Here is a 114,101-nt window from a genome sequence, read left to right as displayed (position 1 = left end):
GATCCAGTAGTGGACCTTGGCGAAGTACGCCTCGTCGGTGGCGTGGAAGGTCTCGCAGTGCTTGGGGTCGGTGGTCTCCTCGCACGCCTTGGCGTTCGACGGCGCCTCGCCGAAGTACTCGGCGACCTGGGCGTTCGCGGTGGGCGAGATGATCCAGTCCAGCCAGCGGTAGGCGCAGTTCGGGTGCGCGGCCTTGGCGGCCACCATCCACGTGTCCGACCAGCCGGTCGCGCCCTCCTTGGGCAGCACCGCCGCCACGGGCGCCTTCTCGCTCAGGGCCACGTTCACGATGACCTGCCAGGTGGTGCCCACGACCGAGTCGCCGCTCTTGAACGCCTGGACCTCCTTGGTGTAGTCGGACCAGTATTCGCCGATGATCTGCTTCTGCCGCTTGAGCAGGTCCACGGCGGCCTGGAACTGCTTGTCGTCCAGCGCGTACGGGTTCCTGATGCCCAGGTCCGGCCGGTTGCTCATCAGGTAGACGGCGGCGTCGGCGATGTAGATGGGCGAGTCGTAGGCCGTCACCCTGCCCTTGTACGGCGAGTTCGGGTCGAAGACCACGCTCCACGAGTCGGGGGCGGGCTTGACCGTGTCGGTGCGCCACATCAGCAGGTTGGCGCCGCGGCCGTGCGGGACTCCGTACGGGACGCCGTTCACGGAGTTCCACAACTTGCTCTTCAGGCCGTCGAACACGTCGGTGTAGTTGGGGATCAGGCTGGTGTTGACCGGCGCCACGGAGCCGGCCGCGATCAGGCGCAGCGAGGCGTCGCCCGAGGCGGAGACGGCGTCGTACTGGCCGGTCCGCATGAGCGCGACCATCTCGTCGGAGGTGCCGGCGACCTTGGTGTTGACCTGGCAGCCGGTCTCCTGCTCGAACGGGGTGACCCAGTCCACCTTGGGGTCGTTGCCGCCGTCCTCGACGTATCCGGCCCAGGCGACGAGGTTGACCTGGCCCTCGCCGGTGCCGAGGGACTGCTGAGCCTCCAGCTTGGGCGGGACGAAGCCGGTCTGGCCGGGGGCGAGCGCGCTCGGCCTGGTCGTGGTGCCGCAGGCGGCGAGCAGGACGAGGGCCGCCGCCGCGATGGCCGTTGTTGTCGGTCGCATGCCTTCTCCCGGAATTCCTAGGTGATCGCGAACTCGTGCCGCCGCTGCCACACGAGCCGGACGCGGGCGCCTCTCAGGCCCAGTACCTCCATGGAGGAGACCTGGAGGTTCTGCTGCAGCGCGATCAGCCGGCCGCCCGCGTCGAGGTCCACGACGAACCTGGTGGCGGCGCCCGCGTACACGACCTCCGCGACCGTGCCCGTGGCGCTGTGCTCGCCGGGACCGGGCCCGGCGGGCTCCCCTCCACCCGGCACCCGGAACAGGACGCGGAGCTTCTCCGGACGGACGCTGAACGTGCCGGGGCGGCCGAGGATCTGCTCGGCGGCGGAGCCGGAGATGAGGTTCGAGGTGCCCACGAAGGCGGCCACGAACTCGGTGGCGGGCCGCTCGTAGATCTCGGCGGGCGTACCGACCTGCTCGATCCTGCCCGCGTCGAACACGGCCACCCGGTCGCTCATCGTCAGCGCCTCCTCCTGGTCGTGCGTGACGAACAGGAACGTGATGCCGACCTCGCGCTGCAGTTCCTTCAGCTCGACCTGCATCTCCTCGCGCAGCTTGAGGTCCAGCGCGCCCAGGGGCTCATCCAGCAGCAACACGCGCGGCCGGTTGACCAGCGCCCTGGCCAGCGCGACCCGCTGGCGCTGGCCGCCGGACAGCTGGGTCGGGCGGCGCTGCTCCAGGCCCTCCAGGCGCACCGAGCGCAGCGCGGCCACGGCCCGCTCGCGCCGCTCGGCCCTGGGCACCTTCTTCACGCGCAGGCCGTACTCGACGTTGGCCAGCACGTTCATGTGCGGGAACAGCGCGTAGTCCTGGAAGACGGTGTTGACGTCGCGCTCGAACGGGGCCAGGCGGGTGACGTCCCTGCCGCCCAGCTCCACCGTGCCCGCGGTGGGCGGCTCGAAGCCGGCGATCAGGCGCAGCACCGTGGTCTTGCCCGATCCCGACGGCCCCAGCATGGCGAAGAACTCGCCGTCGCGGACCTCCAGGTCGATCCCGGCCACGGCCGTGACCGGCCCGAACTCCTTGCGCAGCCCGCGTAACCCGACCGCCGTCTCGCTGCCTGGCATAACCGAAAACATATGATTTCAAAGGTTTTACGACAAGGGCGATTCCTGTATCAATGTCGTGAACGTTGGGAGGGGTGGGGCGATGGCGGGGAGCGGACCTCATCTGGCCGTGTTCGCCCCGGTGGGGGGCGCCGGCCGGGTGGACGCCGTCGTGCGCCGCCTCTCCGACGCCATCGCGCTCGGCCTGCTGGCCGACGGTGAGCAGTTGCCGAGCGAGGCGGAGCTGGCCGGGCGGCTCGGCGTCTCCACGGTGACGCTGCGGGAGGCGCTCATGGCGCTGCGGCAGCAGGGGCTGGTGGAGACCAGGCGCGGGCGGGGCGGCGGCAGTTTCGTACGCACGCCGCGCGAACCTCCGGAGCTGGGCGCGCGGCTGGCCGCGTTCACCGTGGACGAGCTGCGGGACCTGGGCGACCACTACGCGGCCATCGCCGGCGCGGCGGCCCGGCTGGCGGCCCGCCGCGCGCTGCCCGGTGACCTGGCGCCGCTGTGGCGCTCGCTGGACGACATGGCGCGGGCGGCGCGGTCGTCGCGCCGTGCCGTGGAGCCCGCGCAGCGCGCCGACTCCACGGCCGCGCTGCGGCGGCTCGACGGCCGCTTCCACGTCGAGATCGCGGCCGCCTCCCAGTCGGCGCGGCTCACCCAGGAGGAGATCCGGTTACAGGCTGACATCGGGCCGTTGCTGTGGCTTCCGTACGACGGGCCGGAGGGGCACGATGAGGTCACGGCCCAGCATCGCGCGATCGCCGAGGCCATCCGCCGAGGTGACCCCGGCCAGGCCCGCGACCTGGCCGAACAGCACGTGCTCGACGCACTGGAACGGCTGATCGAGCTGCGGCTGGCGAACGCCTGACCCGCCGGCCGCCGGCGACCCGGGCGCGGCGGGCGCGACCACAGGCACGGAGGTGCACGATGCCCCAGCCCACCCGGCAGGCCGCCGATCGGGCCGCCGCGCGCATCAGCGAGATCGTCGAGGGCGTGTTCGCCCTGCTCGACGACGTACGCGACCGCACGGCCGCGCTCGCCGGGACGCGCCGGCGGCCGGCGAAGGCCGACCTGGCGGCGCTGCGGCCGGCGCTGTTCGCCCACCTCGGCGGGCTCGTGGCGGGCATCGGGTTCATCGCCGCGCCCGGACTGCTGGTGGACGCGCCGTGGTACCTGGAGTGGTGGCAGGACGATCCCTCCGGCAGGCCGGTGCAACTCCTGCGCGACCTCGACCCGGCCGGCAGCGCGTTCTACGACTACACGCACTGGGAGTGGTACGCGGGGCCGTGCGAGGGGGCGGAACGCACGATCTGCGGGCCGTACGTGGACTACCTGTGCACCGACGAGTACAGCCTCACGCTGTCGGTGCCGGTGACGGCCGGGGGCGTCTTCGCGGGGGTGGCGGCGGCGGACGTGTTCGTGCGGCGGTTCGAGGGCGCGGTCGTGCCGGTGCTGCGCGAGGTGCCGGCGCCCGCGTTCGTGATCAGCGCGGCGGGGCGGGTGGTGGCCTCCAGCACCGCCAAGTGGATCGGCGGCTCGGTCTTCCGCGGCGAGGACGGCTTCGAGGCGCATCCGTGCGGTGAGCTGCCGCTCTCGCTCGTCGTCGCGAGCACCGCGACGCTACGAGGGAACCACCGCACCCCTTCGCACAGCGCGTGAGCCGCTCGCGCATGAGCCGCTCACGTGTGAGCCGCTCGGGGGCCGCTCGGGGGCCCGCAACACCCCTTCGCACACTGTACGAGCCGCGAGGGGGCCGGTACACACCCCCTCGCGCACTACGTGGGGCCGGTCAGCGGGTCAGCCCAGCTGCTCGGGCACACCCCTGACCACGGTCGTCGTCAGCGTGCCGATCTCACCGATGCCGATGGTCACCGTATCGCCGTCCTGGAGCGTGAACGGCAGGTCCGGCACCAGGCACGTTCCGGTGGCCAGCACCGCGCCGTCGGGGAAGACGTCGGCCCTGAACAGGTAGCCGGCCAGGTCGTCCAGGCGGCGGTTGAGCTGGGAGGTGCTCGCCTTGCCGTCCCACACCGTCTCCCCGCCCCTGGCGATGCTGAGCGAGATGTCCAGCGCGTACGGGTCCGCGACCTCCCACGCGGGCCTGATCCCCGGCCCCGCCGCGCATCCGCCCAGGTAGATCTTGGCCTGCGGCAGGTAGAGCGGGTTGACCCCCTCGATGGTGCGGGAGCTGACGTCGTCCACCACGGTGTAGCCGACGATCTCGCCCGCCGCGTTCAGCACCAGCCCGAGCTCCGGCTCCGGCACGTCGATCTCGGAGTCCTCACGCACCGCGATGCGCCCGCCGTCCCCCGCCACCTTCCAGGCCACCGACTTGAAGAACAACTCGGGCCGCTCGGCGTCGTAGACCAGCTCGTACACGTCGGCGGCACGCTCACTCTCCAGCACCCGCGCCTCACGCGAGCGCCGATAGGTCACGCCGGCCGCCCACACCTCCATGCGCCCGTCCACGGGCGGCAACAACGCCACCGACCCGGACGGATGCCGCGCCCCGTCCGCCCCCTCACACCGCGCCCTCAGCTCATCGGAGGACAACCGAAGCAGTTCACCCACACTGCTGACCCCCTTGAGCTCCACCACCTGCTCGCCGTCATCGATTCCGACCGCGTCGGCACTGGTCAGAGGGCTTGTGAACCGTACGATCTGCATGCCTGCTCCTAGCTCCATCAGACGAGGGGGTACATGTCATCCGATGTATGTCCCCTATGGGATCAATTTAGTTGTTTGTCGGGGGATAGTGTCTAGAAGGTCACCAGGAACTCGTACAGGTTCAGCGTCCAGACCAGCAGCCATAAAGCGGCGGCCGGGAGCCCGATGGACCCCCGGCCGCTCCGATCTACAGGCACCCGCTCTACCTACCCATTGACCGGCTTGCCCAGTGCGCTGCCCGCCAGCCAGTCCTCCCAGGACTTGGCCCAGGGGGTCGGTCCGTTGCCGAACTCCAGTTTCCTGGAGGTGCCGGTGACCTCGATGATGTCGCCGCGCTGGGTGAACTCGTAGAACCAGCGGGCGTTGGCGGGGCTGGCGTTCACGCAGCCGTGGCTGACGTTGGAGCTGCCCTGCGCGCCGGTGGACCAGGGGGCGGCGTGGAAGAAGGTGCCGCTGTAGGTCATGCGGACGTTCCACTTCGTCGGGATGCGGTACTCGCCGGGCTCGCCGATCGTGGCCGAGTCCATGACCATGTCGGCGGTCTTCTCCTGGGCGATCATGACGCCCGAGTAGCTGTCGGTTCCCGGTTTGCCCAGGCTGACCGGGATGGTCTTGACGACCTCGCCGTCCTCGCGCACGACCGCCCGATGCTCCTTGGCGTCGACCTTGGTGATGTGCTCGGGTCCGACGGTGAAGGTCAGGCTGCGGTTCTTGGTGCCCCACACGCCCGATCCCGCCCGCAGCCCCGCCAGGTGCGCCACGACCGTGACCTTCTGCCCGACCGGCCAGTACTCGCGCGGCCTGAACTGCACCTCCCGGTCACTCACCCAGCTCCACGCGCCCTCGACCGGCTTGGCCATCCGTACCTCAAGCGACCGCTCGATCGCGGCCCTGACCTGCTGCCCGGCGATCGGCCGCGACAGCAGGAGCTGCACGGGCATCCCGACGCCGACCTTCTCGCCGTCCAGCGGGGACATGCCGCTCTCCAGCGCCCGCTTGGGCTTGAGTGTGGTGAACGTGGCCGCGCCCGTCACCTGCTTGCCGTCCGTGCCGGTGGCCGCCGCGCTGACCGTGTACGCGGTCGAGGGCCTTAACGGCCACCGGGGCCGCCACATCCCGTCGGCCGCCACGGCTCCCTTCACCGCCCGCCCCTTGGCGTCGGCGACGGCGACCTTGGTGACCTGGCCGCCGGTGGCCTTGACGCTGATCCCGGTGTCGGGGGCGACCTTCTTGGTGCCGTCCGCCGGGGTGATCGACAACTTGGCCACGGGGCCCTGCTCCTGGGCGGGGGCGCCCGCCGGGCCCGCACCTCCTGACGAGGTGCATCCGGCGGTCACGAGCAGCGCCGCCGCCGCCATGCTCACGATTGTCTTGCTGGTCTGGCCGTTCCGCATCTCCGATGCCTCCCGCGCCTGACATATAGGCAGTCATTCAGATTAGACCGTTACGGGTGATCCGGCTGACTCCTGCCCGATTTGACTGACCCCATGCGGTCTTTTCAGCACACCGTCGGCTCCCAGGCTGACGAAGGACATGGCCGAGACCTGCGCGGCCGGGCTGCCGGAGACCGAGGTCTGGGCTTCTGCCAGGGCCTGCGCGGCGGTCAGGCCCGAGGAGAGCGCGCGGTGGAAGGCGACCATGACGGGCGCGGTCTCGATGTCGGGGATGGAGATGACCGGGACGATGATCTGGCGGGTGCCCTGGGCGAGCAGGGTCGCGCACAGCCCGAGGATCTCGTCGCCGGCCAGCACGGCGGACCTGCCGACGTCACAGGCCGCCAGCACGACCAGCTCCGGCGCGCCGGGCAGCGTCTCCAGGTCGTAGGCGGTCAGCGGGCCGTCGGACAGCAGGACCGAGGAGAACAGCGGGTTGCTGGAGTGCACGCGCCCGTGCGCCGCCAGGTGCGCCAGCGCCGCGCCGTCCAGCTCCGACATGACCTCGCGCACGCTCGCCCGCGCGCCCAGCAGCGGCGGCACCCCGTACAGCGCGGCCACGTCCCTGGCCTCCTCGTGCGCCCCGAGCAGGTCGGTGCCGCTCCTGTCGGGACCGGCGACCACGACGACCCGGCCGTCCCCCGGGCGTCTGGGAGAGTCGTGGCCGGACTGCCACAGGGCCGCCGACGGGCAGACGGTCACCGGGCGGCCCGCGCAGGTGGGCAGCAGCGACCAGGGCACGGCCTGCAGCAGGCCGGTCGGGACCAGGACGAGCGGCCGGTCGCCGAGTATCGCGGCGAGCGGGGCGAACAGCGTGCGGTCCATCCGGGTGGTGATGTCGGTGAGCAGGCTGCGGGCCGCCGCGCGGCTGGGCTCCAGCGTGCGCGGGCTGACCAGCCGCTGGAGCACGAACGGCAGGAAGGCCATGGAGTCGCGCAGCGCGGCTACCGGGCCGAGCGGGGTCAGCCGCAGCCGTCCGGCCGCCAGCGTGATCGCGTGCAGGCAGTCGTCCAGGCAGACGAACTCCACCAGCGCCGTCTCGCCCAGCCCGGCCTCCAGCCCGGCGACGTCCAGCCCCGGCGAGCGGCCTGGGCCGGTGCGCGCGGGATGCGTACGGCAGTAGTCGCGGATCCGCCGCTCCAGCACGACCTGCCGGTGCAGCAGCCGCGCGGGGGTGGCGCGGCCCTCGGTGTCCCTGACCTCCACCATCACCTGCCGCAGCTCGGCCAGCATGGCGGCCAGCTCCGGGTCGGATGACGGCCGGACCGGCCTGGACATGAGCTGGCCCGCCCGCCCCTGCTCGGCCCATTCGAGCACCTGCCGCGCCCGCCCCTCCTCCAGCGCGATGCGCAGCCCGAACTCGGCGAGCTCGACCCGGTGGGCCGCGGCGTGCGCGCGCAGGTCCGTGGCGCCCAGCGTCGAGCCGTGCTCGGCCAGGATCCTGACCCCGGCCCGCGCCGCCGACGCGGCGCCGCGCCGGTTGCCTGCCGAGAGCCGCAGCAGCGCCTCCGCGTGCCAGCCGAGCGCCCGCAGCTGGGCGGCGCCGCGACGGCGCCTGCCGCTCACTTCGAGCAGCCGCCGCTCGCCGCGTTCGGACCGGCCGTGGGCCAGCGCCAGCTTGCCCGCCACGATGCCGGCCTCGGCGGCGGCCGCCTGCCAGCCCGCCGCCCCCAGCTCCTGCGCCAGCTCCTCGACCTGACCCAGCCGGGTACGCGTGGTCAGCCCGTCCCTGCGCATGCGCGCCTGGAAGGCCGTGAACCTGGCGAGCACCGCCCACCCGGGCCGCTGCTGCCGGGTGAACTCCCTGACCGCGAGCCCGGCCTGCCGCAGCGCCTGGTCGGGGTCGCCGTCTAGGGTCAGCGCCTGGGCCAGCAGCAGGCGTGCCTCCGGCCGGCCGATCCAGCGCCGCTCCTGCTCGAACGCGGTGACGGCCGCCTGCGCGCTCTCCCTGGCCTCGGCCGTGAGCCGCAGGGACAGCAGCAGCTCCGTACGGTCCATCAGCAGCCACGCCACCTGCGCCTTCTGCTCCCGCAGCCGCTGCTCGGCCTCTCCCAGCAGCCGCAGCGCGGGCAGCGCGTCGCCCTGCACGGCCTTGATCCAGCCGTGGTTCTGCAACACGAAGGCCAGCCTGAACCCCAGGTCGTGTTGTACGCAGATGTTGCCCGCCTCGACCAGGTCGGCCTCGGCGCGGGCGAACTGGTGCCGCCGCCCGCGTGCGACGGCACGGTTGAGCAGCGTGCGCTGCACCCAGAGGTGGTCCTCTGCGCCCCGCAGGATCGGCAGGGCCGTCTGATAGCCCTCCTGGGCCTCCTCCAGCCTGCCGAGCTGGAGGAGGATCGAGCCCCGCTGAGAGTGCGCGCGTGCCCACTCCACCCCGTTCAGCGCGGTCAGCGCGCTGTCGATCTCCCGCAGCGCCGCCCCGGGCTTGCCGCGCACGTTCAGCACGAACGCGAGCGACATGCGCGCCTCGGCCTCGACGACCTCGGAGCCGGAACGGTGGCCGAGCTTGACCGCCTCGCGCAGCCGCCGCAGCGAGGCGTCGGGATCCTCCAGGTGGAGCTTGGCCAGGCCCACCGCGCGCAGGGCGATCGCGGCCGAGGCCAGGTCGCCCGCGGCCCGCGCGTCACGCGCGATGCCCTCCGCGATCCGCACCGATCGCGCCGGGTCGGTGTCCGCCAGGCGCAGCGCCTGACGAGCTCGTTGCTGGCCGGGGCTGACAGTCACACCTGAGACAAGCGCGTCAGGCTCTCGGGTGTCAAATTTTTTCTGCCCTGAGTGTATCAGGAGCGGGCGAGCGCTTTCTGCTTCGGGCAAGGCGGCGACCGACCGTCCCCCCGGAAGGAACGGCTTAACCATGGCACTAGCATTCGGCGCCCGAGAGATCTACGAGTCGGGACAGCTCGTAGTGGCTCTGCCGCACGACGAGTTCGTGTGCAAGGAGCTGAACAGGCTTGCCGCGCACGACCACGCGTCGGTCGTGGACAGGAGCGAGGTGCTCGGGCTCTCCCTGGTCGAGATCGACGATCCCGACGCGGTGCCGGAGAAGCTGCTCGCGCACTACCCGGGCCTGAAGGACCAGGGCCACGACGGTTCGGCGAACGCCATCGACCGCATCCTGTCCCTGCTGCGGCACCACTTCGGCGAACTGCTCGAAGGTTACGTCCCCGAGATGGGCAAGAACCGCATCTCCCAGGTCCGCGGCGAGCCCTACATCGACGGCGGCGGCGACGGCGACCCCACCCCCGCCGGCGGCGCGGACTGGGACGTGCGCACGGCCGGCGAGGGCGGCGGCATCTCGGTCGGCGTCTTCGACACGCAGATCGACGACGAGCACCCGTACTTCGCCGACAAGACCGTCACGGTCCGGCCCAAGGACCGCCTGCAGCCGGACGGCGAGGCGCCCAAGCACACCGAGGGGCACGCGACCATGGTCGCGGGACTCATCCTGCGCGAGGCCCCCGGCGCCGGCGTGACCGTGCGCCGGATCCTCGACCCGTCGGCCTCCGTCAACGCGTGGGTGCTGGCCAAGGAGCTGGCCGACTTCGCGTGGACGGCGCCCGACCTGCTCAACCTCTCGCTCGGTGAGATGCACACCGACGACGGCAGGAAGCCGCTCATCTTCGACGCGATCGTCCGGATGTTCCCCGACACGCTGATCATCGCGGCGGGCGGCAACCACGGCAACATCGACCCGGAAAAGATGACGGGCCTGCCCGCGGGCCTCAGCCGGGGCACCCCCACCTGGCCCGCCGCCATGCAGGAGGTCATCTCCGTGGGCAGCCTCACCGACGACGGCGAGCTCGCGCCCTTCACGCCGAAGATCTATCCGGCGGGGCCGAACCAGGCTCCGCAGGCTCCGCCATGGTTGCGGTACGCGCTGCCCGGCGTCAACGTCCGCGGCACCTACCTCAGGGGCGGGGTCAGCATCGAGCGCCGGGACGCGCACGGTAACCTGCTGCGCGACCTCAAGGACGAAAAGGGCAACCCGATCCCGAATCCCGAGCCGCGCACGTTCCCCGACGGGTTCGCCAAGTGGTCCGGGGCATCGTTCGCGACGGCCACGCTGACCGGGATGATCGCCCGTACCATGGCGGCGAGCGGTCTGAAGGGCCGCAGTGGGGCGCTCACGGCACTGGGGAAACTGGTCGCCGAAGGCAGTGTTCGCAAGCTCAACCCGTAGCCGATCGCCAGGGAGTGCCGCATGGGTGACGAATCGGCAGTGACCATTCTCGTCGTGCGTGCCCGTGACGGGGATCAGCGGGCCTGGGACGCCATCGTCGATCGGTACGCGCCGCTGGTCTGGTCGGTCTGCCGCCGCTTCGGGCTCGACCGGCTCGACTCAGACGACGTCGGGCAGACGGTCTGGTTGCGGCTGCTGGAGAACCTGCCCCGGCTGCGCGAGCCGGCGGCGCTGCCCGGCTGGCTCGAAAGGACGACGAAGAACGAATGCCTGCGCGTCGCGAAGTCGAGGCGCAGGCTGGAACGTACGGAGGAGCGGATCAAAAGAGAACCTCCCGAGCATGCCGACGCCTTCGACGAGCTGCTCGAAAGCAACGCCGCCGCTCGGGACAACGCGCTGCTCCGCGAGGCGTTCGCGCAGCTCCCCGACCGCTATCGGCAACTCCTTCTGCTCCTCATGGCGGACCCACCGGTCAGCTACGAGGAGATCAGCCGCCGCCTGGACAGGCCGATCGGCAGCATCGGTCCCCAGCGGGCCCGAAGTCTGGCGGCGCTGCGCAAGAAGCTCGTCGAAATGGATATGGCCGGTGTCGGCTTGAGAACCACGGGAAGGTGAGAACCCATGTCGAGCCCGTGGATGAGTGAGAGCGACGAAACGCTCCTGGCCGCGTTGAAGAGGGCTCTGGCCGAGCCGGATACCGTGCCGCCCGAGTTCGTGGCGACGGGCAAGGCCCTTTTCGCCCTGCACTCGCTGGATGAGGAACTGGCCGCGATGACCTACGACTCCGCCGAGGCCATGCCGGAGGAGGTGTCGGCGAGCAGGGGCGACACCGCTGTGGTGCGGCTGGTGACGTTGTCCTCCGCGACGGCGATCATCGAGCTCGGGTTCGCGGAGGAGGAGGTGGTCGGCCAGCTCATCTCGACGGCTCCGGAGTTCTGCTGCGGCCCCGGCGACGTTGACGTCAAGACCCTGTCCGGCCACATCACCACGGTCTCGCTCGACGAGGCGGGCCGGTTCCGGGTGCGGCCGATGCCGAGGGAGGCCTTCCGACTGGTGTGCCGGCCGCTGAACGCCATGGAGGTGCCCACCGTCTGGATCCCCCGCTGAACGCCATGGAGGCGCCCACCGTCCGGATCCCGCGCCGAACGCCATGGAGGCGCCCACCGTCCGGATCCCGCGCCGAACGCCATGGAGACGCCCGCCGTCCGGATCCCCCGCTGAACGCCATGGAGGTGCCCACCGTCCGGATCCCCGCCAGACGTACCCGGTCATGACATGGGTGACGTCGCGCGATCCGTGGTGAGACGCGGTGAGACGCGACGCGACGGAGTGACATCCCGTCGCGGCGCGTTGCGATGATCTTGATCTGGTGTCGCGCCGAGCACAATCATGGGCCGGTGGACTACTACCTGATCTCCGCGGCGGCGGGCGATCGATCCCCCGAAGGGCTCCTGGTGGAGGAGTTCGTTCTGGCCGACGACTTCACGGCCTCCGGCATCGACGGCGCGGAGTGGCAACCCGAGATCGGCGCCTGGTCCGCCTCCGCCGAGATGAGCAGGGCCATCCGCGCCGACACCGCGCTGCGCTCCCGGGTGACGCCGGTGAGCAGGTACGAGGCGGGCGAGGCCTTCGCGCTGCTCGGCGGCGGCGAACTGCCGGAGGAGGCGGGCCTGCGCACCCTGTTCCAGGAGCGCCGGTCACTGCCCACCACGGCCCCGCTCAACCTGGGCAGGGACGCCAGGGCGCGCCGCTACCGCATCCTGTTCGCCGGGGAACTCGGCGAGGACGGGCTGGCCAACGCGCGCACGGCGCTGCGGCTCAAGCCGACCGGGGACCCGCGCGTGGTCGGCACGGCCTCGGCCCGCTCCGGCGGCCACGGTTTCACCTGGGAGTTGCGCCGGATCGGGCAGGGCATCGCGTGGTGCGTGGACGTGACCGCGCGGCTCGGCTCCGGCCCGGCCACCACGCTCGGCGCGCTGCTGCACCATCACCGGCAGGCGATCCGCGAGCAGGGCCTCATCCCCGTCACCGTGGAGCGCTTCGCCTGAAATTCGCCGGCCGGTGAGTGTCACATTCCCCCGCCGTGTCCCGTCTTGGTTGTGAGGCGAATGCAACCGAGCCGTATGCGGGGTGGCGATGAAGACGAGCTCATTGGCCAGGGCGCTGGACGACCGGGTCGGCGGGGCCGCGTTCCTGAAGAAGGCGATGCGGAAGGTCTTTCCCGACCACTGGACCTTCCTGCTGGGCGAGATCGCCCTGTACGCGTTCGTGGTCATCCTGATCACGGGCGTCTTCCTCACGTTCTTCTTCAAGCCCAGCATGCAGGAGGTCGTCTACAACGGGGCGTACGTGCCGCTGCGCGGCGTCACGATGAGCGAGGCGTACGCCTCCTCCCTGGACATCAGCTTCGAGGTGCGCGGCGGCCTGCTGATGCGGCAGATGCACCACTGGGCCACGCTGATCTTCCTGGCCGCCATCGTGGCGCACGCGCTGCGGAACTTCTTCACCGGGGCCTTCCGCAAGCCGCGCGACCTGAACTGGCTGATCGGCGTGGCGCTGTTCGGGCTGGTGATGCTCAACGGGCTGTTCGGCTACTCGCTGCCCGACGACCTGCTGTCGGGGGCCGGGCTGCGGATCCTGCACGGGGTGACGGTGTCGGTGCCGCTGGTCGGGACGTACGTGGCGGCGTTCCTGTTCGGCGGGGAGTTCCCCGGCGAGGACATCATCGCCCGCCTCTACAGCCTGCACGTGCTGCTGATCCCCGGTCTGCTGCTCCTGCTCATCCCGCTGCACGCGGTGGTGCTGACCTGGCGGCAGACGCACACGCAGTTCCGGGCCAAGGGGCTGAATGACCGGGTGGTGCGCGGCGCGCCGTTCTTCCCGACGTTCCTGGCCAAGACGACGGTGTTCTTCCTGTGGGTGCTCGGGGTGGTCGCGCTGCTGGCCACGGTGTTCCAGATCAACCCGATCTGGTTGTACGGGCCGTACGTGCCCAGCACGGTCAGCGCCGGCTCCCAGCCCGACTGGTACATGGGCTTCCTGGAGGGCGCGCTGCGCATCATGCCGCCGTGGGAGTTCGCGGTGTTCGGCCAGACCGTGACCATGAGCGTGCTGATCCCCGCCCTGGGGGCACCGGGCCTGCTGTTCGTGGCGCTGGCGGTGTACCCGTTCCTGGAACGCTGGGTGACCAGGGACCGGGCCGTGCACCACCTGCTCGACCGGCCGCGCGACGTGCCGGTGCGGGCGGGGCTCGGGGTGGCCGGGATCGTGTACTACGGGGTGTTGTGGGCGGCCGGGGGCAACGACCTGATCGCCACCACGTTCCACATCTCGTTGTACGCCACGACGTGGATCTTCCGGGTGCTGGTCGTGGCCGGGCCGGTGCTGGGGTTCGTTCTCACGCGGCGGATCTGCCTGGGGCTGCTGGCGCGCGACCGGCACACCGTGGCGCACGGGGTGGAGACCGGGGTGATCGTGCGCGGGCACGAGGGCGGCTATGGCGAGGTGGAGCGGCCGGCGAGCGAGGAGGAGACGGCGGTGCTGGTCCCCGCGGCACGGCCCGCGCCGCCCGCACTGCCCCCGAGCGGGAACGGCGACGTGCCGCCACCGGCGCGGGACCGCGTCCGCGACGCGCTGCGCCGCTCCTGGGACGGCTGATCCTCGCTTCTGGAACGCCCTTCTCGGCTCGGCTGACCCTCACGGGACCGGCACGGCGGGGATCGTGACCGGGCCGAGGAGGGGGTTCAGCACGTCCTGCTGCGACTGGCCGGCCGGGACGATCACGTCCATGGTCTTGGGCACGGTGCCCGGGTCCACGGCGCACAGCGGGTCAGTGCCGCCCGCCGCGCACACCCCGAACTGGTACGGCTGCGGCGTAGCGGCGAACGGCCTGGCCTGGTCGGCGCTGAAGCCGTCCTGCCCGGTGAGCACCACGGCGAAGCGCCAGCCCGGCCCCGGCGTGCCGAACGACGCCCTGGGCAGCGCGATCGTGATCGTGCGTGTGGTCCCCGACGCGCGCACGGCCGCCCCAGGGAGCGCCGCGCCCGCCGCCGTCACCCAGACCGGCGCGGCGAAGCCCTGCGCCTCCACCCGCTGTGTCCAGGCGTCCTGCTCGGCGATCCGGTGGTTGCGCTGCGGGAAGGCCGCCTCGGTCGAGGTCGTGGCCACGGCCGGGTTCCGCACGTACACGTCGAGGAGCTGGGCGCCCATCTGGTTGCCGAAGGTGGGGCTGAGGTCGCGTACCTCGGCGCGCAGGTAGACGGTGCTCGCGTCCGTGATGACCTGGAACCTGCGCAGGTCGAAGGCCCCTGGCTGGAAGTCGGCGGCCGTCGGGTAGGCGTAGGTGCCCGGCCCGTGGTCGTCGCCCTCGGGGTCGGCGACGTCGAGGACGGTCGTGGCGCCCGCTATGTCGCCGATGACCGTGCGGCGCGCGTACCCGGTGCGCCCGCCGGAGGCCGTGGCCGTCACGGTGAGCACGACCTCGCCGAACGAGACCGGCGCCGAGGCGGTGAACGCGCCGTCGGAACCGGCGCGTACCGAGACGATCTGGGTGGCCGCGCCGGTGTCGATCGGCGTGGCGGCCACGTCCACGCGCGCGCCCGGGGCGGTGGTGCCCGCGACCGCCACCGACGCGCCGGCGACCGGGGAGCCGTCGGCCGGCGCGGTGAGGGTGAGCGGGGCGGCCCGGGGCGGGTCGGCGTAGCGGCGGCGTACAACGCCGGGCTGCTCGACCGGCTCGGTGCCGCCCATGCTCAGAATGAGCCGGACGGCCTGGGCCTGCGCCCAGGTCAGCGGCGACGCCGAACCGGCGGGCCCGCCGTCGCTGAAGCCAATCGAGGCGGTGGCCGGGTCGCTCCCGTACGGCGAGGCGGCCAGGTCCGGGTTCTCCCACGCCTGCTCGGGGACCAGCCCGGTGCCCGAGGACATGGCGCGCATGGCCGACAACAACGCGGCGGCCGTGCCCCGGTCGCGGGTCTGCAGCGCCTGCTCGGCCCGCTCGCCCGCCAGGACCGGCCACACGTGGCCCGAGCCGGTGTTGCCGGTGGGCCACGGCCTGCCCGACGGCGCGCAGGCGGTGGGGTCGGGCTCGTGGCAGTCGCCGTAGCCGTCCTCGGTGCCGGGCGTTTCCGAGCCGTAGCGGTACCAGCCGGGGCCGCTCGCCGTGTCACGCCTGAGCACGCGGTCCACGACCGGGAGGCTGGCCAGCACGTCGGGGTCGTCGGGCGGCAGGATGCCGAGCCTGGTCAGCTCCAGGAAGCCGGCGTCCACGACCCGGCGCTGGTCCTCGGTGGGGCCGCCGTTGCCGAGGTTGTAGGAGACGGCCGCGTCCGGGTCGCCGCCACGTGACAGGCGCACGAAGTAGCGGGGCGCGTACGGGCCGGTCGTGGTGACCGTCCACGTCTTGATCGAGCGGGCGAAGTGGTCGGCGGTGGACCGGTAGAGCCTGGCGCGCGCCCGGTCTCCCTGCCTGTCGGCGATCTCGCCCGCCGCCACCAGCCCGGCGATCTCGGCGGCGATCGTGGACGGCGAGTGGCCCGACTGCTCCTCCCAGCGTTCCACGCCGAACGCGGGCCCGCGCGAGAGCAGGAAGTCGGCCGCCGCCCGCACGCGCGGCCACAACCTCGTGTCGCCGGCCAGGCCCGCCTGGTAGGCCATGAGCAGTGGGTAGGCGGTCTCGTCGAGCTGGTCGCCGCCCGAGTCGGGGGCGAGTTTCCCGTTCAGCAGGGAGTTGCGCGGTAGCCGCCCGTCGGGCAGTTGCTGGCGTTCCAGCAGGAAACGGACCGTGGCGCGGGCAGTGGCCACGTCGCCGGCGGCCAGGAAGCCGGTGAACGCCTCGTACAGGTCGCGGGAGAAGATCTCGCGGTAGGAGCCGAAGTAGACCGGCTTGCCGCCGGGCAGTTCGCCCGCGCCGACCGCCTGCCCCCACGGGCTGGCCAGCGACGCCACGACCGCGCCGGGGAAGGTCTTGTCCTCGCTGGCCTTGAGCACGTTGGCCGACAGCCGGTAGAAGTCGGCGAGCGCGTTCGGCGGCCTGCGCAGCCCGGCGTCGTAGGCGGCCCAGCCGGCCTCGTACCTGGCCCTGGTGTTCTCGAACGGGCGGGACACGGCCTCGCCTGCGGTGCGCAGCGCGGCGGCCCTGTCGCGGCCGAAGCCGAGCGCGAAGGTGACCTCTCCCCTGCCGTCGATCGGCAGCCGGGCGGTGGCGACCACGTTGCCGGACGGGGCCTCGGCGTGGGGGGTCAGCTCGCGGGCGGCGTCGAGTTGGGTGATGCCGTCGCTGGGGGTGCCCGCGTACCCGACGCTCGCCTGCGGAAGCCGCCGCTCGGCCCGCAGCGCCAGGTGGGTGGGCACGGCGTAGTCGCGGGCGGGGGCGGAGGTCTCAGTGTTGGTGTCCCAGACGACAGGAGCGCCCGTGGAGCCGTCCACCGCGCCGCTGTCCGCGCCGCCGTTGGGCTCGCCACCGCCGCCGTTGCCGTTCACGCTCGCGTCGAGGCGGGCGTACAGGCGCAGGTCCGCGGGCTGGAGGCGGGTGCGCACGACCACGGCGTTCCGCTCGGGGTCGGTGACGTAGGTGGTGGTCAGGCGGTAGCGGTCGTTCCTGCCGGTCGAGGTGATCGTGCAGGTCATGCCGGAGCGGTCGGTGGTGACGCGGTAGGTGGTGTCGCGGGCCTGCAGGTCGGTGAACGTCCTGCCGTCGGTCACGACGAACTGCAGGGTCTCGACGTTGGTGTTGTCGATCGTGGGCTCGTACACGTCGGACAGGACGCCGCCCGCGACCGTGTACCAGACCTTGGAGGCGCGCCCGGCTGAGGTGCCCACGCAGTCCTTGCGCGCCATCCCGAAGTGCGAGGCCGCGCCGGGGCCGCCCGGCGCGGGACCGATCGGGGCGGTGATGAGCGCGCCCGTCGTCATCAGGGCAAGGACGCAGCGGTGGATGGCAGGCATGCCAGGGCTCCCCTCCCGACCCCGATGGGTCGAGAGAAGACCAGCCCGGGACGGCTGTCAAGCCGGAGCGGGAACCGTGCTGAACGAGCTGCTCGTGCACGGAACCGGCGACACCTTCATCCCGTGCGATCGAGCAGGGCACTTCAAGACCCGGCGAGCGGTATTCGGAAGATCTCCTGCCAGGCGTAGGCACGCTGCTGTCGCTCAAGCAGAACAAGCGAACACTCCCGCACTGTAAGGCCCACAGATGGGAGGGCGTTCAGCTTCTCAACCGTCTCTATGACGCCTGCGGCAGGAACATCGCTGGAATTGCAATAGGCTATTGTTACGTGCGGGTGAAATTCAGCGTCCTTGACGGGTGCTTTCGGGTGCACCGAAAGAGTTGCCTTGCGAAGGGTGTCACGGAGATGCCTGATCACCTCGACCGGTGAAGCACTGAAGCCGACCGCGCCGGAGGTTCCGCCCAAGGAACCGACGGCAATCTCGAACGGCACCATCTCCGCACAAGCACGCGTCGCAACGACCTGGATCTCCTGGAGTCCGCTCGAAGTCATGTCATCCTCCAAGGCGATTCTGTCCAGCGTGAGATGAAGGCCACCCTCTGGGATCAAATCATAATACGGAAAGGCGATTGCATCTTGGCACCGCTTGACGAGACGCTGTAATTGCGGCGACATCTCGAACGTCAGATACCAGTAGTAGGAGCGTGGAGCCGCAGGACGACTCCAATGATTTGTGAGACGCCGGAGGGCGCGAAAACGCTTGTCGATACCCGTTCCACTCATCTTTGCACTTCCCGCGAAGTCACGGCATGGCGAATATCGCTGAATCGGCTCGAATCGCCCCATCGTTGAGTGGCTTTGCACATGAGTTCCATCGCGCGCTGCTGGATCGATACGATCGGCCGCCCTGCCGAGATGTTCAGCGCATCAAGGGCGAGGTCACTGATATGCCCAGGATCTGCTTCCTTCGAAGAAACCAGCGAAACGGCATGATCTATCATGACGAGAGAACGACTCCAGGGCGAGTTGGATTCACTGATCGTCGGCAGAGCCAGCCTTACATATTGTTGAACTTTTTGCGGCATGCCGAGCGACACATAAGCTGTCGCCGCATTGCTGGCCACTTGCGTCAAACCATAGCAGTCAAACGAGATACTGGAGGGAAGCCCCATTGGGGCCGCGTTGTGCGACATGAGCTCATAAGCTTCATCGACAGCACGGTGAACACCCTCTACATCCCCGAGTTTCCCCAACGCCCGAGCCACGCAGTTAATAGTGAGCCGCACACTCTGCGGCCCGGCACTTGCATAGCCCAAGCCGTCCACCGCCAGACGCAACGCCTCGCTGTAGTTCCGGGCATAGTATTCGCAGAAGCTCTGCAGACCTCGCGCCCATGCCTGCAAGTTCGCGTCCTGCGCGAAATCGCCAAGCTGAAACGCTTCGGCGCAGTACGCGCGCGCCAGCGGAAATTGGCCGCGCCCCACGGCGAGGTATCCGAGCATCCCCGACGTTCCACTCGCGATGCCGAACAGCCGCTCACGCCCTCTCGGATTGCTGCATTCATCGATCAGAGTGTCCGTCCATAGGCGCTGGCGGAGAAGAGAGGGAACGAGGCATGAATGATCCAGTTGTTCGTACCGGAGCATGACATCATCAAGTTCATCTCTCAGATGGTCAATGATTACTGGGTCAACTGAGCGATTCCGCCTGCGCATGCGGCTGAGTACATCATTGATTTCTTCAGCCCTCCCCGAGTCCGGGCGAAGGAGAGCGGGGGAAGTCGGCATCACAGCCACCAGCTCACCTCCTGCTCGGAGTGCTTTGTCGAGTGCGGCCGCGATGGTCCGGCTTGGCCTGCGTCGCCCGTTCTCCAGATCCGCGATATAGCTTTTCCCGACGTTGGCACGACGGGCTGCTTCACGGAGGGACATATCACCACGTAGGCGTCGAAGTCTCTCGCCAAACGTTTCTCCACCCATCCGACGCTCCCGCCATGTTCGCCAGTCCCCAGCGGGCTGCGGACACTTGCGGACAGTAAATCTCTGGACCGTGACCACCGCCACCAGCAACGTTATCCCGTGGGCTGCGGTTTTGGCTCCGTAGCCATAAAAGGCGGCCCCGGTCCGGTGCGGCAACACCCGGAAATCCGGGGCCTTGATCAGGAATTGAGGTCCTGTCCCATGACGAAACCTGAAGCCATCCGGACGCCCAGCACTCGGCGCTGGTGGGAGGGTGCCTGAGATGGCCGGGTATCGAGCGCTGTCGGACGTCGAACTGTACGTGCTTCTGCAGGGCACGGCCCAGAACCCGCAACGAGCCATGGCCCAGGCATCCTCCTTGCGGGACTGGCCGGCCCGGCAACTGTCGGCGTTGCGCAACACCTACCCGGCATGGGAAATCGACCGCGAACGCGATCCGTCCGGACAGGAGTGCTGGACGGCCCGCCTGCGCCGGAAGCTCACCATCGAGATGGCCACGGCCGGGGTCGAGCGAGCCTTCCGTCAGCCTGACGCGATCGCGCTGATGACCGCACTGGCCTGGCAGTCACACCTGATCCGCCGCACGGACCGGCGCGACCCTGGGAAGGTCGCGGTCACGGAGACCGGACGTGGCCTGGCCCGAACCGCCGTACTCGAACTTTGGAAACTGATCCTCTCAGGAGAGGACGACTGACCGCCCCCGGACGGCTGTCAAGCCCGCGCGGCCGGCTCCGGTGTGTCCGTGACCCGGTCCAGACGCAGGTTACGCGTCTCCTTGAACGAGGTCAGCACCACGATCAGGGAGACGATCGCGATCACGATCATGTAGAAGGCGGGCGCGATCGCGCTGCCCGACGCGGACACCAGGCCGGTCGCGACGAACGGGGCCGTGCCGCCGAACAACACGTACGCGGCCGTGTAGCCGATGGCCGAGCCGCTGGCCCGTACCTTCGCCGGGAACATCTCGACCAGCGCGGGCACGTTCGAGGTGCCGATCACCGAGACCAGCATGGCCAGCATCGACGTGCCGATCATCGCCCCGGCCAGCCCCGAGCCCATCAGCCAGAACGCCGGCAGCGGCAGCAGCACGAACCCCGCGCACGCCACGATCAGCATCGGCCGCCGCCCGAACCGGTCGCTGGCCCGCGCCGCGAACAGGCAGGCGACGCTGTAGGCGAGCATCGAGACGACGTTCGTGATCTGCGACTCGCTCTTGGTGTAGCTCAGCTCCTCCGACATGTACGCGATCATGTAGCTGCTCATCAGGTAGTACCCGATCGCGTTGGTGATGCTGTAGCCGAACAGCGTGGCGATCTGCCTGCCGTTGCGGCGCACGGCCTCGCGCAGCGGCGCGGACTCCACCTCGTCGTGCTTCTCCAGCGACCGGAACACGGGCGTGTCCTCGACCTTGGAGCGCAGGTAGAGGCCGATCAGCCCGAGCGGCGCGGCGAGCAGGAACGGCACCCGCCAGCCCCAGCTCTCCAGCGCCCCGGCGCTCAGCGTCGAGGTGAGCAGGAAGCCGACGCCGGAGCCCGCCACGCTGGCCAGGCCCACGGTCACGGGCACGGCGGCGGCGAAGCGGGCCCTGCGGCCCTCCGGGGCGTACTCGACGATGAACGCCGAGGCCCCCGTGTACTCGCCGCCGGTGGAGAAGCCCTGGGCGCAGCGCAGCAGGAACAGCAGGATCGGCGCGGCCATGCCCCACGAGGCGTAGGTCGGCAGGATGCCGATGAGGAACGTGGCGCCGCTCATCGTCAGGATGGTCAGGGCCAGCATCCTGTTGCGGCCCAGGCGGTCGCCGTACCGGCCGAAGAAGGCCGCGCCGAGCGGTCTGGCGATGAAGCCGCCCGCGAAGATCGCCCAGGTGGCGAGCAGCGCGGCGGACTTGTCGTACTCGGGGAAGAACAGCGCGGCGATGGTCGCGGACATCACCGCGTACGCAGCCGAGTCGAACCATTCGACGAAGTTGCCGATCGCCGAGGCCAAGGAGACCTTGCGCCGGACGTCCGCCGTGATGTGGGGGGTCGTCATGATGTGCTCCCTATGGGGTGTGACGGAGGCGGAGCTGCGCGCGCTGGATCTTCCCGGTCGCCGAGCGGGGCAGTTCGTCGACGAACTCGATCTCGCGCGGGTAGGCGAAGCGCGAATGCGTGCTCTTCGCGAACTCGCGGATCTCCCGTGCCAGCTCCTCGCTCGGCCGGTGGCCGGGCGAGAGCAGGACCCACGCCTTGACGGCCTGGCCGCGTACGGGGTCCGGCACCCCGGCCACGCCCACGTCCGCGACGGCCGGGTGGGCACGCAGCGCCCCCTCGATCTCGTCGGGGCCGACGCGGTAGCCGGAGGTCTTGATCACGTCATCGACGCGGCCGAGGAACCAGTAGTAGCCGTCCTCGTCCACGCGCGCGTGGTCCTTGGTGTGGAACCACTCCCCGCCGAACACCTCCTCGGTGGCCTCGGGGCGGTTCCAGTAGCCGAGCGGGAACTGCGGATTGCTCCGCGCCCGCAGGCAGATCTCGCCGACCTCGCCCGCCGGCACCGGGCGCTCCTCCTCGTCGAGGAGGGCGACGTCCCAGCCGGGCAGCGGGCGCCCCATGGAGCCCTCCTTGACCGGCGTGTCAGGGAAGTTCCCGATCAGCGGGTACGACTCGGTCGAGCCGTAGTAGTCGAGCAGCGTCACGCCGAACTGCTCGCGGAACCACCGGATCAGGTCGGCGGTGAGCGGCTCGTTGGCGCAGCAGACCGTGCGCAGCTTCTGGGGATGCTTCGTGCCCGCGTCCGGCACCAGCTCGCGCATCTTGCGCAGGAACGTGGGGTTGACCAGCGCGGTCGTCACCCCGTTGCGCGCCATGCCGGCCAGCAGCCCCGCCGGGTCGAAGCCGGCCTCGGGGCGGTAGACGTAGTGCACGGCGCCCGCCCGCAGCGGGCCCATGAGCTTGGCCATCGACCAGGCCCACTCCCCCGCGCCGTAGAAGACGTCGCCGGGGCGCAGGTCGTGGCAGACCTCGAACTCGTTGTGGCCGAGCAGTGTGCGGTGCGCGTGCACGATGCCCTTGGCCGGGCCGGTCGTGCCGGAGGTGTAGAAGATCAGCGCCGGGTCGTCGGGGGCGGTGTCGGCGTCCTCGAACTCGGCCGGCAGCCGCGCGATCATCGGATCGTCCACGTCCAGCACGGGCCCGTCGTAGCCGCCCGCCCTGCCCACCGCGTGTGCCTCGGTGACCAGCACGCTCGCGCCGGAGTCGGCCAGGCGGTAGGAGATCTGGTCGTCGGCCCACAGCAGGGACATGGTGACGAGGACGGCTCCGGTGCGCAGGACGCCCAGGTAGGTCGCGGGGGTGTCGGTGCGCTGCGGCAACATCACCGCCACCCGGTCGCCCGGACGTACGCCCAGGCCGCGCAGGCAGGCGGCGATCTGGCGGGAGCGGTCCTGCACCTGGCCCCAGTGGATCTTCTCGTGGGCGCCCGTGTGGTCCTCGAAGATCAGGGCGAGGTTCTCGCGGGGGTGGCGGTCGGCCACGTCCACGGCCATGTTGTAGCGCTCGGGAACGCTCCAATACGTCATTTGGCGCGTCCCTTGAGGAAACGGGACATCTCGCGCTGCGGCTCGCCCGAGGCGTACGCGGCGGCGTGCACCTGCTTGGCCGCCGTCACGGCGTCGGCCAGGGCCTGGCTCTCCAGCTCCCGCAGCCGCCCCTTGGTCGCCGCCACGGCCCCGGGAGGCAGCGCGGACAGCTCCTTGGCCTGCGCGACCGCCGCCGCCAGCACCTCGCGCTCACCGACGAGCCTGGTCAGCAGGCCGAGCCGCTCCGCCTCCGCCCCGTACACCAGCCGCCCGGTCAGCGTGAACTCGGTGGTCCTGGCGCGGCCGAGGATGTTCCACATGGCCCAGATGCCGGTGATGCTGGGGATGCCGGACAGCACCTCGGGCTGCCCCATCCGTACGCCGGCGTGCCCGATGCGCAGGTCGGCCAGCAGCGCGTACTGGAAGCCCGACCCGGCCGCCACCCCGTTCACCGCCGCCACGACCGGCTTGTCCAGGTCGAGCACCGCCCGGTAGAGCCGGTCGAACCCGTCGATCCACGCGTCGGAGGCGGCGTGGTCGTCGGGGTCGATCGTGGCCGTCTCGCCGAGGTCCTGACCCGCGCAGAAGGCCCGCCCGGCCCCCGTGAGCACGACCGCCCCCACCTCGGGATCGGCCCCGGCCGCGCCCAGCAGCTCGATCAGCCGCTCGCGCATGACGGCCGTCCAGGCGTTGAGCTTCTCGGGGCGGTTCAAGGTGATCACCGCGACGGGTCCGTCACGGTCCAGCAGCACAGTCATAAGCATCCCTTCGCAGCTCAACGAGCTTTCCGGGGATACAACCAGGTGCGACCGCGCCGAGGCCAACATCAATAACGACCCTTGGCGATATCACAGCGGTATGGTGAGCCGGATGGAGCTACGCCACCTGCGCTACTTCGTCGCCGTGGCCGAGGAGTTGCACTTCGGCCGGGCGGCGGAACGGCTGCACATGGCGCAGCCGCCGCTGTCGCAGCGCATCCGCGATCTGGAGCGGGAGCTGGGCGTGCGGCTGTTCGACCGCAACCCGCACCGCGTCACGCTGACCGAGGCCGGGGCACTGCTGCTGGAGCACGCCCGTGGGGTGCTTGACCGCGCCGACGCCGCCCGCGAGGCCATGCGCCGCATCCGTCCCGGAGCGACGGGGGTGCTGCGCGCGGGGGTGCCGCCGGACACGACGCCGATGGCGCTGCGCACACTGGTGTCCCGCTTCACCGAGCGCGTGCCCGACGTACTGCTCGAACTGCACGAGCTGACCACGGCCAGCCAGGTCGCCAAGCTGCGCGCGGAGGAGCTGGACGCGGGCCTGGTCAGGCACCCCTGCGACACGGTGGGGCTGGAGTCCAGCCAGGTCGTGCACCGCCGGCTGGGCGTGGTGCTGCCGGCCGGCCACCGGGCCGCCGAGCAGGAGGAGGTACGCCTGCGCACGCTCGACGGCTCACCACTGGTGATCTTCCCGCGCGACATGGCGCCCCACCTCTACGACCACATGCTGGAGGCGTGCCGCGACAACGGCTTCCTGCCCAGCGCGATCCGGCACGCCCGCAACCCGCACTTCGTGCACGGCCTGGTCATGTCGGGGCTGGGGGCGCACCTCAACGAGGAGCCCTACGACGAGTTGCCGGCCGGGCTGGTCTGGCGGCCGATCGACGAACCCCGGCTGACCTGGTCCACCTCCGCCGTGTGGCCGCCGGTGCAGGGCGGGGAGGTCATCACGGCGTTCGCCGACGCCGCCCTGGCCGGGCTGCGGTCGGTCGGCCACGCCTGACGGGTGTGGTTCCATAGACGATCATGATCACTCATGGTCGGCGGGTTTTAGTGGTGGCGCTGGTGGCGGCCCTGCTGCTGCTCGTGGGGCTGGGGGCGTACCGGCTCATGAACGCGCGCACGTTTCAGATCGCCGGGCAGCTCACGGCCCGGGTGGAGATCGCGGAGAAGGTCGTGGCCCTCACCTTCGACGACGGGCCCGACGAGCACACCCGGGAGATCCTCGACGTCCTGGAGGCGGAACGGGTGCGCGCCACCTTCTTCGTCGTCGGCTCCAGCCTGCGTGACCGGCCGCAGGACGGCCGGGCGCTGGTGGCGGCCGGGCACCAGCTCGCCAACCACACCTACACGCACCGCCGCATGGTCTTCGTCACCCCCGACACGGTCGCCGACGAGGTGGAACGCACCGACGCCCTCATCCGCGCGGCCGGGCAGCGCGGCGACATCGCCTTCCGGCCGCCCACCGGCAAGAAGCTGCTCACCCTGCCCCTCTATCTGGCCGGGCACGACCGCCACACCGTCATGTGGGACGTGGAGCCCGACTCCGGCCGCACCCCCGGCCCCGCGCAGATCGTCTCGGAGGTGCGCGAGCAGGTCCGTCCGGGCTCCATCGTCCTGCTGCACCCCTGGTACGGCAGCGGCGCCAACACCCGCGCGGCGCTCAAGGGCCTGATCGAGGCCGTGCACGGTCAGGGCTACCGTTTCGTCACCGTCTCCGAGCTGCTCGCCCTGAGCTGATCTCGGTCCCGCTCATCCGGAAGGCGGTCTCCAGCGAACCAGGGGCTATGGACGGCAGTCCAACCCATTGGAACGGTCCTGGCCGGGGGTGGTCATGGCCGCATTCGTTCGTGACACACGCACCGGGGGCGGTGCGCAGGGGGACTTATGAACATCGGCGCATTGTCGCGCCGGCCCGCCACGGCCGGTGCGAGACGGGGGACGGCGAGGACCATCGTCACGGCCGTCCTGATGACGGCGGCGTGCGGCATCGGCCAGCTCGTCGCGACGACGACAACCGCGCGGGCCGCCACCGCGGGAGCCTTGTCCGCGTACCAGGAGCGGAGCCACAAGCCGGTCGACTGCGACCGCGTCAAGTGCGTGGCGCTCACCTTCGACGACGGCCCGGGAAAGCACACCGACGCGCTGCTGGGCCATCTGGCGGCCTACCGGGCGCGGGCCACGTTCTTCGTCGTGGGGCAGAACGTCGCGGCGAACCCGGACATCGTGCGCAGGGCGTACGAGGCGGGGCACGAGATCGGCGGCCACACCTGGTCGCACCCGAACCTGACGAAGTTGTCGGCCGCCGAGGTGCGCTCCCAGTTCGACCGTGCCGATCAGGCGATCAAGGCGGCCATCGGGGTCGCTCCGAAGCTGGTCCGGCCGCCGTACGGGGCCTTCAACGAGACCGTGCGCATGCAGACAGAACGTCCGCTGGTGATGTGGAGCGTGGACACCCTGGATTGGCGCTTGCGTGACAGCGCCAAGGTGACCGACAAGACGCTCAAGTCGGTACGTCCCGGGAGCGTCATCCTGTTCCACGACACCCATCCCACAACGGTGGCGGCCATGCCGCGCGTGCTGAAGGCCCTGTCCGAGCGCGGCTACAGGTTCGTCACCGTCAGCCAGCTCTACGGGGGCAAACCGCCCAGGCTGGTCTACGGGCGCGACTGAGGCGCGTCGAGGGCTCGTACCGGACTCTTCTCGTCTTCGGTGAACCCCGGTCGGGGGGTCGCCGTATCTGTCGGTGTGAGCGGTGATCGCGCATGAACCTCGACCAGAAAGGATGCGGCACCGGCAGCAGGGACGCCGCGCAGGCCGGGCTCCCCGGCCTGCGCGGGCTGCGGGCCTCGGTGTTCGCGGTCGTGTGCGTGCTCTCCGCGCTCGCCATGCACGTGCTGGCCGGCGGGCCGATCGCCGGGCTGGGGACCGTGGTCGCCGCGACCGTGGTGACGGGGGCAGGGGCGTATGTGCTGGCCCGGCGTCGCCGGTCCCCGGGCACGCTGCTCGCCGTCTCATTCGCCGCTCAGTACGGCATGCACCAGCTCTTCTCCTCCGGCCCTTGGACGGCTTCCTCCGCCGACGGCAGCACCCTCTCCTGGGCCGCTTCCTCCGCCGACGGCAGCACCCTCTCCTGGACGGCTTCCTCCGCCGACGGCAGCACCCTCTCCTGGACGGCTTCCTCCGCTGCCGCCCAGCACCACCAGCTCCTCGACGCGGCCGGCCACCACGGCGGCGGGATCCATGGGTGGGCCGGGATGTTGCTGGCGCACGTGCTGGTGGCCGCCGCCTCGGCGTGGTGGCTGGATCGCGGCGAGACGGCGCTGGCCACGATGCTGCGTCTGCTGGCCTGCTCGCTGCACGATCTGTGGGCGCTGCTGACCGCCCGGGACGCGCCGCCGCCCGCCCCGCCCGCGCGCCGCCTGCCTGTGGTGGTGGCCACGGGGCCCGCGGGCGTGATCACTTCCCAGGTACTGGCTTGGGCTCTGTGCCGCAGGGGGCCACCGCGCTAGGGGTTAGCTCTTCAGGCTGATTTTTCCCGACATTTCGTGATGTGCGACTTGTCCAGGTCCGCATGCCGAAAAGTCTTCCCTGGCGCACGGCTGTTCGCGTACCGCACGCCCCGGTGCCCCTGGCGCCCGCTCGTCCGCGTACCGCCGCGCCCGTTCTACCCGCGTGCCTCCGGAACGGAGCCCCCCATGACCTCTGTCGAGACGCGGCCGGAAACCGCCGCGCCCGCCCCCGTCAAATCCCCCTCCTCCTCACAGCGCTACCGGGCCGTCTGGCGCTGGCACTTCTACGCCGGCCTCTTCGTCGCCCCCGTCCTGCTCGTGCTGGCCGTCACCGGCTCCATCTACCTGTTCAAGGAGCCCTTCGAGGCGTGGCGCTACCAGGACGTACGCACGCTCGCCCAGCCCATCACCACCGCCCGCCCCCTGTCCGAGCAGGTCGCCGCGGCCCGGCTCACCCACCCGGGCACGCCCGTCATGTCCGTCATCCCGCCCATGTCCGCCGACCGAACCACCCGCGTCATCCTGCAGGGCGCCGACACCGGCCCCTTCGCCCAGGGCATCTCCGTGTACGTCGATCCGGGCACGGCGACCGTGGTCGGCGAGATCGACGACGGGGCCACGTTCATGCGCGTCATCCGGACGATCCACGGCGAGCTCATGTCCGGCACGGTCGGCGACCGGATCGTGGAGATCGCGGCCTGCTGGGCGCTGATCCTCGTGGCGACCGGCACGTACCTGTGGTGGAGCGGCCGGCGTACCCGCAGGAAGCCCACCCGCCCGGGTCGTGGACGGCTGCGGCGGCTGCACATCCTGTCGGGGGTCGGCGGCGGCACGGTGGTCGTGTTCCTCGTCGTGTCCGGGCTGCCGTGGTCGGGGGTGTGGGGCGACGGGCTGCAGCGGATCCAGGACCGTACGGGCTCGACGTACCCGAACGCCTCCGACTACCCGCACCTGTCCACCCCGCCCCTGTCCGGCGACCTGTCCGCCAACCCGGACGCCAAGGTGCCCTGGGCCGCGGAACGACTCCCCGTACCCGCCTCGACCCAGGATCCTGGAGGGGACGGGCACGCCGGGCACGGTGCGACCGGTGGTGACGCGGTGCTGCAGCCCGGCGCCCTGCCCATCGAGCAAGCGCTGGCCGCCGCCAGGCCCGCGATCCGGTCCTGCCCGCCCGGCGAGTGCGACCTCAAGGTGCTGCTGCCCGACGGGGCCAAGGGCGTTTACACGGTGGTGGCCGAGCCGCGCCGTGACCCGGCGGACGCGCAGACGTTGCACGTCGATCAGTACAGCGGCCGGGTGCTGGTCTCCTACGGCTGGGCCGAGTATGGCGTCCTGGCCAAGGCCGTCGAGCAGGGCGTCGCGCTGCACGAGGGCCGCCGCTACGGCACCGCCAACCTGATCGTGATGCTGGGCGCCTGCCTGACGCTGATCACGCTGGTCGTCACGGGAGCGTGGATGTGGTGGAAGCGCCGCCCCCGAGGCCGCGCCGGCGCCCCCGCCCGCACCACGGACAGGCGGACGTCGTACGGGGTGATCGCGATCATGGCGGTGCTCGGCCTGCTGTTCCCGCTGGCCGGCGTGACGATGGCCGTGGTGTTGCTGATCGACTGGCTGGTGTTGCGCCGTGTCCCGGCCCTCGCCCGCGTGTTCGGCTGAACCACGGGCCCGTACGGGATCAGCGGACGAGTGACCAGACGTGCGCCGTCTGGTCACGGCTGGCGCTGACGGCGACCGGCCGGCCATCGACCAGGCCGGTCGCCACCGACCACACGGAGTCGTCGTGCCCGGTGAACGGCGTGCCGATCTGCTTCCTCGTACGCAGGTCCCACACGCGAACCGTCTTGTCCTCGCTCCCCGTCACCGCCACCGGCACCTCACCCAGGCTGATGAACGCCACCGACCACACCCAGTTCGTGTGACCCGTGAGCGGCGCGCCGAGGGGTTTCCTGGTGGTCAGATCCCAGACGCGGACGGTCGTGTCCTCGCTGCCGGTGATCGCCACGGGCACGCCGTCCAGGTTGCCCATCGCCACCGACCGCACCCATCCGGTGTGCCCGGTCATGGGCGCGCCGAGTTGCTTGCGGGAGGCCAGGTCCCACACTCGCACGGTCCTGTCGTCGCCGGTGGTGACCGCGATGGCCCTGCCGCCGACCTGCCCCGCCGCCACCGCCCACACCGGACCCTTGTGGCCGGTCAGAGGCCGGCCGTCCTGTTTGCCGGAACGCAGGTCCCACACCCGGACGGTGCCGTCGGCGGAGGCGGTGATCGCGACGTGCCGGTCGCCCATCCTGACGGTGGCCACGCCCTTGACGTCGCCGGTGTGACCGGCCAGGGTGCGGGGCTCGCCGGATCGCCCGGTGCCCAGGTCCCAGACGCGGGCGGTGTCGTCGTCGCTCGCGGTGATGGCGATGGGCGTGCCGTCGAGCTGGTCGAGGGCCACCGACCTGACCCATTCGGTGTGACCGGTGAGCCGGCGGGTCTCGTTCGAGGTGCGCAGGTCCCACACGCGGGCGGTCTCGTCGTCGGAACCGGTCAGGGCGACGGGCACGCCGTCCAGGGTGCCGATGGCCGCCGCCCGCACGTCGTTGGTGTGCCCGGTCAGCTCGGCGCCCGGCTGCGGCGGCGTGGCGGTCGCGATGGCGAACGAAGTCGCGGGTACGACCTGCCCGGTACGCGGCCACATCGCCACCGCCAGAACGGCCGCCGCCACACAAACGGCCACCCCACCGGCAACCAGCGCCCGCCGCGGCACCCGCCGCCCGGGTGACGGGGAAGAGGGGGTCGAGGGGTCCGAGGGGTCCGTCTTCGGCGTTGCGCCGTATCCTTGCCGCGAGTCCGCATCCACAGGCCCCGCCGACCCACGCCCGGCCGCATCCACAGGCTCCGTCGCCCCACGCCCGGCCTGATCCACAGGCTCGCCCGGCACCCGCCCGGCCGGATCCACAGGTTCGCTGGGCACCGGCCCGGCCGGATCCATGGGCTCGGTGGGCACCGGCCCGGCTGGTAAGCGCTCGACGGGCGCGGTCGGCTCCAGCGGCTTGGTGGGCGCCTGCCCGGCAGCCACATCCCCGGCGGGCGTGCCCGGCTCCACGGGCTCGGTGGGCGCCCGCCCGGCGGCGACGGCCGGGATCGTGGCTGCGGGGGTGGCGCCGCCGGTCAGCGTGCTGACGAGTTGTTCGGCCGTGAAGCGACGCGCCGGGTCCTTGTCCAGGCAGGTCACCACCAGCGACCGCAACGAGTCCGGCACCCCCGACAGATCCGGCTCTTCGTACAACAACGCCCGCAAGACCGCGGCCACCGAATCCCCCGCGAACGCCCGCCGCCCCGTAGCCGCGAACACCATGGTGGCGGCCCAGCTGAACACGTCCGCCGACGGCCCGACAGGATCCATGCTGACCTGCTCGGGCGCCATGTACCCCGGCGTGCCCATCGCCCCGGTCTGGGTGACGGCGTGATCGAGCGCGCGCGAGATGCCGAAGTCGATCACGACCGGCCCCTCGGGCCCGAGGATGACGTTGCCCGGCTTGAAGTCGCGGTGCACGACCCCGGCCCGGTGGATCGCGGCCAGCGCGGTCGCGGTGGCCACGGCCAGCCGATCCAGCCCGCCGCCGGTGCGGGGCCCGTCCCGCCGCACGACGCGTTCGAGCGAATCCCCGCGCACGTATTCGCTCACGATGTACGGCCGCTCGTCGTACATCCCCATGTCGAGCACCCGGGCCGTACAGAAGGGAGCGACCCGGCGCGCCAGCTCCACCTGCCGGAAGAACCTGCGGCGGTCCTTCTCGTCCTCCGACATCCGGCCGTGCAGCACCTTGATCGCGACCTCGTCACCGGACGAGCCCAGCCCCAGGTAGACCGCCCCCTGCCCGCCCTCCCCGAGAAATTCGGTGAGCCGGTATCCGGCGATCCGCCCAAGATCTCCACCCAGTCGCGGACCTGACAAATGGCCCACCTCTCCACCCTCGGACAGCAGCCCCAGCACGGATACTACGATCCAAAAGCTCCCGCCGGATTAACCGGAAAGGCGATAACGTCCGAGCCCAGGAAATGGTCATGAGAAAGTCACCTGCCATTTCCCGGCCCTTCATTGAAGTAGCGCGTGTCGGCAGGCGCGGTAGCCGCACCGTGCGCAGTCGGCCAGACCGGAGCGCCGGGCGTCTCATGCGGGCGGTCTTGTGCCGCCGAGGCGGAGCGGGCCTGTCGTCACAGTTGCGGCTTGCGTCAACCCCCTAGCCACCGCTGCCGATCTGCCGTCGTTCCGAGACCAGGACCCTCCAGGTGTTCCTCGGCAGCGCTGTTTTCAATGACTTCAAGGAGTCGCTGGGCGAGAAGATCAGGAACTCCATCCCCACGTACCGGCTCACCGCCTCGAAGATGCTCTTGGTGACGGGTTCCGCGGCCACGGGCAGCGACCCCACGACGCTCGGAGCCACACGGTGCGCCAGGCGGGTACCCCGGACTGCGAAGTCCGCCACCCTGGGCAATCTGTGCCGCAGGAGGATCAACAGTTTGGTCGGCTGGCGTGACGACATGGGAAAGCGCCTGCGAATGAAACTACAGATGGTCTTCCAGTAGTCGTTGAACGCTTCCAGCAACAGGTCTTCACTTGCCTCGGTGACGACACCGTCGACCAGAGTGGCCCGCAGCGTCCTTGCGTCAGCCCCCAAGGCCCGCAGCTCCAGGATGTCGGACATGCGAAGAAGAGCGAAAGCATCAAGGCCAGGCCCGTCGATCAACTGGAAAGCGTGCTCCAGAAGAAGATCGTCAACGGTGATGACCCTTTCCTGGCGACGCGCGGAGCGGAAGAGCCACTCAGCGCTCCGATCGGGAACCCCGTGCCTTCCATCGCTTCCCGACAGGTCGACCCCGAAGTGAGCGGAGTAGGCCGCCTCGTCCAGGTAGCCCTGCATCATCACCAGATTGGCGGCGGCCTCTTCCGTCTTCGCGAGTTGGAACACATCGTTGTGCGAGAACCAGGGCCGGTCGACGATCTCTCTGTACCTTCTGACGAACTCCGCCGGCAGCCGATGGAGTTCGGCCGCCAGAGGCGACGCGGCCGAATCGAGCCCTTCGCGGATCCGGTTCTGGAAATCGGACTTCACGCTGACGTAGTCATAGCGCACAGGACGGGCGTCTCCGCGGGCCAGCGTCCAATCGAGGTCCCTCGCCAGTTCGAGCGCGTCCGCCCGGAAGGCCACGTCCGCCCGGATCGAGCCCACGCCCGGTATCCGCTGCGTTATCCAGGTACGGACGACGTCTTCCAAGACGGCGCACGGCCTGAACTCGTCGGAGGTGACGAACATGCCATCCCGTACGCCGACCCGGACCAAGCCCTCGCTGATACCGTCACGAAGCTGGTTGAAAAGATTCGGGCCGGTGATCCTCCCCGCCCGCCCGCTGAACCCGTCGAGAACATGCGGGTTGTCCAGGAGTTGGGTGTCATGCAACAGAATGGTGTCGCTGAACAGCAACGAGAAGTTGACCAGACCCAGAAGTTGCTTGTGCGACCATTCACTCTGCAGGGTCGGCTGTAATTGCCCCAGCTGCAATCCACTCACCTCCCCTCAGGGGGAGAGCAACTCGTTGAAACGCACGCAGCCCATGGGCAGTTGCGCCCACAACGCATCGTAGTTTGCGGCAAGACCATTAAGACGACTTTCCCGCTCCGGGACCCGCCACGGCTCCGAGTACAGGACGCCCTCCACCCGGGCGGCCACAATCAGCTTGGCACACATGAAGCACGGCTGGTAGCTGGTCACGAGAACACTGCTCAGCATTTCCGTGCCGTTGTGCAGGGCGGCCAGCAGAACCGACTGCTCGGCATGCAGGCAGAGACAGAGATCGTATCCGATTCCGTGCTCGTAGCGGTGGGCCGCGGCAGCGCACCTCACGCAGCCACCCTCGTCACAACGCCGCATTCCGTCAGGTGCGCCGTTGGCGCCGGTTGCCAGCACCACCCCGTCCAGGGAGACCAGGGCGGCACCAACCTTGCGCTTGACGCAGTTGCCTGTGCGACCGACCGCGAATATCGTCTCCTCGACGGAGCTGATGATCTCCGACGGCCATGACCAGGCGTCGCTGAGTCCGCTTGCCACCGCTGTCGACCGCCTCTTGTAGTCGGAACGCGAAATCGGATCGGAAGGCCGAAGGACACGGCCCCCGCAAGTCGCCCACCGGCGCCTATGGCCGCAGGCATCACTCCCGGCGCACCAGGTCTCGATAGGGCACGCGAACCAGCCTGTCGGGATCCAGCCCAAGTGAGTCAGCCGTGCTTCGCAACAGCTTCCGCGCATCCTGAACCTCACGCATCCGGACTTCGAGCTCCAGGAAAACCCCCACGCCGACCACCCGGTCAAGCCCTGCTTCCACACCCTGGTCGTTCACGAAGACCTTACGTGTCTTGTCGACGACGCAGTATTTGACGAAGTCCAGGCGATCCAGAAGGCGGAAGGCGATGTCGGAACTCCCGGTGACGTCCAGGTCGATTTCTTCCTTCCAGAACTCGTCTGCGATCTTCATCTCATCCGTGCTCGGAGGTTTCCAGGTAATCATCTCCCGGGAGCCTTCTTGCCGAATCCTCAGACACTCTTCCGTCTCGATGAAATCCTTGTGACGCGACGTGAAGTATGTGTCGATTTGATGGGTCGCCGTGCGCTCCTGAAACCCCATCCCAGCAAGACGAGATGTGATATCCCGCTCATCTTCGGAAGCGAGTCGATAGCGGACCTCCACCTCTAGCGCCGACATGGTCATGTTTCGAATCGTAGCATCGGCACTCCATCATCCGTACCGAAGGCGAGATGGCACGAGCCCCGCACCTTCGAACAAGGCGAACATGTACACCCCTTTAACTGTACGACGCTCATAAAATGATCTCCTACTCGGCAGATCCGTGAGATCGAAGAACTCGCTCCGCGAGTAGAATTTGACCCCCGCGTCCTTCAGGAACCGCAAATAATACTGGTGTCGGAGTCTGCCCCACTTGCTCTCATATTGGGGGTTCATCACCTCTACCACCATCGCACGGCGCGCGACTCGAACCGTCTCACGAATCAGCCTGCCCGCCTCCGACGGCTCGACGTGGTGCAGCGCGTTCTTGCACAGAGAGACATCGAAGATCGCGTCCTCGAACGGCAACGCCGTCGCGTCGTGATTGGTGAACATCACCACGCAGCGTGCCGGGAGGTCCGTGCACCGTGTTTGCAGGAGTTCGACCTGGGGCCAGGCGACGTCGTTGCCGACGACCAGCGCGAGACTCCCTTCTATGGCGAGTTCGAGGCACAGGTCGTTCTCGCCGCATGCGACGTCGAGAAAGGTCCTGGCCCCTTTCCTGGACGCGTGCGCGACTATCTCGTCCCGTACCTCCGAAACGGGCGTCTCTCCGAAGAACCTGGATGCGATTCGTAACATCGGTTTGAGGAGGCGGTGATGCAGGACAAAGCGCCGGCGGTATCGCACCGCGATGTCCAACTCACGGTCATAGGACGGCGCTGGACGACTCGAGTTGACAGCCAGCCGGACGCCCGCCGCACGCAGGATCTCGGTGTCGAGATCAGGCGCCGTGATTCCCTTCAATTCAGCCAGGGGAAAACCGTTCAACGTAGAACCCGAAACCCCGTTCAGCGTCCCCGGTCCAGGACGGATTCGTGTGAGGAACGCCACGCCCAGCCGCCGCAACATCAGGTCGGCGAATTCGACGATCTCCTCGACGAACGCGAACGGTTCGACATCTCGCGGATGGTCCACCGGATCCACATGCCTCCGTGCGAGGCTCATGGCGGTGACCAGGAAGCCGCCCCTCGTTCCCGTGCCGATCGATTCGGTGACAAGCCTCCAGCAGGTCTGGTCATCTCGCCGCGACGAAGCTAGATAAACAGTTCCTGAAAGGGTGTACGGCAGGAGGAGCGCGAAATGGTCCTCGACGAGAGAGGACGCGGAGTTGCATTGACGCAAAGAGGACCTGCGGCTCTTGAATACGGGCAGCTTCCCATACATCATTCGGAGCGCCGCATATTGGTCGTTCAGCACCGACACGTCCGGCTCCCGTCTTCTCGCCCGTCGCGAGCAATACGCCGGCTGCCGGTCGGACCGGCGGGCGCCGGTGTGCCGGCCGTCTTCCCTCCCGCCGTCAGGCTACGCTGCCTTTATAGCCTCGGGAAGAGGAGGGCTGCCGATCCCGCCGTTGAAACGTCTTGCCGCGTTTCCGATAATGGGGGCTCCGGCAGCACATATTTGAAAGACCCTCTTTACGGACCTCTGCGCTCGGCGAGTTCACCGCGGACACGATGTGAGCTCGCCGAGCGCACGCCGCCGTAACGTTAGGCCAGCAGTCCCGCGACCGCCAGGGCCGGTTCCGGGTGCTCGCTCAGCAGCGCGCTCACCTCCTCATGCCCACCGGTGCCGCCGCTGCTCCCAGGTGCCTGCCACTCACCCTCACACCCCAGCACCCCGGCCACCGCGTCGCACGCCGCCGGATGCCCGCGCAGCAGCTCCGCGACAGGCCCGGAGGCCACGGGAGCAAGAGCGGCGGCGGCGGCGGGCTTGGGGTGGGCCGTCCACGGCGGTACCCAGGCGTCCACCGCCGTCAGCGAGCCGGGGAACGTGCGCCCGGCCTCGCGTACGAGCACCGGCACCAGCTCCCCCGCCCCGTCCCGCAGCGTAGTGATCAGCTTGGGCAGCCAGGGCAGCAGCACGTTGTCCGGCAGCCGTCCGAAAGCCTTCGAAATCACCTCCACCACGAACCCGGACAGCCCGGGAGCCGGCTCCATGGCCTGTACGAACCCGGTGATATAGAGCGGGAACGACGGGATGACCAGCGGGTTGGCCAGCAGCTCGGCAACCCGCGCACGCAGCTCGGCCAGGGGCAGCAGCCCGAGCTGGTGACGGGCGGCCCACAGCAGCGCCACCTTGTCGGGTGACTCCGGATGCGACTGCTGCACCGACAGTTCGAGCTGCGCCCGGTCGCAGCCGAGCGCCAGCGCCAGGCTCTCCATCGAGAACAGGAAGCCCAGCATGGCCGCCACCTGCCGCACGCCGGTGTCGTCGGCCACGAAGGCCGTCGGCAGCAGCGTGCAGTAGTGCGCGTAGCCGGTCTTCACGAACGACTCGCACCAGGCGGGCAGCTCCGGCTCGTTGGCCCGGTAGTACGCGAGCAGCCGGCGGATCCTGCGCAGCACGTCGGGCGCGTCGTCCACGGTGCGTTCGGCGGCGAGCAGTTCCACCGCCCGCGCCCCCAGCTCGTCGGTGAAGCGCCCGCTGCCGAGGAACATGATCGAGTCCTCGACCGCCCCCAGCGCCACGGCCGCCGTCGCCTTGGCATCCCACACCGAGCGCCGCAGCCGCTGCTCCAGCACCTGCTCGATGGTGACGCCCTCGTAGCCGAGCTCGATGATCAAACGCTGGTGCTTGCCGAACGACAGGTCCCAGCTCTCCTGGAGCGAGCGCTCACCCAGCTTGCGCTCGCCCATGATGGGCCGTACCGCGTCGGACGGCAGCAGGTACCGCAACATCCACAGCAGGTCGGAGCAGGGCACCAGCTCGGGCTCGGCGTGCAGGTTGAGCAGCGCCCGCTGGATCGTGCGTTTCTCCAGGTCCAGCCCGAGCGGTTTCAGCCGGTCATAGACGTTCCTGGCCAGCGGCGGCATCGCGTCGTAGCCGACCTCGCCGACGCGGTCGCCGCCGAGCAGGATCTCGCACAACCGCCGCACGTCGCGCTTACCCGGCACGACGTCCTTCTCGATGCAGGTGACGGCGGCATCCTGGAAGTCGTACGGCGTGGGCCTGGCCCGGTTGCGCATGCCCGCCAGCAGGATCGAGGTCTCGTAGACCGCGATCGCGTCGGCGGTGCTGGACAGGTAGCCGTTGCGGCGGGCCAGCCGGACGATGTCCACCGACCAGCCGAGCAGCTCCGCGTCGTCCAGCGGGTCGAGCACGGGCGGCGCGGACAGGAACCCGGTCAGCTTGTCGGCCACCTCGCCCCGGGGCACGGGCGCGGGCAGCTTGGCCGCGCGCTTGCGGGCGCCCTTCTGCCCGGCCAGCTGGAACGGGGTCAGCTTGCCGCGCGTCAGCGCCTTGGCCCAGGTCGCCGCCGCGATCGACACCGAGCCCGAGGCCAGCCCGAACTGCGCCTCGATGGCCGAGTGGCTGGAGGGGATAAGGCCGTACAGCCACTTCGTGTTCGTGCGCGGGCTGATCTCGAAGGGGGCCGTGGACTTCAGGCCGAACTGCTCGACGTGGCTGGCGGCGTGGAAGGCGCCGCACACGTACAGGCAGTCGGCCGGGTCGGCGCCGGAGTCGGCCAGGTGCTCGCGCATCCTGGTCCACATGTAGCGCTCGCGGTCCTCATCCAGCCTCAGCCGCTCGCCGTCGGGGCCGAGACGGCGGAACAGGCTGCCGATCAGCACCATGACCTGGCGGTAGGTGTCGTAGTCCGCGCCGGACAGGGGCTGCTCGACGTACTGGTCCCACCACTCCGACCAGTGGCGCACCTTGCCGTGGTGCAGCAGGTGCTCCTCCAGCTCGGCGAAGCGGGGGCGCAGGTCGCCGATCTCGACGCCGACCGCGTCGCCGTGCAGGCCCGCCTCCTCCTCCTTCGGCGTGTTGTGCGGCTCCTCCTTGGGCGCCCACTGGAAGACGTGGTCGGTCGAGCGGTCCACCAGCACCAGCTCCACGCCCGGGGTGTCGAGCGCGTAGGAGATGGCCTGGTACTCGGCCGACGCCTCCGTGATGGGCGCCACCACGCTGAGCGGCGCCCACGACGGCGGGAAGCCGTCGATGTCGGTGGCGAACGCCTGCACCGCCACCGGCAGGCGGCAGTTGCGCAGCTCGGTCAGCAGCGGGCGCAGGTCCTCGCAGAGCTCCAGGTAGATGACCTTCGGCTGCTTCTCGCGCAGCCTGCGCACCATCGCCAGCGCGGAGGCCGGCGAGTGGTGGCAGACCGGGAAGATCTCCAGCTCCTCGCGCAGCGCCCGGTCCACGTCGTCCACCAGGCCCGACAGGATGCCGGACACGGCGACGGGACTGTCGGCGAACGTCTCGGCGGCGCCGAGGAGCTGATCCCGCAACGAACCGAAGGGACCCGCCGCAACGCCATTGCCAGAGCCGTCCCGAACGCCGACCTGCTTGCCCGCCTGGCCGGTCATGCTCGGCTGGGCGCTCATGACAGGGTCGAGATGGCCTCGCGGCCGCCCTCGAGGAACTCCGGCCACTCCCCGCCGGCCTTCTTGCTGCGCGGTTCGACGACCCCGTGCCAGTACTTGTTGAGGATGGCCAGGTCCTCGGGGCTGCGCCGGGCCAGCGAGCCGACCAGCGACCCGGCCAGCGTCTGCGCCCGCAACACGCGGTCGCCGAAGAAGTTGCTGTGCAGGATGGCGTCCTCCAGTACGCCGATCTGCTCGGCCGTGGACAACGCCGACTCCAGCTTCTCGTCGTCGCTGGTGGCCGAGGCCGCCGCCGAGCGCAGGTCGGCGAAGCTCTGCAGCAGGATGTCCAGCAGTGTGGGCGGCAGGTCCAGCTCGATCTGGTGCCTGCGCAGCAGCTCCTCGGTACGGAAGCGGACAATCTCCGCCTCGCTCTTCTTGTTCGTCACGACCGGGATGCGCACGAAGTTGAAGCGGCGCTTGAGCGCGGACGACAGGTCGTTGACGCCCCGGTCACGGCTGTTGGCGGTGGCGATGATGGAGAAGCCGGGCTGGGCGAAGACGATGTTGTCGTCGTCGAGTTCGGGGATGGAGACGTACTTCTCCGACAGGATCGAGATCAGCGCGTCCTGCACGTCGCTGGTCGAGCGGGTCAGCTCCTCGAAGCGGCCGATCACGCCGCCCTCCATCGCCGTCATGATCGGCGAGGGGATCATCGACTCGCGGGACTGGCCCTTGGCGATGACCATGGAGACGTTCCACGAGTACTTGATGTGGTCCTCGGTGGTGCCCGCCGTGCCCTGGACCACGAGGGTCGAGTTGCGGCAGATCGCGGCGGCCAGCAGCTCGGCCAGCCAGCTCTTGCCGGTGCCCGGGTCGCCGAGCAGCAGCAGGCCCCGGTCGGAGGCCAGCGTCACGATGCTGCGCTCGACGAAGCTGCGGTCGCCGAACCACTTCTGCGCGATCTCGCGGTCGATGCCGTCGGAACGCTCGGAGCCCAGGATGAACAGCCGGATCATGCGGGGGCTGAGGCGCCACGAGAAGGGCTTGGGGCCCTTGTCGATGGACTCCAGGTAGTCGAGCTCCTCGGCGTACTTGACCTCTGCGGGGGCGCGCAGCATATCGTCACTCATTCTCGGGTTCTCCTAGGTGAGGAAGTTCTTGAGCTCGAAGACGAGCTTGCGGATATGGCCTGAGATCACGGGCGTGCCCAGGTCCTTGAGCTTCTGGCGGTACCACGGGTCGACGCTCGCGTTCCCGGAGCTGTTGACCGAGCCGACGGGGATGAACTTGACCCCCGATCGGTGGATCGCCTCGAAGTCGGTGATCAGTGAGCGGTTGTCGTAGAAGTCGGAGATCCACACCATCACGGTGTTGCGCGGATCGGAGATCTTCGGCCTGGCCAGCGCCATCGCGACGGTGCCGTTGGTGCCGCCGCCGAGCGTGGTGCGCAGCAGCACCTCGAACGGGTCGCTCACCCACGGGGTCAGGTCGAGGGCCCTGGTGTCGTACGCGATCAGGTGCACGTCCACCTTCGGCAGCCCCGCGAAGATCGAGGCCAGGATCGTGCAGTTGACCATGGCGTCCACCATCGAGCCCGACTGGTCCACCACCACGATCAGGCGCGCGGGGGTGGTGCGGCGGGCCGTCTGCTTGTAGAAGAGCCGGTCCACGTAGAGCCGCTGGTCCTCGGGGCTCCAGTTGGTGAGGTTCTTCCAGATCGTCCGCTCGATGTCGAGGTTGCGGAAGACCCGCTTCGGCGGCACCGACCGGTCGATGACGCCCACGCTGGTCTTCTCCACCTGCGTACGCAGCACCTCGGCGACCTCGTCCACGAACTTGCGGATCAGCGCCTTGGCGTTGGCCAGCGCGACACCCGACAGGTTGGACTTGTCGTGCAGGAGCTGCTCGATGAGCGACATGCTGGGCGTGAGCTGCCTGGCCAGCGCCGGGTCGTTGAGCACCTCGCGCAGGCGCATGCGCTTGATCAGGTCGCCCTCCAGGTTCGCCAGAACCTTGGCCAGCTCCTCGTCGCCCACGCGGTGGCGCAGGCCGCCCGGTTCGCAGCCCATGCCGCGCTCGAACCAGCCCGCGTCGGACTTCCAGCTCTCCAGCTGGCTGGCGGTCACGTTGCCCGAGCCGGTCGCGAACACGTTGAGCAGCAGCTTGGAGACCAGGGCCGCGCGGCGTACCTCGTCGCCCGCCTCGTGCTCCTTGTCGGCCATCAGGCCCTCGAACTCGGCGGCCAGCTCGGGGAAGCGCTGCACCAGGTTGTCGACCGACACCCCGGGGTCGAGCAGCGCGGGCGGCAGGCCGAGCTCGCCGACGATGCCGACGCTGGCGTTCTCCAGCGCGGGCTGCTCGTCGGGGCTGAACAGCCGGGACAGCAGACGCCAGTAGAGGACCTGGCGCTTGGACTCCTCCGCGCTCTGAACCCCGTCCGCTCCCAGAACCCCGTCCGCGCTCTGAACCCCGTCCGCGCTCTGAATGTCGTCCTGCTTGGCTTTGGTCATTTCCGCAGCAGCCGTCCCGCTCGCTCGCGCAACACGGCGACCACGTCACCGTGCTTGGTCTCGGCCTTGGCCACCTTGGGGTCGGTCGGGCCGAGCGCCCAGTCTCCGGTGTGCACGGCGACCGGCTGCTTCTTGACCGCCGTCTGCACGGCGAGCGGCTGCAGCCGCCACTCCCCGTCGTCCCAGCGCGCCAGCCCGATGCAGGCCGTGGACGCCTTGACGAGCGCCGGGGTGAGCGGGCCGCAGGAGGGCAGCCGGTCCAGGTCGAGCGCGATCTTGTTGCCGCCCAAGGTGAACGACTGGCCGTCGCTCTTGTAGCCCTCGACGAAGACGGGCTCGGCGATGCGTACGGGATGGCGGTCGAGCGGTGTCACGGCCGGCGCCGTCACGCCGGTGAGCTGGACCCTGGCGATGGCGAACGGGTCGGCCTCCGCCCCCGCGCGGGCCCGGTCGTCGTGCCACACCAGGTCGCCGCCGGGCAATAGCGGCATGCCGGTGATCTCCACGGCGCGGTGCTCGGCCAGCGCGGCCAGCAGCACGGGGTGGCCGCCGAGCAGCCGCCACACGGTCGGGCCGACGATGGTGTCCACCTTGGCGGCGGCCACGCTCGTGCGTACGAGCCTGGCGGGCGCGCCGTCCTGCTCCAGGAGCGCGTGCACCTGGACGCGTACGACCGTCGCATGCTCGTGCACGTCGGCGCCCAGGATCAGCAGCCGGCCGGACACCTGCGCGGCGCCGCCGTGCCACGGGCCGTGCTGCGACAGCAACATGGCGCGCGTCCACAGGTCGGCCCACCGGCGGGCGGGCAGCCGTTCCATCGTGCCCACCGGGGACGAGGCGCGCAGCTCCGTCGCCAGCCCGTCGAGCAGCACCGCCAGCCCGCGCAGCTCGGGCACGGCCAGCAGCGCCTCGATCGTCTGGTCGGCCGAGGTGACCAGGTCGTGGTCAACCCCGCGCCAGCCCACGATGGCCAGCTCGCGCAGCCAGACCCGGCATCCGGCCAGCAGGTTGGCGGCCACCTCGGTCTTGTCCCCGGCGGGCTCCCACTCGTCGCGCGTGCGGCCCATGGCCGCGTCGAGGCTGCCGAGCAGGGCGTCGTGCACCGCGCCGAACAGCGCGGCCCTGCCGCCGGCCAGTGCCGCCAGGTGCTCGTCGCTCACCGAGCCCGCGCTCACCTTCTCCACGGCCTCGCCGACCCGCTCCCCGATGGGGCTGCCCGCCAGCGCGCCCGCCATGGCGGCCAGCGCGGCGCCCGGCGCCTCGCCGATCCTGGCGAACCCGTGGGTGAGCGCGTCGTCGAACCCCGCCACCAGGTCGAGCGCCTCCCCGACCCCCTCGGGGGCGTCACCGAGCAGCTCACTGAGCTGTACGTCGAGCATCAGCGCACCGCCTTCCCTGTCGTGACCGGCATCGGCGAATTCGCCGCACCTCTCGTGGCCGGCACCGGCGCGCTCGCCGCGCCTCTCTCACCGGCCCTGCCTGTCGTGGCCGGCATCAGCGCACCGCCCCCGTCGCCGGGAACCAGTGCAGCTCGGCCAGCGGCTCGGTGCTGTCGGGCACCTCCAGGTAGGCCAGGTGGCGCAGGAAGCGGCTGAACACGACGGCCGCCGGGGTGCGCTCGACCCCGCCGTTGATCTCGGACATCAGCGAGCCGCCCTCGGGCACCTCGACCCGCAGGTAGCGGGCCACCCGGTCCAGCCCGTACTGCACGACGGCCTCGTCGGCGAGCGAGCGGATGTGTTTGCACGCGTAGCCGTGCAGCGCGCCGCACGGCCGGTTGTTGTTGGTGCTGCAGCTCAGCGTGTGGGTGCCCGCGGTGATCGAGGAGACGTAGACCCGCTCGATGTCGGATCCGCTCGACACGACCCCCTGCAGCCGGCCGTCGGCCAGCTCCACGAAGGGCACCTTCGCCAGCTTGCGTGGCTCGACGGGTGGCACCACCCGTACCACGCTGCGCCGCTCCCACGCGGTTTTGTCCGCGTCCACGACCTCAGAACCTCCTGCCCCGCCGGCTCGCGGGCGCAGGCGGAAGTGCCCGCGCCCACGCGGTCGGCTAGATCAATTGATCAGGGAACTTACCGGAGCCGACCGACAGTTCTCGGGCAAATGATCAAAGCGCCAGGCCGGGGCGCCTATCGCCGTTGACGGCCTCGAGGACGGCGTGCGCGGTGAGGTCCGTTCCGCCCAGAACGGCGGCGACCCGGCCCTTCCTGATCACCACCACGCGGTCGCAGATCGCGGCCAGCTCCTTGGGGTCGCTGGAGGCCAGCAGCTGTACGACGCCGGCCTGCGCCAGCTCCCGCATGATCGCGTAGATCTCGGCCTTGGCGCCGACGTCGATGCCTCTGGTGGGGTCGTCCATCAGCAGCACGGACGGTCGCGCGGCCAGCCACTTGGCGAACACCACCTTCTGCTGGTTGCCGCCGGAGAGCTGGTCCACCGCCTGGTCAAGGGAGTGCGTCCGTACGCCTACGCGCTCGGCGAACAGCCGCGCCGCCGCCCGCATCGCCCCGGCCGTCAGCCAGCCGCCGTGCCTGGTGAGGCTGACCGCGTCCACCTGCACGATGTTCTCCCAGACGGGCTTGTCGGCGGTGATGCCGACGGCGCGGCGGTCCCCGGAGATGAGCCCGACGCCCGCTCTCACGGCGGCCCTGATCCCGGGGGCCGGGCCGGTGCCGTCCGGGAGCTCGACGCGGCCGGACGCGGGGGTCAGGGCGCCCGCCACGACGTGCAGGACGTCCGTGTGCCCCGACCCGACGAGCCCCGCGACGCCCAGGATCTCACCGTGGCCCGCCTCCAGGCTCACCTCCGCCAGCCGCCCCGGCACCCGAACCCCGACCAGCCGCAATCCGCCCAATGCGGCCGGGAACGACGATACGGAGGTGGCGGCGGGTTCGGCGGAGGGCGTGAAGCCGGCGGTTCGCGTGCGGGCCGGAGCGCGGGTGCCGAGCATCGTGGAGACCAGGGTGGACAGGTCGAGTCCTGCGGCGGGCGCGCCGCCGAGCACCACGGCGCCGTCCCGGAGCACGGTCACCTCGTCGCAGATGGCCAGCACGTCCTCCAGCACGTGCGACACGTACACGACAGCGGTTCCCCGCTCCCGCAGCCGCCCGATGATCTCGTGCAGCCGCGCCGCCTCCCCCGGCTGCAGCGCCGAGGTGGGCTCGTCCAGGATGAGCACCCGGGGCCGCTGCACCAGCGCCCGCGCGATCTCCACGAGTTGCCGGTCCCACAGCGGCAGGCAGCCCACGAGGGTCTCGGGCGGCACCCGCAGCCCCAGCTCGTCCAGCACCGGGGCGGCCAGCTCGCGCATCGCCGCCCGGTCGACCACCGGCCCGCGGCGCGGCAGCCGGTGCGCGAAGAGGTTGGCCAGCACGTCCAGGTCGGGGAACAGGTTCAGCTCCTGGGAGACGATGGCGACCCGGTGCAGGGCCGCCTCCGCCGTGCTGCCGAAGCGTACGGGACGCCCGCCGAGCAGCAGGTCGCCGCTGTCCGGCGGGACCGCGCCGGCGAGGATCCTGACCAGCGTGGACTTGCCCGCGCCGTTCTCGCCGAGCACGGCGTGCACCGCGCCCTCGCGGAAGGCGACGTCCACCCCGGCCAGCGCCCGCACGCCGCCGTACGACTTCGCCAGGCCCCGCCCGGCCAGCACCTCCGTCACCGCCGCACACTCCTTCACCGGTCAGGACAGGGGCTTCATGCGGCCGGCCACGTCGGCGAACTGCTCGTCGATCAGCTTCCGGTACCAGGCCGCCTTGGCCTCGGGACTCTTCTGGCGGGCGATGATCTCGGCCACGTTGTCCTTGGTGACCATGGCGGCCCCGCTGTCCCAGAAGCCCTTGGGGATCTCCCGCTTGCCGAGCGCGCGCTCGATGAGCAGGCGGGTGGTGACGTACCCCTTGAGCCAGTGCTGCGGGTCGGCGACTCCGACCGACTGGCCGCCCTGGATGGCGGCCAGGCCGGCGTCGTTGAGGTCGAAGGCGGCGCAGAGCCAGCCGGCGCCCGTCTCCTGCTTGATCTTGGGCAGGTTGAACGCCGCCGGGTCCCCGGTGTCCAGGAAGGCCAGGGCGCCCGAGTGCGCGCGTACGAGGCCGCTCCACGCCTTGTAGTTGTCGTCCGGCGACTGCTTGGAGTCGAACGGCCCCAGCACCTCCAGGCCGGGGTTCTGGGCCAGCAGCCGCTCCTTCATGCCCTTGGCCCGCGCTTCGAGCACCGGCAGGCCGGGGGTGGGCACGCCGAGCACGACCGTGCCCTTCTCGCCCGAGGGCAGCTTCGCCAGCACGGCGTCCGCGAGCATGGCGCCGGTGGCCGGGTTGTCGTTGCTGACCAGGGTGGTGACGCCGGACTCCGCGGCGAGCGGCACGTCGGCCGCGACCACGGGCACGCCCTTGGCGATCGCGTCGGCGGCCGGGCGGGTGAACAGTTCCGGGTTGAGCGTCATGACGCCGACGCCGTCCTTGGCGGTGGCGATCACCTGCTGGAACAGTCCCACCTCGGCCTGCCCGTCGGGCCCCGGCGGGGCGATGACCTGGACGTCGGCGCCCAGCTCCTGGCCCGCGTACTTGGCGCCGGCCATCATTTCCTGGGAGAAGTTGAGGTTGGCCGCCGCGCCGACGAAGGCCACGTGGATGTCCTTGGCCGCGCGCCCGCTGGGGGCGGGCCCGGCGGCGGGGGCGTTCTCCCCGGTGCTGCAGGCGGTGGCGAGGGTGAGGAGGGCGAGCGCGGCGGCGGCCATGCGCCGGGAACGACTGGTCATGACGGCTCCGATCGGTGTTGGAGAGGGTTCGGTCAGCTATGAGGCCGGGCGTCGGCCCGTCTGCGCAGGAGGCTCGCGAGCCCGACGGCCAGCAGAATGACCGCCCCCGTGGTGAAGTCGTTCCAGTTGATGTCGATGCGGAAGTAGGCCAGGGCGGTCCTGACGACCTCCAGGAGCACGGCTCCGAGCGCCGCCCCCGTGACGCTGGCCCGGCCGCCGTACAGCGGGGTGCCGCCGATGACCGCGGCGGCGATGGCCTGCAGCTCGTACCCGGAGCCGGCGTTGGGGTCGGCGACGCCGAAGTAGCCGAGCGTGAGCGCCCCGGCGATCCCGCCCATGACGCCTGCCAGCACGAACACCTGCAGCCGTACGCGCCGGATGGGGATGCCGCTGAACCGGGCCGCCTCCGGGTTGCTGCCGATCGAGCGGACGCGGTAGCCGAACGGGGTGTGGCTCAGGGTCAGCACCAGGATGGCGGCGGCGATGGCCAGCGCCCAGAAGTTCACGCCGAGGCCGATCAGCTTGGCGCCGAAGAACCTGGAGAACGGGTCGGTCAGCGGCGCGCCCAGCACCTGCTTGCCCTCGCTCAGCCGGTGCGTCAGGCCACGGTAGGTGGACAGGGTGGCGAGCGTGGCCACGATCGAGGGCAGCCGCAGCAGGTCCACCAGCACGCCGTTCACCAGCCCGAGCAGCGCGCCCGCCGCCACGCAGAGCACGGCGGCCAGCCAGGGGTTCAGGCCGGCGCGGATGAGCAGCGCGCCGCACAGGGCGGAGAGCCCGAGCACGGATCCGACCGACAGATCCAGCTCGCGCATGGCCAGCAGGTACGCCATCGCGCACGCCAGCACCCCGACCACGGCCGCCTGGTTGAGCACTTGGGAGAGCTGCCCGAACTCCAGGAACGTGACGTCGCGCACCCCGACGACCAGCACGAGCACGACGGTGGCGACGAGCACTCCGGTGAAGTCCTGCCGCAGCAGGCCGCCCGGGGACGGCAGCAGTTCCCTGACCGCCCGCGCCCTCACGCGCCCACCTCGCGGGCGATTGTCCATAATATTGTCAACCACGACACGTAGGAGGATGGCGTGAGCTCAGGTCCCCCGCCCGGCGAGACGCTGACCGACCGGCTGAGGGCGGCCATACTCGGCGGGGACTTCGTGCCCAACCAGCGCCTGGTCGAGGCCGACGTGTGCGAGCAGTTCGGCGCCGCGCGGGCCGCCGTGCGCGAGGCGTTCAAGGAGCTCGCCGGTGAGGGGCTCGTGGAGATCCTGCGTAACAAGGGGGCGCGCGTCCGGGCGATCTCGAAGGCGGAGGCCGTCGAGATCACGGAGGTGCGGATGGTGCTGGAGGGCCTGTCGGCGGCCAAGGCGGCCGAGCGGGTCACGCCCGAGCAGGCCGGGCGGTTGCGGGAGATCGTCGCCGACATGCGGACGGCCGTGGAGGCGGGCGATCTGGACCGGTACTCGGAGCTGAACGCCGCGCTGCACGCCAAGGTACGCGAGATCGCCGGGCATCGTACGTCGGCGGCGATCATCGAACGGCTGGGGGCCCAGGTCGTGCGGCACAAGTTCCGGCTGGCCAGGCAGCCGGGGCGGGCGGCGGTGTCGTTGCCGCAGCACGAGTTGATCGTGGCGGCCATCGTGGCCCGCGACCCCGAGGCGGCGCAGACGGCCATGCGGCAGCACCTGCGCAGCGTCGCCAAAGCCCTGCAGTCCACCCCGGACTGATGCCCTCCTCCCATCACGCCCCACCCCCGTCAGCCTCGGGAGCAGCCGGAACGGCCGCCGAGCCCGGAACGGTCGGGATGGCCGCCGCGCCCGAGGTGCTCGAAATAGCCGCGCCCGAAGTGCTCGGGATGGTTGCCGTGTCTGAGGTGCTCGGGATGGTTGCCGTGTCTGGGGTGATCGGGATGCCGGTGTGGGTGATCTGGTTGAGGGTGCGGGTCGTGGCCTCGGTCATGGTCGCGGGGACGCCGAGCGCCTCCAGCATGCGCGTGGCGGCCTCCATCTCATGCACGCGCCGCACACTGTGCTGCCCGGCGCCGCGCAGCAGCCGTACCACGAACTCCTCGTCCGCCGCCGTCACCGTCTCCACCAGATGCTCCCAGAACCACTCCCCCAGCCCGGCCGCCTCCGCCGCGCGCCGCGACTCGATGGCCAGCGCGCTCAGCCCCTTGACCAGCACGCTGCGCAGCAGCTTCCTGGCGGCGGCGTCGCCGGGCGAGCCGCCGATGGACGTCACCGACATGCCGTGCTCCCCCGCGAAGGCGGCGAAGCGGTCCGCGTGGGCACCGCTGGCCAGCACGGGGGTCGCCAGGCCGCGCAGCGGGATCGGCGCCATGATCGCGCCGTCCACGACCGCCGCCCCCGCCGGTTCCAGCAGCTCGGCGATCTGCCGCTTGTCGCCGGGCGCGCTGGTGGACAGGTCGGCGTAGAGGGCTCCAGGCTTGACGTACGGGCGGGTCTGCGCGCAGGCGGCGAGGCTGTCGGCGCCGGTGGTCACGGCGATCACGACGTCCGCCCCGCGCACGGCCTCGGCATTGCACCCGGCCAGCACGCAGCCCGCCGACCCGCCCGGCAACCGCACAGCCGACCCACCCGGCGATCGTGCGACCGATTCGTCCGGCGAGCCGGCGGGCGTGCCGTTCGGCGGGTAGGCCGGGTCGTACACGCGCAGCCGCGTGTGCGGTGCGAGGCCGGCGGCGAGGACGCGGCCGACCTCGCCGTAACCGAGTAGCGCCACCTGGGGTCCGTCCATGGGCATCCTCTCCGATCGAGAGCCATATAGTTGACAATATTGTCGATGTTCACTTGCGACTAGGGCGAAAGTTCCGCAGGAATGAGGCGCGAGAGGTGAAACTGTTGACAATCCAGCGGCCAGGCTCTTAGCGTCGGCGGGTGACCTCGGCAAAGACCTCATCCCGGACCCTCTTGGTGGTCAGCGCGCACGCCGGCGACTTCGTCTGGCGGGCGGGCGGCGCGATAGCACTGGCCGCCGCCCGTGGCGAACGCGCGAAGGTGGTGTGCCTCAGCTTCGGCGAACGCGGCGAGTCGGCGAAGGCATGGCGGGCCGGCCGTACGCTGGAGGAGATCAAGGCGATCCGGCGCGAGGAGGCGGAGAACGCCGCCGCGACGCTGGGCGCGGAGATCGAGTTCTTCGACGCGGGCGACTACCCCCTGCTGGAGAGCCCGGAGCTGGTGGACCGGCTGGTGGGCGTCTACCGGGAGCTGGCGCCCGACGTGGTGCTCACCCATCCGCAGGCCGACCCGTACAACGGCGACCACCCCGCCGCGGCCCGCATGGCGTTGCAGGCCCGGGTGCTGGCGCAGGCCATCGGCTACGACGCGCCCGGCGAGCCGCTCGGCGCGCCGCCGGTGTTCTTCTTCGAGCCGCACCAGCCCGAGCAGTGCGACTTCAAGCCCGACCTGCTGCTGGACATCACCCCGGTCTTCGACAGGAAGCGCAAGGCGATGGAGTGCCTGCCCGCGCAGCAGCACATGTGGGACTACTACACCGACCTCGCCAAGCGCCGTGGCGTGCAGCTCAAGCGCAACGCGGGCCCGAACCTGGGGCTGGCGCACGACACCATGGGCGAGGCGTACATGCGGCTGTACCCGCAGGTCACGGACGTGTTGTCGTGAGGAACGTGATCGTCACCGACATCGAGCGCGCCGATCTCGACCGGATCGACGCCCTGGCCGGGTACGGCGTCGCGACCGTGCACGAGGCGCTCGGCCGCACCGGCTACCTGGGCCCCGGGCTGCGTCCCGCCTGGCCGGGGGCACGCACGGGCGGCAACGCGGTCACCGTGCTGAGCTGGCCGGGCGACAACCTGATGATCCACGTCGCGGTCGAGCAGTGCCGCGAGGGGGACATCCTGGTCGTCACCACGACCTCACCGTCCACGGACGGCATGTTCGGCGAGTTGTTCGCGACCGCGCTGCGGCACCGGGGAGTGCGCGGGGTGGTGATCAACGCGGGCGTGCGCGACGTGGCCGAACTGCGCGCCATGGGCTTCCCCGCCTGGAGCGCGGCCGTCAGCGCGCAGGGCACCGTCAAGGCGACCCCGGGCGCGGTCAACGTGCCGATCACGATCGGCGGGCAGCTCGTCAGGCCGGGCGACACGATCGTCGCCGACGACGACGGCGTGCTGGTCTGCCCGAGGCAGGACCTGGAGCGGGGCATCGAGGCGTCCGCCGCCAGGGCCGCCAAGGAGGCCGCCACGCGGGAGGCGTTCGAGAAGGGCGAGCTGGGCCTGGACCGGTACGGCCTGCGCGAGCGGCTGCCCGAACTCGGCCTCACCTACGTGACGGCACGGGAGTACGACGGTGGCCGATGACGGTGAACGATGACGGTGGATGATGACGGTGTGCGCTGCATGCTGATGCGCGGCGGCACCTCCAAGGGCGCCTACTTCCTGGCCGGCGACCTCCCCGAGGACCCCGCCGACCGCGACGACCTGCTGCTGCGCCTCCTGGGCAGCCCCGACCCGCGCCAGATCGACGGGATCGGCGGCGCGCACCTGCTGACCAGCAAGGTCGCCGTGGTGTCCAGGAGCGCCGACCCCTCGGCCGACCTGGACTACGTCTTCCTCCAGGTGGCCGTGGACGAGCCGGTGGTCTCCGCCCGCCAGAACTGCGGCAACCTGCTGGCCGGGGTCGGCCCTTTCGCCGTGGAACGCGGTCTCGTGGAGCCCGGTGACGGCCACACCGACGTACGCATCCGCCTGGTCAACACCGGCGGCACCGCCACCGCCAGTTTCCCGACCCCGAACGGCCGCGTGGACTACCGGGGCGGCACGGCGATCTCCGGGGTGCCGGGCACTGCCGCCGCGGTCCTGCTCGGGTTCGCCGACACCGCGGGCTCGGCCACCGGGCGGCTGCTGCCGACGGGCAACCAGCGGGACATGATCGACGGCGTCGAGGTGACCTGCGTCGACAACGGCATGCCGGTCGTCGTGGCGGCGGCCCGGGACTTCGGGATCACCGGCTACGAGTCCCACGAGGAGCTCGCGGCCGACGCCGGGCTGCGCGAGCGCGTGCAGTCGCTGCGGATCCGGGCGGGCAAGCTCATGGGGCTCGGCGACGTCGCGGGCGAGTCCGTGCCGAAGACCACGCTGGTCGCGCCGCCCAGGGACGGCGGGGCGCTGTGCACCCGTACGTTCATCCCGGTCAGGCCGCACACCGCGATCGGGGTGCTGGGCGCCGTCAGCGTCGTCACGGCGGCGCTGCTGCCGGACGGCGTGGCCGGGCGGCACGCCCGCCTGCCGGACGGCGACCGCTTCGACATCGAGCATCCCACCGGCCACCTGGAGGTCGAGGTGGAGCTCGACCTGTCCGCCGACCCGCCCGTCGCGCTGCGGGCGGCGAACGTACGCACCGCGCGCAAACTCTTCGACGGAACGGTCTACCCACGGGAGAGGAATCCGTGAACGCCCTGCTGCACGACGTCGCCCACCTCGGCCACGTCGAACTGCTCACCCCCGAGCCGGAGCGGAGCCTGTGGTTCTTCACCGAGATCCTCGGCATGACGGCCGCCGGCCGCCACGGCGACTCGGTCTACCTGCGCACCTATGACGACTACGAGCACCACAGCCTGACGCTGACCGCGTACCGCACCTCGGGTCTGCGTGCCACGGGCCTGCGCGCGAGCAGCCAGGAGGCCCTCGACCGCCGGGTGCTGGCGATCAAGGACGCGGGCCTGGGCATCGGCTGGCGCGACGGCGAGCCGGGCCGCGGCCCGACCTACGCCTTCCACGACCCGGACGGCCACGAGCTGCGCCTGTATTGGGAGTCGGAGTGGTACGAGGCCCCGGAGGAGTTGCGCCCGGCGCTGAAGAACCAGCCGCAGTCCTTCCCCGGCCACGGGGTCGGCGTGCGGCGCCTCGACCATGTCAACTTCCTGGCGGCCGAGGCGGCCGCCAGCGGGGCGTTCGTGCGCGACGTGCTCGGCGCCCGCGTGACCGAGCAGATCATGCTGGACAGCGGCCGGATCTCGGCCCAGTGGCTGCACTTCGCGAACAAGTCCTACGACCTCGTCTACACCGACGACCGGTCGGGCTCCTCCGGCCGCCTGCACCACCTCGCGTTCGCCACGAACTCCCGCGAGGACATCCTGCGGGCCGCCGACATCTGCCTGGAGAACGGCGTCTTCATCGAGACGGGCCCGCACAAACACGCCATCCAGCAGACCTTCTTCCTGTACGTCTACGAGCCCGGCGGCAACCGCATCGAGCTGTGCAACCCGCTGACCAGGCTCATCCTGGCCCCCGACTGGCGGACCATCACGTGGACGGAGGCCGAGCGCGCCAAGGGCCAGGCGTGGGGCCTGAAGACGATCTCCTCCTTCCACACCCACGGAACCCCGCCGGTCAGCCCAGCTTGACCGCCCACGTCGGCTGCTCACCGGGAGGGAGCTCCACGAAGCCGGGCAGTTCGCGCAGCGCGTCCTCGGCGCCGCCCGGCGTGTACGTCGCGATGATCCGCAAGGGCCGCCACCCGGTGTTGAACGTCGAGTGCAACGTCCCCATGGGGATGTAGACGGCGTCCCCTGCCTTCACCGCGAACTCGGGATCGTCGCCGACGGTCTGGCGTCCCTCGCCCTCGATGATGTAGAGCACCTCGTCGGAGCCGGGGTGCAGGTGGCGGTCGTGCCCCTTGTTCGGGTTGATCACGACCTCGCCGAACGTGGACGACGCGCCGGGCACGGTGCCCGGGGTGACGTGCCATTTGATGCTGCCCCAGTCGAACAGCATGGTGGGCACGGCGTCCGGTTGGCGGTGCATGACGTGCTCCTTTTCAGAGGGCCTTGAAGGCACGCAGTTGGTCGGCGATGGCGCGTTCGGCGGGCAGGCGCTCCATCGAGGAGGCGCCGAAGAAGCCCGCGATCCCGGTGGTGCGCTCCTGGATGAAGCGCACGTCGTCGGGCTCGGCGATGGGGCCGCCGTGGCACAACACGATGACCTCGGGGTTGACGGCCTTGGCGGCGTCGTGCATCGCCTGGACGCGCACGGCCGACTCCTCCAGCGTGAGCGCGGTCTTGGCGCCGATGCTCCCCTTGGTGGTCAGGCCCATGTGCGGCACGAGGATGTCGGCGCCCGCCTCGGCCATGGCGGTGGCCTCGTCGGGAGTGAAGACGTAGGGGGCGGTGAGCAGGCCGCGCTCGGCCGCGAGCCTGATCATCTCGACCTCCAGGCCGAACCCCATGCCGGTCTCCTCCAGGTTCGCCCGGAAGACGCCGTCGATGAGGCCGACCGTCGGGAAGTTCTGCACGCCGGCGAAGCCCATGGCCTTGAGCTGGTCGAGGAACTGCGGCATGAGCCGGAACGGGTCGGTCCCGCACACGCCGGCCAGCACGGGGGTGTCCCTGACGACCGGCAGCACCTCGCCGGCCATCTCGACGACGATGGCGTTGGCGTCCCCGTACGGCAGCAGCCCCGCCAGCGAGCCGCGCCCGGCCATCCTGAACCGGCCCGAGTTGTAGATGATGAGCAGGTCCACGCCGCCGGTCTCGGCCGCCTTGGCGGACAGCCCGGTGCCCGCGCCGCCGCCGATGATGAGCCGGCCCGCCTTCTGCTCCGCGCGCAGCCTGGCGAGTGCCTCCTCGCGGTTCATGCCGCCCCTTTCTGGATCAGCTCGTGCAACCGGTCGGCGGCGGCCACCGCGAACCGGGGCTGGTTGATGTCGTCCTCGCTCTCCACCACCTGCACGTCGCTGCCCGCCACGGCCCGCAGCACGGCCTCGAAGCAGGCGGTGTCGGCGCCGGGGTCGTGGAACGGGCCGCCTTCGACGTCCACGGCGGAGACGCCGCCGCGCGGCACGAACAACGCGACGGGCCCGGTGGCTGCGGCCAGCTTCGCGCCGATCTCCCCGCCGATCGCGGCGCACTCCTCCACGGTCGTACGCATCAGCGTCACGGTCGGGTTGTGCACCAGGAGAAGTCGTTCCCGGAACCGCTCGGGCACGGTGTCCATCGGCCCGAAGTTCACCATGTCCACCGCGCCCAGGCTGACGACCTGCGGCACGCCCGCGGCCCCGGCGGCGGTCAGGCGCTCGGGCCCGGCCGACAGGACGCCGCCGACCAGTTCGTCGGCCAGTTCGGTGGTGGTCAGGTCGAGGACCCCGGCGAAGTAGCCGCTCGCGACGAGCGATTCCATCGAACGGCCGCCCGACCCGGTGGCGTGAAAGACGATCACCTCGTAGCCCAACTCCTCCAGCCTGGCCCGCGCGGCGTCCACGGCGGGCGTGGTGACGCCGAACATCGTGGCCGCGACCAGCGGCCGGTCCGCGCCCTGCCCGCTGAGGTGATCCGCGGGGGCGCGGCGGCGCTCGTCGTGGTCACGGCGGCGCGCGTGTTCATCGTCCGCTCGGTGGCGCGCGTCGTAGGCGGCGGCCATCGCGCTGATCGCCGCCGCCGCGTTGCCGAGGATCGGGCGCGAGATGGCGTTGATCCCGGCGACATCGACCACGCTGTACATGAGCGTCACGTCGCTCTGCCCGACATAAGGGGAGACGTCCCCGCTCGCCATGGTGGAGACCAGCAGCTTGGGCAGCCCCACGGGCAGAGCCGCCATGGCGACCGCCGCGATCGAGGAGCCGCCGCTGCCGCCGAGCGCCAGCACGCCGCTCAGCCCGCCGCGCTCGTACAGCTCACGGACGATCTTCGCCGCTCCGGCCGCCATAGTCTCCAGGGCCGCGCCCCGGTCACCGGCGTCCCTGAGCCGCGCGAGACTCGACCCACCCGCCTCGGCGACAGCCTCGGCGCTCACATCCGCGGGCAGGGCCGGATCGCCCATGACGCCCACGTCGAGCAGCAGGACCTCCTGTCCCGCCGCTGCGACGAGATCGCGGACATAGGCGTATTCGCTGCCTTTGGTGTCGAAAGTTCCCAGCAGTAACACGGCCATGCTCGACCCTCCTCCTGACCCACGGTGGTTCGCCGCCTCCCAGCAGCCTCCCCCGTGGTGCGGAGAATCACGCCTCGATCGGCACGTGCTCCTTGATGGCCACGCTGGTCAGCGCGAACAGCAACTCCAGGTCCGGCTCGGCGTCCACCACCACGGCCACCCAGGCCCGGTCCTCGCACGCCTGCACCTGCTCGCACGTGCTCAGGTAGGGCGCCAGCCGGTCGATCGCGGGCGCGGTCAGGCGGACCCGCACCTCGTCGGCGCCGGTCAACCGGAGGATCTCGGTTCCGCGTACGGCGAAGCTGGTGCCCCGCCGCCCGTCGCTCACCACCAGGGCGGGCCAGGACCGCAGTTCCGCCACTGCACGGGCCACGTAGGGCCCCCGACGTTCAGCCGCCCGCCGCCCGGCGGTCATACCTGCCACACCTCAATGCTGAGGTATGGGCCTCCTCGGCGTCATCGTCCGTTCTGCAACCGTTATCAGCCGTGCACGATGAGCCAGGTGGCAACGGCCGTGACTGTGGCGGAGCGGTTGCCGATGATGTGCGGGCGGCTGCACGGGAAAGTGATCGAGTCGCCGGCCGCCAGGGTGACGGCCTCGGACTCGAACTCGATGGTCAGCTCCCCCGCCGTCACCGTCCCGACCTCGTATCCCTCGTGCTTGAGGAACTGGCCGTGCGCGGTGGAGACGGCGTGCGGCGGGTAGGTGGACTCGAAGAACTCGACGTCCGGCGTGGGCCCCGGGGACAACCGCCGGAACGTCACTCCCCCGCCGAGCCGGATCGGCGCCACCTCGCCCGCCCGCCTGACGGCCAGCTCCGGTGGCGGCTCCTTCTGCCCGGTCAGGTCGAAGACGGCGGCCAGCGGCGCTCCGATGGCGGACACGTACGCGATCAGCCGGCTCACCGAGGGCCGCATCGTGCCCCGCTCGATCTGCGACACGGCGCTGGCCGAGATGCCCAGCTCGCGAGCCACCGCCCGCAGCGACATGCCGGACTCCGTACGGAGTTCCCGCAACCGCCGGCCGAGCCGTTCGCTGCTGACCGCCTCCAGGTCGTCCATGACCTCCGTCACATGGCTTTAACACGGGCGCAATCGGGGTCACTCTGGAAGGAGTGTTAAGTGATGGCTTAACACCATCCGGCGACCCACCCCCCAAGGATGCCGCACATGACGCAGCCCACTGTCGCCCAAGCCCCGCCCCACGACCCCCGGCTCACCAACGAGGACCTGGCCCCGCTGCGCAAGCAGACGTGGTCGTCGTACAACATCTTCGCCTTCTGGATGTCCGACGTGCACAGCGTCGGCGGCTACGTGACGGCGGGCAGCCTGTTCGCGCTGGGCCTGGCGAGCTGGCAGGTGTTGTTCGCGCTGCTGGCCGGCATCGTCATCGTCAACGTCTTCTGCAACCTGGTGGCCAAGCCCAGCCAGATCACCGGCGTGCCGTACCCGGTGATCAACCGGGCCGTCTTCGGCGTGCTCGGCGCGAACATCCCGGCCATCGTGCGCGGCGCGATCGCCATCGCCTGGTACGGCGTGCAGACGTACCTGGCCTCGCAGTCGCTCATCATCATCTTCCTGAAGTTCTGGCCCGCCTCGGCCGCGCTCAACGAGCCGAGCTTCCTCGGCCTGTCCGCGCTCGGCTACATCTGCTACGCCATCCTGTGGCTGGCGCAGGCGGCGGTGTTCTGGCGGGGCATGGACGCGATCAGGCGGTTCGTGGACTGGGCGGGACCCGCCGTGTACGTCGTCATGGTCGTGCTGGCCGTCTACCTGGTGAGCCAGGCCGGCTGGGAGAACATCAGCCTGGACCTGACCCAGGGCGACAGCCTCGGGTTCGCCGAGTCGATCCCGGTGATGCTGAGCGCCATCGCCCTGGTGGTGTCCTACTTCTCCGGCCCGATGCTGAACTTCGGCGACTTCTCCAGGTACGGCCGCTCGTTCGAGGCCGTCAAACGCGGCAACTTCCTCGGCCTGCCGATCAACTTCCTGTTCTTCTCCCTGCTGACGGTGATCACCGCGTCGGCCACGGTGCCGGTGTTCGGCGAGCTGATCACCGACCCGATCCACACGGTGCAGCGCATCGACACGCCGTTCGCGATCCTGCTGGGCGGCCTCACCTTCGTGATCGCGACGGTGGGCATCAACATCGTGGCGAACTTCATCTCCCCGGCGTTCGACTTCTCCAACGTCAGCCCGCAGCGGATCAGCTGGCGCACCGGCGGGATGATCGCGGCGGTCGGCTCGGTGCTGCTCACGCCCTGGAACTGGTACGGCAACCCCGACGCCATCCACTACACGCTGGGCCTGCTGGGCGCGCTGATCGGGCCGCTGTTCGGCATCCTGATCGCGGGCTACTACGTGTGCGCGCGGCAGCGGGTCTCGGTGGACGAGTTGTTCACCATGCGGACCTCCGGGCGGTACTGGTTCAGCCGGGGCTACAACCCGAACGCGATCTGGGCCACGGTCACGAGCGGCGGGCCCGCCATCGCCTCGGTCCTGGTGCCGAAGTGGGTCACGGCGGCCGATCTGACCTGGCTGGCCGACTACAGCTGGTTCATCGGCTGCGGGCTGGGCTTCGCCGCGATGGTCCTGCTGGAGCGCCGTACGCCCAGAATCGTCCCCGCATGACCCACATCCGGGTGATCAACCCCAACACCGCCCTGGCCATGACCGCCTCCATCGGTCGTTGCGCCAGGGCGGTGGCGTCCCCATCGACCAAGGTCACGGCCGTGAGCCCCGCCATGGGCCCGGAGTCGATCGAGAGCCACTATGACGAGGCGCTGGCCGTGCCGGGCGTGCTGGCGGAGATCGCGGCGGGCGAGCGGGAGGGGGCGGACGCGTACGTCATCGCCTGCTTCGGCGACCCCGGCCTGGACGCCGCCCGCGAGCTGGCCACCGGCCCCGTGATCGGCATCGCGGAGGCCGCCATGCACGCCGCCACGCTGGTCGGCCGGAGCTTCAGCGTGGTGACGACGTTGTCCAGGACGGCCGGCCGGGCCTGGGAGCTGGCGCACAGGTACGGCTTCGCCACCGCCTGCCGGGGCGTGCACGCCTGCGACATCCCGGTCCTGGACCTGGAACGGCCGCCGGCCCGCAAGGCGGTGACCGAGTTGTGCGCGGCGGCGGTCGAGCGGGACGGCAGCGATTCGATCGTGCTGGGCTGCGCGGGCATGGCGGAGTTCTGCGCGGAGGTGTCACGCGCGACGGGCGTGCCGGTGATCGACGGGGTGGGCGCGGCGACCAGGTTCGCCGAGTCGCTGGTGGCCCTCGGCCTGCGGACGAGCACGCGCGGCGAGTACGCCAGGCCGCTTCCCAAGCGTTACTCCGGTTTACTGCGCGATTTCACGATCTGAGCGAGATGTATTGACTGCCTGCGCAGGTTGGGGATAACGTCGGCCCATAACTAAAAGGAAACTTTCCTAATAGTTTCCAAAGGCATCCCGACCCCCCGTACACCCCCCAACCGGATGTCGGAGCATCATGAGACACACCATCCTGAGCAAGATCCTCGCCGGGCTGGCGGCCTTAGTGCTGCCCCTGACCGCCATCGTCGCGGCCCCGACCGGGGCCGCCGCCTCGGTCGTGCGGGTCGCCGCGGCCGACTGGGCGCCCTGGACGGCCTATGCCACGGGCGCGCAGGTCACCTACAACGGAGTCACCTACCAGTGCCTGCAGGGGCACACCTCCCAGCCCGGCTGGGAGCCCCCGAACGTGCCCGCCCTGTGGAAGGTCACGACCGGCGGCGGCACCGACACCACCGCGCCCAGCGTCCCCGGCAACCTGCGCTCGACCGGGGTCACCAACACCAGCGTCACCCTGGCCTGGAACGCCTCGACCGACAACGTGGCCGTCACCGGCTACGAGATCTACCGCGGCGGCACCCTCGTCACCACCGTCACCGGCACCACCCACACCGACACCGGCCTGACCGCCAGCACCGCCTACAACTACACCGTCCGCGCCCGCGACGCCGCCGGCAACCGCTCCGCCAACAGCAACAGCGTCACGGCGACCACCACGGGCGGCGGCGGCACGGACACCAGCCCGCCGACCGTGCCGGGCAACCTGCGCTCGACCGGCGTGACGAACAACAGCGTCTCCCTGGCCTGGAACGCCTCCACCGACAACGTGGCCGTCACCGGCTACGAGATCTACCGCGGCGGCACCCTCGTCACCACCGTCACCGGCACCACCCACACCGACACCGGCCTGACCGCCAGCACCGCCTACAGCTACACCGTCCGCGCCCGCGACGCCGCCGGCAACCGCTCCGCCAACAGCAACAGCGTCACCGCCACGACCACGGGCGGCAACGGCGGCGGCGGTAACAAGGTGCTCGGATACTTCGTGCAGTGGGGCGTCTACCAGCGCGGCTACCACGTCAAGAACATCGACACCAGCGGCTCCGCGGCCAAGATGACGCACATCAACTACGCCTTCGGCAACGTGCAGAACGGCCAGTGCACGATCGGCGACAGCTACGCCGACTACGACCGCTTCTACCAGGCGGGCGAGAGCGTGGACGGCGTCGCCGACACCTGGGACGCCGGCGCGCTGCGCGGCAACTTCAACCAGCTGCGCAAGCTCAAGCAGAAGCACCCGCACCTGAAGGTGCTCTTCTCCTTCGGCGGCTGGACCTGGTCCGGCGGCTTCGGCCAGGCCGCGCAGAACCCGGCCGCCTTCGCCGAGTCCTGCTACCGGCTGGTGGAGGACCCGCGCTGGGCGGACGTGTTCGACGGCATCGACCTCGACTGGGAGTACCCGAACGCCTGCGGCCTGACCTGCGACACCAGTGGCCCGGCCGCGTTCAGGAACGTCATGTCGGCGATGCGCGCCCGCTTCGGCTCCGGCAACCTGGTCACCGCCGCGATCACCGCCGACGGCACCAACGGCGGCAAGATCGACGCGGCCGACTACGGCGGCGCGGCGCAGTACGTGGACTGGTACAACGTCATGACCTACGACTTCTTCGGCGCGTGGGCGCCGCAGGGTCCGACGGCTCCGCACTCGCCGCTCAACAGCTACACCGGCATCCCGATCGCCGGCTTCCACTCCGACTCCGCGATCCAGAAGCTCAAGAGCAAGGGCATCCCGGCGAGCAAGCTGCTGCTCGGCATCGGCTTCTACGGCCGCGGCTGGACCGGGGTGAGCCAGGCGGCGCCGGGCGGCACGGCCAGCGGGGCCGCGCCGGGCACGTACGAGGCGGGCATCGAGGACTACAAGGTGCTCAAGACGCGCTGCCCGGCCACCGGGACGGTCGCGGGCACGGCGTACGCGCACTGCGGCAACCAGTGGTGGAGCTACGACACGCCGTCCACGATCGGCGGCAAGATGAGCTACTCGAAGAACCAGGGCCTCGGCGGCGCGTTCTTCTGGGAGCTCAGCGGCGACACGACCAACGGTGAGCTGGTCACCGCCATGAAGAGCGGCCTGGGCTGACCCGGGCTTGGGCCGGCCTTCCGCGCCTGGGGGCCGGCCCTTTTCACTTCACCCCAGCTCGGCCACCTGCCCGGCGGTCAGCGTCACGCTCGAGGCCCCCAGGTTCTCCTCCAGGTGGGCGATCGAGGAGGTGCCGGGGATCGGCAACATCATCGGGGAGCGCGCCAGCAACCAGGCCAGGCTGACCTGCGCGGGCGTGGCCCCGGTGGCCTTGGCCACATGCTCCACCGGACTGCCGGGACCGGCCAGGGCGCCCTTGGAGATGGGGCTGAAGGGGATGAAGACGATCCCCTGCTCCTCGCAGTGCTCCAGCACCTGCTCCGAGACGCGGTTGCTGAAGCTGTAGCGGTTCTGCACGGAGACGATCGGGGCGGTGCGCCGCGCCCGCTCCAGCTCCTCGACGCTCACCTCCGACAGGCCGATGTTCGCGATCTTGCCTTCGTCGCTGAGCGCCTTCAGCTCGCCGATCTGGTCCTCCAGCGGCACCAGCGGGTCGATGCGGTGCAACTGCAGCAGGTCCAGCCGCTCGACGCCGAGCCTGCGCAGGCTCATCTCGACCTCCTGCCGCAGGTACTCGGGGCGTCCCACGGCGTGCCACTGGCTCGGCCCCGTGCGTACGAACCCGGCCTTGGTCGCGATCAGCAGCCCCTCCGGATAGGGCTGCAGGGCCTCACGGATCAGCTCCTCGTTGATGTACGGCCCGTACGAGTCGGCCGTGTCGATGAAGTTCACCCCCAGCTCCACCACCCGGCGCAGCACCCTGATCGCCTCGTCGCGGTCCCGGGGCGGCCCCCAGACGCCCGGCCCCGTCAGGCTCATGGCCCCGTAGCCCAGCCGGTGCACGGTCTTGCCGCCGATGGTCAGCGTGCCGGTGGACGGGAGCGAGATGGACATGCGGTTCCTCACCTTGCGACGTTCGGAGTCCGTGATGCAACGGATATGCGGTCAATCTTCCCTATCACGTGGCTGATGAATACGTTTCGTGTCACGCGCGCATTTTCACCTGGTTCACCTTCCACGTTTCGAGGTGCAGCAGTATGCGTTCCCACTTACGCAAGAGCGTGATCGGCGCCATCACGGCCGCCGCCGTAGTCCTCGCCCCGATCGCCTTCGCCTCCCCCGCGGACGCGCACGGCTCCAAGGATTCGGTACGCCAGCTCGTCAAGGCCGTCTCCGGCAAGAACGTCAAGAAACATCTGTGGGCGTTGCAGGCGATCGCCAAACTGAACGACGACACCCGCGTCTCCGGCACCCGCGGCTTCGACCTCTCCCGCGACTACGTGGCGTACCTGCTGCGCCGCGCCGGATACGACGTGACCATCCAGCCGTTCGAGTTCACCTTCGACGGCTACATCACCCCGCCGGTGTTCAAGCGGACCAGCGGGACGCAGAAGACCTACACCTACGGGTTCTTCAGCGACTACGTCGCCATGCAGGACTCCCCGGCCGGCGCCGTCAGCGGCACGCTTCAGGCGGTGGACCTCGTGCTGCCGCCCGGTCCCGTGGCCAACAGCTCCAGCTCGGGATGTGAGGCGGCCGACTTCGCCGGGTTCACTGCCGGGAACATCGCGCTGATGCAGCGCGGCACCTGCAGCTTCCGGATCAAGGTGGACAACGCCATCGCCGCCGGGGCCTCGGCGGCCGTGGTGTTCAACGAGGGGCAGGAGGGCCGTACCGAGATCGACCTGAACCCGACCCTCGGCGGGCCCGGCGTGACGATCCCCTCCTTCTTCACCAGCTTCGCGGTGGGCAACGAACTGGCCGCGACGGCGGGCACCACGGTGCAGATGAACTGGGACCCGATCGTGGAGACCAGGACCACCTACAACGTGATCGCGCAGAGCAGGAAGGGCAACCCGGACAACGTCGTCATGCTCGGGGCGCACCTGGACAGCGTCCAGGAGGGGCCCGGCATCAACGACAACGGCTCGGGCACGGCCGGCATCCTCGAAGTGGCGCTGCAGATGGCCAGGAGCAAGCCGAAGAACCAGATGCGCTTCGCCTTCTGGGGCGCGGAGGAGTTCGGGCTGCTCGGCTCCCAGCACTACGTGAACGCGCTGACGCCGGAGGAGCGGGCCAAGATCACCCTCTACCTGAACTTCGACATGATCGCCTCGCCGAACTACACGTTCGGGATCTACGACGGTGACGGGGACGCGTTCGGCACCGCCGGGCCTCCCGGGTCGGACGTGATCGAGGAGGACTTCGAGAAGTTCTTCGCCAACCGTGGTCAGCCCTTCACCGCCACGGCCTTCACCGGGCGCTCGGACTACGGGCCGTTCATCGCCGTCGGCATCCCGTCCGGCGGGCTGTTCACCGGGGCCGAGGTGCTCAAGACCGAGGAGGAGGCGGCGATCTTCGGCGGCACGGCCGGGATCCCGCTCGACCCGTGCTACCACAGCGTCTGCGACACCATCAGGAACGTCAACGACAAGGCGCTGGACGTGAACTCCGACGCGATCGCGACGCTGGCGGGCACGTACGCCTTCAACACCGGCACAATCGGCACCACCCCACCCGCCCCGGCATCCCGCACCACCGACACCCACACCCACAAGCCCGCCGACTCGGCAAGCTGACCCGCTCACGTGGCGCCCGCACCAGGACGGGCGCCACACCCGCCGCACTCCGGCTGAGGTCCTTCGGGGGAAGTGCGGCGGGGCCATCCGGGGGGAGGTCAGGTGGTGGGGGGCTGGTGGCCGAAGCGGGTTGGTTTCGGGCCGCGCAGGCGGACCTCCGGGTCGGGCATCGCCTGCTCGCGGCCCTCCTGCGGCACCGCGGCCTCGATGACCGCCGAGTCCCCCTCGGCCTCGGCGATCCGGGCCACGAGCCGCTCCCGCAGCCCCGCCGCCACCTCCGCGTGCGAGGCGTACCCCGCCAGGTTGACCAGCTCGTGCGGGTCGTTCTCCAGGTCGTACAGGGCCTGCTCCCGGTAGACGGGCGCGCTCGCGTCATCCCAGGGGTGGGCGTCCTCGGCGACGGCGTAGTACTTCCACCGGGACGTACGGATCCCGCGCCCCACCTCGGACTCGCTCACCTGGAAGAACACCTCCGAGGGCCACTCGGAGGCGGGATCGCGTACCAGCGGCAGGAACGAGCGGCCCTGCATCGGCGCGGGCACCGGCAGCCCGGCCGCCTCCAGCAGCGTGGGCGGCAGGTCGAGGGTGCTGACCGGGCGGGAGATCGCGCCGCCGCCGTCGAAGCCGGGACCGCGCAGCGCCAGCGGCACGCGCAGGGACGCGTCATGGCAGGAGCGCTTGTACTCGCCGTTGCGGGTCTTGAAGTGGTTTCCGTGGTCGGAGGTGTAGGCCACGATCGTGTCGTCCAGCAGGTCCATGCTGCGCAGCGCGTCCAGCAGCCGGCCCAAACCCTCGTCCAGGCGCTTGACCTGGCCCAGGTAGCCGCCCATGTGCCGGTGGGCGGTGCCGCCGAGCGCGGCCAGGTCCGGCGGCATCCAGCGGCCCTGGTAGCGCTCCTCGTAGCCGTCGGGGGCCGGGTAGTTGTCCACCTCGTTCTGGTGGTGCGGCTCCAGCAGCGACAGGAACAGGTAGAACGGCTCGTCGGCGTGGTCGGCGACGTACCGGATGGCCGCGTCCACGAGCGCGTCGGAGCGGTAGCCGGGCAGCAGGACGGGGTCGTTCGCCTCGTCGAAGACGACCGTACGGTAAGCGTCCGAGGTGTGTTCGAGGGCGTTGGCCGCCAGCCACGACTGGTAGCCGCCGCGCCGGTCCTCGGGCACGGGCTCGGTGCCGCCCAGGTGCCACTTGCCGATGTAGCCGGTGGCGTAGCCGGCCGCGCCGAAGTGGTGGGCCAGCGTACGCTCCTCGGGCGGCAGCACGCGGCCGTTGCGGTAGACGCCGGTCGTGGTCGGGTAGCGGCCCGTCTGCAGCGCCGCACGGGCGGGGGCGCACACCGGCTGCGGGGTGAGCGCGACCGTGGCCTGCGTGCCGTGCCTGGCCATTCTGTCGAGGTTCGGGGTGAAGGGGCCGACGGTGTCCCACCGCTGCTGGTCGGTGAAGACGACGATCACGTTCGGGCGCAAAACAGCAGGCTCCTTATTTGAGTCCGGTCAGGGCGATGCCCCTGACGAAGTATCTCTGGGTGAAGATGAACAGGACGGCGGTGGGGATGAACAGGATCACCGAGCCGGCCGCCGTGAGGTGCCACAGCGTGAAGTACTCCTGGTTGAACAGGGTGAGCCCGACCGGGATGGTACGCATTTCGGGCGTGGTGGTGGCGACCAGCGGCCAGAGGAACTCGTTCCACTGGAAGACGAACGTGAACAGCCCGAGCACGGCCATCGCCGGCCGCGTCTGCGGCAGGATGACGCTCCAGTAGACGCGCAGCTCGGAGGCCCCGTCGATGCGGGCCGCGCTGATCAGGTCGTCGGGGATGGGCTGGATGAACTGTCTCATCAGGAAGATGCCGAACGCGTCCATCAGGAACGGCGTGATGAGCCCCTGGTAGGTGTTCAGCCAGCCCATGTTGGCCATGAGCACGTACAGCGGGATCATCCGCACGAAGAACGGCACCATGAGCGTGGCCAGCAGCGCCACGAACAACGTGTTGCGCAGCGGGAAGCGGTACTTGGCGAACACGTACCCGACGAGCGGGTCGAACACCAGGTGCGCCACCGTGATCGCGCCCGCCACGACGAGGCTGTTGACGATGAAGTTGCCGAACGGCGCGCGCGTGAACAGCTCGGCGTAGTTGCCCCACTGCGGCGAGTCCGGCACGAGCACGGCGTTCGCCGACAGCGTCTCGGCCTCGGTCTGGAGCGACAACGAGAGCATGTAGAGCAGCGGCACGACCGTGACGAGCGAGGCCAGCGTCAGGAGGGTGTAGAGCAGGGGCTTGCGCATCAGTACGTGACCTCCCGGTTCCGTCCGGCCCTCAGCTGGATCAGGGTGAAGGCCACGATCACGATCAGCAGCAGCACCGACTGCGCGGAGGAGTAGCCGAAGTCCCTGGCGCGGAAGGCGACGTTGAAGATGTGGAAGACCGACAGGTCGGTGGCGTCGCCGGGGCCGCCGCCGGTGATGATGTACGCCTGCCCGAACGCCTGCAATCCGGAGATCACCGCCATCACCGACACGAACAGCGTGGTCGGGGCGAGCAGCGGCAGCGTGATCCGCCAGAACCGGCGCCAGGAGTCCGCCCCGTCGATCTTGGCGGCCTCGTGGTAGGTCTCCGGGATGCCCTGCAGCCCGGCCAGGAACAACACCATCGTGTAGCCGACGCTCTGCCACAACGTGACGGCGGCGATGGTGAGCAGCGGCGCGGTGTTGAGCCACTGCTGCGCGGGCAGTCCGGCCGCGAGCAGCACCCGGTTCAGCACACCCAGCTCGGGGTCGAGGATGTTGCGCCACAGCAGCCCGACGATCGCCACCGAGGTCAGGTACGGCACCAGCAGCACCACCCGGAAGGCCACCCGGCCCTTGAGCGGCTGGTCGATGGCCAGCGCGAGGGCCAGCCCGAGCACGATCGACCCGGCCACCACGATCACCGAGAAGCCCGCCGTGATCAGGAAGGAGTGCTGGACGGCCGGGTCCGACACGGCCTGGGTGTAGTTGCCCAGGCCCGTCCACTGGTCGGCCATCGGCCCGGTCTTGAAGCTGGTGGCCACCACGTTGCCGATCGGCAGGTAGAACATGGCCGCGAAGAACAGGATCGCCGGGAGCAGGAACAGGTAGGCGGTGCGGGCGTACCGGCCGTAGAGAGTGCGCGGCCTCACTTCAGGAAGCCCTCCGCGGCCTTGACGAAGGCTTCGAGTGCCTCGGCGGCCGGCTTGTTCTGGATGAGCACCTGCTGGTACATCACTTCGAGCTGTTCCTCCCACTTGCCGAGCTGCCCGGTCAGGCGCACCTGCTGGGAGGAGTCCTTGGCGGTGGGCAGGGCGTCGGCGAAGGTCTTGGTGACCGGGTCGGACTGAACCTCGGGCAGGTCCGCCCACGACTTGCGCGGCATGAGCATGCCGGTCTCCTTGGTGGCGGCCTGCTCGACCTCCAAGGTGGTGATGCGCTTGATGAAGTCCCACGACAGGTCGGGCCTGGTGGCCTTGGCGGGCACGAACATGCTGACCCCGGCCGCCTGGGTGGCGCTCGACTTGTTCTTCAGCGGCGGCGCGACGCCCAGCTCGATGTCGGCGCTGGTCTTCTTGATGGGGTCGAGGTCCCACGGGCCCGTGAAGATCATCGCGGCGCGTTTGGCGGAGAACAACTTCTGCGGGCCCGAGTAGTCGGTGCCCGCCGTCGGCACGGGGGCCACCTTGTGCTTGTGGATGAGGTCGGCCTGGAACTGCAGGGCGGCCACCGCGTCGGCGCGCGGCTGCATGATCGCCTTGGTGTCCAGGTCGTAGGGGGTGATGCCGGCCTGCACCAGCCAGGGCCACATGTAGGTGAAGTCCTGGTTGAGCGCTACGCCGTACACGCCGTCCTTGGTCAGCTTCTTGGCCGCGTCGAGGAACTCCTCCCAGGTGGTGGGCACCTTCACGCCGGCCGCGTCGAGCATGCCCTTGTTGTAGAAGAGCGTGTTGCAGGTCAGGTGCAGCTGTACGCCGTACACCTTGCCCTGGTAGGAGTTGCGTTCGACCGTCACCGGCTGCCAGTCCGACGGGAAGCCCATCGCCTGCCCGTCGCGGTCCACGTAGTCCTGCAGCGAGCGCGCGTTGCCGGAGACGGCGAACTCCTGCACCCAGCCGCCCGGCTCCTCCACCAGGTCCGGCACGGTCCCGGAGGCGAAGTCGGCCAGCAGCCTGGTCCGCAGGTCGGGCCACTGGTACTTCTGGAAGTTGACCTTGACCTTGTTGGCCTGCTCGAACTCGGCGATCACCTTGCGGTAGACCTGATAGTCGTGGCCCGCGTTCCAGTAGACCGTGAAGGTGCCCGGCGCGGCGCTCTGCGTGGTCGGCGCACCCGCGCAGGACGACAGGACCGGCACCGCGGCGGCGGCGCCGACGAGACGGAGCAAGTCGCGTCGTGAGGGGTGGGAGTGCATCTGGAGGGTTTCCCTTCTAGGACGAGCCCCGCCGCACGAAGGTCCACGACCGGACGATCTCGCGGACGGGCGGCGGCTCCTCGGCCTGGAGGCGGTCGAAGAGCAGGCGTACGACGTCGGTGTAGTCGTGGCGAAGCGGGCCGACGGTGCTGAGCTGCGGATTGCTGATGAGACCCTCGTCGATGTTGCCCGCACCGACGATCGCGACGTCGCCGGGCACGCTCAGCCCCAGGTCCCTGGCCGCCCAGATCGCGCTGAGCGCCGCCCGGTCGGACGCGGCGAAGATGGCGTCGGGCCGGTCGGGCGAGCTGAGCAGCTCGGTCGCCGTCTGGTAGGCGGACACGCGGTCGTCCGCGCCGCCGGTGATGATGCGCTCGCTCACCCCGTGCCGCTCCAGCGCCGTGGTGTAGCCGAGCATGCGCCCGCTGGGCTGGTCGCGGTAGACCTCGTAGCGGTGCGCCATGAACGCGATGCGCCGCCGGCCCGTGTCGAGCAGGTGGTCGACGGCCATGGCCGACGCCTCCACCTCCGGTGTGCGGACGACGTCGCAACCTTCCAGCCCGCTCTCGTTGCTCAGCACCACCATCGGCAGCCCGGTGGCGGCGAGACCGGAGAGCAGGTCGTGGGCGAGGTGGTCGCCCACGACGTGGATCAGCGCGCCGTCGGCGATGCCGCCGCGCAACATGTCGACGGCGGCCTGCGCGCGGGCCTCGGAATAGACGGCGAGCGTGACCACCGAGTAGCCGTGCGCGTCGGCCATCTCGTGCAGGTCCGTCGCCAGCCTGGCGTCGGACGGCACGCCGCCGAACGAGCTCAGCACCAGGCAGACGCGCTGGGTACGGCGTTTGCGCAGGCTTCTGGCGGCCTGGTTGGGGGTGTAGCCGAGTTGCCTGGCGGCGTCGAGCACCCGCTGCCTGGTCTCGGCGGCCACCGGCCGGTTCTTGCCGCTGAGCACGTAGGAGACGGTCGCCACCGACACGTTCGCCAGCTCTGCCACTTGTCGCGCTGTTGGTCTCATGTTAGTCGAATAACCTAGCATTCCCTACAGGATTATGGGGAATTTTCTGTACTCGGATCTTGGCATATGGGCATGCTGCGGAGAGTTCTTCGCCTGCTGTTCAGCGGCTGCTGTTAATCGATTAACACCGTATTCCGCACAAGCCGTGCGTTCAAGAGGTGAGCTCAGATCATCATCTCGGCCAGCTTGGCCGCCACTTCCTCTTCTTGCGCGATGGCCGCCCGCTCCAGCACCTTGCTGATGCTCGGCGACGCCTCCCCGCCGGTCACCCGTTGCACCGGCCGCTTCAGGAGGCCGAAGAAGCGCCGCTGGATCTCGTCGGCCAGCCAGCCGCCGTACGACGTCCCCATCGGCCCCTGCTCGGCGATGAGCACGCGGCCCGTCTTGCCGACGCTCGCCCCGATCGTCTCCCAGTCCACGCTCGCCCGATCCAGCCAGCGCAGGTCGATCACCTCGGCGTCCACGCCGGACGACTCGGCGGCACGCAGTGCGTACATGGTCATCGCCAGGTACGTCAGCACGGTGACCGCCGACCCGGCCCGCCGCACCCTTGCCCGGCCCACCGGGATGCAGTAGTCCAGGTCGTCCACCGGGCACTCGCCGGTCGAGCGGTACAGATCGACGTGCTCCAGCACCACCACGGGGTCGCGGCAGAGCAGCGCGCTGTTCATCAGCCCCACGTAGTCGAACGGCGTCGAGGGGGCGGCGATCCGCCAGCCGGGCGCGGTGGCGAAGATGCCCGCGGGGTCCATGGAGTGCTGGGAGCCGTAGCCGGTGCCCATGGCTACCTTGCTGCGCAGGACCAGCGGCATGGCGTCGCCGCCGCCGTACATGTGCCTGGCTTTTGCGATCTGGTTGAAGAGCTGGTCGGCGGCGACCCACATGAAGTCGGCGTACATGAGCTCCACCACCGGCGTGCAGCGCCCGTCGGAGGCGATGCCGCCGGCCAGTCCGGTGAAGGCGTTCTCGCTGATGGGGGTGCCGAGCACGCGGTCGGGGAACTCCTCCTTGAGCCCTCTGGTGGCGCCGTTGGTGCCGCCGTTGAGGCGGTGCACGTCCTCGCCGAGCACGATGATCGACGGGTCGGTCCGCATGCGCCGCGCCATCACCCCGGACACGGCGTCGATGAACTTGCGCTCGGCCAGCTCTCCCGTGAAGGTGTCGCGGTCGGCCGGCCGCGCGTCCGCGAACTCCGACAGGTCGCCGCGCACGCCCACGTGCGCGAAGCCCGGGTCGGGCCACTCCCGGGGCCTGATCCGGCGGCGGCCCTGGGTGTCGCCCGGCAATGGTTCGAGCAGTTCCGCGCCGATGCCGGCCATCAGGTCCTTCGCCCTCTTTGTCGCGGCGGCGACGTCGGCGGGGTCGAAGAGGCCGCGTCGGGCGAGGTGTCCCGCGAGCCGTTCGATCGGGTCGCGGGCCCGCCACTCCTGCTCCTCCTGCTTGCTGCGGTAGCCGAACGCGCTGCCGGGGAAGGGGCCGTTCTGGTGGAAATATCGGTAGACGTCCGCCTCGACGAGGGCCGGCCCGCCACCCGACCTCATGTACGCCACCGCCTCGCTCATGGCCAGGTGCACCGCGAGCGGATCCATGCCGTCCACCTTCCAGCTCGCCACGCCGAAGCCGGGGCCGCGCGCCGACAGCCGGGGCTCGGCGGTCGCCTCGGCCACGCCGGTGGAGACGGCGTAGCGGTTGTTCTCCACGAAGAAGCAGAGCGGCAACCGCCAGGCGGCGGCCAGGTTCAGCGTCTCCAGGGTGGAGCCGATGTTGATCGCGCCGTCCCCGAAGTACGTCACCGCGACCGCCCCGGTGCCCGCCCGCCGGTGCGCCCACGCCGACCCGGCCGCGAACGGCACGCCGCCCCCGACGATCGCGTTCGTGCCGATCGCGCCCGCCTCCTTCCAGCGCAGGTGCATGGAGCCGCCGCGACCGTGGCTGAAGCCCCGGTCCAGGCCGCAGATCTCGGCGAGCGTACGCAGCAGCACGCCGCGCACGTCGGGCCCGGACTCCCCGGCCGGGTCGATGCCCTTCGGCTCCACGTACGCCAGCGCCTTGGCCAGGAACTGGTGGTGCCCCCGATGCGAGCCGTTGATCGTGTCGCCGGGAGCCAGCGCCAGGACCGAGCCGACCGCGCCGCCCTCCTGGCCGATGCTGGAGTGGGCCGGGCCGTGCACCAGGCCCGCCTTGGCCAGGTCGAGCACGTACTGCTCGAAGGCCCTGATCAGCAGGAGCTGGCCGAGCATGCCGGTCAGCAGGGCGGGGTCGGCGGCGTCCCAGTCCTCTTCCGTGGCGACGATCTCGACCCAGGGCGCCGGCGGTTCGAGCCTGTGATGCTGGGGCATTCCTCAGCCTTACACGCCTTGGATCCAAAAGACAGACCTGGGCTCTTCTCGGAGGCCGGAGTAGGCTGTTCTGGATCCAAAGGGAGAGAGATGAGCGGACTTCCCGGGCTCAGCCGGCTGGACCACATCGGCTTCACGGTGCCCGATCTGGAGGAGGCCAGGGCGTTCCTGGTGGACGTGCTCGGCTGCGAGTACCTGTACTCGCTCGGTCCCTACCGGCATGACGGCACCCCGTGGATGAAGGAGCACCTCAACGTGCATCCGCGGGCGGTGATGGAGCGGCTGCACTTCTTCCGGTGCGGCGGGCAGGCGGTCTTCGAGGTGTTCCAGTACTCGGCGCCCGGGCAACATCCCGAGGTGCCGAGGAACAGCGACATCGGCGGACATCACGTGGCCCTGTACGTGGAGGACCTCGACGCGGCCGTGGCCTATCTGCGCGGTCAGGGGGTCCAGGTCCTCGGTGAGCCGACGGCCAGCACGGGGCCGAGCGAGGGGCAGCGGTGGGTGTACTTCCTGGCGCCTTGGGGGATGCAGTTCGAGCTGGTCTCCTACCCGGAGGGCAAGGCGTTCGATCGTGCGGATGCCTGAGAACGTGCCTTCAGCCGCGGGGGTGCCTTCGGACGAGCGGGCGCTTTCGGACGAGCGGATACCTTCAGGCGTGCGGATGCCTGAGAGCCAGCGTGTGGCCGACCATCTGCGCGAGGCCATACTCAGCGGGGCCATCGCGCCCGGTGAGCGGATCCGGCAGGAGGAACTGGCCGAGCGGCTCGGCGCGAGCCGGCTGCCGGTGCGCGAGGCGCTGCGCATGCTGGAGGCCGAAGGGCTCACCGAGCACCACCCGCGCAGGGGCGCGCGCGTGCCGCGACTCGGCGGGCACGAGGTGGACGTGATCTACCGGATGCGCGAACGGCTGGAGCCCCTCGCCCTGGCCGAGAGCATCCCCCACCTGACCGCCGACGATCACCACGCGCTCGCCCTGATCCAGGACAAGATCGAGCAGAACACCGACATCGGCGAGTTTCTGGTGCTCGACCGCGAGTTCCACCTGCTGACCTACTCGGGGTGCGCGATCGAGCAGCTCTCGGCCATGGTGGTGCGGATGTGGAACGCGACGCAGCACTACCGGCGGGCGTTCATGCGGCTGACCGGGCCGTCGCGGCGCTGGGTGGTCAACGCCGAGCACCGGCTGCTGCTGGACGCGATCGAGCGGCGTGACGCCGTGGACGCCGAGCGGTGCCTGAGCGGGCACATCAGGCGCACCAGGGTGGAGCTCTCGCAGCACCCGGAGGTCTTCGGATGACGCTTCTGACGGTTAACGGTGCGGTCGTGGAGGTCCGGGCCGAGCCCGGCACGCCGCTCCTCGACGTGCTGCGCGGGGAGCTCGGGCTGGTGGGGACCCGGTTCGGGTGCGGGGCCGGGTCGTGCGGGGCCTGTTTCGTGCTGCTCAACGGGCGGGTGACGGCCGCCTGCGACACGCCGCTGTCCGTGGCCGAGGGACGGGAAGTCGTGACCGTCGAAGGGCTCGCGCCCGGCGATGAGCTGCATCCGGTGCAGCAGGCGATCCTGGAGGAGCAGGCCGGACAGTGCGGCTACTGCCTGTCGGGCATCATGATCAGCGCCGCCGCACTGCTGGCCGACGATCCCCGGCCGGACGAGGAGGCGGTGGTGGCGGCTCTGGAACGCAACCTGTGCCGGTGCGGCGTACACCGCCGCGTCGTCCGCGCCATCCTGAAGACCACCCAATGAGCACCGCCGACGACCGGGAAGCCCGACCAGTGGGTGCCGAGCCAGGGGCTGCGGTGCCGGTGGGAGCCGAGCCAGGGGCTGCGGTGCCGGTGAGTGCCGAGCCAGGGGCCGAGGTGCCGATGGAGGCCGAGCCGAGGGCCGCAGTGTCCGTGGGAGCCGGGCCGGGGGCGGCGGTGTCGGTGGGGGCCGATGGGGTGATTTCGGTGCGGGTCGGGAAGGTGGAGCTCGGGCAGGGGGTGCTCACGGCGCTGGCTCAGATCGCCGCCGACGCCCTGGGGGCCGACCTGGGGCAGGTGCGGATGTTGCCGGCGCGTACCGGTGCGGGGCCTGACGAGGGGTTCACGTCGGGGAGCATGTCGATCGCCCGCTCGGGTCCGGCGCTGCGTGCGGAGTGCGCCCGCGTGCGCGCCGCCTGCACCGCCGAGGCCGCCCGCCACTGGGGCGTCTCCCCAGGCCAGGTGACGGTACGGCGCGGCGAGTTCCGCCACGGCGACCGGACCACCACCTACGCCGACCTGGCCCAGGCCGCCGAAGCGCCCGCTGAGGGCCTGCCCACCGAGGGAGCACCCGCCAACGGAGGGCGTGCCAGAGCTCCTGACGCAGGAGCGCGGGCGTCCGAGGTGCCGGTGTTCGTGGGGGTCAGCGTGCCTCGACTGGATCTGCCCGGCAAAGTGGCCGGACGTCCCCGGTTCATCCATGACCTCCGCCTCCCGGGCCAGCTCTACGGACGGGTTCTGCGCCCGCCCTCCCCCGGTGCCCGCCTGACCGGTCTCACCCCGCTGCCGGACCTCCGTGTCGTACGTGACGGCTCGTTCCTCGGGGTGCTGGCCGAGACCGAGCCGGAGGCCGACCGGGCGCTTGCCCGCCTGCGCGAGGCGGCCGAGTGGGATGAGCGCGACACCCTCCCCGACGAACACGACCTGCACACCTTCCTCCGCACGGGCCCGCACGAAACAATCCCCGTCCGCACCCCGACCAACGCCCAACCCACATCCGACCGGCCCAAAGACGGGCGGCCCGAAAGCGGGCGCGAGGGTGAGGTGCATGCGGCCACTTACGGCAGGCCCTTTATTGCCCATGCCTCCATTGCCCCGAGTTGCGCCGCCGCCCGCTGGAACACCGACGGCTCTCTGGAGGTCTGGAGCCACACTCAGGGGGTGCACCCGCTCCGCCGAGCCCTCGCCCAGATTCTGGGCACCGAGCGGATCGAGGTCCGGCACGTGGAAGGTGCGGGCTGCTACGGGCACAACGCGGCCGACGACGTGGCGCTGGACGCGGCGCTGCTGGCCCGTGAGGCCGGCGGTCGGCCGGTGCATGTGCGGTGGAGCAGGCGGGATGAGCTGACCTGGGCGCCGTTCGGGTCGGCGATGTCGGTGGACGTCGCGGCGTCGGTGGACGCGAAGGGGATGGTGCGTTCCTGGCGGTATGACGTGTGGAGCCAGGGTCATACCAGCCGCCCCGGTTACGCGGGAGGCGTACCGGGTCTGCTCGCCGCCGCACATCTGGAACAGCCGTGGACATACCCGGCGGCCGTGGACCCGTCGCTGGGATCGGGCTCGGGGATGGCGCGTAACGCGGTTCCGATCTACGACTTTCCGGCGATGGAGATCACCGGTCACCGCGTGCTGGAGACGCCGATCCGGTCGTCGGCGCTGCGGTCGCTGGGGGCGTTCATGAACGTCTTCGCCATCGAGTCGTTCATGGACGAGCTGGCCCTGGCCGCCGGGCGGGACCCGCTGGCGTACCGGCTGGCGCATCTGAGCGACCCCCGCGCCAGGGAGGTCCTGACGAGGGCGGCCAGGGCGGCGGGCTGGGGCGGCGGCGAACCGGGTCTGGGGCTGGGGGTGGCCAGGTACAAGGGCAGCGGGGCGTACTGCGCGGTCGTGGCGCAGGTGGCGGCCGAGCACGATGTACGGGTACGCCGCCTGACCATCGCCGTGGACGTCGGCCAGGTCGTCAACCCCGACGGGGTGCGCAACCAGATCGAGGGCGGCGCCACCCAGGCGGCGAGCTGGACGCTGAAGGAACGGGTGCGCTTCGACCGCCGCCGGATCACCAGCGGGGACTGGGAGTCGTACCCGATCCTGCGCTTTCCGGAGGCTCCCGAGGTGACGGTGGAGCTGGTGGAGCATCCGGGCACGCCGTCCGTGGGCGCGGGCGAGGCGGCCCAGGGCCCGGTCGCGGCGGCCATCGCGAACGCGCTCACCACCACACTCGGCCTCCGCCTCCGCGACCTGCCCCTCACCCGCGACGCGGTCGTCGCCGCAATCCAGCGTGAGTGATCATAGGCCGAAATGCTATAGATTGCATTTGAAATGCAAGTCACATGCTATGTTGGGGATGTGGAGGTGGTAGGTCGTGGCTACCAAGACACTTGGGTTCGCGGTCGGAGACGAGGACCGGGCCGACCTTGAAGAGTTGGTCGAGTACTTCGGGCAGGGCAATCGCTCCGCCTACCTTCGGGCGACAATAAGGGTCATGAAGTCTGTGAAGCTGGCCGAAGAGCTTCGGGACCTGCAGGCGTATGGACAAGGAAAACTTGGCGAGCAGGGCGTGACCCTGGAAGACATTCCGGAGATCACCCGGCGGATATTGAAGGGATAACCGTGGCCGACCCCGTGCCTGTGGTCTTCGATGTGAATGCCCTGGTCGGGGCGGCGGCGGGCGGCAACAGCCCGTTTCGGTCCTGGCCTTCGCCGCCGCCCACATCCGGAAACCCATATGCGGATTGTCTCGGCATCATCGTCGACGCGGCAGAGTTCGCCCTGTGGTTGTCGCCGCACATCCTGGAGAACACCGGTCGGGTCCTGTCAAAGGGTCTGCTCTGGGAGGAGGAGAAGATCGAGCGATACCTGTCCGTCCTGATCGGGGTGGCGCAGCACAGCGGTGGCCAGGCCGTGGATCCGCCGCAGGTCGTGTCCGACTGCTCCGACTGGGAGGACAACCGTATTCTCGATCTGGCGGCGCATGTCGGCGCGCTGCTGGTCGTCTCCGAGGACACAGACCTGACGTCGTTGTCCCCTTGGCGCGGGACCCCGATCTTGCGACCCCGCGAATTCGCCGCGAAAGTCGACGGCATGCGTCGCACCAGACGCAGATCACGCTGAAGACCCATCAGTAGGGGTTGGCGATCATCAGGTCCTGGGCGGGGAACAGGGTCAGGACGCGGCAGCCGTCCGGGGTGACCACGACCTCCTCCTCGATCCTGGCCGCCGAGAAGCCGTCGCCGGCCGGGCAGTACGTCTCCAGCGCGAACACCATCCCGGCGCGCAGTTCGATCGGCTCCCGCATGCTGTTGAGCCGCGAGATGATCGGCCGCTCGTGCAGCCCGAGTCCCAGGCCGTGCCCGAACTGCAGCCCGAAGGCCGCCATCTCGTCCTCGAAGCCGAACTCCGGAGCCTTCGGCCAGACCGCGGCCACCTGGTCGGTGCCCACGCCCGGTTTGATCATCGCGATGGAGGCGTCCATCCATTCGCGGGCCATGGTGTACGCGTCCCGCTGCGCGGCCGTCGCGCTGCCCACGCCGAACGTGCGGTAGTAGCAGGTGCGGTAGCCGTTGTAGGAGTGGATGATGTCGAAGAACGCCTGGTCGCCCGGCCTGATCAGCCGGTCGGAGAAGTTGTGCGGGTGCGGGTTGCACCGTTCGCCGCTGACCGCGTTGACGGCTTCCACCTGGTCGGAGCCCATCGCGTAGAGGCGCTGGTTGACCAGGGCGACGATCTCGTTCTCCCGGATCCCGGGCTTGAGCGCTTCCACGACGTCCTGGTAGACGCCGTCCACCATGGCCGCGGCCTGGGTGAGCAGCATGATCTCGTCGGCGGACTTGATGACGCGGGCGTCCAGCATGTGCTGCTGGCAGTCCACCACCCGCAGGCCCTGGCGCTGCATCTCGAACAGGAACGGCGGCTCCACGATGTCCACGCCCACGGGCGCGTCCGAGAGCCCTTCGTCGGTCAGGATGCCCTTGATGCGGCGGATCGCGTCGGTCATCAGCCCGGCGGTCGGGGCGATGGCGCCGCGCAGGCCCAGCATGCCCGCGTGGCAGTCGGCCGGGTCCAGCCAGGGGCTGTGCAGGCGGTGGTGGCGGGCGGCGGAGCCGAAGTCCCAGAGTTTCGGTGAGCCGTCGCGGGTGAGCAGGGCGTACCTGGTCATCTTGTCGCCGAGGGCGCCGCCGATCCAGGTCTGGGTGACGTACCTGATGTTGTAGAAGTCGAACAGCAGGAACGCGCCGCAGTCGCTGGCCGCGAGCGCGGCGCGGGCGCGGCTCAGGCGGTGTTCGCGCAGCCGGGCGAAGTCGACGCGCTGCTCGAAGTCGACGCCCATGTGGCCAGGCGCGGGAAGAGGCGCGGGCGCGGGCAGGGGCGCGATCATGAGCCTAGCCCGTCGTCCACGGTCACGTCCTCGGGTTTGAGTTCCAGGCCGGCGGCGGCGGCCTGGAGGTCGAGCAGGATGGCGAAGTCCTCGCCGGTCCTGCCGGTGCCGACGCTCGCCTGGACGAGTTGCGCGGTGAGCGCGGTGACCGGCATCGGCACGTCGAGGGCGCGGGCGGCGGCCAGGCCCAGGTCGAAGTCCTTGCGCAGGAGCAGCGGGGTGAAGGTGGGGGTGTAGTCGAGGTGCACGAACGCGGGCGACTTGTAGCGGGTGAAGGCCGAGCCGACGACGCTGTCGTTGAGGAACTCCAGGAACGCGTGCCGGGGCACGCCGCCCTTCTCGGCCAGCACGGTGATCTCGGCGAGGGTCTGGGTGACGACGCCGAGCAGCAGGTTGTGCGCGATCTTGACCAGGCGGGCGGTCTCGCCCTCGCCCGCGTACGTGACCGACCTGCCCAGGTGCGCCAGCAGTCCGGCCACCCGGTCGTAGGTCTCGCGCGGCCCCGAGCAGACGACGCTGAGCAGCCCGGCGCGCACGACCTTGCCGTTGCCGCTGACCGGCGCGGCCAGGAACCCGGTGCCGTGGCGCGCGCAGGCTTCGCGGGCGGCGGCGGACGCCTCGGGCGAGACGGTGGAGCAGTCCACCACCACGCCGGGTCCGTCCTCGCCGAGCAGTTCGCCGAGGACCTGGGTGAGGTCGGCGGAGGCGGCGACCATGGTGAAGACGACGTCGCGGTCGCGCAGCCCGGCGATGGTGTCCGTCACGTGCGCGCCGTGCTCGCCCAGCGGTTCGGCCTTGGCGCGGGTACGGTTCCACACGGCCAGGTCCACCCCCGCCCCGGCCAGCCGCGCGGCCATCGGGAACCCCATGCGGCCGGTGCCGATCCAGCCGACCCTCAGTCCAGTCATCGCACGCCACCTCTCATCGCACGCCACCTCTCATCGCACGCCACCTCTCATCGCACGCCGCTACTCATCGCACGCCGCTACTCATCGCACGCCGCTACTCATCGCACGCCGCCACTCATCGCACGCCGCCACTCATCACGCACTGCCTTTCGCGAGCCGCTGGGCCAGCCAGTCGGCGGTGTAGGGGCGGTGCCAGGGCGTCAGGTTGGCACAGCCGTGGTTGCCCTCTTCGAGCACGAGCAGTTCGCTGTCGCCGCCCGCCGCGGCGGCCAGCAGCTCGGCGTGCCGCCAGGGCACGATCCGATCCTCGCGCCCGGCCACGACCAGCAGCGGCGCGGTGATGGCCGAGGCCGTGCCCTTCATGGTCAGGGTGCGGGCGATGCGGCGGGCCTCCTCCTCGGTAGCCGCGCCGGACCTGACGCGGAAGGTCTCCTTCGTCAGCGGCGGCAGGATGTCCCAGCAGTCGCCGAAGTCGTACGGCCCGGCCAGCGCCACACAAGCCTTGACCCGGTCCCCGGCGGCCGCCGCCACCCGCGGCGCGTAGTAGCCCCCCAGACTGACCCCCCACACCCCGAGCCTGGCCGCGTCCACCCGCGGCTCGGCGGCCAGCGCGTCGAGCAGCACCTCGCCGGGCCGCGACCAGTCGGCCCTGATCGGCAGCTCGTACTCGGCCTCCCCCTGGCCGGGCCCGTCCACGGCGAACGTGGCCAGCCCGCGTTCGAGGAAGAGCTGCTCGACCACCCGCTGCTCCTCCTTGGCCGAGTCGAGCCCGGACAACATCAGCACCGCGGGATGCGGCCCGGGACCGGATGGCAGCCGGAGTATCCCGACGAGCGTGCCTCCCTCGAAGTCGATCTCGACGCGGCGTCCGGGCGGCGACAGGTGGGGCAGGGCGTCGTCGAGGCAGGCCACGGCCCGCAGGTGGGCCCGGCGCGCCTGGTCGGGGTCGGTCACGAACACGAACTTGGCGAAGTGGAAGTAGAGCGCGGCCTGCGCCAGGTGCCCGCCCGCCGACAGGGTACGGCCGGTGGCCAGCGCCTGGCGGCCGAGCCGCTCGTGCCCGGCCGCCACCGCCGACCAGGCGGCGCACCAGCCGTCCCAGGTGTGCAGGCCGCGCGTGATGCGTTCGAAGTCGGAGACCGTCACGCCGTTGGCGGTGAACCGGGGTCCCCAGTGCGCGATGGCGGAAGCGACTCGCTCGTCCACCGTGTGCCACCTCCCAGGTAGAGCGACGCGATCTCGGGGTTGTCCCGGACGGCGGCGGCCGTACCGGTCAGGCGTACCCGGCCGCCCTCCATGACCACGCCGTGCGTGGCCAGGCCCAGGCCGAGCCGGACGTTCTGCTCGACCAGCAGCACGGTCGCGCCCGCCCGGCCGAGTTGCCCGATCACCTCGGCCACCCCGGCCAGCCCGCGCGGGTCGAGGCCGAGCGACGGCTCGTCGAGCAGGATGAGCCGCGGGGCGAGCATGAGGCAGCGGGCGATCTCGACCATGCGCCGCTGGCCGCCGCTGAGGTTGCCGGCGTGCTCGCGGGCGCGTTCGGCGACGATGGGCAGGCGCTGCCTGACCTCGTCGAGGCGTTCGGCGAGCAGCCGTTTGTCCTTGCGGATGAGGTAGCCGCCCATCAGCACGTTCTCCTGCACGGTCATGGCGGGGAACAACGCGTGCGACTGCGGCACCTGGGCGATGCCGCGGCGCAGGATCTCCTCGGGCGAGCGCCCGCCGATGGGCTCGCCGTCCAGGCGGACCTCGCCCTCGGTGGGCACGAGCAGGCCGCTGATGACGCGCAGCACCGTCGATTTGCCCGCGCCGTTCGGCCCGACCACGCAGGTGATCGTGCGTTCGGCGCATTCCAGATCGACACCGCGCAGTACGCTGCCGCCGCCGTAACCCGCGACCACCGCCTTGAGCTGCAACATTCATCTCACCGCCGGCGTCCAGTCGGTCCCAAGGTAGGCCTCAAGCACCGCCGGGTCCTGCCTGACGCGCCCGGGCGGCCCTTCGGCGATCATCCGGCCGCCCGCCAACACCGCGACCGGGTCGCACAGGTCCAGCACGAGCGGGATGTTGTGCTCGACGATCAGGAACGTGATCCCGGCCGCGTTGAGGTCGCGGATCACCTCGGCGATGCGGGCCAGCAGGCTCGGGTTCACGCCGCCGGCGGGCTCGTCCAGCAGGATCAGCTTGGGTTCGAGCATCAGCACCTGGGCCAGTTCGACGAGTTTCTGCTGCCCGTACGACAGCGCGCCCGCCTGCTGGGCGGCGAACCGGCCGAGCCCGACCAGTTCGAGCAGGTCGCGGGCGCGTTCTGCCTCGTGGCCGCGTACGGCGTCGGACAACATGGTCCGCCAGCGCGCGTCGGCCAGCGGAGCGACCACGTTCTCCCGCACGGTCAGGTCCCGGAACAGCCTGGTCACCTGGTACGACCGCGCCAGCCCCAGATGGCAGCGCCGCCACGGCCGCAGCCGGTCGATGCGCCGCCCGTCGAACCAGATCTCGCCGGAGTCGGCCGGCAGCCCGCCCGTGACCAGGTTGAACAGCGTGGTCTTGCCTGAGCCGTTCGGCCCGATCAGCGCCGTGATCGTGCCCTGCCGCACGTCGAGGGAGACGTCGTCCACGGCGGTGAGCCCACCGAACCGCTTGGACACGCCCCGCACCGACAGCAGCACCTCACCACGTCCGGACCGCTCGGGCACCCGCTCGCGCACGGACAGGACCGGCGGCTCGATGTACTCCACCGGCGCGGGACGCCTGCGCCGCCACCACGCCCCCACGGTCGGCAGCAGGCCCTCGGGCAGGAACAACACGACCAGCACCAGGGCGCCGCCGAACAGCAGCACCCGCGACTGCACGCCGCCCGCGTACACCGTGGCCGCCTCGCTGACCAGGTTGACCGCGAACGCGCCGACCACGGGCCCGTACAGCGTGCCGCGCCCGCCGGCCAGCGCCGCCAGCACGATCGTCACGCTGCCGAGGATGGCGAAGGAGCCGACGGGGTTGATGAAGGTCAGGTAGTAGGCGTAGACCCCGCCGGCGACGCCGATGAAGAAGGCGCTGGCCGCGTACGCGATGATCTTGAAGCGGGTGGTGTGCACGCCGATCGAGGCGGCCTTGCCCTCGTCCTGCCTGATCGCCACCAGCCCCGTGCCGAGCTTGGTGCGCCTGATCCACGCGCTGAACAACACGGTCACGACCAGCAGCAGCAGGAACGCGTAGTAGAACGGGATGTTCTGGAAGTCGCGGTGCCAGAACGGCAGCTCCAGCGTGATCCCGTCGGAGCCGCGCGTCAGGTCCCTGGAGTTGACCGCGACGATCTGCGCCGCCAGCAACATCGCGATCGTGATGATCACGAACGCGTGGCCGCGGGTCCGCAACACGATAGAGCCGATCAGCACCGCCACGACGGTCGCGACCACCCCGCCGAGCGGCGCGACCCACAGCGGGTTGACGCCCCACCGCAGGGCCAGGATGCCCACCGTGTACGACCCGAGCCCGAGGAACATGCCGTGCCCGAGCGAGACGTACCCGGCGTACCCGGAGATGATGTTCCAGCTCGTCGCCTGGATCGCCAGCAGGAACCCGAGCAGCAGCACCGCCTGCGGGTAGGGCTGCCACGGGTTGACCACGGGATAGACCAGCAGCCCGGCCAGGCACGCGCCCGCCACGAGGTGGGCCTTCACGCCGCGTCCTCCCGCAGCCGCGCCCCGAACAACCCCTGCGGCCTGACCAGCAGCACCGCCATGATCACCAGGTAGAAGACGAGCGTGGACCAGCCCAGCGACCCGTACGTCGCGGTCAGCGTCTCGGCCAGCCCGAGCACCACCGCCCCCGCCACCGCGCCGGCCAGGCTGCCGAGCCCGCCCAGCACCACGATCCCGAGCAGCCGCGAGATCCACTCGTAGTGCGAGGCGGGGAAGAACGGATAGAGCACCGACAGGATGGACCCGCCCACCCCGGCCGTGGCGCTGCCGATCGCGAACGCCAGCGCCGCCGTGCCCGCCGCGCTCACCCCGACCAGCGCGGCCCCCGGCGGGTTCTGCGTGGCCGCCCTGATCGCGCGTCCCGTCCAGGTCCTGTTGAGCACCCAGTACAACACCGCCAGCACCCCCGCCGCCGCCAGGAACCCGAACGCCTGCGCCTTCGGCAACGAGACCGACCCGACCCTGAAGGACTCCTCGAAGTACGGCGGCGCGGCCGACTTGAACTTGTTGCCCGCGGTGAGGTTCAGCACCCCCTCGATGACCAGCGCCAGCCCGAACGTCAGCAGCACCGACATGGACGCGGGCGCGCCCCGGATCCTGGAGATCAGCAGCCGGTAGGTCACCCACCCGAACCCGAACATCATCGGCGTCGTCACCACGGCCGCCACGATCGGGTCGATCCCGGTCCTGTTCCAGAGCCACCACGTCACCATGGCCACCAGCACGAGGAACGCGCCCTGCGCCACGTTGATGATCCGCATCACGCCGAAGATCAGCGTCAGCCCCGACGCCATCAGCGCGTAGACCCCGCCGATCAGCAGCCCCAGCACGACCGCCTGCGCGAAGTGCGCCATGGCTCACTTCCAGCCCGGCTTGGGGTTCACCACGGTCTTCGTGGTCGCCAGCTCCGGCGGCCCGACCACCTCGACCTTGCCGCCCTGCCACTGGGCCAGCAGGAAACTGCCCTCGGGCTCGCCGTTGTCCTTCCAGCTCAGCGGCCCGAGCAGGGTCTGCACGGTGTTCGCGTGCAACCAGTCCTTGATCTTGTCCTGGTCGACCGAGCCGACCGCCTCGACCGCGGCCTGCAACACCTGCGCCGCGGCGAACGCGTCCGCGGCGTCCTCGGCGGGCGGGGCGTCATGGGCCTTCCGGTACGCGGCCACGAACTCGGCGTTCAGCGGCGTGCCCGCCTTCTCGTTCCAGCTCACCGTGTAGAAGACGCCCTCGGTGCTGTCCACGCCCACGCCGTCGCTGTACTGGCTGGAGTTGCTCGGCGCGGACGTCTGGAACAACATCTTCGGCGAGAACCCGAGTTGCTTGAGCGAACGCACCATGCCCACGCCGTCCTCGAACACCGCCCCCTGCGCGACCAGGTCGGGCTTCCTGCTGGCCAGCGTGCCGGCGACGCTCTGGAAGTTCGTGGTGTCGGCCGGATAGACCTCGCTGTAGACGGTCCTGACGCCCAGCGCCTCCAACTGCTCCCGCATCGACTTGATGACGGGCAGCGCGAACGGGTCGTCCTGGCTCGGATAGGCGGCGGTCCCGGGCCGCTCACCCTCGGGCAGCGACTTGATCCAGTTCACGAACACGTCGGCCTGGCGGGGCGCGGTGGCGGGCTGGGCGAAGAAGAGGTACTTGAAGCCGCGCGTGAACATGTCGGGCGCGCCCCCGGCCGGCTCGACGAACACCATGCGGTTCTTCTCGGCCACCGCCGAGGCCGGGTAGTTCAGCAACGAGGAGAACGTGCCCAGCAGCAGGTCCACCCGGTCCTGGGTGATCAGCTTGGTGTAGTCGGCGACCACGGTGTCCTGGTTGCTCGCGTCATCGACGATCTTCAGCTCGACCGGCCTGCGCAGGACGCCGCCCTTGGCGTTCACCATGTCGCGCCAGATCTCGTAACCGCGCCTGGCCTCGCTGCCCGGCTGGGCGAAGTCGCCGGTCAGCGGGAGCGAGACGCCGATGACGAGCGGCTTGCCCGTCTCCTCCGCCCGGATCTCCGACGGCCGCTGCCCGCAGGCCGCCAGCATCAGCGCGGCCACCGACGCGATCACCGCGAGCGTGCGGGCGGGTTGTCCGGGGGAATGGGCGGTCATGAGCCCTCCTTCGATGAGCCTTCGCCGCGCGCCTACGCATCCCCCCGCAAACGATTGCGCTGCCTCGGAGCATCCGTTTGAATGCAGTTACTGTCAAGAGTGAGATGCCTTCGTACGCAAACGAGTGCACTCCTGGAGTGGTCATGCGGCCGGTGGTCGGCACCTTCAGCCCGTCCGTGCTGCTGCGCACCGGCAGGCGCCTCGGCCTGGTCGATGCCCGCGAGGTGCCCGTCACCTCCTCGCCCGCCCAGTTCGCCGCCCTGCTCGACGGTTCCCTCGACGCGGCGCTGACCAGCCCCGACAACGTCATCGCCTACCGCCACGTGCCCGGCAACCCGCTCGGCCGAACCGCCGACGTACGCATCGTCTCGGCCGTGGACCGTGGCCTCGGCCTGGCCCTCTACGCCCGCCCCGGGCTCGGCTCGGCGGCGGAGCTGAAGGGCGCGGCGATCGGCGTTGACGTGCCGGACTCGGGCTTCGCCTTCGCGCTGTACGCGGCGCTGGAGTCGGTGGGGCTGCGGCCCGGCGACTACCGTACGGTCGCGCTCGGGTCCACACCGCGCCGCCTGGAGGCGCTGCTGGGCGGCGGTTGCGCGGCGACCATGCTCAACGCGGGCTCCGACCTGCGGGCCGAGGACGCGGGGGCGGTGCGGCTGGCGGGGGTGCCGCGCCCGTACCTGGGGACCGTGCTGTGCTGTCTGGGCGAAGAGGACCCGGCCTTACGGGCTCTGGCGAACGCCTTGCGCGAAACCACCCGCACGATCCTCGCCGGCGACGCGGACGACCTGGTCACCGAGGAGGCCGCGACGGCACTGCGCCTGCCGCCCGCCACCGCGACGCGCTACCTTCAACGGCTGAAGGACCCCGACGAGGGCCTCGTCGCCGACGGCAAGGTGGACGCCGAGTCGCTGACCACGGTCCTCACCCTCAGACGCCGCTACGGCGACGCGCCCGAGGCGCCTGACCTGGGAGGCCGATGAGCAACCCCCGGCCGAGTCATCCATCCCCGGCCCCGACACTCCGCGACGTCGCCGAGGCCGCCGGGGTGCACACCGCCACGGCCTCCCGCGCCCTGAACCCGAAGACCCGCCAGCAGATCAGCGCCGAGACCGCCCGCCGCGTCATGCGCGCCGCACGGGCGCTCGGCTACCAGCCCAACTCGGTGGCGCGCAGCCTCAAGACCTCCCGCACCGGCACGGTCGGCCTGGTCATCCCCGACCTCACCAACCCGCTGTTCCCGCCGATCGTGCGGGGCGTGGAGAGCGTGCTGGAGCCCGGCGGCTACAACGTCTGGATCGTCAACACCGACAACGACGAGGAACGCGAACGTGCCCAGATCGACTCGCTCCGCTCCCGCCAGGTGGAGGGCCTCATCATCGCCACCGCCCGCCTGGACCACCCCCTGCTCCGGCACCTGCACGAGCAGGGCGTCCGGATGGTGCTGATCAACCGCCAGGTCGAGAACCTGCGCGTGCCCGCCGTCACGGGCGACGACGTCACGGGGGTGGCCGCCGCCGTGCACCACCTCGCCGCCCTCGGCCACACCAGGATCGCCCACCTGTCCGGCCCCCTGTCCACCTCCACGGGCCGGGCACGCGCCCGCGCCTTCCGCCACGCGGTCCGCGACCACGGCCTGCCCGACGACCTGATGCCGGAGTGCGCCCACTGGAGCGAGTCCGACGGCGCCACCGCCATGCGGAACCTGCTGGACCGCTCCCCCGGCGTCACGGCGGTCGTAGCCGGCAACGACCTCATCGCGCTGGGCTGCTACGACGTCTTCGCCGAACGCGGCCTGTCCTGCCCGGACGACGTGAGCGTGATCGGCTTCAACGACATGCCGTTCCTGGACAAACTCCGCCCACCGCTGACGACGGTGGCGGTGCCGCATCACGAGCTGGGGGCGGAGGCGGCCCGCATGCTCCTCGACACCCTCGACACCCCGGACCGGCCGGCCCGCTCGATCCTGCTGCCGGTGTCCCTGGTGGTACGGGGCTCGACGGCCGCACCGCGTACAGACTAGGGATTTCCCTTAATCCTCCCCCGAGGCAGCCCGCGCGGCCGTAAACCTACGTTGGCCCGGTGAGCTGGAGCCTTTTCGGAAGAACGATCCTCGCCGGCATCGCCATCGTGATGGCCGTGGTGCCACTGACGTTCCTGCTGTCCTTCCTGGGCTGGGACGTCGGCCAGGAACAGGAAGTGCAGGTGCGCTATCTCGCGTGGGCCGCGACACTGCCCAAGGACCAGGCTTTCGTGCTGGTCTCGATCGTCGGAGGCGCGCTGGGCGGGGCCCTGCACGTGCTCGCGTCGCTCACGTGGCACCTGGCGCACAACACCTTCGACCGCCGCTGGACCTTCTGGTTCCTGACCAACCCGCTCATGGGCGCCGGGCTGGCCACCGCGTTCCTGTTCGTGCTGCAGGCCGGGCTGGGCCAGGTCTCGTCGTCCGCGAGCAGCCTGTACGGCGTCGCCTCCATCGCGACGCTCAGCGGCCTGTTCACCCAGCACGCCCTGGGCAAGCTGAAGGACATCTTCGACGCGGCGTTCGCCGGCAAATCCGGCCAGATGGCCGCCGCCGCGTCCGTGCCCATCATCACCAGCGTGCAGTGGCGGTCCTGGGACGGCTCCATCGAGCTGACGGGGACCGGTTTCACCGACGACAGCGAGGTCTGGCACGGCGACACGAAGGTGCCGCCGACCAGGCGCACCGGCACGTCGATCACCATCCCCCTGCCGCAGGGCGTCCAGCCCGGCACCTCTGCGCGGCTGCGGGTTCGTAGTTCCGGCGGCATCTGGTCCAACGAGGCCGAAGTGGACGTGAGGTGAGCGGCATGGCGGGCCAGAGAAGGTTGCGTCTGGAGGCGCGGCCGGTGCCGCTGAACCAGTTGGACGAGCGGCAACGCAACGGCTTCCACCAGGTCCTCGCCTTCCTGGAGGCCGCGGTGTCCGAGGTGCCGCAGCAGGTCAGCACGAACGTTGCGGTGAACGGCCTGCCGACCGGGCCCTTCCTCACCCAGGCGCGGTCGAGCAGGACGGTGCTGGTCAGCGGCGGACGGGGCACGGGCAAGACCACTCTGCTGACGACACTGATCCGGGCTCTGGTGCAACCGGAGGAGCTGCGCAAGGAGGTGGTGTACGGGCAGGTCTCCGAACTCAGCAAACGGCTGGTGTGGCTGGAGACGCTGGACATGGAGGCGCTCGACCCCTCGGCGAACCTGCTCGGCGCGGTGCTGGCCAGACTCGAGAACACGATGGGGGCGATGTCCGTCGAGCCCCTGGCCGACGAGACCCTCTCCCTGGTGCACCCCAAGTCGGCCCTGCCCGACATCCGGCTCGAACTGGCCCGCCTGCAGACGTCGGTCGCCCTGTCCTTCGCGGGCAACCTCAAGGACCGGGGTGCCAGCCTCGACCAGGACACCTATGCGATCGAGGCCAGGCGCACGGAACGCGAACGGCTGAGCATCAACCGGCGCTTCTGCCAGGTGCTGCAGAATTTGAGCGCGCAGTTGGACAGAAAGCCTGAGTACCAGTCTCCCCTGTTCGTGCTGCCCGTCGATGACATGGACCTCAATCCGGCGATCTCCGTGCAGTTGCTGGAGTTGCTGCGGGCCGTGCAGTCCCCGCATCTGATCGTCGTCATGGCGGCCGACCTGGCGCTGCTCACGACGATCATGCGGCTGAAGTACCGGGGCGACATGTTGAGGTTGTCATGCAACGTGCCGCTGGACACCCCCGTGCGCGATCAGGTGGACGAGCTGGCGGACAACGCGCTGACCAAGCACCTGCCGGTGGCGCAGCGGGTGGTCCTCGACCTGGTCGAACCCGCGTGGGCGCTCCGGTACCGGCCGGAACCCGACCTGCCCAGCCTCGCCGCCAAGCTCGGGCACCTCCGTTTCGATGCCAGCACCCTTTCGCTGATGGGCAGGACCTCGGAGGCAATCACCTTGCCCGGACTCGAGGTGAGGTTCGCCGACGATGAGGAGACCATTGCCCGGGTGAGCGGCTACTCCTGGTCCTACGTGCTCCGTGCTCCCATTCGGCAGATCTCGGACCTCTATCTGAGCCTGGAAGAGGAGAACGTCGATCCTTTGGCTCTGCTGAGGCGGCGAGCCAAGGACCGAATCAGGGATCTCAGCCAGGGCTTCGAGGGGATGCGCCAGGAGATCTTCATCGATCACTGGCCTGGCGGCTGGCGGGTGATCATGGGTTCGAGGCACTTGGGCCCACGCCGGTCGAGGGCCTACATCGGGTGTGTGGACATCATGGGCAATGAAGGGCTGCGAGACGGTCATCCTCCCGCGAACCCACCAGTATTGCGAGACGCCTCGTGGCCTGGGCTGACGTTCTCCACCTACTGGGGATATGAGCGAACCGTCATGTGGCTCGCGGAGTCGGAGCGGCTATGGGTGGGCAAGCCGGATGCGCAGTTCGGTTCGTGGATCGCCGTCATGACCACGATTCTGCAAGAGGCCCTGGACTCGAAACCGTCCTTGCTCGTGCCTCACCAGAAGTTCCGGAGCACCTGGCCGACACTCCGCAAGCAACTGATCGATCTGCAGAACAAGCATTCGGTTCCTATCGTCCGGATCTGGAGAGAGCGGGTCATGGGCCTTCGCGAGTCGGACAAGGGCATGGCCGGCTCGGCCGCCAAAACGGCGCTCAATCTTCCCCCCATAGAGCCATGACCTCCTACGCCCGCACCGCCAGCCTCCCCTTCGATCATCTTCTCGCCGAGCTGACCGCGTTCCCGATCGTCTCCGAAGCCGCGCTGACCAATCCCATCACCCACCTCGACCCGAACATGGACCCGGCGACCGCGGGCCTGTGGCGGGCGGCCGAGGCCGAGTTGCTCTCCGCCGCCCCGGCCATGTCCCTGGACGAGCTCGTCGCCATGCGGGACGGCGCCTGGTTCGGCGGGTTCAACAACGGGCCGCGCTCGTTGCAGAAGCACCTCCGCTGCGTCACCGAGCTGTACGTGGAGGAGCGCGGCGGCGTCGTCGTGCCGCGCCTGCCGTACCCGTCCAGCGGCCCGATGGCCGCGACCCCCATGCACGCGCACGCCCGGCGCTCCTGGATGTGGCTGACCTTCGCCCTGCCCGCCGACCTGCTGCTGGCCACCAAGGCCGTGCGCGGCTGGATCCCCGAGCCTGACCTGTTCACCCCGGCCGTCCGCGACCTGCTCACGCAGGGCTTCGCCGAGACGCACCTGCACGTGGGCGCGGCCCTGGACTTCGGCACGCTGTGGGCCCTGCTGGTCGCCCGGCTGTCCGACCCGGGGCTCAAACTGGGAGAACTGGCCGCGCCCGGCGCCGTGCTGGCGGAAGGCAATGAGTTCACCCTGTGGCTCATCCGCGCCGCCATCGCCAGGGCGCTGCTCGGTGGTTTCCTGGCCTCGAACCATCCCGGCCCGTTCCTGAGCTACTTGCGCGACCTCCGTACACACGTGGTCAGGCACGCGGGAGCGGTGAACTTCGCCCTGGCCCAGTCGGCCCTGTCCGACCTGGCCTACGGGACGATCTCCAAGGTGCCGGTCGCCCAGCTCCAGGGCGCGTACGCGGCACTGGTCGGCACCTCGGGCGAGCGGATGGCGCGCAAACTGAGCAGCGCCCTGACCCTTGATCCGCTGGCGCGGGTGCTCGGCGACGGGCGGAGATCGACGGAGCAGATCTACGTTCACGAGGCGTGCGAGTACCTCGACGCCCGCGAGAACGCGGGCCGGCCCGATCAGGTCGCCGCGCAGCTCTTCTGGCAGACGGTACGGGTCAGGACGATGGTGTACCGGCACCTCACGCAACGCCCGCTGACACCGGGTTTGCCATGGTTCATGCGCTTCTACGACAGGATGGTCAAGACCCGGGGCAACGTCACCGAGGAACTCCTGGTGGAGGCCGCCGCCAGGACCTGCGGAGGCGACACGGGGCTGACGTCGCTGGAGATGCGCGCCAGCCCGAGCGCCGACATCAAGGACCTCGTCTGCTGGGTACGCACGCTGAGCAAGGCCGGCCCTCGCCCGGCCCTCACCGTTGCCCAGGACAACACCCGTCCGGCCGCCCCCGATGCCCAGGACGACACCCCTCCGGCCGTCGCCCGGACCGACCGCCCCGGCGCCGAGCTGGCCATGGTGTTCCACTTCCTGAAGCAGCGCGGCGGGGAGGCCAAACCGGGCGTGCCGCGCGTGGCCGGTGAGGGGGCCAACGCCGACCCCGACCCCAACCACAACGTCAACGCCAGCGGTTTCCGCTTCGGCTGGTACTACAGCGAGCAGCGCAGGGCCGCCTCCGCCCTGGCCCGGCTGCTGCACCAGTTGCCGCTGGCCCAGTTCCTGGTGCGCGGCCTCGACGTCTGCGCGGACGAACTGGGCGTGCCGATGTGGGTGCTGCGCCCGCTCGTCATGCACGTGCGCCGCGCCGCCACGGAGGGAGCCCAGTACCTGCGCGCCTTCCGCGGCCCGCAGCCGGATCCGCTGCGCACCACCGTGCACGCCGGGGAGGACTTCGCCCACCTGCTCACCGGCCTGCGCAGCATCCACGAGGCCGTCGAACTGCTGGAACTGCGCGAGGGCGACCGCCTCGGGCACGCGGTCGCGCTCGGCGTCGAGCCCCACAGGTGGGCCCAGCGGGCGGGCCGGGTGGCGATGCCGCTGCAGGACCGGATCATGGACCTGACCTGGGAGTGGACCTGGTGGACCCAGCGCGGGCAGGGGGCGGACGCGGCGCGGCTGGCGTACGTGGACCGGGAGATCTCCATGCTGGGCTGGGAGTGGTTCGGCAGGTCGATCAACCCGCTGCACATCGAGCGGCTCCGCCACGACCTCTGCGACCACGCCATGCTACGGGCCACCGGCTTTCCCGACGGCGTGACCACGCGCCCGCGCGACACGGACGGACGCGACGACACCGACGACCGCGACCGTGACCGAGCCAACGGGAACGGGAACGGCCGAGACCGTCCGCCGGGGCAGGACAGCCTGAGCAGGCGCCGGCGGCGGCTCGTGGACTACCTGACCGACCGGCACGTCTTCCGCAGAGGGCGCCGGATCCTGTGGGTGGACCCGACCGCCGAGGCGGGCGCGCTGGCCGAGATCCAAACTTCGCTCCGCGCCGAGATAGGCCGCCGCGGCCTGGCCATCGAGCTCAACCCCACCTCCAACCTCCTCATCGCCGACCTCGGCGACCTGCGCAACCACCCCCTCTGGCGGCTGTCGCCCCCGCTCCCCGTGGAAGGTCTCCCGCCCCTGGCCGTGACGGTCGGCTCCGACGACCCGCTGGTGTTCAACAGCAACCTGGCGGGTGAGTACCAGCTTCTGTTCGACTCCCTGGTCCTGGCCGGACTGACCGACTCCCAGGCCCTGGACTGGCTGGACAAGGTCCGCCGCACCGGCCTTGAGCGGCGGTTCAGCATGCCGCCGCAGCCCGCCCGCAACGTGTTCGACGTGGTCAACCCGAACAACCTCACCCCGCTCGACTAGCGTGGCGCGCGGCTTTGGTGATCACTCTCAGTTACCTTGCGAGGTGGATGGGGGGATCTGCAATGAATGGTTCGTATGGGGTCGTGTCCCGCAGGATGTTCGTGGGCGGTACGTTCGCCGCCGCTTTGGGAGGGGTGATCCCGGCGGGGGCCGCGGCGGCCGATCGGCCGCGACGGAGCGGACTGGTGTTGCGGGCCAAGCCCGTGACCGTCTCGCTGGGCAGGCGCAAGGTCTCCACCTGGGCCTACAACGACCTGCTGCCCGGTCCGGCGATCCGGGTCACGGCCGGCGACGTCGTACGGGCCAGGCTCGTCAACGACCTGCCCGCGCCGACCACCGTGCACTGGCACGGCATCAGGCTCGACGCGAAGATGGACGGGGCCCCGGGCTACTCGCAGCAGGCGACCCCGCCGGGCGGGACGTTCGACTACGCCTTCACCGTCCCCGACCCCGGCACGTACTTCTACCACTCGCACGTCGGCATGCAGAACGACCGCGGCCTGTACGGGCCGCTGATCGTGGCCCACCCGCGCGAGCCGCTCGGGTACGACGAGGAGTTCACGGTCGTGCTCGACGACTGGCTGGACGGCGTGGCCGGCACGCCCGACGAGGCGTTGAAGCGGCTGACCGCCAGCGCCGAGCACGACGACTCGTTGCGCAGTTCGCTGCTCGGCGGCGTCACGGGTGAGCTGCGGCACCCGTACCACCTGGTCAACGGCCGTACGGCGGACGCGCCCGAGGTGTTCGCCAGCCGGCCGGGGCGGCTCGTGAGGTTCCGGGTGATCAACGCGGCGGCCGACAGCGCGTTCCGGGTGGCGCTGGGCGGTCACCGGATGACCGTCACGCACACCGACGGGTTCCCTTGCGAGCCGGTCGAGGTGGACACGTTCCTGATCGGCATGGGTGAGCGCTACGACTTCCTCGTGCGGCTCGGCGAGGGGGCCTTTCCGCTGGTCGCGGTGGCGGAGGGGAAGCGGGCGCGGGCGTTCGCGGTCGTGCGCACGTCGCGCGGGGCGAGCGCGCCGGACAAGAACGTCCGGCTGGAGGAGTTGTACCGGCGGATGCTGAAGTACACCGACCTCAAGGCACACCCTTCCGACGCGCTGCCCCGCCCCGGCAGGAGCGTCACGGTGACGCTCGACATGCGCCCGTCCGGCAGCGAGTGGACGATGAACGGCAAGCTCGCCAAGGACCCGATGCGGCTGCGCGTGGAGCGGGGCGAGACGGTCAGGATCGTGATGGACAACCGCTCGCCCATGTGGCACCCGATGCACCTGCACGGCCACACCTTCCAGGTGCGGGCCGGCGGCCCGCACGGGCCGCGCAAGGACACCGTGAACATCCTGCCGCGCACACGCCTGAGCATCGACGTGCTCGCCGACAATCCGGGCGAGTGGATGTTCCACTGCCACAACCTCTACCACCAGGAGCAGGGCATGATGGGCGTGCTCGGCTACGGCCGGCCGTCGTCGCGCGAGCCGCAGATGCGTCACTGAGTCAGGAGCTCACCGCGCACTCCCCCCGGTCGGCGCGGCGCGGGCCGCCGGCGTCGGGGCGGATGTCGAAGTCGAAGATGGCCGTGGGCAGGTAGAGCGTGCAGCAGGCGTTCGGGATGTCCACCACGCCGCTGACCCGCCCCTCGACAGGGGCGGCGCTGATCAGCAGGTACGCCTGCTCGCCGCTGTAGCCGAACTTCTTGAGGTACTCGATCGCGTTCAGGCACGCGTTGCGATAGGCGATCGTGGCGTCGTTGTACAGGTTCGTGTCGGTGTCGTGGTCCACCGAGATACCGATGAAGGACAGGAACTCGGTGTAGCGCGGCTCGACGTTGCCCGGCATGAAGATCGGGTTGGTGGTGACGCCGTACTTCTCCATGCCGCCCTTGATGAGGTCCACGTGGAAGTCCACGAAGCCGCCCATCTCGATCGCGCCGCAGAAGCTGATCTCGCCGTCGCCCTGGCTGAAGTGCAGGTCGCCGCCCGACAGCAGGGCGCCCGGGACGTGCACGGGGTAGAAGACGCGGGCGCCGCGGGTGAAGTTCTTGATGTCGTGGTTGCCGCCGTTCTCCCTGGCGGGGACCGTACGCGCGCCCTCCCTGCCGACCCGCTCCAGCTCAGGGCCCTTCAGCGTGCCGGCCAGCACGCCGTGTTGCAGCGGCGGCAGCGCCAGCGGGGGCACCCGGTCGGGGTCTGTGTCGATGAGGGCCTGCTCCCTGGCGTTCCAGCGGGCCAGCAGGTACGGCGACGGCGCGGTGCCGAACAGGCCCGGATGCGTGATGCCGGTGAAGCGCACGCCCGGAATGTGCCGTGAGGTGGCCTGCTGGCCGTGAAAGTCCCAGACCGCCTTGTACGCCTGCGGGAACCGGTCGGTGAGGAACCCGCCGCCGTTCTCCCTGGCGAAAATGCCCGTGTACCCCCATCCCTCGCCCGGCGCGGCCCCGGCGGACTGCGGCACGGGCCCGAGGTCGAGGATGTCGAGGACGAGCAGGTCGCCCGGCTCGGCGCCCTGCACGGCGATGGGCCCGCTGAGCATGTGGCAGACCGACAGGTCCACGTCGCGCACGTCGTTCGCGGAGTCGTTGTTCCCGATCTGCCCGTCGGTCCACTCCCTGCACTCGACGCGGAACTCCGACCCCGGCCGCACGTTCGCGGCCGGCGGGATGTCGGGGTGCCAGCGGTTGTGCCCCGGGACCATCTGCGCGGCCATGGACAGGGACTGGTCGACGCTGAAGACGACTTCCGGCATGGGGTCCTCCTTGTGATGGCCCCCGGGTGGCGTCAGGGGCGGGGCAGACCGGCCCGGCGGGGGTCGGGCGGAGGCGCGGGCCCACGGCGGGCCGGAGGGACGCCGTTCACGACCCGGGGTTCGTGAGCGCTCGCCTCCGACGCCCGGCGTGCGCGGGCCTCGGCGGGCGGGGTACGGCCGAGCAGCGGCGGGGTGTATCGGCGGGGGGCCGGCTCTCCGCAGGTCGCGCAGGGCTCGGCGGGCTCCGCTGTGCCGATCGGCCGGCGTACCTCGAAGGGACCGCAGTCCGCGCAGTGGTAGGCGTACGTGGCCACGAGCCTGATCACCTCTCACCAAGGAATCTAGTTCGCACGACATATCCGTCAATAGCGCTATTCGGGCGGGTCTGGTGTTCGCATGATGCGCACGACGTGCGCTAGGGTGGGCCCATGCCTGCTGACGAACAGCCGATCCCCTCCGTGTGGGCCCGCCCGAGCCGCAAGCGCGAGCAGCCGCTGCTCACCCGGGAGAACATCGTGGCCGAGGCCGTGCGCCTGCTCGACGAGGAGGGCGCGGAGAACCTCAGCATGCGCCGCCTGGGCAGCCGGCTCGGCGCCGGCGCCACCTCGCTCTACCGCCACGTCGCCAGCAAGGACGAGCTGTTCGAGCTGGCCCTCGACGCGGTCTACGGCGACCTGCCGCTGCCCGACACCGGCGAGTGGCGCACGACCGTGACCGAGGTGGCGCGCGCCATGCGCGGCATCATCCTGCGGCACCCCTGGCTGGCGGCCAGGCTCGCCGAGGCCGGGCTGGCCTATCTCGGGCCCAACATGTTGCGGCAGAACGAGCACATGCTCGGCGTCTTCGAGCAGGCCGGTTTCCCGCCCGAGGAGGCCGACCACGCGATGACCACGGTCACCGCGTACGTGATCGGGATCGCGACCCCCGAGGCCGCGTGGTTGTCCATGGTCGCCCGCAGCGGGCAGAGCGAGCAGGAGTGGACCGAGCGGCTGTGGCCGGCGGCCGAGCGGGCGGTCCAGGACTACCCGCGCCTGCGGGCGCGGTACGAGGCGCAGAAGGGCGGCAACACCTCCGGCACCAACGTGGACACCTTCGAGTACGGCCTCCAGCGCGTCCTCGACGGCCTCCAGACCCGCCTGGCCTGAGACAGGCTACTCGGCCGATCCGCCCTTCATCGCGACCTTGGCCACGCTGCCGGCGGCTGCCTGCTTGAACGCCTTGGCCACCATGCTCCCCAGGGCGTCCTGTCCGGCCAGTTCCGCAGTCCGTTTGCGGTCCGCCTTGGGCAGCGCCTTGGCGATGAGCCCGGCGGCGTGCGCCAGCGAGACGAGCGCCAGCGTACGCCGGTCCGGCTCGGCCTCTGCCGCCAGCGCGGCCAGCACCCGCTCCCGTACCGACTCCCGGAAGGCGGGGTCGGCCTCGGGGAAGAGCTCCTCCTTGAACACCTTGAGGTAGGTGCGCCGCTGGATGGTGATCGCCCCGCGCACCGCGAGCCGCTCCAGCAGGCGCTCGCGCCGCGCGGGCGTGTACATCGCGGTCCAGCAGTCCTCGAATTCCGCCGGATCCTCCCGGAGCGCGAGCCTGCCGAGGATCTTGTCCAGCTCGGGGTCGCCGACGGGCGCGGGGTCGGTCACGCCGAACCGCCCGCCGGTGAATTCCAGCCGCTCGCGCAGGATCAGTTCGGCGAGCACGGCCGCGCTGATCGTGTAGTCCAGCATTTCCAGATTGATCAGCGCGGAGCCTTTGGGGCGGTAGGCGAGCAGGAGGAGTTCCTCGGCCAGTAATAAGTCCATGAAGCACAGACTGGCGCATCAACGCGCTTCCCGCGCGTCCCACCAGCACCCTTGCGAGGCGGCGCCGTGCTGCGAAAGGATCACCGAATCGAACCCCCCGTTTCTGCATGACGACTGGAGAGGCCTGTCGTGCGCACACAACAGAACATTGAGCAGTTCGGTTACCGGCAGGAGTTACGTCGCGGGGTCGGGCTGACCGACCTCGTGTTCTATGGCCTGGCGTTCATGGTGCCCATCGCACCATTTGCGATCTTCGGCACCGTTTATTCGGAATCCGGTGGAATGCCAGCCCTGGCGTATCTCGTCGGGATGATCGCGCTGCTGTTCACCGCCGCCTCCTATGCCCAGATGGTCAAGGCATTCCCCCTGTCGGGCTCGGTCTACAACTACGCGGGCCGCGGCATCTCCCCGCCGGTCGGGTTCATGACCGGGTGGATGATCATGCTCGACTACATCCTGGTGCCCTGCCTGCTCTACCTGGTGGCCTCGATCGCCATGAACGCGAGCGTGCCGGGCGTGCCCGTCTGGGTCTGGCTGATCATCTTCGTCGCCGTCAACACGGTGATCAACCTGCGCGGGATCCGGATGACGGTCAGGCTCACCAGAATCATGATCGTCTTCGAGCTGGTGGTCCTGGCGCTGTTCCTCCTGGTCGGCATCTGGGCGCTGTTCCAGGGCAAGGGCAGCGGCTTCAGCCTCGCGCCGCTGTTCGACTCCGAGGCGTTCACGTGGCAGGTGATGTTCGCCGCGGTGTCGGTGGCGGTCCTGTCCTTCCTCGGCTTCGACGGGATCAGCATGCTGGTGGAGGAGTCCACCGGCGGCTCCGCGCAGGTGGGCAGGGCCATGCGGCTCGCGCTCGTGCTGGCCGGCGTGCTGTTCATCGTCCAGGTCTGGGTCGCCGCGCTGCTCGTACCCGATCCCGCCGGACTGGCGGCCCAGCCCAGCGACACCGCCTTCTACGACGCCGCCGCGGTGGCGGGCGGCGAGTGGCTGCGGCACGTCACCACGTTCGCCACCGCGCTGTCCTGGGGCCTGGCCAACACCATGGTCGCCCAGGTGGCGGTCTCGCGGCTGCTGTACGCGATGGCCAGGGACAGGCAACTGCCCTCCTTCCTGGCCAAGGTGTCGCTCAAGCACTCGGTGCCGTCCAACGCCATCCTGCTCATCTGCGTGTTGTCGGTGGGCCTGGGCGTCTGGATGTCCACCCGCGAGGACGGCGTCTCCCTGTTGTCGAGCCTGATCAACATGGGCGCCATGGTCGCGTTCATCGTGCTGCACGTGTCGGTGATCGTGCACTACTCCCTCCGCACGGGCTCGGACAGCGTGTGGTCGCATCTGGTCGCGCCGCTGATCGGAGCAGGGATCCTGGTCTTCGTGGTGATCAACGCCAACGTCCTGGCGCAGGTGCTCGGCCTGGTCTGGCTGGGCGTCGGCATCGCGGTGCTGATCGCCCTGTACGCGCTCGGCCGCCGCCCGAGCCTGACCGGCGCCGACCGCCCGTAGGGAGCCGAGCCCTTCTCATGAGCAGTCTTCCGCTCCACCAGGACCTGTATCTCATCGCCCACGACCAGGCCGGCAAACCTCTGGTCCACGCGTCGTCGCTGGCGGTCGGCCTGGCCGGCGCGGCACTGCTGGACCTGCTGCTCGCCGGCCACGTCAAGGTGGGATCCGCGGGACTGACGGCCGAAGGGCAGGCGATCGGTGACGCCGTGGCCGACGGCCTGCTCGCCATGGCCGCCGCCGGCCCCGACCCCAGGTCCCTGCTCAAGCAGGCGTCCATGGGGGACGTGTACGGGCGGGTCCGCGAGGGCCTGCTCGGCTCGGGAGTGCTCGTCCGGGTGAGCAGGCGGCGAATGGGCATGTTGCCGTACACGCGGTACGAACTGGCCGACATCGCCTCGATCGTGCGGGCCTCCTCGGGGGTGCGCTCTGCGGTAGAGGGCTGGAAGACGCCGGACGCGCGTTGCGCGGGGTTGTGCGGGCTGGTGGCGGTGCTGCGGCTGGAGTCGCAGCTCTACCTCGACCAGCCGGCCGCCCGGCTGGTCACCCGCCTGCGCGAGATCGCCGCGGCCGCCGCGCCGCCGGTCGGCCGGCTCGTGGAGACCGTGGACACGCTGGTCGGGGAGGCGGCCGTGGCCGTGTACCGCTGACCGGCACGTGGACGATGCCCCTTATGCGAGTTACGCTCCGCTGGCTACCAACAGTCGGGGGACGGTCACCAGCTCGCATGGGGGGCAACCATGAGCTACACGCTGTTACGCGGCAGTTTCGTCATCAGGTACCCCGACCTGCCACGTCAGGGCCCGGAGCCCGACGGCGACACGGTCAAGTTCCTGCCCGACTCACCGGCCCTGGTCGAGGCGCTGCCGCGGCGCTCCGGCCGGCCGCCGAACATCAACGCCCGCGGCATCTCGGTACGCCTGGAGGCCGTGGACGCCCTCGAAACCCACTTCGCGGAGACCCACCAGGAGCTCGAAGGGGCCAACGCGGCCCGCGACGAGCTGCTGCGCCTGCTGGGCTTCACGAACGTGCGCTTCTGGGAGGACCTGCCGAACAAGGTGGAGTCCGCCGACCAGGACTCCATCCGCGGCCACGTGCTCACCAACGGCATCGACGCCAACGGCCGCCTGATCGCCTTCGTCTACGCCGGGGACAATCCGGGCGCCGACGGGACCTCCGTGTTCGTGGACCCGCCGCTGGTCGATCGTTCGGTTAACGCGCAGTTGACGGCCGCCGGGCTGGTCTATCCGGCCTTCTACGCCACGTTGCCGGCGGAGTTGCGCACCCATCTGGCCGAGGTGTCGCAGGCGGCCAGGCGCAAGGCCGTCGGCATCTGGCCCCGCTCGACCGGCGACCCGAACGGCGCGGCCACCGTGGCCGACCTGGACGGGCTGGAACGGCTGGTGATGTGGCCGAAGTTGTTCCGGCGCGTCGTGCCGTACCTGGCCGCCGGGTTCGTGAACTTCGACGGTTTCGACGGCTGGCTGCGCGCCGACCCCGTCAACCGGGACGACGAGCTGTTCCTGATCCCGAAGCTCGAACGGGGCAACCTGCACGACGTCGTCAAGGCGGCGGGGCAGCAGATCCAGCTCACGATGTGGCCGGAGGACTTCATCATCGCCCCCGACCCGGCGCCGCCGGGCACGGGGCCGAAGCCGCCGGCCGTCGCCTCGGGGGATCTGCTGATCGTGGCCGCCCTGCCGGACCCGGCCGGGGCGGACCGCGGCAACGAGACCGTCACGCTGCTCAACCTCACGCCCAAGGCGATCGACCTGGCGGGCTGGGTGCTGACCGACGCCGCCGGCGGGCGCCAGACCCTGGCCGGCTCCATCGATGGCGGGGCCGCGCTGCGGGTGACGCTGACCGGGGCGGTGCAGCTCGGGAACACGGGTGACACGGTCGTGCTGGTCGATCCCGGCGGAATCTCGATCGATCGGGTGCTTTACAAGCAGGATCAGGTCAAAGCGGGCCGGACGATCTGTTTCGGACGCTGAGTGATGGCGCCGGGGCATGTCCCCGGCGCCGTTTTCTTTGACGATTTCAAAAGTGACGTTCGCTTCGGGATCGGGTTGTCATCAAATAGTCTCGACCGGACAGGGAAAGCGAGGGGCCTCCCTCAAAACGGGCAAACAGCATTTTGCCCCCTTTTCTTGTGATATTCCGGGAGGGGTGCTTTGGCGTACGAGTCGGGCCCGAACCGTTTCTGTCAGCGTTGCGGATCGCACGTCGGCACCCTTCCGCAGTGCCCCCGCTGCCGCGCCGAGCAGCCGCCGCAGACCGTGATCCTCCCGCCGGTCGGCCAGGAGCCCGCCAGGTTACGGCGGGGGCCACCGCCGTGGCGGCGGCTGCCCGTGCTCATCAGCCTGACCGTGGCGCTCCTGGCACTCGCCCTGACCTGGTGGCTCGTGCTCGCCAACCCCTCCCGACCGGCCGCGACCACCACCACCGGCGCCGGCCGGGGCAGCATCCCCGCCGCCCCGGACTCCGCACCGGAAACCGCCGGCTCCACGACCGGCGACGCACCGGAAGCCACCGGCTCCACGACCGGCGGCGGAACCGCCTCGCCGACCCCCGGGGACCCCGACTCCGGCGCCGCGGCGGGCCCTTCCACGCGGGCCGCCAGGCAGCAGGCCGAGAAGATCGAGGAGTTGTTGTCGAGCAGCAGCTCGGCCCGCTCCAGCCTCTCCGACGCCATCGGCCGCGCCACCAGGTGCGAGCCGGACGGCGTACGGGCCATCGGCGACATCACCACCAGCCGCCGCGACCAGCTCGCCACCGCCAGGACGCTCGCCGTGTCCGCGCTGAGGGGCGGCGTCCGGCTCAAGGACGCCCTGGTGGACGCGCTGGACGCCTCCCACGAGGCCGACGCCGCGTTCCTGACCTGGGCCAGGCGGCACGCCCGCGCCGACTGCTCCGGCCCGGTCACGAACGATCGCGACTACCAGCGTGGCCTGGAGCGCTCCGAGGCGGCCCAGGAGGCGAAGAACCGATTCGCCCGGGCATGGCTGCCCATCGCGCAAACGTACGAGCTCACTATCTGGAAACCAGAGCAAATCTAATGAAACCCGAATTTCGGGTTGATCGGTCATGCCACACATCGCAGACTTAGCGTCCCGACCAGTGAAACGAAGGAGTAAGCATGTTGATGCCGCGCTCTCTGTTCAGACTGGCGATCGGCGCGGCGGCGGGCTATCTGTTCGCCGTACGCCCATGGCACCTCCGCTGGGGCGCCGACGACCGCGAGGTGCACGCCGAGATGCCCGGCGACGACCTCATCCGGCACCCGCAGTACCAGGCCACCCGCGCGGTCAACGTGGACGCGCCGCCGGCGAGCGTCTGGGCCTGGCTGGTACGGCTCGGCGGCTACCGCCCCGGCGGCGGCCAGGACCGGCCCGCGCCGGAGACCGCCGCGCCCGAGGCCGCCGCGACCGCGCAGGAAGGCCCGAAGGTCGGTGAGGTGCTGGACGGCGGCGACTTCGTCGTGGAAACGATCGACCCGCCGCACACGCTGGTGCTGGCCCTGCGCGGCGCCGACGCCACCACCACCTGCTCGATCTCCCTGCGCGACCTGGAGGACGGCAAGACCAGGATGATCTACCGCCTGCGCATCCGCGCCGAGCCGAACGTGCGCGGCACCACGTACCTGGCCTCGATGGACGTCAGCGACTTCCTGACCATGCGCCGGCAGATGCTGACCATCAAGGAGCGCGCCGAGTCCGCCCACTGAAGCGGTTGACGAAAGCGCCTCCCCCTGCGTACGGTTCCGGCGATCGATGAAATATATCGTCACGTATCCGAAACTTTCGGAGGCGCCATGTTACGAGGTCTCGTCGCCATCACCCTGCTCGGCCTCCCGACGGTGAACACCGCGCACGATCCGCCCGCCATCACCGTCAACGAGCGCGTCAGGCACCAGGAGATCGACGGCTTCGGCATCTCCCAGGCCTTCCGGCGCAACGAGCTGCTCAAGGCCCTGTCGGAGCAGCAGCAACGCGAGGTCCTCGACCTGTGGTTCGACCGGAACAAGGGGGCCGGGCTGAGCATCCTGCGGCTCGGCATCGGCTCCTCCCCCGCCGGCAGCCCGTACGACCACATGGTGTCGATGCAGCCCGAGAATCCGGGCGGCCCCGACGCCCCGCCGAAGTACACCTGGGACGGCGACGACAACAGCCAGGTCTGGGTGGCCAAGGAGGCGCAGCGCTACGGGGTCAGGCGCTTCTTCGCCGACGCCTGGAGCGCGCCCGGCTACATGAAGGACAACGGCGACGACAAGAACGGCGGCACGCTGCTGCCCGAGTGGCGCCGCGCGTACGCGAACTACCTGGTGGCCTACACGAAGTTCTACGCCAAGGAGGGCATCAGGATCACCGATCTCGGGTTCACCAACGAGCCCGACTGGACGGCCACGTACGCCTCCATGCGCTTCACCCCCGAGCAGGCCGCCGAGTTCGTCAAGGTGCTCGGCCCCATCGCCAGGGGCACGAAGCTGACCTGCTGCGACTCCTTCGGCTGGAACGAGGCCAAGGCGTACACGGCGGCGATCGAGGCCGATCCCGAGGCGCGGCGCTGGGTGAAGACGCACACCGGCCACACCTACGCCAGCCCCGTGGACGGCCCGCTGCCGACGAACAGGAAGACCTGGATGTCGGAGTGGAACCCCAACGGCACCACCTGGAACGAGAACTGGGACGACGGCAGCGGCTACGACGGCTTCACGATCGCGCAGGCCGTGCACGACTCGCTCACGCTGGGCAACGTCAGCGCCTACGTCTACTGGCTGGGCGGCTCGCGCGGGGCGACCAGGGCGCTGCTGCAACTCGACGACGTGGCCAGGCAGTACCACGTGTCGAAGCGGCTGTGGGCGCTGGCCGGATACAGCAGGTTCATCCGGCCCGGCGCGGTCCGGGTGGAGGCGGGCGCGGCGGATCCGGCGCTGAAAGTTTCAGCCTTCCGTAATCCCGACGGCTCGCGGGTGGTCGTGACGCTCAACACCGGCACCGCGCCCGTCACGTGGAAGGGCGTGCACGGCCGGGCGACCGCGTACGTCACCGACAACACCAACGACCTCACCCCATCCCAGGTGAAGGGCCGCACGGTGACGCTCCAGCCGCGCGCGCTCACCACGGTCGTGGTCAAGTGATTCGGGGCCCCCGGCTGGCGCCGGGGGCCTCAGCCCTTCGTCCCGGTGTGCGCGATGCCCTGGATGAACTGCCGCTGGAGGAACACGAACACGGCGATCACCGGCAGCGAGGCGATCAGCGAGCCGGCCATCAGCACCGGATAGTCGGTCTGGTATTGGCCCTGCAACGCCGCCAGCCCCGCCGACAGCGTCATCTTCTCGGGGTCAGTATTGACCACCAGCGGCCAGAACAGGTCGTTCCACGCCCACAACAGGGTCAGGATGCCCAGCGCGATCAGTCCCGGCCTGGCCAGCGGCAACATGACCGACCAGTAGATGCGCACGGGACCCGCGCCGTCGAGCCGGGCCGCCTCCTCGATCTCGCGCGGCAGCGCGAGGAAGAACTGCCGCAGCAGGAACACCCCGAACGCGCTGAACAGCCCCGGCACGATGATCGCCTGGAGGCTGTTGAGCCAGCCGAGCGAGGACATGATCTGGTACTGCGGGATCACGAAGAGCTGCGGCGGCACCATGAGCACCGACAGGAACACCCCGAACAGCACGTTCCTGCCCGGGAAGCGGAGCCGGGCGAAGGCGTAGGCGGCCATCGAGCAGAACAGCACCTGCCCGGTCACCCGGCCGGCGGCCATCAGCACCGTGTTGAGGAACTGCTCGCCGAACGGCAGCAGGTCGAAGACCTTGGCGTAGTTGTCCCAGCGGCCCTCGGGCAGGAACGTCGGCGGCACCGCCGTGGCGCTGCTGAGCGTCTTCAGCGAGGTGATGATCTGCCAGGCGAACGGGGCCACCATCAGCAATGAGGAGACGACGAGCACGGCGTGCACACCGTACGGCCGGCGTTCAGACATAGTGCACCCACCTGCGCTGGAGCCGGAACTGCGCGGCCGTCAGCGCCGCGATGAGCAGGAGCAGGCCGATCACGATGGCGGCGGCGTAGCCGCGGTCGTTGGTGACGAAGGCCCGGTCGTAGAAGAGTTGCACGACGGTCTGCAGCCGCGAGTACGCCGGGTTGGCCCGCGCCGCCTGCCCGGAGCCCGTCATGACGAAGACCAGGTCGAACAGTTGCAGCGAGCCGATCACCGAGACGATCGAGATGAAGAACGCGGTCGGCGACAACATCGGCAGCGTGATGCTGAAGAACTGGCGGACCCGGCCGGCGCCGTCCATCGAGGCGGCCTCGTACAGTTCCTTCGGGATGGCCTGCATCCCGGCCAGGAAGATGATCAGGTTGTAGCCGACGCTGCTCCAGATGCCCACCACGACCAGCGCGTACAGGGCGGTGGCCGGGTCGGCGATCCAGTTGGGGCCGTCGATGCCGACGACCGCGAGCACCTGGTTGACCAGCCCGTAGTCGCCGTTGTAGAGCCAGCGCCAGAGCATCGCGACCGCGACCGGCATGGTCACCACGGGCAGGAAGAACGCCGTCCGGTAGAGGCTCACGCCGCCCAGCCCCTGCCGGTTGAGCAACGCGGCGAACACGATGGCCAGCGGGATCCCGACCAGGCCCAGCACGGTGTAGGTGATCGTGTTGAGCACCGCTTGCCCCACCTCGGGATCGCCGAACAGCCGCGCGTAGTTCTCCAGGCCGACCCACGTGTGGCCGCCGAACGCGCCCCACTCGGTGAAGGAGAAGTACGCGGTCTGCGCGACCGGCCACAGGTAGAAGATCGCCAGGCCGAGCCCGGTGGGGGCGATGAAGGCGTACCCCCACCACATCTCGGCCCGCGACCTGCGGCGCCGGCTCGCGTGGGCGGCGTTTTTGCGCGTCACTCCTTGGCCAGCAGGTCGTTCATGCCGGCCGCGAGCCCGGCGGCGGCCTGCTCGACCGGCACCTCGCCGGTCCACGCCTTGGTCAGGTGGGTCAGCTCGGCCTCCTGCCAGGCGGCGGTGTTCTTGGAGACGGGGTACGGCACCGCGTAGGCGACCGCGTCCAGGAACGTCTGCAGCTTCCACTCGGGATGGGCCTTGACCCAGTCCTGCTGGGTGCCGTCGTAGGCCGGGATCGGGCCCTTCTTGCCCAGGATGTCGGCGGCCTGCCTGGAGCCCAGGAACTTGACGAACTCCTGCGCCTCGGCCGGATGCTCGGTCTTGGCCGACATGACGTTGGCGACGCCGTGGATGATCGTGGCCTGCTTCTCGCCCTTGGGCAGCGGGGCCACGTCCACCTTGTCCTTGGTGTAGTCGTTCTTGCCGAACTCGGCCACGTTCCACGACCCGCCCCAGTACATCGCCAGCTTGCCGGCCTCGAAGAGCTGCAGCGGGGCGGTGTCGGTCATGGTCTTGAGGTCGGGCGACTGCTTGGCGGCGATGAGGTCGGTCCAGAACTTCAGGCCCTCGATCGTCTTGGGGTCGGCGTAGCCGGACTGCTTGCCGTCCGGGGAGATCACGTGGCCGCCGGCCTGGTAGATCGTGTTGTACTGGTATTCCTGGAAGCTCGTGAGCTGCGCCCCGACGGCGTACACGCCCTTCTTGGCGTCGGTGAGCCTGGCCGCGGTCTCCTTGAAGTCTGCCCAGGTCCAGTCGTCGGCCGGGTACTTCACCTTCGCGGCGTCGAAGAGCGTCTTGTTGTACCAGACGCCGACCGTGTCCATGTCCTTGGGCAGGCCGTACAGCTTGCCCTCGAAGGTGTAGAGGTCCACCAGGGCCTTGGGGTAGACGGAGGTCTCCACCTGGCCCTCGATCGGCTTGATCACGCCGTTGGAGGCGTAGAGCTGGAAGTTGGGGCCGTTCATCCAGAAGACGTCGGGCGCCGCGCCGCCGGTGACCGCGGCCTTCATCTTGGTCCAGTAGTCGACCCACGGGGTGAGCTGGACGTTGACGGTGACGTTCGGGTGGCTCTTGCCGAACTCCGCGGCCAGTTCCTGCATGACGGCCTGCTGGGTGGCGTCCCAGACGCCGTAGGACAGCGTCACCTTCCCCTGCGGGTCCGCGCCGGTCTGCTCACCGCCGCCGCACGCGGAGGCGAGCAGTGCCGCGCAGAGGAGGGCCGCACCGCTCCGTGCCGACTTCCACATCTCCCGGTCCTCTCCTAGAACGTGGGAGTAATAATGGAGTCCAGTGAAATTGGTTGCAAGAGTGGCTGTGTTACAGATGGCTCACGAGGTTCACGGATGGCTCACGAGGCTCCGGGCGGCTGCACGAGGCTATGGGCGGACGGCGAGCGGGGTGCGGCCGTCGAGGAGGCGGTCCTCGACGTCGTCGAGCGCGAGGCGTACGGCGCCGAGTACCACGGCCTCGTCGCCCAGCGCCGACATGCGCACCTCGGGGGTGCGGATGCACCAGCGGTCCAGCTCGCGTCTGAGCGGCTCGATGAGCACGTCGGCCGAGCGCGAGAAGCCGCCGCCGACCACGACCATCTGCGGGTCCAGCGTCAGGACCAGCGCGGACGCGCCCAGCGCGAGGTCCTTGACGTAACGGCGGACCGCCGCGACGGCCGCCTTGTCGCCCTCCCGCGCGGCGGCGAACACGTCCCCCGCCTCGCCCCCGGAGACCGCCTCGCCGTCCGTATCCTCGCCCGCGGCCGCGAGGTGTTCCTGCGCGCGGATCCAGCCGAGCACCGGCAGCGCGCCGATCTCGCCCGAGGCGTTGGCGAAGCCTCTGTGCAGCTTGCCGTCGATCACCAGGCCCGCGCCGGTACGCAGCCCGGCCAGCAGGAACACCATGTCCTTGGCGTACCGGGCCACCCCGCGCCAGCACTCGGCCAGCGCGGCGAGCTTGCTGTCGTTCTCCACCAGCACCGGGGCCGGGGCCAGGCGGCGCACGTGCGCGGCCAGGTCCACGCCGGTCCACTCGGGCAGCGCGTCCGACAACATCACCTTGCCGCCGCCGTCCACCAGGCCGGTCGTGCCGACACCGGTGGCCCACACGTCGCCGCCGGTCAGCCCGGCGCCCGCCAGGCACTCGGCGGCGGCCCTGTCCACCGCCTCCAGGCGTTCGAGCCGGCCCATCTCGGGCGTGACGGGCACGTGCACGCCGTGCTGCACCTCGCCGTCCAGGTCGGCGACCACCGCGCGGATCTTGTGCCCGCCGATGTCGATGCCGAGCACCCGGCCCGCGTCGGCCCTGAACCGGTAGCGCCTGGCCGGGCGGCCCACCCCGCCCGCCGTGGCGCCCGCCTCGGCCACCCAGCCCTTCTGCAGCAGTTCCCGCACCACGTCCTCGGTCGAGGCCCGCGACAGGCCGGTACGCTTGGCGACCTCGGTGAGCGTGAGCGACGGCCGGCCCTGCAGCGCCCTGATCACGGCCAGCGCGTTGAGCTGCCGCAACCTGGACAGGTCCCCGCCGCTCAGCTCCGCCGCCATCGGCCCCCCTTGTCGTCGGCTTTCTCAGACCGAATAATGATGCTCTCCATGATATTTAGTCGGGGGAAGGTTCCATGACTGAGGTGACTCTAGCCGTCGTCGGAGGCGGCCTGCGAGGGCTGACCTACGCGCGCCACGCGCACGCCACGGGCGCGGGACGGGTGGTGGCGGTGGCCGAACCCGACCCGCAGCGCCGGGCGGCGTTCGTCGCGGAGTTCGGGATCGCGCCCGAGCGGGTCTACGAGGACTGGAAGGATCTGGCGGCGGCCGGGCGGCTGGCGGACGCGGTGATCATCGCCACCCACGACCGGCTGCACACCGACCCCGCGGTGACGCTGGCGGACCTCGGTTACCACATTCTCCTGGAGAAGCCGATGGCCACCACCGAACGCGAGTCCGCCATGATCGCCGAGGCGGCCGGGCGCAACGGCATCATGCTGGCGGTCTGCCACGTGCTGCGCTACACGCCCTACACGCGGGTGGTCAGGGAACTGCTGGACTCGGGGCGCATCGGGCGGCTGGTCAGCGTGCAGCACCTGGAACCTGTGGGGTGGTGGCACCAGGCGCACTCGTTCGTACGCGGGCACTGGCGGCGCCAGGACACCTCGGCGCCGATGTTGCTGGCCAAGGCGTGCCACGACATCGACTGGCTGGTCCACCTGTTCGGCCGGCCGCCCGCCCGGGTGTCGTCGTTCGGCTCGCTCTCGCACTTCCGCGCCGAGGAGCGGCCCGCGGCGGCGGCCGACCGGTGCCTGGACTGCCCGCTGGAGCCGTCCTGCCCGTACTCGGCGCCGCGGCTCTACCTGGGCTGTCTCGGCGATCCCGACAGCGAGTTCTGGCCGCTGTCGGCCGTGACGCCGGGGCGGACGGAGGAGGAGGTGCTGGACGCGCTGCGCACGGGACCGTACGGGCGCTGCGTGTACGCCTGCGACAATGACGTCGTCGATCACCAGGAGGTGGTGATGGAGTTCGACGACGGGGCGACGTGCACGTTCACGATGAGCGCCTTCACCCCGATGGAGCACCGGCGCACCCGGCTGTTCGGCACCCACGGCTACATCGACGGCGACGGGATCACGCTTCGGGTGGTCGACTTCCGTACCGGACTTGAGGAGACCGTCGAGACCCAGGACCCGTCCGGGCCGTCGGCGGCGGACGGGCACGGCGGTGGCGACGAGGGGCTGGTGGACGCCTTCCTCGCCGCCGTCGCCTCGGGCGACGCGTCGCTGCTGCGCTCGGACGCGGCGCAGAGCCTGATGACGCACCGGGTGGTGTGGGCGGCAGAACAAGCCCGCCACACCGCCACCGTGGTCACCCTCTGACGCCCGTGGTCACCCTCCAGCCTCGGCGGTCACCCTCTGACGCCCGTGGTCACGCTCCAGCCTCCGCGGTCACCCTCTGACTACCCCCATACCTCCTGGGCGGTTTCGACGATCAGGCGCAGCTTGGCGAACTGCTGTTCCTCGGTGAGCTCGTTGCCCTCGACCGTGGAGGAGAAGCCGCACTGCCCCGACAGGCAGAGCTGGTCGAGGTCGACGAACTTGGCCGCCTCGTCGATGCGCCGCTTGAGCGCGTCCTTCGACTCCAGCTCGCCGCTCTTGGTCGTGACCAGCCCGAGCACCACCATCTTGCCGGGCGGCACGAACCGCAGCGGCTCGAAGCCGCCGGAGCGCTCGTCGTCGAACTCCAGGAAGAACCCGTCCACCTGCAGTTCGTTGAACAGCGCCTCGGCCACGAAGTCGTAGCCGCCCGAGGCGACCCAGGAGGAGCGGAAGTTGCCGCGGCACATGTGCGTGGTGATCGTCATGCCCGCCGGCTTGGCGGCCAGCGCGGCGTTGATCTGCCTGATGTAGCGCAGGTGCAGGTGCTCGGCGTCATCGCCGCGCTCGGCCAGCTCCGCGCGTTGCGCCGGGTCGTTCAGGTAGGCCAGGCTCGTGTCGTCGAACTGCAGGTAGGTGCAGCCGAGCGCGCCGATCCTGCGTACCTGCTCGGCGTAGGCCGCGCTCAGGTCCCGCCAGAACTCCTCGACGTCCGGGTAGACCTTCGGGTCGATGGCGGCCGGCCCGCCCCGGTAGTGGACCATGCTCGGTGAGGGGATGGTCAGCTTCGGCGTCACGCCCGGCTCGACCGTGTCGCGCAGGAACGTGAAGTCGTCGGCGAAGATCGGCTCGCTGAGCCGGATGCGGTCGTGCACGCGCAGCGCCGCCGGGGTGAACTCGATGTCACCCTTCGCGTTGTGGAAGCGGACCGTGATGTTCTCGTCCGACGCCTGGCCGATGCCGTCGAGGCGGTAGATGAAGTCCATGTGCCAGGAGGCCCGGCGGAACTCCCCGTCCGTGGCACTCCGCAGGCCGGCCTCGCGCTGCTTGCGTACCACGTCCCTGATCGCCTCGTCCTCGGCCTCGCGCAGCGCGTCGCCGGTGAGGCTCTCGCGAGCGGTCAGCAGCGCGGGCGGGCGCAGCAGGCTGCCGACGTGGTCGGCTCGGAACGGCGGTGAGGTACGCATGGTGGATCATCCTCCTCCGTAGAGCTTTCTCAGCGGGGCCTTGATGAGCTTGCCCGCCGCGTTCTTAGGCAGTTCAGCAACGAATTCCAGATATTTCGGGATTTTGTAGCGGGCCAGGCGGCCGTCCAGGTGCCGTAATAATTCCTCCGCCTCGGCCGTCACATCGGGACGCAGCACGACCAGTGCCTTACCCACCTCGCCCCATTTCTCGTCCGGCACGCCGATCACCGCGCACTCGGCGACCGTGGCGTGCTCGTACAAAGCACTCTCCACCTCGGCGGGATAGATGTTCTCGCCACCGGAGATGATCATGTCCTTGACCCGGTCGGAGATGCGCACGTAACCGTCCTCGTCGGCGACGCCGATGTCCCCCGAGCGGAACCAGCCGTCCTCGGACAACACCTTGGCGCTCTCCTCAGGACGCCGCCAGTAGCCGGGCATCACGTTGGGGCCCTGGACGTACAACTCGCCGGGCTCGCCGATCGCGGCGGGCGAGCCATCGGGGGCGACCAGCCGCACGTCGGAGAAGAAGCACGGGACGCCGGCCGTGCCGGCCTTGTCGAGCGAGCGCCCGGCCCCGAGGAACAGCGCGCCGGGCGAGACCTCGGTCATGCCGTACCCCTGCAAGAGCGCCAGCCCTCGCTCTTGGTAAGCCCTGATCAGCGGCTCGGGCAGCGGCGCGCCCCCGCACAGCAGGTGCCGCAGGCTCGACAGGTCGGCCTCCCGCCAGCGCGGCGAACGCGCGAGAAAGCTGAACATGGTCGGCACCCCGGCGATGAACGTCACCCGCTCGGACTCGATCAGGTCGAAGGCGCGCTCCACGTCGAACGTCGGCTCCAGGATGGCCCGCGCGCCCTTGAGCATGCCAGGGACCAGCGCCTGCCCCAGCGCCGCGATGTGAAACAGGGGCGCGCCGACCAGCGCCACCTCGTCGTGCGCCAGCGGCACGTCCACCAGCAGGTTGACCGTGTTCCAGGTGAGGTTGGCGTGGGTGAGCATGGCGCCCTTGGGGCGGCCCGTGGTGCCCGAGGTGTACATGATCAGGCACACGTCGTCCTGGCTCACCGGCTCGTCGATCGGCTCGGGCGAACCCGACGCCAGCAGATCCTCGTAGTCCGCGGCCGTCAGGAGGCGGCCGGGCAGCCCGTCGCCGTCCCGCTCCTCCCCCAGCACGAGCAGCGCGGGGTCGGCGTCCTGGAGGATGAAGCGCAGCTCCGGCCCGGTCAGCCGGGTGTTGAGCGGTACGAACACGGCCCCGAGCAGCCCCGCCGCGAAGAACGTCTCCACGAAGGCGGGCTGGTTGGCCCCGAGGAAGGCGACCCGCTCGCCGCGCCGCACGTCCAGCGCCGAGGCCAGCCGGTTCACGCGTTCAAGCAGGTCACGGTAGGTGTAGTCACGTCCCTTGTACGACAGCGCGACCTTGTCGGGCGTCATGCGTGCCCTGCGCGCCGGCCACGAGCCAATCCCCTGATTCCGCATCGGCGACTCCTCGACCCAAGTTAGGCCAATTTGCGATTGCTGTCACCGTTCTGCCCAACTTTCGTCGGGAACGGTGTCGAGCAGATCCGCCACGATACGCGCCGCCTGCGGCCTGAACCGCTCGTGCAGCGTGTGGCAGACCCGTTGCGCCTTCTCGGCCGGCCAGTCGTCCGGCAGGAGACGCAGCGGCAGGCGCGGGTCGGTCCTGATGATCTGCAACCAGCCGGTGAGCAACATCAGCGATCGCGCCAGGTCGTCGGGAGCGTCGGGCGCGGGGTCGGCCCGGTCCCAGCGGCTCAGGAACTCCCGGTAGCGGCCGCCCAGCCCGGCCAGGTCGTATGCGTCGCCGACCAGGGCCTGCATGTCGGTCGGGTGCCGGGGCTCGGCGGCGAAGACCTTCACGTTCGCGCCCAGGTCCTCCACCACCCCGGCGACGTCCACCTCGCCGGGAGCGATCCACAGGCCGTTCTGCAGCGGCCCGAACCCGGCCCACACCAGCCTGGAGCGCAACTCGTGCCTCTGCCGCTGCCAGGACTCGGGCAGCGAGAAGCCGATCAGCGTCCACCTGTCCTCGTCTGCGTCGTTGACCACGCCGCTGTGCCAGAGCCGCCGCTCCCCGTCCCTGAGCACGTCCGCGCTGGTCGGGGTGAGGCCGAAGTACATGCGCCGGCCCGCGCGCTGCCGGCGCAGCAACCCGCGCCGCACCATCCGGGTCAGCGTCGAACGGGTGGCCTCTTCGGAGATCCCGACCTTGCCGAACGCCTCGATGAAGCTGCCCGAGGAAACGCAGATCCGCCGGCCATATACGTGGTCTCCGAGGAAGGTGAGAATCACCGATTGAGGCCGCATAACAGCTTGTCTCCGGAAATTAGGCACTCTATTGACAGCCGTAATGTACCTGCCTACTTTTGGGGCCACCCGGCCCAGGAGGTCCTGATGCGCAGGTTTCTTCCGTCTCTGGTCTGCCTGTTGCTAGCCGTGACGGCATGTGGCGGCGGGGGCGGGTCCGGCGGTGGCCAGTCGGATCCCATCAAAGTGGGTCTGATCGTCTCGCTGACCGGTAACTACACCCCGCTCGGCAGCGAGGACAAGAAGGCGGTCGAGCTGGCGATCGAGCAGGTCAACGCGCAGGGCGGGCTGCTCGGCCGCAAGGTGGAGCTGGTCTCGCGCGACGACAAGACCGCGCCCGACCAGGGCATCGTGGCCTACAACCAGATCAAGGGCGAGATCGACGCGCTGATCGGGCCGGTGTTCTCCAACTCGGCGCTGGCGGTCGAGCCGCTCGCGCAGCGCGACAAGATGCCGTACCTGTCGCTGGCCCCGGCGCAGGAGCAGGTGGAGCCGATCAAGTCCTACATCTTCGTCACTCCGGCCCTGTCCAGCATGTACGCCGAACGCTACCTGCAGTACATCCAGGCGGAGGGCATCAAGACGATCGCCGTGGCCTGGGACTCCAAGAGCGCCTACTCGGTCTCCGGCCACGAGTCCATGGTGGCGATGGCGCCCAAGTACGGTGTGACGATCGCCGTGGACGAGCCGTACGAGACCACCACCTCCGACTTCAGCCCGGTCTTCCAGCACGTGCGCGACTCCAAGGCCGAGGCGCTGGTGTTCTGGGGCTCGGGCGCGCCCGGCGTGACGGCCGCCAAGCAGTACGTGGCCTCCGGGCTGAAGACCCCGCTGTTCCTGACCGCCTCGCAGGCCAGCAAGTTGTGGCTGGAGCCGATGGGCACTGCGGCCGAGGGCATGACCGTGCAGAGTGCCATCGGGGTCGTCGGCGACCACCTGCCCGCGGGCAAGCAGAAGGAGGTCATCGACCAGATGGCGGGGCCGTACGAGCAGAAGCACGGTTATCCGCCGCCGCAGTTCGCGCAGGACGGCTACAGCGCCTCGTTGTTGTTGTTCGAGGCGATCAGGAAGTCGAACAGCACCGACAAGGTCAAGGTGCAGCAGGCGCTGGAGAGCATGGACCTGATCACGCCGAACGGGCGTTTCCGCTACTCCGCCACCGACCACTCCGGGCTGTCGCCGGAGTACATCTCGGTCAACACGGTGAAGGACGGCCAGTTCGTACCCACTGAGTGGGCCAAGGAGCAACTCACCAAGACCGTCAACGCGCAGGGGTAGAGGCGTGCTGACGGTCACCGGGGTCTCCCGCTCCTTCGGGGGCGTCTACGCCGTCCGCGACGTCTCGATGGACGTCGCGGACGGCGAAGTCTGCGGCGTCATCGGCCCGAACGGCGCCGGCAAGTCCACCCTGTTCAACCTGATCACCGGGCATCTGGCGGCCGACCACGGCCGGATCTCCTTCCTCGGGCAGCGCGTGGACCGCCTCGCGCCGCACCGTCGGGCCCGGCTCGGCATGTCGATCGTCTTCCAGGCGGCCCGGGTCTTCCGCGGCATGACCGTCAGGGAGAACGTCATGGTGGGGGCGCACGGGCACACTCGCGCCGGCTTCCTCTCGGCGGCGCTGCGACTGCCCGGACACCGCGCCGACGAACGGCAGATCGCCGCCGAAGCTGATGCCGCCCTGCAACGGGTCGGGCTGTCCGAGTGGGCCGACCGGCCCGCCGACCTGCTGCCGATCGGCCAGCAGCGCGCGCTGCAACTCGCCCGCGCCCTGTGCGCGCGACCCCGGCTGCTGCTGCTCGACGAGCCCGCCTCCGGGCTGCGCGGCCAGGAACGCGAACGGCTGGCCGCGCTGGTGGAGGAACTGCGGGCGGACGGGCTGACGATCCTGCTCATCGAGCACGACGTGGCCTTCGTGACCCGGCTCGCAGACCGCGTCGTGGTGCTCGACCTGGGACGCGTCATCGCCGACGGCCCACCGGCGCAGGTGCGGGCCGACCCGCTGGTGCTGGCCGCCTACCTCGGGCAGAGCGCATGATCGAGGTCCAGGACCTGGTGGTCTCGTACGGCACCGCGACCGCGCTGGAACACGTGAGCCTGACCGTCGCCAAGGGCGAGATGGTCGCCCTGCTCGGCCCGAACGGCGCGGGCAAGTCGACCCTGGCGGGCACCCTGGCCGGCCTGCTTCGGCCCACGTCCGGCACGGTCGAGGTCGGCGGCCGGCTCGCGCTCATCCCCGAGGGCCGCCAGCTCTTCCCCGACCTGTCCGTGGCCGACAACCTGGCGCTCGGCGGCTGGCGCTCCGGCCTGCGCGACCCCTCCCTCGTGTACGACCTGCTCCCCCGGCTGGCCGAGTTGTCCTCGCGGCGGGCCGGGGTGTTGTCCGGGGGTGAGCAGCAGATGGTCGCCTTCGGGCGGGCCATGATGTCGCGGCCCGACGCGCTGGTCGTGGACGAGTTGTCGCTCGGGCTCGCCCCCAACGTCACCGCCGACCTGGCCGCCCACCTGACCGAGCTGAACCGGTCCCAAGGGTTGACCGTGTTGCTCATCGAGCAGAACGCGCGGCTGGCGTTCGAGTTGTGCGGGCGGGCGTACGTATTGGAGTCCGGGCAGGTGGTGACTTCGGGCGAGTGCGCCGAACTGGCCGACGATCCACGGGTGGCCAGCGCGTACCTGGGCGGGGCGATCACATGAGTGCCTTCCTGACATATCTCCTCAACGGGCTGGCGGTCGGTTGCGCGATCGCCCTCATAGCCAGCGGCCTGGTCACCATCCACCGCGTCACCGGCGTGGTGAACTTCGCCCAGGGCACCTTCGCCGTCATCGCCGGCCTGTGCACCTCCTCCCTCCTCGGCCTCGGCTTCCCGCACGGCGTCAGCGAGGTGGCCGCCGTCCTGGCCGCGGCACTGGCGGGCCTGCTGACCGGCCTGGTCGCGATCGGCAGACCCGGCACCACCCCGCTGTCCTCCCTGATCGTCACCCTCGGGGTGGGCGTGCTCGCGTACGCCGTGGAGATCGTCCTGTGGGGCGACCAGCCGCGCTCCGCACCCGGCCTGACCGGCTCGGTGACCCTGGCCGGGGCGCACATCCAGACGCACTACCTGCTGGTCATCGGCGTGACGGCGGCCACGTTCGCGCTGCTCGCGCTCTTCTTCGGCCGCACCTACCTGGGCAAGGCGCTGACCGCGTGCGCCTCCAACCCGTACGCC

Annotated in this window: 100 protein-coding genes (2 of these 100 only partly in view); 46 read left to right on the top strand and 54 right to left on the bottom strand. The window is 70.3% G+C overall.

The features are described 5' to 3' along the window. Positions 1–1,104, bottom strand: the 5' portion of a protein-coding gene (locus tag AB0I81_RS12610; protein WP_360654522.1) for an ABC transporter substrate-binding protein. 93 nt of this gene lie to the left of the window's left edge; 1,104 of the gene's 1,197 nt are visible here — the first part of the coding sequence; the start codon lies at positions 1,102–1,104; the stop codon falls past the left edge of the window. A 17-nt stretch (positions 1,105–1,121) separates the two neighbouring features. After that, positions 1,122–2,171, bottom strand: coding sequence for an ABC transporter ATP-binding protein (locus AB0I81_RS12605; protein ID WP_360654519.1), 1,050 nt, complete (start codon positions 2,169–2,171; stop codon positions 1,122–1,124). 82 nt (positions 2,172–2,253) lie between these two features. On the opposite strand from AB0I81_RS12605, the gene AB0I81_RS12600 reads away from it, so the two are divergent. After that, positions 2,254–3,021, top strand: coding sequence for an FCD domain-containing protein (locus AB0I81_RS12600; protein ID WP_360654517.1), 768 nt, complete (start codon positions 2,254–2,256; stop codon positions 3,019–3,021). A gap of 59 nt (positions 3,022–3,080) precedes the next feature. Then, positions 3,081–3,812: a cache domain-containing protein gene (locus AB0I81_RS12595; RefSeq protein WP_360654514.1), complete on the top strand. Its 732-nt coding sequence runs from the start codon at positions 3,081–3,083 to the stop codon at positions 3,810–3,812. A gap of 138 nt (positions 3,813–3,950) precedes the next feature. Here the strand turns inward: AB0I81_RS12595 and AB0I81_RS12590 are convergent, their stop codons facing one another. From AB0I81_RS12590 to AB0I81_RS12580, 3 genes are all read right to left on the bottom strand, one after another. Next, a complete protein-coding gene (locus AB0I81_RS12590; RefSeq protein WP_360654511.1) occupies positions 3,951–4,820 on the bottom strand; it encodes a fumarylacetoacetate hydrolase family protein in 870 nt (289 codons plus the stop codon). A gap of 206 nt (positions 4,821–5,026) precedes the next feature. After that, a complete protein-coding gene (locus tag AB0I81_RS12585; protein ID WP_360654508.1) occupies positions 5,027–6,214 on the bottom strand; it encodes an Ig-like domain-containing protein in 1,188 nt (395 codons plus the stop codon). Between the two features lie 42 nt (positions 6,215–6,256). Further along, the gene (locus AB0I81_RS12580; protein WP_360654505.1) at positions 6,257–8,977 is read right to left on the bottom strand and encodes a CHAT domain-containing protein; all 2,721 of its coding nucleotides are present in this window, start codon (positions 8,975–8,977) and stop codon (positions 6,257–6,259) included. Positions 8,978–9,107: 130 nt separating this feature from the next. Here AB0I81_RS12580 and AB0I81_RS12575 point away from each other — a divergent pair, with 130 nt between their 5' ends. The 5 genes from AB0I81_RS12575 to AB0I81_RS12555 all read left to right on the top strand — a co-directional run bounded on the left by AB0I81_RS12575 (position 9,108) and on the right by AB0I81_RS12555 (position 14,090). Continuing rightward, positions 9,108–10,433 (top strand): S8 family serine peptidase, encoded by a 1,326-nt coding sequence (locus tag AB0I81_RS12575; protein WP_360654502.1) that lies wholly within the window; start codon positions 9,108–9,110, stop codon positions 10,431–10,433. 21 nt (positions 10,434–10,454) lie between these two features. Then, entirely contained in the window at positions 10,455–11,048 is a 594-nt protein-coding gene (locus AB0I81_RS12570; RefSeq protein ID WP_360654499.1) for a sigma-70 family RNA polymerase sigma factor, read from the top strand. Positions 11,049–11,054: 6 nt separating this feature from the next. After that, the gene (locus AB0I81_RS12565) at positions 11,055–11,540 is read left to right on the top strand and encodes a hypothetical protein (protein WP_360654497.1); all 486 of its coding nucleotides are present in this window, start codon (positions 11,055–11,057) and stop codon (positions 11,538–11,540) included. Between the two features lie 290 nt (positions 11,541–11,830). Beyond that, complete coding sequence (locus AB0I81_RS12560) at positions 11,831–12,481, top strand: hypothetical protein (RefSeq protein ID WP_360654494.1); 651 nt, start codon at positions 11,831–11,833, stop codon at positions 12,479–12,481. Between the two features lie 88 nt (positions 12,482–12,569). Continuing rightward, positions 12,570–14,090 carry a cytochrome bc complex cytochrome b subunit gene (locus AB0I81_RS12555; RefSeq protein WP_360654491.1) on the top strand — a complete coding sequence of 507 codons (1,521 nt, stop codon included), beginning with the start codon at positions 12,570–12,572 and terminating at the stop codon, positions 14,088–14,090. Positions 14,091–14,129: 39 nt separating this feature from the next. Here the strand turns inward: AB0I81_RS12555 and AB0I81_RS12550 are convergent, their stop codons facing one another. The 3 genes from AB0I81_RS12550 to AB0I81_RS12540 all read right to left on the bottom strand — a co-directional run bounded on the left by AB0I81_RS12550 (position 14,130) and on the right by AB0I81_RS12540 (position 19,359). Further along, positions 14,130–17,378 carry a glucodextranase DOMON-like domain-containing protein gene (locus tag AB0I81_RS12550; RefSeq protein ID WP_360654488.1) on the bottom strand — a complete coding sequence of 1,083 codons (3,249 nt, stop codon included), beginning with the start codon at positions 17,376–17,378 and terminating at the stop codon, positions 14,130–14,132. 143 nt (positions 17,379–17,521) lie between these two features. Further along, positions 17,522–18,163: a 2'-5' RNA ligase family protein gene (locus tag AB0I81_RS12545; protein WP_360654485.1), complete on the bottom strand. Its 642-nt coding sequence runs from the start codon at positions 18,161–18,163 to the stop codon at positions 17,522–17,524. Continuing rightward, complete coding sequence (locus AB0I81_RS12540) at positions 18,160–19,359, bottom strand: helix-turn-helix domain-containing protein (RefSeq protein WP_360654482.1); 1,200 nt, start codon at positions 19,357–19,359, stop codon at positions 18,160–18,162. Before AB0I81_RS12540 ends, AB0I81_RS12545 begins: the two co-directional genes overlap by 4 nt. 262 nt (positions 19,360–19,621) lie before the next feature. On the opposite strand from AB0I81_RS12540, the gene AB0I81_RS12535 reads away from it, so the two are divergent. Next, positions 19,622–20,053: a hypothetical protein gene (locus AB0I81_RS12535; protein ID WP_360654479.1), complete on the top strand. Its 432-nt coding sequence runs from the start codon at positions 19,622–19,624 to the stop codon at positions 20,051–20,053. A 17-nt stretch (positions 20,054–20,070) separates the two neighbouring features. Here AB0I81_RS12535 and AB0I81_RS12530 read toward each other — a convergent pair whose 3' ends face one another. Genes AB0I81_RS12530 through AB0I81_RS12520 form a run of 3 tightly spaced genes read right to left on the bottom strand, consistent with a single transcriptional unit; the run spans position 20,071 to position 23,676 of the window. Further along, positions 20,071–21,390: an MFS transporter gene (locus AB0I81_RS12530; RefSeq protein WP_360654476.1), complete on the bottom strand. Its 1,320-nt coding sequence runs from the start codon at positions 21,388–21,390 to the stop codon at positions 20,071–20,073. A 10-nt stretch (positions 21,391–21,400) separates the two neighbouring features. Continuing rightward, positions 21,401–22,918: an AMP-binding protein gene (locus AB0I81_RS12525; RefSeq protein WP_360654473.1), complete on the bottom strand. Its 1,518-nt coding sequence runs from the start codon at positions 22,916–22,918 to the stop codon at positions 21,401–21,403. Further along, a complete protein-coding gene (locus AB0I81_RS12520; protein ID WP_360654470.1) occupies positions 22,915–23,676 on the bottom strand; it encodes an enoyl-CoA hydratase/isomerase family protein in 762 nt (253 codons plus the stop codon). Before AB0I81_RS12520 ends, AB0I81_RS12525 begins: the two co-directional genes overlap by 4 nt. A gap of 112 nt (positions 23,677–23,788) precedes the next feature. Between AB0I81_RS12520 and AB0I81_RS12515 the strand changes: the two genes are divergently transcribed. The 5 genes from AB0I81_RS12515 to AB0I81_RS12495 all read left to right on the top strand — a co-directional run bounded on the left by AB0I81_RS12515 (position 23,789) and on the right by AB0I81_RS12495 (position 28,847). Beyond that, on the top strand, positions 23,789–24,682 hold the full coding sequence (locus AB0I81_RS12515; RefSeq protein WP_360654467.1) for a LysR substrate-binding domain-containing protein: 894 nt from the start codon (positions 23,789–23,791) through the stop codon (positions 24,680–24,682). Between the two features lie 23 nt (positions 24,683–24,705). After that, positions 24,706–25,419 carry a polysaccharide deacetylase family protein gene (locus AB0I81_RS12510; protein ID WP_360654464.1) on the top strand — a complete coding sequence of 238 codons (714 nt, stop codon included), beginning with the start codon at positions 24,706–24,708 and terminating at the stop codon, positions 25,417–25,419. A 147-nt stretch (positions 25,420–25,566) separates the two neighbouring features. Then, positions 25,567–26,352, top strand: coding sequence for a polysaccharide deacetylase family protein (locus AB0I81_RS12505; RefSeq protein ID WP_360654461.1), 786 nt, complete (start codon positions 25,567–25,569; stop codon positions 26,350–26,352). Between the two features lie 92 nt (positions 26,353–26,444). Continuing rightward, the gene (locus tag AB0I81_RS12500; RefSeq protein ID WP_360654458.1) at positions 26,445–27,191 is read left to right on the top strand and encodes a hypothetical protein; all 747 of its coding nucleotides are present in this window, start codon (positions 26,445–26,447) and stop codon (positions 27,189–27,191) included. A 186-nt stretch (positions 27,192–27,377) separates the two neighbouring features. Continuing rightward, on the top strand, positions 27,378–28,847 hold the full coding sequence (locus AB0I81_RS12495; protein WP_360654455.1) for a PepSY domain-containing protein: 1,470 nt from the start codon (positions 27,378–27,380) through the stop codon (positions 28,845–28,847). 19 nt (positions 28,848–28,866) lie between these two features. Here the strand turns inward: AB0I81_RS12495 and AB0I81_RS12490 are convergent, their stop codons facing one another. From AB0I81_RS12490 to AB0I81_RS12430, 13 genes are all read right to left on the bottom strand, one after another. Beyond that, positions 28,867–31,134 (bottom strand): protein kinase, encoded by a 2,268-nt coding sequence (locus AB0I81_RS12490; protein ID WP_360654452.1) that lies wholly within the window; start codon positions 31,132–31,134, stop codon positions 28,867–28,869. 286 nt (positions 31,135–31,420) lie between these two features. Beyond that, complete coding sequence (locus tag AB0I81_RS12485) at positions 31,421–32,749, bottom strand: hypothetical protein (protein WP_360654449.1); 1,329 nt, start codon at positions 32,747–32,749, stop codon at positions 31,421–31,423. Between the two features lie 6 nt (positions 32,750–32,755). After that, on the bottom strand, positions 32,756–33,286 hold the full coding sequence (locus AB0I81_RS12480) for a hypothetical protein (protein ID WP_360654446.1): 531 nt from the start codon (positions 33,284–33,286) through the stop codon (positions 32,756–32,758). A gap of 100 nt (positions 33,287–33,386) precedes the next feature. Beyond that, entirely contained in the window at positions 33,387–33,944 is a 558-nt protein-coding gene (gene cyaB / locus AB0I81_RS12475; RefSeq protein WP_360654443.1) for a class IV adenylate cyclase, read from the bottom strand. A gap of 27 nt (positions 33,945–33,971) precedes the next feature. Continuing rightward, complete coding sequence (locus AB0I81_RS12470) at positions 33,972–35,225, bottom strand: class I SAM-dependent methyltransferase (protein ID WP_360654440.1); 1,254 nt, start codon at positions 35,223–35,225, stop codon at positions 33,972–33,974. Between the two features lie 284 nt (positions 35,226–35,509). After that, the gene (locus AB0I81_RS12465; RefSeq protein WP_360654438.1) at positions 35,510–38,350 is read right to left on the bottom strand and encodes a DUF5682 family protein; all 2,841 of its coding nucleotides are present in this window, start codon (positions 38,348–38,350) and stop codon (positions 35,510–35,512) included. Then, the gene (locus AB0I81_RS12460) at positions 38,347–39,462 is read right to left on the bottom strand and encodes an AAA family ATPase (protein WP_360654435.1); all 1,116 of its coding nucleotides are present in this window, start codon (positions 39,460–39,462) and stop codon (positions 38,347–38,349) included. Before AB0I81_RS12460 ends, AB0I81_RS12465 begins: the two co-directional genes overlap by 4 nt. A gap of 12 nt (positions 39,463–39,474) precedes the next feature. After that, a complete protein-coding gene (locus AB0I81_RS12455) occupies positions 39,475–40,842 on the bottom strand; it encodes a VWA domain-containing protein (protein ID WP_360654432.1) in 1,368 nt (455 codons plus the stop codon). Further along, entirely contained in the window at positions 40,839–42,221 is a 1,383-nt protein-coding gene (locus AB0I81_RS12450) for a hypothetical protein (protein ID WP_360654429.1), read from the bottom strand. The genes AB0I81_RS12455 and AB0I81_RS12450 overlap by 4 nt, the downstream gene beginning before the upstream one ends. A 115-nt stretch (positions 42,222–42,336) precedes the next feature. Next, positions 42,337–42,828: a hypothetical protein gene (locus AB0I81_RS12445; protein ID WP_360654426.1), complete on the bottom strand. Its 492-nt coding sequence runs from the start codon at positions 42,826–42,828 to the stop codon at positions 42,337–42,339. Positions 42,829–42,952: 124 nt separating this feature from the next. Continuing rightward, a complete protein-coding gene (locus tag AB0I81_RS12440; protein WP_360654423.1) occupies positions 42,953–44,503 on the bottom strand; it encodes a sugar ABC transporter ATP-binding protein in 1,551 nt (516 codons plus the stop codon). Positions 44,504–44,524: 21 nt separating this feature from the next. After that, positions 44,525–45,598 (bottom strand): sugar ABC transporter substrate-binding protein, encoded by a 1,074-nt coding sequence (locus AB0I81_RS12435; protein WP_360654420.1) that lies wholly within the window; start codon positions 45,596–45,598, stop codon positions 44,525–44,527. A gap of 32 nt (positions 45,599–45,630) precedes the next feature. Beyond that, on the bottom strand, positions 45,631–46,623 hold the full coding sequence (locus AB0I81_RS12430) for an ABC transporter permease (RefSeq protein ID WP_360654418.1): 993 nt from the start codon (positions 46,621–46,623) through the stop codon (positions 45,631–45,633). A gap of 60 nt (positions 46,624–46,683) precedes the next feature. On the opposite strand from AB0I81_RS12430, the gene AB0I81_RS12425 reads away from it, so the two are divergent. After that, positions 46,684–47,325 (top strand): GntR family transcriptional regulator, encoded by a 642-nt coding sequence (locus tag AB0I81_RS12425; protein WP_360654415.1) that lies wholly within the window; start codon positions 46,684–46,686, stop codon positions 47,323–47,325. Between the two features lie 13 nt (positions 47,326–47,338). On the opposite strand, the gene AB0I81_RS12420 is transcribed toward AB0I81_RS12425, so the two are convergent. Then, positions 47,339–48,355, bottom strand: coding sequence for a DUF1932 domain-containing protein (locus tag AB0I81_RS12420; RefSeq protein ID WP_360654412.1), 1,017 nt, complete (start codon positions 48,353–48,355; stop codon positions 47,339–47,341). A 140-nt stretch (positions 48,356–48,495) separates the two neighbouring features. On the opposite strand from AB0I81_RS12420, the gene AB0I81_RS12415 reads away from it, so the two are divergent. Genes AB0I81_RS12415 through AB0I81_RS12400 form a run of 4 tightly spaced genes read left to right on the top strand, consistent with a single transcriptional unit; the run spans position 48,496 to position 51,982 of the window. Then, positions 48,496–49,239 (top strand): PIG-L deacetylase family protein, encoded by a 744-nt coding sequence (locus AB0I81_RS12415; RefSeq protein WP_360654409.1) that lies wholly within the window; start codon positions 48,496–48,498, stop codon positions 49,237–49,239. After that, positions 49,236–49,937, top strand: a complete 702-nt coding sequence (locus tag AB0I81_RS12410) for a 4-carboxy-4-hydroxy-2-oxoadipate aldolase/oxaloacetate decarboxylase (protein WP_360654406.1) — start codon at positions 49,236–49,238, stop codon at positions 49,935–49,937. The genes AB0I81_RS12415 and AB0I81_RS12410 overlap by 4 nt, the downstream gene beginning before the upstream one ends. A gap of 9 nt (positions 49,938–49,946) precedes the next feature. Further along, positions 49,947–51,029, top strand: coding sequence for a 4-oxalomesaconate tautomerase (locus tag AB0I81_RS12405; protein ID WP_360654403.1), 1,083 nt, complete (start codon positions 49,947–49,949; stop codon positions 51,027–51,029). Then, positions 51,026–51,982 (top strand): catechol 2,3-dioxygenase, encoded by a 957-nt coding sequence (locus AB0I81_RS12400; protein ID WP_360654400.1) that lies wholly within the window; start codon positions 51,026–51,028, stop codon positions 51,980–51,982. Before AB0I81_RS12405 ends, AB0I81_RS12400 begins: the two co-directional genes overlap by 4 nt. Here the strand turns inward: AB0I81_RS12400 and AB0I81_RS12395 are convergent. The 5 genes from AB0I81_RS12395 to AB0I81_RS12375 form a co-directional block, all read right to left on the bottom strand. Continuing rightward, entirely contained in the window at positions 51,969–52,382 is a 414-nt protein-coding gene (locus tag AB0I81_RS12395) for a cupin domain-containing protein (protein WP_360654398.1), read from the bottom strand. The genes AB0I81_RS12400 and AB0I81_RS12395 overlap by 14 nt on opposite strands. A gap of 13 nt (positions 52,383–52,395) precedes the next feature. Then, the gene (locus AB0I81_RS12390; RefSeq protein WP_360654395.1) at positions 52,396–53,211 is read right to left on the bottom strand and encodes a phosphoenolpyruvate hydrolase family protein; all 816 of its coding nucleotides are present in this window, start codon (positions 53,209–53,211) and stop codon (positions 52,396–52,398) included. After that, positions 53,208–54,503, bottom strand: a complete 1,296-nt coding sequence (locus AB0I81_RS12385; protein WP_360654392.1) for a Tm-1-like ATP-binding domain-containing protein — start codon at positions 54,501–54,503, stop codon at positions 53,208–53,210. The genes AB0I81_RS12390 and AB0I81_RS12385 overlap by 4 nt, the downstream gene beginning before the upstream one ends. Positions 54,504–54,570: 67 nt before the next feature. After that, the gene (locus tag AB0I81_RS12380; RefSeq protein WP_360654389.1) at positions 54,571–54,876 is read right to left on the bottom strand and encodes a luciferase family protein; all 306 of its coding nucleotides are present in this window, start codon (positions 54,874–54,876) and stop codon (positions 54,571–54,573) included. 107 nt (positions 54,877–54,983) lie between these two features. Further along, positions 54,984–55,565 carry an XRE family transcriptional regulator gene (locus AB0I81_RS12375; protein WP_360654386.1) on the bottom strand — a complete coding sequence of 194 codons (582 nt, stop codon included), beginning with the start codon at positions 55,563–55,565 and terminating at the stop codon, positions 54,984–54,986. A 108-nt stretch (positions 55,566–55,673) separates the two neighbouring features. Between AB0I81_RS12375 and AB0I81_RS12370 the strand changes: the two genes are divergently transcribed. From AB0I81_RS12370 to AB0I81_RS12360, 3 genes are all read left to right on the top strand, one after another. Beyond that, entirely contained in the window at positions 55,674–57,134 is a 1,461-nt protein-coding gene (locus AB0I81_RS12370) for an NCS1 family nucleobase:cation symporter-1 (RefSeq protein WP_360654383.1), read from the top strand. Next, positions 57,131–57,859 (top strand): aspartate/glutamate racemase family protein, encoded by a 729-nt coding sequence (locus tag AB0I81_RS12365; RefSeq protein WP_360654380.1) that lies wholly within the window; start codon positions 57,131–57,133, stop codon positions 57,857–57,859. Before AB0I81_RS12370 ends, AB0I81_RS12365 begins: the two co-directional genes overlap by 4 nt. Before the next feature lie 127 nt (positions 57,860–57,986). Next, a complete protein-coding gene (locus tag AB0I81_RS12360; protein WP_360654377.1) occupies positions 57,987–59,945 on the top strand; it encodes a glycosyl hydrolase family 18 protein in 1,959 nt (652 codons plus the stop codon). A 48-nt stretch (positions 59,946–59,993) separates the two neighbouring features. On the opposite strand, the gene AB0I81_RS12355 is transcribed toward AB0I81_RS12360, so the two are convergent. Next, complete coding sequence (locus tag AB0I81_RS12355; protein WP_360654374.1) at positions 59,994–60,839, bottom strand: aldo/keto reductase; 846 nt, start codon at positions 60,837–60,839, stop codon at positions 59,994–59,996. 143 nt (positions 60,840–60,982) lie between these two features. Between AB0I81_RS12355 and AB0I81_RS12350 the strand changes: the two genes are divergently transcribed. After that, complete coding sequence (locus AB0I81_RS12350) at positions 60,983–62,524, top strand: M28 family metallopeptidase (protein ID WP_360654370.1); 1,542 nt, start codon at positions 60,983–60,985, stop codon at positions 62,522–62,524. A gap of 98 nt (positions 62,525–62,622) precedes the next feature. Here AB0I81_RS12350 and AB0I81_RS12345 read toward each other — a convergent pair whose 3' ends face one another. The 6 genes from AB0I81_RS12345 to AB0I81_RS12320 form a co-directional block, all read right to left on the bottom strand. Then, positions 62,623–63,987, bottom strand: coding sequence for a sulfatase-like hydrolase/transferase (locus tag AB0I81_RS12345; RefSeq protein ID WP_360654367.1), 1,365 nt, complete (start codon positions 63,985–63,987; stop codon positions 62,623–62,625). A 13-nt stretch (positions 63,988–64,000) separates the two neighbouring features. Beyond that, positions 64,001–64,807, bottom strand: a complete 807-nt coding sequence (locus AB0I81_RS12340) for a carbohydrate ABC transporter permease (protein WP_360654364.1) — start codon at positions 64,805–64,807, stop codon at positions 64,001–64,003. Next, a complete protein-coding gene (locus AB0I81_RS12335) occupies positions 64,807–65,679 on the bottom strand; it encodes a sugar ABC transporter permease (RefSeq protein ID WP_360654361.1) in 873 nt (290 codons plus the stop codon). Before AB0I81_RS12335 ends, AB0I81_RS12340 begins: the two co-directional genes overlap by 1 nt. Beyond that, on the bottom strand, positions 65,676–66,914 hold the full coding sequence (locus AB0I81_RS12330; protein WP_360654358.1) for a sugar ABC transporter substrate-binding protein: 1,239 nt from the start codon (positions 66,912–66,914) through the stop codon (positions 65,676–65,678). Before AB0I81_RS12330 ends, AB0I81_RS12335 begins: the two co-directional genes overlap by 4 nt. 43 nt (positions 66,915–66,957) lie before the next feature. After that, entirely contained in the window at positions 66,958–67,938 is a 981-nt protein-coding gene (locus AB0I81_RS12325) for a LacI family DNA-binding transcriptional regulator (protein ID WP_360654355.1), read from the bottom strand. Positions 67,939–68,123: 185 nt separating this feature from the next. Continuing rightward, on the bottom strand, positions 68,124–70,298 hold the full coding sequence (locus AB0I81_RS12320) for a thiamine pyrophosphate-dependent enzyme (protein ID WP_360654352.1): 2,175 nt from the start codon (positions 70,296–70,298) through the stop codon (positions 68,124–68,126). 90 nt (positions 70,299–70,388) lie between these two features. Between AB0I81_RS12320 and AB0I81_RS12315 the strand changes: the two genes are divergently transcribed. The 6 genes from AB0I81_RS12315 (at position 70,389) to AB0I81_RS12290 (ending at position 75,151) form a co-directional block, all read left to right on the top strand. Beyond that, positions 70,389–70,886: a VOC family protein gene (locus AB0I81_RS12315; protein WP_360654349.1), complete on the top strand. Its 498-nt coding sequence runs from the start codon at positions 70,389–70,391 to the stop codon at positions 70,884–70,886. A 76-nt stretch (positions 70,887–70,962) separates the two neighbouring features. Then, the gene (locus AB0I81_RS12310) at positions 70,963–71,598 is read left to right on the top strand and encodes a GntR family transcriptional regulator (RefSeq protein WP_360654346.1); all 636 of its coding nucleotides are present in this window, start codon (positions 70,963–70,965) and stop codon (positions 71,596–71,598) included. Continuing rightward, entirely contained in the window at positions 71,595–72,044 is a 450-nt protein-coding gene (locus tag AB0I81_RS12305) for a (2Fe-2S)-binding protein (RefSeq protein ID WP_360654343.1), read from the top strand. The genes AB0I81_RS12310 and AB0I81_RS12305 overlap by 4 nt, the downstream gene beginning before the upstream one ends. An 89-nt stretch (positions 72,045–72,133) precedes the next feature. After that, the gene (locus AB0I81_RS12300; RefSeq protein WP_360654340.1) at positions 72,134–74,326 is read left to right on the top strand and encodes a molybdopterin cofactor-binding domain-containing protein; all 2,193 of its coding nucleotides are present in this window, start codon (positions 72,134–72,136) and stop codon (positions 74,324–74,326) included. Between the two features lie 76 nt (positions 74,327–74,402). Next, positions 74,403–74,648, top strand: a complete 246-nt coding sequence (locus tag AB0I81_RS12295) for a hypothetical protein (protein ID WP_360654337.1) — start codon at positions 74,403–74,405, stop codon at positions 74,646–74,648. Between the two features lie 2 nt (positions 74,649–74,650). Beyond that, on the top strand, positions 74,651–75,151 hold the full coding sequence (locus tag AB0I81_RS12290; protein WP_360654334.1) for a PIN domain-containing protein: 501 nt from the start codon (positions 74,651–74,653) through the stop codon (positions 75,149–75,151). Between the two features lie 7 nt (positions 75,152–75,158). On the opposite strand, the gene AB0I81_RS12285 is transcribed toward AB0I81_RS12290, so the two are convergent. From AB0I81_RS12285 to AB0I81_RS12255, 7 genes are all read right to left on the bottom strand, one after another. Beyond that, positions 75,159–76,415 carry a Xaa-Pro peptidase family protein gene (locus AB0I81_RS12285; RefSeq protein WP_360654331.1) on the bottom strand — a complete coding sequence of 419 codons (1,257 nt, stop codon included), beginning with the start codon at positions 76,413–76,415 and terminating at the stop codon, positions 75,159–75,161. Then, positions 76,412–77,323, bottom strand: a complete 912-nt coding sequence (locus AB0I81_RS12280) for an NAD(P)-dependent oxidoreductase (RefSeq protein ID WP_360654327.1) — start codon at positions 77,321–77,323, stop codon at positions 76,412–76,414. The genes AB0I81_RS12285 and AB0I81_RS12280 overlap by 4 nt, the downstream gene beginning before the upstream one ends. Positions 77,324–77,458: 135 nt before the next feature. Then, positions 77,459–78,529, bottom strand: a complete 1,071-nt coding sequence (locus AB0I81_RS12275) for an alpha/beta hydrolase (RefSeq protein WP_360654324.1) — start codon at positions 78,527–78,529, stop codon at positions 77,459–77,461. Then, complete coding sequence (locus AB0I81_RS12270) at positions 78,466–79,242, bottom strand: ABC transporter ATP-binding protein (RefSeq protein WP_360654321.1); 777 nt, start codon at positions 79,240–79,242, stop codon at positions 78,466–78,468. The genes AB0I81_RS12275 and AB0I81_RS12270 overlap by 64 nt, the downstream gene beginning before the upstream one ends. After that, entirely contained in the window at positions 79,243–81,003 is a 1,761-nt protein-coding gene (locus AB0I81_RS12265; protein WP_360654318.1) for a branched-chain amino acid ABC transporter ATP-binding protein/permease, read from the bottom strand. It abuts the gene before it with no gap. Then, positions 81,000–81,878, bottom strand: a complete 879-nt coding sequence (locus tag AB0I81_RS12260) for a branched-chain amino acid ABC transporter permease (RefSeq protein WP_360654315.1) — start codon at positions 81,876–81,878, stop codon at positions 81,000–81,002. The genes AB0I81_RS12265 and AB0I81_RS12260 overlap by 4 nt, the downstream gene beginning before the upstream one ends. 3 nt (positions 81,879–81,881) lie before the next feature. Next, positions 81,882–83,117, bottom strand: coding sequence for an amino acid ABC transporter substrate-binding protein (locus tag AB0I81_RS12255; protein ID WP_360654312.1), 1,236 nt, complete (start codon positions 83,115–83,117; stop codon positions 81,882–81,884). 143 nt (positions 83,118–83,260) lie between these two features. Here AB0I81_RS12255 and AB0I81_RS12250 point away from each other — a divergent pair, with 143 nt between their 5' ends. The 6 genes from AB0I81_RS12250 to AB0I81_RS12225 all read left to right on the top strand — a co-directional run bounded on the left by AB0I81_RS12250 (position 83,261) and on the right by AB0I81_RS12225 (position 92,078). Beyond that, entirely contained in the window at positions 83,261–84,097 is an 837-nt protein-coding gene (locus AB0I81_RS12250) for a hypothetical protein (RefSeq protein ID WP_360654309.1), read from the top strand. After that, the gene (locus AB0I81_RS12245; RefSeq protein ID WP_360654306.1) at positions 84,094–85,137 is read left to right on the top strand and encodes a LacI family DNA-binding transcriptional regulator; all 1,044 of its coding nucleotides are present in this window, start codon (positions 84,094–84,096) and stop codon (positions 85,135–85,137) included. The genes AB0I81_RS12250 and AB0I81_RS12245 overlap by 4 nt, the downstream gene beginning before the upstream one ends. Positions 85,138–85,196: 59 nt before the next feature. Further along, complete coding sequence (locus AB0I81_RS12240; protein WP_360654303.1) at positions 85,197–85,940, top strand: hypothetical protein; 744 nt, start codon at positions 85,197–85,199, stop codon at positions 85,938–85,940. A gap of 5 nt (positions 85,941–85,945) precedes the next feature. Beyond that, positions 85,946–87,799 carry an AAA family ATPase gene (locus tag AB0I81_RS12235; protein ID WP_360654300.1) on the top strand — a complete coding sequence of 618 codons (1,854 nt, stop codon included), beginning with the start codon at positions 85,946–85,948 and terminating at the stop codon, positions 87,797–87,799. Continuing rightward, positions 87,796–90,582: a hypothetical protein gene (locus tag AB0I81_RS12230; protein ID WP_360654297.1), complete on the top strand. Its 2,787-nt coding sequence runs from the start codon at positions 87,796–87,798 to the stop codon at positions 90,580–90,582. The genes AB0I81_RS12235 and AB0I81_RS12230 overlap by 4 nt, the downstream gene beginning before the upstream one ends. A gap of 62 nt (positions 90,583–90,644) precedes the next feature. Then, positions 90,645–92,078, top strand: coding sequence for a multicopper oxidase family protein (locus tag AB0I81_RS12225; RefSeq protein WP_360654294.1), 1,434 nt, complete (start codon positions 90,645–90,647; stop codon positions 92,076–92,078). A 1-nt stretch (position 92,079) separates the two neighbouring features. On the opposite strand, the gene fmdA is transcribed toward AB0I81_RS12225, so the two are convergent. Further along, positions 92,080–93,327 carry a formamidase gene (fmdA, locus tag AB0I81_RS12220; protein ID WP_360654291.1) on the bottom strand — a complete coding sequence of 416 codons (1,248 nt, stop codon included), beginning with the start codon at positions 93,325–93,327 and terminating at the stop codon, positions 92,080–92,082. Between the two features lie 32 nt (positions 93,328–93,359). Next, entirely contained in the window at positions 93,360–93,653 is a 294-nt protein-coding gene (locus tag AB0I81_RS12215; RefSeq protein WP_360654288.1) for an FmdB family zinc ribbon protein, read from the bottom strand. Between the two features lie 102 nt (positions 93,654–93,755). Between AB0I81_RS12215 and AB0I81_RS12210 the strand changes: the two genes are divergently transcribed. Next, positions 93,756–94,472: a TetR/AcrR family transcriptional regulator gene (locus tag AB0I81_RS12210; RefSeq protein ID WP_360654285.1), complete on the top strand. Its 717-nt coding sequence runs from the start codon at positions 93,756–93,758 to the stop codon at positions 94,470–94,472. 6 nt (positions 94,473–94,478) lie between these two features. On the opposite strand, the gene AB0I81_RS12205 is transcribed toward AB0I81_RS12210, so the two are convergent. Next, the gene (locus tag AB0I81_RS12205; RefSeq protein WP_360654282.1) at positions 94,479–95,120 is read right to left on the bottom strand and encodes a GPP34 family phosphoprotein; all 642 of its coding nucleotides are present in this window, start codon (positions 95,118–95,120) and stop codon (positions 94,479–94,481) included. Positions 95,121–95,249: 129 nt separating this feature from the next. Between AB0I81_RS12205 and AB0I81_RS12200 the strand changes: the two genes are divergently transcribed. The 6 genes from AB0I81_RS12200 (at position 95,250) to AB0I81_RS12175 (ending at position 101,760) form a co-directional block, all read left to right on the top strand. Further along, complete coding sequence (locus AB0I81_RS12200; protein WP_360654279.1) at positions 95,250–96,623, top strand: APC family permease; 1,374 nt, start codon at positions 95,250–95,252, stop codon at positions 96,621–96,623. 17 nt (positions 96,624–96,640) lie between these two features. Beyond that, on the top strand, positions 96,641–97,270 hold the full coding sequence (locus AB0I81_RS12195) for a GPP34 family phosphoprotein (protein ID WP_360654276.1): 630 nt from the start codon (positions 96,641–96,643) through the stop codon (positions 97,268–97,270). A gap of 90 nt (positions 97,271–97,360) precedes the next feature. Continuing rightward, positions 97,361–98,614: a lamin tail domain-containing protein gene (locus AB0I81_RS12190; protein WP_360654273.1), complete on the top strand. Its 1,254-nt coding sequence runs from the start codon at positions 97,361–97,363 to the stop codon at positions 98,612–98,614. A 285-nt stretch (positions 98,615–98,899) separates the two neighbouring features. Continuing rightward, positions 98,900–99,679, top strand: a complete 780-nt coding sequence (locus AB0I81_RS12185; RefSeq protein WP_360654270.1) for a hypothetical protein — start codon at positions 98,900–98,902, stop codon at positions 99,677–99,679. 86 nt (positions 99,680–99,765) lie between these two features. After that, a complete protein-coding gene (locus tag AB0I81_RS12180; protein ID WP_360654267.1) occupies positions 99,766–100,347 on the top strand; it encodes a hypothetical protein in 582 nt (193 codons plus the stop codon). Between the two features lie 87 nt (positions 100,348–100,434). After that, the gene (locus AB0I81_RS12175; protein ID WP_360654264.1) at positions 100,435–101,760 is read left to right on the top strand and encodes a glycoside hydrolase; all 1,326 of its coding nucleotides are present in this window, start codon (positions 100,435–100,437) and stop codon (positions 101,758–101,760) included. Positions 101,761–101,789: 29 nt separating this feature from the next. Here AB0I81_RS12175 and AB0I81_RS12170 read toward each other — a convergent pair whose 3' ends face one another. The 4 genes from AB0I81_RS12170 to AB0I81_RS12155 all read right to left on the bottom strand — a co-directional run bounded on the left by AB0I81_RS12170 (position 101,790) and on the right by AB0I81_RS12155 (position 106,058). Continuing rightward, positions 101,790–102,605 (bottom strand): carbohydrate ABC transporter permease, encoded by an 816-nt coding sequence (locus AB0I81_RS12170; RefSeq protein WP_360654262.1) that lies wholly within the window; start codon positions 102,603–102,605, stop codon positions 101,790–101,792. Then, positions 102,598–103,527: a sugar ABC transporter permease gene (locus AB0I81_RS12165; protein ID WP_360654259.1), complete on the bottom strand. Its 930-nt coding sequence runs from the start codon at positions 103,525–103,527 to the stop codon at positions 102,598–102,600. The genes AB0I81_RS12170 and AB0I81_RS12165 overlap by 8 nt, the downstream gene beginning before the upstream one ends. Continuing rightward, on the bottom strand, positions 103,524–104,771 hold the full coding sequence (locus AB0I81_RS12160; RefSeq protein WP_360654256.1) for a sugar ABC transporter substrate-binding protein: 1,248 nt from the start codon (positions 104,769–104,771) through the stop codon (positions 103,524–103,526). The genes AB0I81_RS12165 and AB0I81_RS12160 overlap by 4 nt, the downstream gene beginning before the upstream one ends. 129 nt (positions 104,772–104,900) lie before the next feature. Next, positions 104,901–106,058: an ROK family transcriptional regulator gene (locus AB0I81_RS12155; RefSeq protein ID WP_360654253.1), complete on the bottom strand. Its 1,158-nt coding sequence runs from the start codon at positions 106,056–106,058 to the stop codon at positions 104,901–104,903. 74 nt (positions 106,059–106,132) lie between these two features. Here AB0I81_RS12155 and AB0I81_RS12150 point away from each other — a divergent pair, with 74 nt between their 5' ends. Then, a complete protein-coding gene (locus AB0I81_RS12150; RefSeq protein WP_360654250.1) occupies positions 106,133–107,380 on the top strand; it encodes a Gfo/Idh/MocA family oxidoreductase in 1,248 nt (415 codons plus the stop codon). 80 nt (positions 107,381–107,460) lie between these two features. Here AB0I81_RS12150 and AB0I81_RS12145 read toward each other — a convergent pair whose 3' ends face one another. The 3 genes from AB0I81_RS12145 to AB0I81_RS12135 are packed head-to-tail and all read right to left on the bottom strand — an operon-like array spanning position 107,461 to position 110,877. Next, entirely contained in the window at positions 107,461–108,564 is a 1,104-nt protein-coding gene (locus AB0I81_RS12145) for a 5-methyltetrahydropteroyltriglutamate--homocysteine S-methyltransferase (protein ID WP_360654247.1), read from the bottom strand. Between the two features lie 6 nt (positions 108,565–108,570). After that, a complete protein-coding gene (locus AB0I81_RS12140) occupies positions 108,571–110,043 on the bottom strand; it encodes a long-chain fatty acid--CoA ligase (protein ID WP_360654244.1) in 1,473 nt (490 codons plus the stop codon). Positions 110,044–110,085: 42 nt separating this feature from the next. After that, a complete protein-coding gene (locus tag AB0I81_RS12135; protein ID WP_360654241.1) occupies positions 110,086–110,877 on the bottom strand; it encodes a PaaX family transcriptional regulator C-terminal domain-containing protein in 792 nt (263 codons plus the stop codon). A gap of 201 nt (positions 110,878–111,078) precedes the next feature. Here AB0I81_RS12135 and AB0I81_RS12130 point away from each other — a divergent pair, with 201 nt between their 5' ends. The 4 genes in view from AB0I81_RS12130 to AB0I81_RS12115 are tightly spaced (at most 4 nt apart) and all read left to right on the top strand, a layout consistent with a single transcriptional unit that may run on beyond the window. Continuing rightward, positions 111,079–112,170 carry an ABC transporter substrate-binding protein gene (locus AB0I81_RS12130; protein ID WP_360654238.1) on the top strand — a complete coding sequence of 364 codons (1,092 nt, stop codon included), beginning with the start codon at positions 111,079–111,081 and terminating at the stop codon, positions 112,168–112,170. A gap of 4 nt (positions 112,171–112,174) precedes the next feature. Beyond that, positions 112,175–112,930 (top strand): ABC transporter ATP-binding protein, encoded by a 756-nt coding sequence (locus AB0I81_RS12125; RefSeq protein ID WP_360654235.1) that lies wholly within the window; start codon positions 112,175–112,177, stop codon positions 112,928–112,930. Continuing rightward, positions 112,927–113,586, top strand: a complete 660-nt coding sequence (locus AB0I81_RS12120; RefSeq protein ID WP_360654232.1) for an ABC transporter ATP-binding protein — start codon at positions 112,927–112,929, stop codon at positions 113,584–113,586. Before AB0I81_RS12125 ends, AB0I81_RS12120 begins: the two co-directional genes overlap by 4 nt. Continuing rightward, positions 113,583–114,101 carry the 5' portion of a branched-chain amino acid ABC transporter permease gene (locus AB0I81_RS12115; protein ID WP_360654229.1) on the top strand. It continues 342 nt past the right edge of the window, so only the first 519 of its 861 coding nucleotides appear in the window; it begins with the start codon at positions 113,583–113,585; the stop codon falls past the right edge of the window. The genes AB0I81_RS12120 and AB0I81_RS12115 overlap by 4 nt, the downstream gene beginning before the upstream one ends.

Origin of the sequence: Nonomuraea sp. NPDC050404 (genome assembly GCF_040655495.1) — a bacterium.
Lineage (GTDB): Bacteria > Actinomycetota > Actinomycetes > Streptosporangiales > Streptosporangiaceae > Nonomuraea.
Note: the sequence above shows the minus strand (reverse complement) of the source record. Positions and strands in the feature narration are given on the sequence as shown.

Bases quoted from the DNA above. Each gene is read 5' to 3' on its own strand.
- AB0I81_RS12155 (WP_360654253.1), bottom strand. From the start codon at position 106,058: ATGGCGGCGGAGCTGAGCGGCGGGGACCTGTCCAGGTTGCGGCAGCTC.
- AB0I81_RS12250 (WP_360654309.1), top strand. From the start codon at position 83,261: ATGCGGCCGGTGGTCGGCACCTTCAGCCCGTCCGTGCTGCTGCGCACC.
- AB0I81_RS12190 (WP_360654273.1), top strand. From the start codon at position 97,361: ATGAGCTACACGCTGTTACGCGGCAGTTTCGTCATCAGGTACCCCGAC.
- AB0I81_RS12180 (WP_360654267.1), top strand. From the start codon at position 99,766: ATGCCGCGCTCTCTGTTCAGACTGGCGATCGGCGCGGCGGCGGGCTAT.
- AB0I81_RS12195 (WP_360654276.1), top strand. From the start codon at position 96,641: ATGAGCAGTCTTCCGCTCCACCAGGACCTGTATCTCATCGCCCACGAC.
- AB0I81_RS12315 (WP_360654349.1), top strand. From the start codon at position 70,389: ATGAGCGGACTTCCCGGGCTCAGCCGGCTGGACCACATCGGCTTCACG.
- AB0I81_RS12305 (WP_360654343.1), top strand. From the start codon at position 71,595: ATGACGCTTCTGACGGTTAACGGTGCGGTCGTGGAGGTCCGGGCCGAG.
- AB0I81_RS12465 (WP_360654438.1), bottom strand. From the start codon at position 38,350: ATGAGCGCCCAGCCGAGCATGACCGGCCAGGCGGGCAAGCAGGTCGGC.
- AB0I81_RS12340 (WP_360654364.1), bottom strand. From the start codon at position 64,807: ATGCGCAAGCCCCTGCTCTACACCCTCCTGACGCTGGCCTCGCTCGTC.
- AB0I81_RS12390 (WP_360654395.1), bottom strand. From the start codon at position 53,211: ATGAACCGCGAGGAGGCACTCGCCAGGCTGCGCGCGGAGCAGAAGGCG.
- AB0I81_RS12565 (WP_360654497.1), top strand. From the start codon at position 11,055: ATGTCGAGCCCGTGGATGAGTGAGAGCGACGAAACGCTCCTGGCCGCG.
- AB0I81_RS12280 (WP_360654327.1), bottom strand. From the start codon at position 77,323: ATGACTGGACTGAGGGTCGGCTGGATCGGCACCGGCCGCATGGGGTTC.
- AB0I81_RS12595 (WP_360654514.1), top strand. From the start codon at position 3,081: ATGCCCCAGCCCACCCGGCAGGCCGCCGATCGGGCCGCCGCGCGCATC.
- AB0I81_RS12230 (WP_360654297.1), top strand. From the start codon at position 87,796: ATGACCTCCTACGCCCGCACCGCCAGCCTCCCCTTCGATCATCTTCTC.
- AB0I81_RS12500 (WP_360654458.1), top strand. From the start codon at position 26,445: ATGAACCTCGACCAGAAAGGATGCGGCACCGGCAGCAGGGACGCCGCG.
- AB0I81_RS12235 (WP_360654300.1), top strand. From the start codon at position 85,946: ATGGCGGGCCAGAGAAGGTTGCGTCTGGAGGCGCGGCCGGTGCCGCTG.
- AB0I81_RS12530 (WP_360654476.1), bottom strand. From the start codon at position 21,390: ATGACGACCCCCCACATCACGGCGGACGTCCGGCGCAAGGTCTCCTTG.
- AB0I81_RS12205 (WP_360654282.1), bottom strand. From the start codon at position 95,120: ATGGACTTATTACTGGCCGAGGAACTCCTCCTGCTCGCCTACCGCCCC.
- AB0I81_RS12605 (WP_360654519.1), bottom strand. From the start codon at position 2,171: ATGCCAGGCAGCGAGACGGCGGTCGGGTTACGCGGGCTGCGCAAGGAG.
- AB0I81_RS12460 (WP_360654435.1), bottom strand. From the start codon at position 39,462: ATGAGTGACGATATGCTGCGCGCCCCCGCAGAGGTCAAGTACGCCGAG.
- AB0I81_RS12540 (WP_360654482.1), bottom strand. From the start codon at position 19,359: ATGGGTGGAGAAACGTTTGGCGAGAGACTTCGACGCCTACGTGGTGAT.
- AB0I81_RS12505 (WP_360654461.1), top strand. From the start codon at position 25,567: ATGAACATCGGCGCATTGTCGCGCCGGCCCGCCACGGCCGGTGCGAGA.
- AB0I81_RS12585 (WP_360654508.1), bottom strand. From the start codon at position 6,214: ATGCGGAACGGCCAGACCAGCAAGACAATCGTGAGCATGGCGGCGGCG.
- AB0I81_RS12495 (WP_360654455.1), top strand. From the start codon at position 27,378: ATGACCTCTGTCGAGACGCGGCCGGAAACCGCCGCGCCCGCCCCCGTC.
- AB0I81_RS12210 (WP_360654285.1), top strand. From the start codon at position 93,756: ATGCCTGCTGACGAACAGCCGATCCCCTCCGTGTGGGCCCGCCCGAGC.
- AB0I81_RS12450 (WP_360654429.1), bottom strand. From the start codon at position 42,221: ATGCTCGACGTACAGCTCAGTGAGCTGCTCGGTGACGCCCCCGAGGGG.
- AB0I81_RS12285 (WP_360654331.1), bottom strand. From the start codon at position 76,415: ATGATCGCGCCCCTGCCCGCGCCCGCGCCTCTTCCCGCGCCTGGCCAC.
- AB0I81_RS12420 (WP_360654412.1), bottom strand. From the start codon at position 48,355: ATGGACGGACCCCAGGTGGCGCTACTCGGTTACGGCGAGGTCGGCCGC.
- AB0I81_RS12385 (WP_360654392.1), bottom strand. From the start codon at position 54,503: ATGGCCGTGTTACTGCTGGGAACTTTCGACACCAAAGGCAGCGAATAC.
- AB0I81_RS12245 (WP_360654306.1), top strand. From the start codon at position 84,094: ATGAGCAACCCCCGGCCGAGTCATCCATCCCCGGCCCCGACACTCCGC.
- AB0I81_RS12375 (WP_360654386.1), bottom strand. From the start codon at position 55,565: ATGGACGACCTGGAGGCGGTCAGCAGCGAACGGCTCGGCCGGCGGTTG.
- AB0I81_RS12555 (WP_360654491.1), top strand. From the start codon at position 12,570: ATGAAGACGAGCTCATTGGCCAGGGCGCTGGACGACCGGGTCGGCGGG.
- AB0I81_RS12120 (WP_360654232.1), top strand. From the start codon at position 112,927: ATGATCGAGGTCCAGGACCTGGTGGTCTCGTACGGCACCGCGACCGCG.
- AB0I81_RS12320 (WP_360654352.1), bottom strand. From the start codon at position 70,298: ATGCCCCAGCATCACAGGCTCGAACCGCCGGCGCCCTGGGTCGAGATC.
- AB0I81_RS12550 (WP_360654488.1), bottom strand. From the start codon at position 17,378: ATGCCTGCCATCCACCGCTGCGTCCTTGCCCTGATGACGACGGGCGCG.
- AB0I81_RS12350 (WP_360654370.1), top strand. From the start codon at position 60,983: ATGCGTTCCCACTTACGCAAGAGCGTGATCGGCGCCATCACGGCCGCC.
- AB0I81_RS12405 (WP_360654403.1), top strand. From the start codon at position 49,947: ATGACGGTGGATGATGACGGTGTGCGCTGCATGCTGATGCGCGGCGGC.
- AB0I81_RS12170 (WP_360654262.1), bottom strand. From the start codon at position 102,605: ATGTCTGAACGCCGGCCGTACGGTGTGCACGCCGTGCTCGTCGTCTCC.
- AB0I81_RS12545 (WP_360654485.1), bottom strand. From the start codon at position 18,163: ATGAGTGGAACGGGTATCGACAAGCGTTTTCGCGCCCTCCGGCGTCTC.
- AB0I81_RS12590 (WP_360654511.1), bottom strand. From the start codon at position 4,820: ATGCAGATCGTACGGTTCACAAGCCCTCTGACCAGTGCCGACGCGGTC.
- AB0I81_RS12520 (WP_360654470.1), bottom strand. From the start codon at position 23,676: ATGACTGTGCTGCTGGACCGTGACGGACCCGTCGCGGTGATCACCTTG.
- AB0I81_RS12510 (WP_360654464.1), top strand. From the start codon at position 24,706: ATGATCACTCATGGTCGGCGGGTTTTAGTGGTGGCGCTGGTGGCGGCC.
- AB0I81_RS12455 (WP_360654432.1), bottom strand. From the start codon at position 40,842: ATGACCAAAGCCAAGCAGGACGACATTCAGAGCGCGGACGGGGTTCAG.
- AB0I81_RS12515 (WP_360654467.1), top strand. From the start codon at position 23,789: ATGGAGCTACGCCACCTGCGCTACTTCGTCGCCGTGGCCGAGGAGTTG.
- AB0I81_RS12575 (WP_360654502.1), top strand. From the start codon at position 9,108: ATGGCACTAGCATTCGGCGCCCGAGAGATCTACGAGTCGGGACAGCTC.
- AB0I81_RS12370 (WP_360654383.1), top strand. From the start codon at position 55,674: ATGACGCAGCCCACTGTCGCCCAAGCCCCGCCCCACGACCCCCGGCTC.
- AB0I81_RS12525 (WP_360654473.1), bottom strand. From the start codon at position 22,918: ATGACGTATTGGAGCGTTCCCGAGCGCTACAACATGGCCGTGGACGTG.
- AB0I81_RS12535 (WP_360654479.1), top strand. From the start codon at position 19,622: ATGGCCGGGTATCGAGCGCTGTCGGACGTCGAACTGTACGTGCTTCTG.
- AB0I81_RS12140 (WP_360654244.1), bottom strand. From the start codon at position 110,043: ATGCGGAATCAGGGGATTGGCTCGTGGCCGGCGCGCAGGGCACGCATG.
- AB0I81_RS12570 (WP_360654499.1), top strand. From the start codon at position 10,455: ATGGGTGACGAATCGGCAGTGACCATTCTCGTCGTGCGTGCCCGTGAC.
- AB0I81_RS12310 (WP_360654346.1), top strand. From the start codon at position 70,963: ATGCCTGAGAGCCAGCGTGTGGCCGACCATCTGCGCGAGGCCATACTC.
- AB0I81_RS12270 (WP_360654321.1), bottom strand. From the start codon at position 79,242: ATGTTGCAGCTCAAGGCGGTGGTCGCGGGTTACGGCGGCGGCAGCGTA.
- AB0I81_RS12225 (WP_360654294.1), top strand. From the start codon at position 90,645: ATGAATGGTTCGTATGGGGTCGTGTCCCGCAGGATGTTCGTGGGCGGT.
- AB0I81_RS12145 (WP_360654247.1), bottom strand. From the start codon at position 108,564: ATGCGTACCTCACCGCCGTTCCGAGCCGACCACGTCGGCAGCCTGCTG.
- AB0I81_RS12600 (WP_360654517.1), top strand. From the start codon at position 2,254: ATGGCGGGGAGCGGACCTCATCTGGCCGTGTTCGCCCCGGTGGGGGGC.
- AB0I81_RS12365 (WP_360654380.1), top strand. From the start codon at position 57,131: ATGACCCACATCCGGGTGATCAACCCCAACACCGCCCTGGCCATGACC.
- cyaB (WP_360654443.1), bottom strand. From the start codon at position 33,944: ATGACCATGTCGGCGCTAGAGGTGGAGGTCCGCTATCGACTCGCTTCC.
- AB0I81_RS12150 (WP_360654250.1), top strand. From the start codon at position 106,133: ATGACTGAGGTGACTCTAGCCGTCGTCGGAGGCGGCCTGCGAGGGCTG.
- AB0I81_RS12175 (WP_360654264.1), top strand. From the start codon at position 100,435: ATGTTACGAGGTCTCGTCGCCATCACCCTGCTCGGCCTCCCGACGGTG.
- fmdA (WP_360654291.1), bottom strand. From the start codon at position 93,327: ATGCCGGAAGTCGTCTTCAGCGTCGACCAGTCCCTGTCCATGGCCGCG.
- AB0I81_RS12395 (WP_360654398.1), bottom strand. From the start codon at position 52,382: ATGCACCGCCAACCGGACGCCGTGCCCACCATGCTGTTCGACTGGGGC.
- AB0I81_RS12435 (WP_360654420.1), bottom strand. From the start codon at position 45,598: ATGACCAGTCGTTCCCGGCGCATGGCCGCCGCCGCGCTCGCCCTCCTC.
- AB0I81_RS12360 (WP_360654377.1), top strand. From the start codon at position 57,987: ATGAGACACACCATCCTGAGCAAGATCCTCGCCGGGCTGGCGGCCTTA.
- AB0I81_RS12355 (WP_360654374.1), bottom strand. From the start codon at position 60,839: ATGTCCATCTCGCTCCCGTCCACCGGCACGCTGACCATCGGCGGCAAG.
- AB0I81_RS12160 (WP_360654256.1), bottom strand. From the start codon at position 104,771: ATGTGGAAGTCGGCACGGAGCGGTGCGGCCCTCCTCTGCGCGGCACTG.
- AB0I81_RS12255 (WP_360654312.1), bottom strand. From the start codon at position 83,117: ATGACCGCCCATTCCCCCGGACAACCCGCCCGCACGCTCGCGGTGATC.
- AB0I81_RS12260 (WP_360654315.1), bottom strand. From the start codon at position 81,878: ATGGCGCACTTCGCGCAGGCGGTCGTGCTGGGGCTGCTGATCGGCGGG.